Here is a 115,343-nt window from a genome sequence, read left to right as displayed (position 1 = left end):
AGGCAATGGATCCAGAAGATATGGCAATGATCATTGGTGAGCAAGTTGGCTTTGAGCTTGAACACTTAATTGATGAAGTCATGGTTGATCGTAATGCTGTGTTGTGGGAGAACTTACCATACTCGATTAAACGTCGAATTTATGCGCAAGCCCATAAACAGTTACCAAATACATTAAAAGAACTTGTGACTGAGCTGACCATGAACGTCGAGTCACTGGTTGACATGCGGGAAATGGTGGTCAGCCAAATGGAAGGTGATCGCCGTTTAATGGTACGTATGTTTCTTAAAGTTGGTCAGAAAGAAATTAATTTTATTTGGCATATCAGTGCGTTAATTGGAATGTTCTTTGGGATTTTCCAAATGATCGTTTGGTTTGTGGTACCGTGGCATTGGACAGTTCCTTTTTGGGCATCAATCTGGGGCTTTTTAACCAACTGGATTGCGATTTGGATGGTATTTAACCCAATTGAACCGCATTATATCCGTTATCCACAGATTTTCCGTTTGACCAAAGACCGTAAGTTTCCATGGATCGTTCCTGTGCTAAGGATTGGTACATATAACGTTCAAGGTGCATTTATGAAACGCCAAGAGGAAGTTTCAGATGTATTTGCAAGCGTGGTAACTGAAGATTTAATTACTCTGAAATCCATCATGACTGAAATGATGTATGGTAGTAAAAAAGATAAAACTCGTCGGATTGTCAAGCGCCATATTAATGAAATTATGGAAACTCCATTGGTCAGAACTTCACTGCAGCTTTCATTAGGGCCAAGAGAATATGCTAGACTCAAGACCGACTTGATTGATCGCTCAATTGAAATTACTATGGGTCCAGTATGTGACCCAGCTCTGAATGCAAGTCGTGCGCAGAAGATCTTTCAAATGTTTAGAGACCGCATCCGTGAACTAACACCGAAAGAGTTCCAGAATTTATTGCGACCTGCGTTCCAAGAAGATGAGTGGATCCTAATTGTATTGGGTGGTGTGACTGGTTTTTTTGCAGGTTTAATCCACTTATTTGTTGCTTTCTTATAATTAATTTGATGTTGGTTGAGCAATAAATCTGTATCATATTGCTCAATTTAAGATTTATTGTTTTTAAATGAGGATGTTCTTTTATGCGCATTATTTTACTCGGACCACCTGGGGCAGGTAAAGGTACTCAAGCTCAGTTGATCTGTAAGCGCTACAATATCCCACAAATTTCAACCGGTGATATGCTCCGTGCTGCAATTCGTGAAGGAACTGAACTAGGTCTTAAAGCGAAAAGTGTTATGGAGTCTGGTGGTTTAGTATCAGACGAACTCATTATTGGTTTGGTCCAAGAGCGTATTGCTCAACCAGATTGTGTGAACGGTTGTATTTTTGACGGTTTCCCACGTACGATTCCACAAGCCGAAGCTTTGGAAACGGCGGGTATTTCAATTGATCATGTGATCGAAATTGATGTTCCAGATGAAGAGATTGTTCAACGTCTTTCAGGTCGTCGTCAGCACCCAGCTTCTGGTCGTGTTTATCACCTTGTTTATAATCCACCTAAAGTAGAAGGTAAGGATGATGAAACTGGCGAAGACTTGGTACAACGTCCAGATGATCAAGAAGAAACGATTCGTAAGCGTTTAGGTTCATATCATAGTGAAACTGAACAATTAGTAGGTTTTTATCAAGGTCGTGCTGCTTCAGGTGAAGATGCACCAACTTATGATAAATTGAATGGCTTACGTGCAATCGAAGACGTTCAAAAAGAATTATTTGCTATTTTAGATAAATAATTTAGTTTTGATAGAACTGTCTTATGTAGCCATAAGACAGTTTTTTTATACCTATAATTATCTACGACATAAAATGTCGCTATGTCAGATTAAATGATATAAAAACTAAACAAAAAACGTTATATTCCATTCAAGCGTACAATTTAAAAATACTGAAACTTAGAATTATTTTAAAGGGTTAACTATGTTGCTGACGATTCAATCTGATCAAGTCGAGCAAATTATTCCAGATGCAAGTTCGGCAAAATCAGCCAAGAAACTCGCAAAATTTGAAGCATGGAACAATATCTCGGGTTCGACTGATCAGTGGATTTGGGGAGAAATTCAGGGTAGTGCGATTTATCAAAGCGCAGTTTTTTTACCTGAACTTAAATGCGAATGTAGTTGTCCAAGTTTTAAACGACCTTGTAAACATGCTTTAGCATTATTGTTTGTCTATACCGAGTATCAAGATAAATTTACTGTGCAATCAGATGAACAAAGCATACCTGATCGAGTACAAAAATGGCGAGATAAAAAAACTAAAACACTTGAGAAGAAAGAAAACAAGATTGATAAACCGATTGATGAAGAAGCACGTGCGAAACGCCAATTGGCACGTGAGAAAAAAATGGATGCAGGCATTGAGGCATTACAAACATGGTTGAATGATGTTGTTACGATGGGACTTGGGAGATTACGTCAGCAACAACATGAAAAGTTCCGCGATATTCAAAGTCGTTTGGTCGATGCTCAAGTTGCAGGTTTAGTTAGTTATTTAGATGAGTTTTCGAGTGCGCTATATCAAAGTAATTGGCAAATGCAGAGTTCATTTTGGTTAGCTAAATTACAAACAGCCGTTCATTTATGGCAAAACCGTCAACAGCTCAAACCAGAACTATATGAAGAACTAAAACAGCTTTTTGGTGTGAATTTACCAACTGATGCGTGGGATAACATATCCGCTCAGATACTTCATATTTATGCCTTAGGACAAGTAACTCAGGAGTTGGTCAATACCCGTGGACGTTATCGTCGTCAATGGCTGTGGGATAGTCAAAATTTACGCGACTATTTGTTATTAGATTTTGAAATTCCACCTTATTCGAACTTTGGCTTAACGTTGCCTTTCCAAAAACAACTGGCTCTAAATGCCAAACTTTATCCAGTGGTAAGCCAACAACGTCTTCGTTTAGAAGATAATTTAATGTCATTCAATGATTTGAGCCTAACGCTGGTTGCGCCAAAAGGCTTTGAAAATTTTGATCAAGCATTTACTCAATATGCGAATGGATTAAAGCAATATCCTTTGCAGCTAGTACGCTTTTTCTGGCTAGAGCAATTGCGTTTGGTCAAGCAGGATAAAGTAATTTATTTGGTCGATCAGGATCAAAAAATGTGTGAAATTGAGATTAAACAATTTGTTGAGTTATGGTTTTTAGTGGGGAATGAGCCATTTAGTGCAGGCGTTGAATGGAATGGATTGCAACTTAAACTGGTGAGTATTTGGCAAGGAGGGCACTTTGAATGTCTTTAAGCACATCATACAGTGAGTTTAATCAGCAGTTATTACTCAAACTGACGCTAGGGCAGCAGTTTAAACAGACTGTAAAAGTACCGAATGAATTGCAAGTCTATGCACCTAAACAGATTGATTCAGCTCAAGATTTATTAGTCTTGAATCAATATTGGGTGCTCATGCAACAAGCAGGTTATCAAGCACAAGGTGTACTTGAAACCTTACAAAAGAATATTGCTGAGATTGATCAGATAGAAAATGAAAAGCAATTGGATAATCAACTTGTGCAAATTTTGAAATGGGTTGTTGCACAAGAGTCGCCATTTTTATATCAAGATTGGGTTATTCAAATTTTCAAACTTGCTCAACTACAGCAGCGAGTGATTCCTCGTTATTTGGTGTTGAAAGTTCTACCACTGTGTCGAAACCCAGTGTTATTGGCATCAGTCTTACCTGAGTTTGCATTTCAGGGCGATGTGACAACGCGTTTGGATGATGCAAAAAGGGTATGGAAATATGTGAAACAACAAGACGCAGCACCATTGATTCGTCAATTACAGAAATCAAAAAGTAGCGAATGGTCTTTGTTGATGAGCCAATTATGCGGTCAATTGCCGAACTTTATTCATCAACATATAGCAGAGTTTTGGTCACAATCGATTCAGAGCAATCATTTGCAAAGTCATGCTGAAAGTCTTGTGATGTATAACATGCCAGTGACTCAATTTGAAGCTTTATACCAGCATGTAAAAACATTAGAACCACAGAATGCAGCGACAGTAAGTAGTAATGCTGCATTAGCTTTCTATTTATATTATCAAGATAATGCACTGTACAACGAAGTTATGGTGTTAATGCGTGTATGTTTGAGCTACGATGCCCAAGCTGAAAAAGTTAAATTCAACATTAACTTAGATCAAGATGATGCCCTCAATGATTATGGCTTTTTTGATCGAGAAGCTAATTTGGTTGAAAGTCGTAAAAGTTTAAAAACAGCTTACCAAAGTGCTCAGGTCGAGCAAGCTTATCAGGCATTTTGTGCAAGTTCACAGGGCGTACTTTATCTCAAAAGAATTTTAATCCAATTGCCACTTGCGTATTGGTTAGAATTATTTGGTACTTGGGATCATTTACTTTCATTGCATTCACAGCAAAAAGATTCACTTTGGAGTGCGTTTATTGTGTGTTGTTATCGAGAGCAACGACATGATTTAGCTTTATGGTTTTACCAACATCAAGTCAAATGGTGTGAAGCTGTAACGGCATCAAGTGGGAACATGTTTGAACGTGAGTTATTCTTTACTTTGCTAGACCAAGAACCAGCAACTGGATTGTTATTAAAGCAACTTGAATCCCATTACCAAAATCAAGATTTAGAACATTTTTGGTTGTTGTTTCAGCGTGCTAAGGCGCTGCATGATGTTCAAAATATCTCAGAAATGGCAGTCGTATTATTACAACATGCATATGCGAACTTAGATTTGCAGCAGGATCAGAAGAAATTTGCATTATTAAAAGAGCAGGCTCAATGGTTGATTTTGCAAGCTTATCCAATCGACATCAGTAGTTTACAAGCTCTTTTTTCTATTTCTGAATGGAAACAGCTCATTCAATTGAATCAGTACAAACAAAAACTTATTGCTTAATGATCAAGAAATCATAAATTAGGATAATCAACATGTCTCAACAAGTTTTACGTGCGCGTGCAGAACAACAGTTTTCTCATGAATTAGATGCATTAAAAGCACATGACAGTTTAGTAAAACCTCCACAATGGCAACTTTCGCCTAAAGCAGTCGTAGATTACTTATTGGGTACAACACTGCCAGATGGAACAGAAATTTCACCAAAATATATTGGTAATCGCCGTTTGATGGAAATTGCTGTTGCGACATTGGCGACTGATCGTGCCTTGTTGTTATTAGGCGTACCAGGCACAGCAAAATCATGGGTATCTGAACATTTAGCAGCGGCGATTTCAGGTAATAGTGCTTTATTGATTCAAGGTACGGCAGGTACGAGCGAAGATACTCTACGTTATAGTTGGAATTATGCCCAACTTTTATCCAAAGGTCCGAGTGAAGATGCTTTGGTGAAAAGCCCGATGTTACGTGCGATGCAAGAAGGTAAGATTGCGCGTGTGGAAGAGTTGACTCGTATTCCTGCCGATGTCCAAGATACGTTGATTACTTTACTTTCAGAGAAAAATTTACCTGTTCCTGAGTTGGGAATTGAGTATCAAGCGGTACAAGGTTTTAGTGTGATTGCCACCGCGAATAACCGTGATAAAGGGGTGAATGAACTCTCCTCTGCGTTAAAGCGTCGTTTTAATACGGTAATTTTACCGCCGCCTGCTACCATTGCTGAGGAAGTGGAAATCGTACAAAAACGCGTTCAATCTTTGGGCAAGAGTTTACAACTACCTGAGATTCAGCCTTTGGATGCTCAAATTCAAAAACTGGTGACGATTTTTAGAGAGCTGCGTCATGGGCAAACCTTAGATGGCAAGCAAAAACTCAAAACCACCACGGGAACTTTATCAACGGCTGAAGCCATTTCAGTGATGAGTCATGGTTGGGTGATGGCAGGGCATTTTGGTTCGGGCAATCTCACTGATCATGAGTTGGCGGCAGGTCTGCAAGGTGCGGTATTAAAAGATCCTGTGCAAGATATCGTACCTTGGAAAGAATATGTTGAAACGGTGATTAAACAACGTGAGGGTTGGCAAGACCTGTATCGTGCTTGTCGTGATTTAGAATAAAACCAAATAATAAAAACCTCATCCCAATCTTCTCCTTGAAAGGGAGAAGCTGTGATCGGAATAAAGGATAAAAAATGCTGCATATTCTCGGTATTCGTCATCATGGGCCTGGTTCGGCGCGTAGTGTCTGTAATGCTTTGGCTTCGATTCAACCTGATTGTATTTTGATTGAAGGGCCACCTGATGCCAATGCAATCATTGCTCAACTGCAACATGCAGATTTTAAGCCGCCTGTGGCGTTGTTGTTGAATACCCCTGTACAAAAAGAAGTGCGATCACAGGCAGTGTTCTATCCTTTTGCTGAATTTTCGCCTGAGTGGCAAGCTTTGCAATATGCGTTGCGTCAGCAAATTGCAGTAGAGTTTATGGATCTGCCTTTGCAACATCGTCTTGCGTTGGAAAAACAATGGGCAGAGCAACGTTTACAGCAAGCTTCAGCAGACGAGCAAGAGATTGAGTCTAATCAGCAAGGTGATGTTGAGCCAGAACAGAATTTGGAACAGCATTATCTTTCGATTCGCCGAGATCCAATTCAAATGCTGGCAGAGCAGGCAGGCTATCAAGACAGCGAACGTTTTTGGGAGCATTTGGTCGAACAGCAGCCACACGCTGGACAAATGTTTACCGCAATTAGCGATGCCATGTCAGCTTTACGTGATTATTTGCTAAGCCAGCAACCTGAAAATTATAGTAGTGAAGACCAACTGCTAGAGCAGTATCGCGAAGCCTACATGCGCAAGGTGATTAAGCAAGCACAAAAGCAAGGCTATCAAAATATTGTGGTGATTTGTGGAGCATGGCATGCACCAGTATTGGCGGATTTAAAAGCGCAAAATAAAGCAGATACTGCCTTGCTCAAAGGCTTGCCTAAAGTCAAAGTTGATGCTGCATGGATTGCGTGGACACATGGACGATTGAGCCGAGACAGTGGTTATGGTGCAGGTGTACAAGCGGTAGGATGGTATACCCATCTTTGGAAGCATTATCAACAAGCTTTAGACGAAAATGTTGATGGCGAAAAAATTACGATTGATTGGTTAAGCAAATTTGCTCAAGCCTTACGCCAAGCAGGTCATGATGCCTCTAGTGCTCAGATTATTGATGCGGTACAACTGATTCAATCTTTATTGCGATTACGTGGACGACGTATTCCTGATTTGGAAGATTTATTTGAGGCAATTCGTTCGGTCTTAAACCACGGCTTAGATATTCCGCAACCGATTTTAGCTAAATTGCTCGAAGACGAGCAATTGGGGCAAGTGCCTGATGAATTCATCGAATTGCCGATTCAAAAAGACTTTTTACAGCAAGTGAAGCATTTCCGTCTGAAGCTCGAAGCACCGCATCGTGATATTAGTCTGGATTTACGTGAAACCTTCGACTTGGCAAAAAGTCAATTTTTACATTGCGTGAAATTACTGGGCCTCGCTTGGGCAGAGTTAGCTGGTGCAGGCTCAAAGCAAGGTAACTTTAAAGAAGTTTGGCAGTTGTCTTGGCAGCCTGAAACTAGTTTATATCTGAATGAAATGTCGTTGTGGGGAAATAGCATTCAGCTTGCTACACAAAGTTATGTCGAACATCAGATTAGACAATGTGAAGATGTGGCGCAAATTGCGCAACTGATCGAGAGCATTTTATTGTCTGGTTTGGATCAAAGCCTAAATTTGGCTTTGGATAAATTGAATGAGCTCACCACTCAGCATCAAGACCCAAGCATTATTTTGGCAACATTAAAGCCGCTTATTACGGCAATTCGTTATGGCAGTGTGCGCCAATTTTCAATGCAACATTTACATCAAGTGGTAGAACATTTAGCGATTCGTTTGATGTTGAGTTTGCCAAGTTATTGTGTACAACTGAATGCCGAAATGGCTCAGCAATTTGCCCAACAACTACAAAATTTATATGAGCTTTTAGAACAATTACAACAAGATGAATTGTTACGGCTCTGGCAAGAGACCTTACATCAGTTATTGCAGTTGGAACATATGCAAGGTTATTTGCATGGTTGTTGTGTGCGTTTAGCTCGAGAACAGCAGTTGATTGATGTAGAGCAAACACAGGGATTTCTATCTCGTGCTTTATCGCTTGGGCAGACGGCGGATTATAGTGCAGCTTGGTTTGAAGGTTTCTTGACCCATCAAGCTTTGTTATTGATTCATGAGCAAAGTCTTTGGGACACCGTGAGCCAATGGGTCAATCAATTACAAGAGCAGCAATTCATTGAGTTATTGCCAATTTTGGCCAGAACAGCTTCAAGTTTTAGCCCTGCTGAAGCACAGCAATTAATTCAGAAAGTGACGCAGAAAGCGACCGCAGTCAAACAGGAGGTCGGTACTTTAGATATTGCACGTGCTCAAACGGTATTAGATGAAATTTACGTATACTTACAGCCTGTTGCTGTCGAGGTTTAAGTGATGAATATGAATGAAGAACTGATCACTTTAGAGCAACCTGATCTTGCGGAACAAGAACGACGTTGGCGATTAATTTTAGGGCAAGTCCCCAATTCGACCTCGCATTTACCGAATTGGTCGGTGCAAGATACCAAAATGCAAGAATGTCTGAATGAGCTTTATCAGGCACAGCAGCCTAATCGCCGTGGTGGTTTGGGGCATTCTAGTCCTAGAGTGGCACAATGGTTGGGGGATATTCGCCAGTATTTCCCATCTTCTGTGGTAAAAGTTATTCAAAAAGATGCTTTAGAGCGTTTGAATTTACAACAAATGTTGTTAGAGCCTGAATTGTTGGCAAGTGTAGAAGTCGATATTCATTTAGTTTCTACCTTAATTTCACTCAATCATTTGATGCCTGAAAAAACCAAAGAAACCGCGCGCATCGTGGTACGTCAGTTGGTAGAACAGCTTGAAAATCGTCTAAAACAACCATTACAGCAAGCGATTCGAGGCAGTATTAATCGCTCAGCACATACACGCCGTCCTAAACGCATGCAAGACATTAATTGGAAGCGCACCATTCAGTCCAATTTGAAACATTGGCAGGAAGATTTTAAAACGATTATTCCACATGAGTTACATGGGCATCCACGTCAACAAACGGCTTTAAAAGATATTGTACTCTGTGTTGATCAGAGTGGATCGATGGCACCTTCCGTGATTTATTCCAGTGTTTTTGCGGCAGTGATGGCAAGTATTCGTGCAGTCAGTACACAAATGATCGTGTTTGATACAGAGTTAGCCGATTTAACCCCTTTGCTCGAAGATCCTGTGGATGTGCTATTCGGCACACAGTTGGGTGGGGGAACCGATATTGCTAAAGCAATTAAATACTGTCGTAGTAAAATCACTCGCCCAGAAGATACTATTTTTATTCTTATCAGTGATTTGTGTGAAGGTGGAGATGCTAAGCAAATGCTCAAGCAAGTAGCTGAAATGCTAGATAGTGGTGTGCAAGTGATTACGCTACTGGCATTGTCTGATGACGGTGCACCTTGGTACGATACTCAACATGCACAGATCTTTGCGGATATGGGGATTCCAACGTTTGCCTGCACACCTGATCAATTTCCAGAACTCATGGCGACGGCTATTGAAAAACGAGATATTCATGCATGGTATGCAACGCAGCAAAATCTGACATAATAGAACATGAAGATGAAGTTTCGGTATGCAAGTCGAAACATGTGAGCTGATTGAGGATACTTCGGTGCTGAAAATTATTTTGATTGTGGTGGTAATTTTAAGTTTAGCTTTACTGTTGTTTTTATTGTATCAAAGTCAAAAAATGCTGCGTCATGTGCAGAAACAACAGGCTTTGGAAAATAAGAAAAATGGTCGAGAACGTCAGCTACATCCCAAATTACAGCAGCGTAAAAAACCTCAGGATTAACTGAGGTTTTTTGTTGGAATTGTTTTTACTGCTCCAAATTCAAAACGATCAGGCCAGTTGCAGACATCGGATACGATACATTCAGCACATTTAGGTTTACGTGCTATACAACAATAACGTCCATGCAAGATCAGCCAATGATGAGCATCAATAATAAACTCTTTAGGAATAACCTTAATTAATCGATCTTCGACTTCTAAAACATTTTTACCTACTGCCAAACCAGTACGATTGCCAACACGGAAAATATGGGTATCGACTGCCATAGTAGGGTGGCCAAAGGCGGTATTGAGCACGACGTTTGCCGTTTTACGCCCTACACCCGGTAAAGCTTCTAGTTCTTTTCGCGTTTCTGGAATTTGTCCTTGATATTGGTCAACTAAAATCTGACAAGTTTTGATCACATTTTCAGCTTTAGCGTTATATAAGCCAATCGTCTTAATATATTCTTTTAAGCCATCAACCCCAAGATTTAAAATAGCTTGTGCAGTATTAGCAACGGCATAGAGTTTATCAGTGGCTTTGTTGACACTGACATCGGTTGCTTGCGCAGAAAGCAAAACAGCAATCAGTAACTCAAAAGGAGAGCTGTAGTTCAGCTCAGTTTGGGGATGTGGTCTTTGCGTACGTAAACGTTCAAAAAAAGTCTGAATTTGTTTTTTGGTCATATTTTTGACAGGCATTTAGATTCCCTGTAATTCATTTAAACGTTGTTGTAAATCAAGTAATTGTGTTTGCTTGGATTCATCTGCACGTACACTTAACTGCTTTTCTAACTTTTTGATTTGCGTTCTAATTTTCGCAAGTTCAATTGTCGTTTTTGCATCTAATACAGGATTTTCTTTTGGTTTATCCATGAGTGTGATCAAGGGCACATTGTTAAGTGCTTGAGAAAATTGAGCAAAAAATTCGGTATCAATTTCAGCACGAACAATCGGTCCTTTACGACTCAAACGACGTTTTTCTTCTCGTTGAATATGCGCATAGTAACGATGTCTTAGATCATCTTGTTCAAGAGTACGTTGTTGAACTGTAGGTAATGGATTGGAATCTTCGACCAGATCAATACAATCTACAGGACAGGGTGGAATACATAACTCACAACCTGTACATAGATCAGTCAAGATACTATGCATTAATTTTCCGCTACCGATAATGGCATCAACAGGGCAGGCACTAATACATTTAGTACACCCGATACATTCATCTTCACGAATTATCGCTTTCATTTGTTGCGGTCGACCATCTGCTTGAATATCCCAAACACTCGGTTCCGCAATCATTGTTGGTCTTTTTAATAATGCTGCAAGTGCATCTGCAACGGGTTGTCCACCAGGAACGCATTTGTTTGCATCTTCACCTTCCACGATCGACTTCGCATAAGGTAAACAACCATCACGATGTCCACATAAACCACATTGCGTTTGTGGTAAAAGCTGGTCTACTTGAACGATAAGAGAGAGTTGTTGTGCTGAAACTGACATGAAAGAAGATAGGATAAAAACAATGTCGCTATTATAGCAAAGAATAGTTTAATCGGCGGCAATCGTTGCTTAAATCTACTTTTTATAGATTTTTATTTTTGCAATTTTATAGTGCTAATATTGTTTTATTTTAGTGCTAAATCTTGTATTTCGAATGATTTCTAATGCCTTATTACTAGGTTAAATGCTTATTTAAGCCATTTTTTTGAATATTTATTATAAAAATAATGAATATTTTTTAATGTAAGATATTGATTAAAAATAATAAAAAATATTATTTATGAAGATTGGGTTGAGAGTTGATCATAAAGGGTATTAAATGTGTTTAATATTCTATTTTGGTGCATTTTTTGCACTAAATTAAATCACTATCTGGGGGTGAGAGTTGAAATACGATAGCTTAAATGATTTCTTGGAGTATGTTAAAGCTAGAGATCCATATCAACCTGAGTTTTTACAAGCAGTAGAAGAGGTCATGACGAGTTTATGGCCTTTTATACAGAAAAATCCTAAATACGCTCAATACGGTTTGTTAGAGCGTTTGGTTGAGCCTGAACGTGTTATTCAGTTTCGTGTATCGTGGATGGATGACCAAGGTCAAACTCATGTAAATCGAGCTTTTCGGATTCAATTTAATTCAGCGATTGGGCCATTTAAAGGTGGCATGCGTTTTCATCCTTCAGTAAATTTATCGATTTTAAAATTTTTGGGTTTTGAGCAAACTTTTAAAAATGCATTAACGACTCTCCCTATGGGGGGGGTAAAGGTGGTTCAGACTTTGATCCAAAAGGAAAGTCAGAAGCTGAAATTATGCGTTTTTGCCAAGCGTTAATGTTGGAGTTATATCGTCATTTAGGATCAGATACCGATATTCCAGCAGGTGATATCGGGGTTGGTGGTCGTGAAGTAGGCTTCATGGCGGGGATGATGAAAAAGCTGAGTAATGATACGGCTTGTGTTTTTACGGGCAAAGGTATTTCTTTTGGCGGAAGTTTAATGCGTCCAGAAGCGACGGGTTATGGCACTGTTTATTTTGCTGAAGAAATGCTGAAAACTCGTGGTGATAGCTTTGCAGGAAAAACGGTTTCGATTTCGGGTTCGGGAAATGTAGCGCAATTTGCCGCTGAAAAAGCTATGTTTTTGGGTGCAAAAGTGGTGACTCTGTCAGATTCGAATGGCACTGTTTTTGTAAAAAATGGTTTTACTGATGCATTACTTGCCGAAGTGATGGAGCTGAAAAATATCAAGCGTGGACGTATTTCAGAGTTTGCATCTAAGCATGGTTTTGAATATTTTGACGGTAAAACCCCTTGGCATATTCCTGTTGATATCGCATTACCTTGTGCCACTCAAAATGAGCTAGGTGCAGAAGATGCAAAATTATTACTAGAAAATGGTGTGATGTGTGTTGCAGAAGGAGCCAACATGCCATCTACCTTGGACGCAGTTGAACAATTTATCGCAGCTAAGATTTTGTATGCACCAGGTAAAGCATCAAATGCGGGCGGAGTTGCAACTTCTGGTCTTGAGATGTCTCAAAATGCGTTACGTTTTGGTTGGACACATGGTGAAGTTGATGAACGCTTACATGCCATCATGAAAGATATTCATGCCAATTGCTTAAAATATGGGACCCAAGAAGATGGTACTGTCAATTATGTTGATGGTGCAAATATTGCTGGTTTCGTCAAAGTAGCAGATGCCATTCTTGCGCAGGGTATTTATTAAGGGTCTCCTAAACTCCCGCTTTAATAAAGAGGGGATTTCCATAAAAAATCCGATGTTGAAAAACATCGGATTTTTTTAACTGGCTAAAATTATGATTTTTTCACGATTTCTTGTTCAACGACCATATCTAACACATCTGCAATACTTGATTGATCGGCAGCAGGGTTTTTAATTTCGAAACGTTTAACTCGAACGATTACACGTTGGTTTGGATTATGTTCAAAACCTTCGATTTGACCATAGTAAAGTGACCAATTTTTATCAGCGTATGTTTTGATGCCTTTATCGTCATATTTAATTTCACGAACTTGCATACAAGTTTGTGGTGCTACACCCGTACATGATTTAGTTTGTGGTGAAATTTCGAGGAAAACGATTTTAGCTTCAGACTGGTATTTTGCTTCAGCTGTCATTTTACCAAGGAACGTATATTTTTGACCTTTACTATCAGTTATCGTCAAGATCGCTTGATCATTTTGGGTACTGAGTGTGAAAGGAACTTTTTTCTCACTAAAAATATCAGCAGATAAGCGTTCTTGTTGCATTAAATCATCCGCACACGCCATCATTGTTGATGCCAGTGGTGAGGTTACAATGGTATTACCTTCAACTTTCCAAGTCCCGCCTTGATTATTACAACCAGTTTGAATAGATAATCGTTGATTATCATCGAAAGATAAAACTAAAGGTTTTGATGCTTTTGAATCTTGATAAGTCCAATTATATTCAGTTAAATTTTTTGCTGCTGTTGTATTAATTTGAGAAATAACATTATCAGTTACATTTTGTACAGTTTGGCACGCCATCAAAGAAAGCGGTAATAAGGCAACAACTAAATATTTAATTTTCATAGTCAAACAACAGTAAATAAATAACAGTCATTAGCTTAAAGTATTCTTAAAAAAATAAAATGTAATCAGTTTATGGATTAAGTTTGTTAAATATATCTATTTGTAAATTTTAAGAAAATTGATTAGGGAAATGACTTACTCAAATATAAGTAAGCCATTTGAAAAGTCTGATGTTTGGTTTTTAATCAAAACGATAAATATCCATACCTAATGATCCCATTGAAAAACTACTATGCACAATACTAAAACGATGACCTGTTCCCATTGCAAAGAATAATGGTGCAAAATGTTCAAGGGTAGGATGATTTCGTTGCACGTAGGGTAAAGATGGCCAGTCAAGTACAGCGTCATAATCTTGATGATTCAGTTTACTAACTACACTATTGCGAAATGTGCTTGCCCATATTGGAACTTCAGCATCTGCATGCCATGAAAGTTCAGAGAGATTATGGGTAATGCTACCAGAGCCAATTAATAAAATTTGTTGTTCACGTAAAGGTGCTAAAACTTGCCCGATTTTGTAAATCTGGTCAGCATTCATTTCGATGGGTAAGGAAATTTCAATCACAGGAATATCGGCTTCTGGATACATATGCAATAAAGGCATCCATACACCGTGATCTCGTGGTCGTGTGCTATTTGCATGTGCAGGAATATCTGCTTCTGCAAATAGAGTCAGTATTTCCTCAGCAAGTTTTGGAGCGCCCGCAGCAGGATAATGGATCTCATAAAGTTCAGGGGGGAAACCACGAAAATCATGCCACGTTTGAGCTCGAGTTGATGTACTCACTTCTAGCGCTTGGCTTTCCCAATGAGCAGACATCACAATAATTGCTTGGGGTTTTGGTAAATTATTGCTTAAACGATGCAATGCGGGACCCACTTGTTCAGGATCAAGTGCAAGCATGGGAGAACCATGAGAAATAAATAACCCGGGTAAAGTCTGGAAATTCATAGATAAGCACCTGATTGGAAATACATCATTATCGTGACAAATTCATGAGAACAATGACAGCCCTTAAACATCAACAGATTGTTCTATAATCAGAACAATTTTAAGCACGATGATAAGGATGATTATGATTGATACTCATCGCTCTATAAAGTTGTTCAATCAGTAGGATACGAACCATGGGATGTGGCATTGTCAATTTAGAAAGAGACCAATGCCAAGCTGCTGCTTTGCGAACTGCGTCTGAATGTCCATCAGGACCACCAATCGCAAGAGCAATATCATTGCCTTCAAGCATCCATTGTTTCATGGTATCTGCCAGTTTTTCTGTACTGAGTTCTCGACCACCTACTTCTAAGGCAATTAACGTTTCATTGGGTTTAAGTGCATTTAAAATACTATCGCCTTCAATTTGACAATATTTTAAAATATCTGCTTCGGAATCATTTTTGCCTCGTTTTGCCATCGGGAGTTCAATCACTTGAGTTTGTACAAAAGGTTGAATGCGTTTGAAATAGTCTTCAAATCCAGTTAACACCCAAGCAGGCATTTTTTGTCCGATAGTCAGAATACGAATTTTCATAGAATAAATAGATGGAGAAATTACGCCTATTATAAACAGTGTTCTTTATCGATAGTGATCAGCATGAAAGGGAATAGTCGCTGAAAGTGTATTTATTGATTACGTTGTATAAAAAACGCAGCTCAAAATTGCGTTTGAGCTGCGATCAAAGTGTCATCAGTCTGGAGTTCGGATGACACTAAAAAATGAGTTCACTGAGTCAAGCTTCATCTTTATTTTTATCGACTCTATTTTATTATGCAATATATTGGTTGTTTTTCAACCAAATTATGTAACAAAAAAAGAGAGCCGAAGCTCTCTTTAATTTTCATCTACTTACTTGTTTAATGGCGCGCAGCCTTTGCTTCTTCTACTGGTTTAACAATCGGTGTTTTTGGCAAAGGTTTAGGGGTATCTGTCAAAGCTAAAGGCAGGATTTCATCAATGCTTTTCACAGCCTTGATTTCCAAACCTTCCTTAACATTGTCTGGAATCTCAGCCAAGTCACGAACGTTATCTTGTGGAATAAAAACTAATTTAATTCCACCACGGTGAGCTGCAAGAAGTTTTTCTTTTAGACCACCAATACGCATCGCACGACCACCTAGACTCGTTTCACCTGTCATCGCAATGTCTGGACGAATCGTAATACCAGTAAATGCTGATACAAGCGCAGTTGTGAGTGCTAGACCAGCAGATGGACCATCTTTTGGCGTTGCACCTTCAGGTAAGTGAACATGGACATCAGTTTCATCAAAACGTGATGCTTCAATACCTAATTCATCAGCACGAGTACGAACTACAGTCATTGCAGCAGTAATCGATTCTTTCATCACATCACCGAGCGAACCCGTCGTAATGAATTTACCTTTACCTTTCACGGCTGCAACTTCAATAGTAAGCAATTCACCACCTACCGAAGTCCAAGCTAAACCATTTACACGACCCACTTGCGCTTCATCTTCCGCAACACCAAAGTCAAATTTGTGCGGACCTAGGTATTCAGGAAGATTGGCAGAAGTGACATCAACTTGTAAGTTTTTAGACTTCTTGCTAACGGCTTCTTTCACCACTTTACGTGCAATTTTAGACACTTCACGCTCTAGGCTACGGACACCCGCTTCACGTGTATAACGTTGTACGATGTCACGGATTGCTTCTTCGTGAACAGTCAATTCTTTTGCACGTAGACCATTGTTCTTAATCGCTTTTGGAACAAGGTAACGTTCAGCAATGTTCACTTTTTCATCTTCGGTATAACCAGGAAGACGAATCACTTCCATACGGTCAAGCAATGCTTCAGGAATATTCATGCTGTTAGCCGTACAGATGAACATGACTTCTGAAAGATCAAGATCGAGATCTAAATAATGATCGTTGAACTTACTGTTTTGTGATGGATCAAGTACTTCCAATAATGCTGATGCAGGATCGCCACGGTAGTCTTGTGCCATCTTGTCAATTTCGTCGAGTAAGAACAGTGGGTTCTTCACGCCAACTTTTGTTAAAGATTGTACAATTTTACCCGGCATCGCACCGATGTAAGTACGACGGTGACCACGGATCTCAGCTTCATCACGTACACCACCAAGCGCCATGCGAACAAACTCACGACCTGTTGCTTTAGCAACAGACTCACCAAGTGATGTTTTACCCACACCTGGAGGACCAACTAGACAAAGAATAGGACCACGGAGTTTTTTCACACGCGACTGAACTGCAAGATATTCAACAATACGATCTTTGACGTCATCTAAGCCATAATGATCTTCATCAAGAATCTCTTGTGCTTTCGCTAAGTTAATGCTGACTTTGCTCGCCTTATTCCAAGGTGTATCTAAAATGACTTCTAGATAGTTACGAACAACGGCAGCTTCGCTTGATGCAGGTTGCATCGCTTTCAGTTTGCGAAACTCAGCTTCAGCTTTTTTGCGTACATGTTCAGGCAAATCTGCTTCAGCAAGACGTTTTTCAATTTCCGCAACGTCATCTTCAGCACCGCCGTTCATATCAGAAAGTTCACGTTGAATAACTTTCATTTTTTCATTTAGAAAGTATTCTCGTTGATTCTTTTCCATCTGACGTTTAACACTGTCATGCAACGTTTGTTCAATTTGCTGTTCAGCAGATTGATTCATCAAGTAGCTCATCAACTCTTGCAAATGCGCTTCAAACTCGTCGTGCTCTAAAAACTTTTGTTTCACTTCGATATTTAAAGGTACACGAGTTGCAACAAAGAACATTAATTGTAATAAGTCTTCGATTTTATTTGCTGCTGCAACAAGTTCACGTGCATTACGTAATTTCGCTTCAGCATATTGAGCGAATAGGGTACGCAATTCGTTTAAGCGAGTTGCTTGAGCTTCCTTATCCAATGGTAATGTAATTGGACTGAGAGTGTGCTCGGCAGTCAAGTATTCTTCACCATCAATGATACGCTCTAATTTAGAACGATGCAGACCTTCAATCAGTACTTTAATGCAGTTTTCATCATTTTCATGATTTACGACTTGTACGATTTTAGCCACAGTTCCATATTGATAGAGGTTATCGTGATCAATTTCTTCTGTAAGCGAATCTTTTTGCGCAACTACAAATACTAAATTGTCACCGTTACGAGCCACATCCACTGCATTGATCGATTTTTCACGACCCACAAATAGCGCAATTTGCATGTGTGGATAGACCACAACATCACGTAATGCTAAGAGTGGTAATACACTTGGAACCTGTGGCTCTAAGCTTGATTCATTATTTAAAATATATTCAGACATGGGCACTCCTAATGAGTGACAACGGTGTTGCCATGTTTTTTATAGTGATGTGCATTTCAAAAATTACAAGGGTTTTTACTTAGAAAATATTAAAAAAAGACTAAATTGGTTGGTTTTTTTCTAAAAAATATTAGAACAATAAGGTTAAGACTTGAAAATATAGAACTTTTTAGGTGTTAGTAAGCCATGAATCGGTTGATCCCATTTTTGTCTAGGTAAAGTTTGATCAATATATTGAAATGTATGAGCGAGACCCAAACGAAAAGGTCGATGCGGCGCACTTGCCAAAGTACGATCATAGAAACCACCTCCCATGCCGATTCGTGTCCCTAAGTGATCACAGGCAAGTAAAGGCATAATTAAAATATCCAAAATGGAAATATGATTACCGCGACTTGCCATGGGTTCTTTCATCCCAAGTGGATGATGGGAAAAGCGTTTATTTAAATATTGACTGGAGCTGATTTTTACCCATACAAGTTTTTGATTCATCGTGCAGATCATGGGTAGGTAAACGAGTTTTTTGTGTTTAAAACAAAGTTGAATGAGTTTGTGAGTGTGCACTTCGCCAAAAGCATGAAGATATAATCCAACGCTTTTTGCACACTTGAATTGAGGTATTGATCTGAGGCGATTTAAAGCGTCTTGCTCACTTTTTTTATGTTCAAAGCGATTCACTCGTTTTCTTTTTAAACGAATATCTTTTCTGAGTACATGTAAATCACTATTCATCGTATTCAAAATATAACAAAGCCTCGAGAATCATACTTGATTTAACTGTGCTTAAGCATCTAAATAAATTGAAGTTCTAATCTTGTTGGTCAGTTCTGGATTCTGACAATTCAAAGTAATCACACAGCTGTAGCACTAGACTTAATCAGTGTGCTGTCGAAAATAAGAATAAAATAACAAATTTTGGTTTTATATGGCAAAAATATCACAAATTGCGTAAAAAGTGCTCTATAATCTTGTTGTGAAAATTGCAAATACTTGGTTATTTCACATATTTAAACAATTAAAAGGAATATTTTAGCGCTATGAATGGGGTGTTTTATTTCATTCGTTACGATATTCACTGTGTCACTTTATAAAAATATTGAAAAGACCATAGGGTAAGGTTGAGAGGGAAAAAGTATGTTTGATTCAAAAAATGTAATTGTCTTAGATCAAATGCTTATCTTAACTAAAGAAGGTAAAAATGATTTGGTTTATCACAATGATACGCTGTTGAAAGTAATGATGATCTCTAATCAGCATCTCATCGTCGCCGATGATTACCAAACCAGTTTCTTATTGAAACAGAAGGATGAAAATGTGATTTGGTCATTTATCTAATGTTATGTACTTTTTTGATGAGTATTGATTCAACTGTCTAGATTGATTGATGGAATTTATTGTTTGAGTTCCATCAATATTGGGCAACATTCATTTTCTGTCGTTTTACACTCGTCTAACCATGTGGAAAGTCTTTGCTTAAGACCCATAAGTTCCTGAATTCTTTGATCGATCTTGCTCAATCGTTGTTCAATAACATGTCTGACTTGGATGCGATCTTCTAAATTCAGTGTGAGCAATTCTTTAATTTCATTCAGTTGTAATCCAGCATCCTTCGCTTTCTGAATAAAGCTCAAGGTCTCTAAGTCTTGCTGATTATAATATCGGTAGCTTTGAGTGCTTTCAGGTATTCGCATTAAGCCTATACGTTGATAATAACGAATGGTTTCGACATTAACGTGGCAGGATTTTGCTAGTTTTCCGATTGTAAGGTTCATTTTCTCATACCTTTGTTGGGATAGTGAAAAAGCACTTGACTCTGTACCTAGGTACAGACTTTATCCTAGTCCTATCGAGAAAGAAAAGATAGGTGTCGTCATGACTCAACAACCATCTTCATGCTGTTCTAAAAATGAAGTACCGCTTGTGTACGAATATATTGATCCAGTTTGTGGTATGACAGTCGCTGAAAATTCGCAGCACTATTTTGATTATCTAGGTATCCGCTATTTATTCTGTTCAGCAGGTTGCCAACAGAAATTTAGTTCAAAGCCTGAAAATTATTTAAAATCAGACCAAGATCTAAAATTGACATCATCTTGCTGTGCTAAGCAGCCTCAACAAAAAGTAGGTTCATGTTGTGAAAGTGAATCAGAGCAAGCTATTGAATTAGCTCAAACATCTTCTTGTTGTAAGCCTAAGCCAACGAAGCAAAAACTAAGTTCATGTTGTGGCCCTAAACCAGAAGTAGCATCTATTCAAGATGAAGCTAAAAAATCTTCTTCTTGCTGTGGTGGAAAGCATGATCATTCAAGTGAAAGCAATTTAGTTGATACAGAGATTGATCCTGTCTGTGGTATGTCAGTCAAAATCACGACAGATTTAAAAACAGATTATCAAGGTAAAACTTATTATTTCTGTAATCCCTCCTGTCTGGACAAATTTAAACATGATCCTGAATTTTATCTAATTCCAGTCGATCAGCGTCCTGTACCTGAGGGAGCAATGGATATGGATTATACCTGTCCGATGGACCCTGAGATTGTACAAAAAGGGCCAGGAACTTGCCCAATTTGTGGGATGGCACTGGAACCGATGCAACCCACTTTGGATGATGGACCAAATCCTGAGCTAGTAGATTTTAGTCGACGTTTTTGGACTACATTACCTTTGAGTTTGTTGGTGATGATCTTGGCCATGGGTTCACATATTCATGCCTTTATTTCGCCACATATTCAGCCGTGGATTGAACTTCTTTTAAGTTTGCCTGTGGTGTTATGGGCGGGTTATCCCATTTTACAACGTTGCTGGGTGTCTTATAAAACAGGACATCTGAATATGTGGAGTTTGATTGGTGTCGGGGTACTTGCAGCATTTATTTATAGTGTTATTGCCACGATTTTTCCATCATTCATCCCTATTGAAGCGAAAACAGGACACGGTGTCGCTGTGTATTTTGAAGCAGCCTGTATGATTGTTTCATTGAGCTTGTTGGGTCAAATTTTAGAACTAAAAGCACGTTCACAAACAGCAAATTCATTAAAAGCTTTACTCCGTTTACAACCTGCTAAAGCGAAACTTGTGCAGCATGATCAAGTTGTTGAAGTAGATATAGCGATGGTCAAACAAGGTGATATTTTGCAAATATCATCGGGTGAGCAAATTCCATTAGATGGTCTAGTCGTTGATGGAAAAACCTATGTTGATGAATCCATGATGACAGGTGAGCCTGTTCCTGTGAAAAAGGAAAAAGATGACCGAGTGATTGGCGGGACAATTAATCAACAAGGCGCTATTCGAATCCAAACAACTGCTGTGGGTACGAACACGACATTAGCCAAAATGATCCAAACTGTTGCTGATGCACAACGCTCCAAAGCACCATTGCAACGAATTGCAGATGTGGTTGCAAAATATTTTGTGATCGCCGTACTCAGTATCAGTGTGCTGACTTTTATTGCGTGGATGGTATTTGGGAAAGCACAGTTTGATTTGGCTTTAATGTGTGCAGTCGCTGTTTTGATTATTGCTTGTCCATGTGCTCTTGGCTTGGCAACACCGATGTCAGTGATGGCAACCACGGGTCGAGCAGCTCAAAAAGGCGTGTTGTTTAAAGATGCTGAAGCGATTGAAGCTTTAAGCAAAGTAAATACTTTGATTATTGATAAAACAGGAACATTGACCGAGGGTAAGCCAAGTTTAAAAGAGATTCAGTCTTTATCTGAAGCGTATAGCCAGACACAAATTGAGTTATGGATTGCATCGATTGAACAATATTCGACGCATCCAATTGCACAGACATTAACTAAACTAGTTGATCCAAATCAATTGCTCAATGTTTCTGATTTTGAAGATGTCGCAGGCTTTGGTGTGAAAGCAAACATTGATCACCAGACCCTGTATATTGGTAGTCAGAAGCTTATTGAACAGTTGGCGTTGACCTTAGATGCTGATTTAATCCATGAGTTGGATCAAAAACGTGCACAAGGCGATGTGTTTAGTTTTTTGATGTCAGAACAAGAAGTGATTGCCTATATTTCGATTCATGATGCAATTAAACAAAATGCCAAAACTTTGATTGATCAACTATATGCTGATGGAATTGAAGTAATTATGGCAACTGGTGATCATCAGAAAAATGCAAATATGGTTGCAGATGCTTTAGGTATTAAAACAGTCTATGCCAATCTTGATCCTAAGCAAAAACTTGAAATTGTGAAACAAGCACAAGCTCAGGGAAAAATTGTGGCAATGGCTGGGGACGGTATCAACGATGCACCAGCACTGGCGCAGGCGAATGTTGGGATTGCGATGGGAACAGGAACAGATATTGCCAAGCAAACAGCGCAAGTGACTTTAGTTAAAGGGGACATTCAAGGGGTTGCACAAGCAGTTCATATGGCAAAATTAGGGGTAAAAAATATGAAGCAAAATCTTGCATTCTCTTTTGTTTATAATGGATTAGGTGTTCCTGTTGCAGCAGGTTTATTTTATCCACTAACAGGATTATTGCTCACACCAATGTTTGCTGCTGTAGCAATGTCATTAAGCTCGCTCTCTGTTGTGGTGAATGCTTTACGTTTGAATAAATCATAATTCATTTTAAGAAAAATAAAGCCCCTATTCTCATAAATTGAGAGTAGGGGCTTTATTTTGACCCAACTTACATCATCAACATATAACTGAGCATTCATTCATCGCGGAAATATTGCCATTTGGTTTGATCCTGCTACGCAATGGTATGCTCCATCAAAAGGCAAACAAGGGCGAAATCAAACCTACTCCGATGCAGCCATCCAACGCTGCATCCTTATGAACTATTATAAAAAAGATTTAGAAAATTTAATGGGGATTAATTTAACAGTATAAATTCTATTCAAAATAAATAGTTTATTAAAAAATACTTGAGGTGAAATCATTATTTTTATAATTAAAAAAGTTGCTCCAGAGATGCCGCTGCATAGTCGTTACCCTGAACCCGATGAGTTCAAGGTGGAGGTGACGCATACTTACTGGGTTTCCTACTCGGGGTAGGCATACACTCAAAATATACAGGACACATCCATAAATTTAAGTATCGGCAGGGGACTAGACGTACTGGCGAACACCCTAGAGACAGTTTTAGTATAACCGATCTTTACACGATGACAATCGCTACTTGTAAAGATAATTATTAATTGATGAGGCTTTGTGCAATTTTACTCAACAGTTTGTTCGACATCTTCCAAGATGGTTTGAAGTAGGCGTTCACAGTGAGCATATTCCTGCAAAGATTTATTCAAACTAAACACATCTTGTGCCATCTGTAACGCAACCATAATGACTAACTTATTGTGTTCTACACGAGGAGCGTTACGTCGCATATCCTGAAACTTTTGATTCAGTAGTTCAGCTGCACGCTCTAATTCTTCACGTTTATCTTCAGTGGTATTTAAGCGAAAAGTCTGTTCAATTAAACGAAGTTCTACTGTCACTTGTTCACTCATGATCAGTTTTCCTCTTGTGTTTCAGCATTTGGGTGGGCAAGTTGCTGAATCTCTTGTGCATGTTGATCCTGTGCTGTACCAAGAACAGCCAGACGCTGGATAATCGCCTCAACTTTAGATTTTGCCAACTCATTTTTTTGTAGCAAACGATCACGGTCCTGCTGCAAGTCCTGAATTTCCTGCTGACTATGACGTTGCTGTACTTGTAATTTCTCTTTATTTACACGTAAGTCATTACGCTCAGCTAAAATCTCTTGGAAGCGGTTTTTTAAATCAGTGGTGCTTTTCTCTAAGCGGCTATAACGTTCCGCTAAAGTTGTTGCATCTTGATTCAGTTGTTTAAATTGATCTTGTAACTGAGACAATTGTTCAGTTAAGTTATCAACTTCTTCCTGCTTTTGCGTGATGATGCTATTTTTCTGCACAACTTGTGCATGATGATCAGTTTCAGCGAGTTGTTTAGCCTCAGTAAGCGAAGTATTCTCTCGCTCTAAATGATGTAAGCGTGTTTTTAAAACACCAATATGCGCTTGTAGACGCTGTAATTGTTCTAACATAACGAAGGTCGCACAGAGTTGCAATCAAAGGTAATATATACAGCAGTATAGAGATTGGATAAACGAATGCAAGACGATATTTCAGGTTGGACGGAATGGAATGCCCATTTTGATGGGATTGAAGAAATTTCAAGCCCAAGTGAGTTACATGGTTTACTCACAGGTATAGTTTGTGTCACACAAGCGCCAACCACCGATGAATGGTCACAAATTTTAAACACCCTCAACGTGCCAGCTTTACAGTCAGAAGCACTCGAAAGTTTAACGGATGAAGCAGAAGATGTTTCTCATGCTTTGTCAGATGATGAATTAGATTATTTGCCTATGCTTCCAGATGATAGCCATTTGCTTGTAGATCGTGTGCAAGCTTTAGCTGATTGGTGCGCAGGCGTAGTCCTCGGTTTTGGTTTGGCTTCAGGTCATATTCGTGGTGAAGAACAAGAGCTGATTGAACATTTACAAGATGTTGCAGCTGTTGAGTTTGAAGACTCCGATAATGATGAAGAGGGTGAAGAAAGCTATCAGGAATTGTATGAGTTTGTACGTTTGATTCCTGTGAGCTTATCGATTGGTCGTAAAAAGATTGCTGTCGCTGAAAGTTCATTATTGAAAAACTTTCATGCCAAAAGCAGAAATCAAGATAATCAGGCGACTGATCCGCAAACGGTTGTCGAAATGTTTACCCCGCATCGTCCGAGTTAACTCGGGCGGTGCCTTAAGCTCTTATAAATAAAGATACTTACAATCATTCATCTTCATCAGAAGGACAATATGAAATTAAGTCAAGCCGATTTCAAACAACGTCGTGATCTTCTTGCTAAACAAATAGGCAGTAATAGCATTGCAATTATTGCGACTCGAGCAGAAATGTATCGTAATCGTGATGCGGATTATAAATATCGTGCAGACAGTAGTTTTTATTATCTAACTGGATTTGCAGAGCCAGAAGCGGTTGCAATCATTGAAACTTTTGAAGAGGGTGAGGAATATAGTTATAGCTTGTTCTGCCGTGAACGTAATCGTGAAATGGAAATCTGGAATGGCTATCGTGCTGGGATTGATGGTGCGATTGAAATCTATGATGCAGATGAAGCGTATGCAATTGATCTGCTCGATGAAGAAATTATCGACAAGTTGTTAAATAAACAGCGTCTTTACTATCGTATTGGCCAAAATGCGGAATTTGATGCACGTGTCAGCCAATGGATTCAAAAGGCAGATGCACAACAACGTCGTGGTGGCGCTGCACCCGCTGAAGTAGTTCAGTTAGACCGTATTGTTGATGAAATGCGCTTGAAAAAATCAGCAAAAGAAATTGAATTGATGCAGATCGCATCGAATATCAGTGCTGAAGCGCATACCCGTGCCATGCAAAGCGTAAAACCGAATGTGATGGAGTATGCACTTGAAGCAGAACTCAATTATATCTTTGGTAAAAATGGTTGTGTACCTGCTTATAACAGCATTGTCGGTGGTGGTGAAAATGCTTGTATCTTGCATTATGTTGAAAATAACAAGCCATTAAACGATGGCGATTTGGTCTTGATTGATGCAGCATGTGAATATGAGTTTTATGCATCGGATATTACGCGGACTTTCCCTGTAAATGGCAAATTTAGTCCTGAACAGAAAGCACTTTATAATATTGTTTTAGATGCTCAATTGGCTGCCATTGATGCAACTCGTATTGGCAATCACTATAAATATCCACATGAAGTGGCTGTCAAGATTTTAACTCAAGGTTTGGTTGATCTTGGGTTGCTGAGTGGCAATGTGGATGAGTTGGTTGAGAGTGAAGCATTCCGTCAATTCTTTATGCATGGAACTGGGCATTGGCTCGGTATGGACGTGCATGATGTCGGTGCGTACAAGACTGGCGAAGATTGGCGTGCTTATGAAGCAGGTATGGTGGTCACTGTTGAACCTGGTTTATATGTTGCACCCGATGATGAAACAGTTGATGCAAAATGGCGGGGTATCGGCATTCGTATCGAGGATGATATTGTTGTGACTGAAAGTGGTCCATTGGTTTTGACCAAAAATGTGGTGAAAACTGTTGAAGAAATTGAGCAATTAATGGCTAGTTAAGTCAGAAATATTGATCTAAAGGTTTATTCTAGGATAAGCCTTTTTTATTTGTCGAATTAAAATAAAACACAGACCAAACAAAGTACAAATTCCAATCTCAATTTGAGTTAGAGTAAGATAGGCTAGGGTCTGTAGATATTTCATAAATGCTTGCGACAGTGGATATTTTTTAGGTGATACAAGGCATGGCTTATGAAATTTAGTCATTCTAAATAAATAAGCCATAACGCAGTAGCGACAAAAAATATCCCTGTCCCACAGGGTTATGGCTAAAACTTCCTTAAACTTTGTTATGAAACTTGACAAGGAGTTGCCATTGCCTACGTTTCATGCCTCGTTTAAGTTGTTTTAGCCTATAACGCAACCATAGATGAAATATCAACAGACCCTTAACATCAAGTCATGAAAAACTGATAAGGAATAATATTATGCAGCAACAAGTCATCATTGTCGGTGGGGGTATGGTTGGACTCAGCCTTGCTTTAATGTTGGCAAAATCTAATATCGCAGTAAAGTTATTAGAAGCTGTGAAATATCCAAATTACGATGACGAGAACGCTTCCCCTTATCATTCTAGCTTTGATGCGCGTAACACCGCATTGTCACGCCGCAGCGTACAGATTTATCAAAAGTTAGGCTTATGGGAAGCCTTACAACAACATGCAACACCAATTCTACAAGTGCATATCACAGAGCAAGGCAGCTTTGGTAAGGCACGCCTAGTTGCTGAACAAGAAAAAGTAGAAAGCTTTGGGCAGGTGATTGAAAATGCTTGGTTAGGTCGAGTATTGCTGACCCAAGTTCGTCAGCAGCCTCTGATTGAATTGATTGATGGTGTGCAAGTCACCTCACTCACACAAGATGCAGACCAAGTCCAAATTGAAGCGATGCGTAACGGTGAATATATCCATTCCTTAAAATCCAAGTTGGTGATTGCTGCTGATGGTCGTGATTCATTTTGTCGCCAAGCCATTGGGGTAGGTGTCGATGAACATGATTATGATCAAGTGGCAATCGTCACCACCGTACAAACCTCGAAACCACATCAACAAGTTGGCTTTGAGCGTTTTAGTGCTTTAGGGCCATTGGCACTTTTACCTTTACCAGGTGAATACCGCCGTTCAGTGGTTTGGCCTGTAAAAAAAGGTACTGAGGCAGAATGGTTAGGTGAGGAAAATGATCAGCATTTCTTGGATGCTTTACAGGAAACCTATGGTGATCGTGCAGGTAAGTTTGAAAAAACGGGTAAGCGCTTTAGCTATCCACTGGCTCAGGTCTTGGCACATAAGCAAGCCGTTGGGCGTGTGGTGTTGATGGGTAATGCCGCACATACAATCCATCCAGTGGCAGGGCAAGGTTTTAACCTATGTCTACGTGATGCAGATGTGTTGGTTCGTTTCTTGATGGAGCAATTGGCGAAGTCAGATGATATTGGCAATCCTGATAATTTATTGGCTTATGAACAAGCACGCTTAACTGATCAGCAAAGGGTGATTAAGTTCTGTGATTCAGTGGTACGTGGTTTTAGTAATCAAAATCCAATTCTCAAGTTATTACGTAATACTGGACTGATTGCATTTGATGTGATTCCGGGTGTTAAACCTTTGGTTGCTAACTATGCGATGGGATTAAAAGCATGAGTGAGCTGTTAGATGTTGTGATTGTTGGCGGTGGCTTAGTCGGTGGCCTAACCGCTTTATTGCTAGCCCAAGGTGGGGTGCAAGCGACGGTGCTTGATGCTGCGCCTGTGCTAGATCAAGAAAAGACATTGGCAGTCATGAATCCTCGAGTATTGGCACTGAGTCAGGCGACGATTCACTTACTTAAAACAGTCGATGTTTGGGATGATTTAGCACGTCAAATGCCCTATTCAGGCATGCAAGTCTGGAATAAAAATGGCTATGGTGAAATTAATTTTGGCCATGCATCTGAACAGCAACCTCAATCAGATCAGGCTTTGGGTTCGATGGTTGAGCCAAGTGTCTTGAATGTTGCGATTCAACAGAAAATGTTGCAGCAGCTTAAAGACTATCGCACTCAAGTCAAAGTGATTCGAATTGAGCAGATTCCACAAGGTTGGTCAATTCAATTGGCGGATGGCACAGCACTAAAAACCAAGTTGCTGATTGGTGCAGATGGTGCGAACTCTTTTGTTCGTGAGCAAGCCTATATCGATTTAGATGTACTGGATTACAAACAGGCTGCCATCAGTTGCGCGATTAAAACCACACAACCGAATCAATATGTGGCTCGTCAAATTTTCTTACCGACAGGTCCACTGGCATATTTACCAATGGCGAGTTTGGATGCACAAGAGAACGGCTATTGGCTGTCGATTGTCTGGACTTTACCCGATGATTATGCCGATGAATATTCAGCACTCAGCGATCAAGCGTTTATGCAACTATTGACTCAAGAAAGTCTGCAAATGTTGGGAGAAGTAGTTGCGGTTCGTTCTAGAGCACAGTTTCCACTAAAAGCTCGCGCAGCGCAGCGTTATATTAAATCTGGTTTAGCCTTGATTGGTGACGCCGCGCACGTGATTCATCCTTTGGCTGGTCAAGGTGTAAATATTGGCTGTCTGGATGCTGCGGTATTGTGTGATGTTCTACTACACGATTTAAAACGCGGTGTGTGGGCCAATGAGCAAACTTTATTGCGCTATGAACACCAACGTAAAGGTCAGAATAATGCCATGATGCACAGTATGTCCGCGATTGGTTGGTTGGAAAGTTCAGAATTATTTCCGTTTGTTTGGGCACGGAACTTTGGTCTAAAACAAGTTGAACAATTCGATTGGTTTAAAGATCGCTTTATGCGACAAGCGAATGGATTAGGGGCTTTACAGCACACTCGTTATGCTTGCTAAAAAACAGTAGATATTTTTTAAACAATCATTTATAAATCAGAGTGAATTTGGTTATAAAAAGCACAATTTAATGAATATTTTGCTTTGATAAATGAGAAGAGCTTGTTAAATTTCATCAAGTTCTGATGACCAAATAACGATGATGAGAGTTTAGTCATTGTGGGGAGAGTAATATGACGGAAATGAATGATTACGACGAAAACACTGAAGATTCTGCGGTAGACGATGAAGAAGCGAAAGCTGCAGAAAGTGGTGCGGATAGCGAAGAGTCAAGTGCCAATGACGCAGATTTGGCTGAAGCAGAAACCTTAACAGTGACTGCTAAACAGAAACAACGCCAAGCTCTAGAAGATGAGGTTGCAGCGTTTTTGGCACGTGGTGGGCGTATTACCGAAGTGCCACCGGGTGAGACCCACGAATAAGCTGAAAAGATTTAAAAGCATCACGACTGTGGTGCTTTTTGATATTGATGTGATTCGTGTCCGCATTACAGTGCTTTAAGAATCCCACATTGTGCATTCTGGAGAGTATTGATGCCTTATCCATTCTATGAGGGCAGCAATATACGTTTGGTATGCTTATTTCTTGTTTCTGGAAAGATGCTGTAAATAGAATTCAATATCTTCCTCTCGATAGCCCAGCAATTGCCCAATTCTTCGCTCAAGCTCTGGTACAAATCCTGCTTTCGGTTGATTGAGGGATAGTTCAATGACTGATATCAATTCATCCACTTGCTCTATTGCAATATCCTTATAAATAAGAATATTTTCTATTTGTATATTGGGGAGGCGGGTTGTAGTGGCCTTGGTTCGGGATTTTAAAATGCCTGATTCAAGATAAGGCAAAAACTCATCAGGAATGCCTTCATAAAAAAAGGCAATTGGTTTTTCACCAGAAAGCAGCAATTCAAGTTCTCTGCCTTCATGGGGACCTAACATGGGTAATGAGTCTATAGCCATTTCCTACGTATCTTTTTAAGTATTATTTATTATCTTGAGTCAATTCCAAAGCGCGTTGATAAGCCACTTTCTTTTTGATACCTGTCAAATCAGCAGCCAATTGAGATGCTGCCTTGACTGATAAATCTTGTAATAAGCGTTTTAGCAACTCATCCAGTTTATCCTGCGCCATGTCTTTTTCAGCAGTGACACCACCCACCACAACTACAATTTCACCTTTCTCTTGGTTGTGATCATTTTCAATAAATACGACTAACTCTTTTAAGGTCATTTTCTTGATGGTTTCAAAGGTCTTTGTGATTTCACGAGCAAAACCTACGGGTCGATCTTCACCAAATACCTCAGCCATATTTTTTACACTATCTAAAATACGATGTGGCGCTTCATAGAAAATTAAAGTTTGGGTTTCATCTTTTAGTTTTTCAAGTTGGCTAATTCGCTGCGAAGCCTTTGAAGGTAAGAAACCTTCAAAACTAAAGCGATCACTTGGTAAGCCAACCGCACTCAATGCTGCAATTGCAGCACAGGCACCTGGTACTGGAATGACGCGGATCTTATGTTCTTGTGCTGCACGTACTAACTTAAATCCAGGGTCACTAATTAACGGTGTTCCTGCATCACTAATCAGAGCAATACTTTCACCATTTAACATTCTTTGTATAAGTTGATCAATTTTGTTACTTTCATTGTGATCATGGCACGCTGTGAGTGGAGTTGAGATATTATAGTGCTTAAATAACTGAGCAGATTGACGAGTGTCTTCTGCTGCAACCACCGATACCGACTTTAAAATATCAATTGCACGAAAGGTCATGTCATCTAAGTGCCCAATCGGGGTTGCTACAACAAATAATTGAGCACTCATAAAAGGTAACTCCCTCATGTATTACAAAAAAATATTGTTTGCTGCTAGGTTTGGCAGCGCTTGTAAGTCCTGTATATGCGGACATACTCGTCATTCTACCTGAATCGGGTACGATGGCGCGAGCGAGTCAAAGCATCAAACGCGGTTTTCTGAGTGCTTATACAGCATCTGGCAGTAAAGAAAAAATTATTTTTGTAGATTCAACTAAAAATAGTATCGATACGATTTTTAAGAAAAAAATAGATCACAACGTCCATTTGATTGTTGGGCCCTTACTACGAACTGAAATTGAAGAGGTGACTCAAATGAATCCTCAAATTCCAGTGCTTGCTTTAAATGATGTTAATACTCAAAGTGATAACGTATGGCAATTTAGCCTAGCAAAGCAACAAGATGCTGCAGCATTAAATCATCGTTTTCAAAAAGATCGCATCAAAAAGCTTTTTATCGTTCGAGAAACAGGAACTGAGTCAGCAACAGAACTTTTGCTTTCTGCACTAAAGGATCAATTTTCATCAGAAATAGAATTTGTTGATGAAGTACCACAAAAACGATCAAGTAAAGAAGGGGTATTATTGTTAGGGAGTCAACATTGGTTGGAACAATTAGGTACATTACCCGAAAAGAATATTTACGTCACACCGATGAGTATTGAGCAGGGACAATCTATTCCAATTGGTTTAAGTTTTTGTGATACACCCGCGCTATATAATGGGCAATGGGCAGATTTAATCGAACCCTATAAAAAACAACCAGAAACAATGGCATTTCAACGTTTATTAGCTTTTGGAGGAGATGCTTGGACGATAAGTCAACAGTTCTTGGAGCAAACTGGATAAGTGCAGTTCTCTTTTGTTGGGCGCACAGGTGCAATTGAGTTAAAAGACCGTAAAATCTACAGGCAGCCGTATTGTTACAGGCAGCAGAAAAATAGCATTGAAATTTTAAAATAAGATATGGGCACAATGGAACAACACAAACATCTTTTGGGACAATGGGCAGAACAGACGGCATTGCTATTTTTACAGTCCCAGCAGTATCAATATGTCAATAAAAACTACCATTCACGTTTTGGAGAAATTGACCTGATTGTCAAACGTGGAAATGAGCTGGTTTTTGTGGAGGTGAAAGCCCGTTCCGCAGGCAGTTATGCAGGGGCATGTGAAGTGATTTCGTATTCACAGCAACGTAAGATTATTAAGACGGCGCAGTTCTTTTTACAGAGATATCCCAATTATTACAATTTTGACTGTCGTTTTGATGTGATCTGTTTTGATTTTCCACAGAAACTTGCAAAAACAGTACAACCAGATTTTTCAAAATTGCAGTATGATCAGCAATGGATTAAACATGCGTTTACTTTGGATTGAGATACGGTTGAGTCATTTCAAGACAAGTGCAGTAGATTGAACAAGTTAGTGGATAGGGAGTCTTGCCAAGTGTTGAAACGTTTAACGATGACGTTGGTTTGCGTTGCAAGTTTATCGGGATGTGCGAGTTTTATTTCTGGTGGAACAGGATCGGCGCCTGTTGGTACAAGCAGTGGTGAACGTAGTCTAGGGCAGGTTTTTATTGATTCTTCAATCAAGCGTACTGCAAATATCAACCTATACAAACTAGACCATCGCTTTAAGCAGTCACGCATCAATATTGAAAGTTTTCATAGTAATGTTTTATTAACAGGGCAAGTTCCTGATCCTTATTTGAAACAATTAGCAGAAGACAATTTAAGAGCGATGAGTGATGTAAAAGCTGTGCATAATTACATTACTGTTGGTGATAAAGTAAATTACAACACGATTATGCAGGACTCTACTGTGACTGCAAATACTCGTGGTTTGCTAATGAGAGCGCCTGTTATATCTGACAGTAAAGTATTAGTTCATACTGAAAATGGCATCCTTTATGTGATGGGGCGTTTAAATACTGCTGAGATAAGAGACTTAGATGATGTCTTACAAAAAGTTGGTAATGTGAGTAAAATCGTGACACTGATTGATAATATTGATCAACCATCTGGAACGGTAGCAAGTGCTACAGCAGCAACACCGATGATTGGTGGTGCTTCAACACAACCTTTAGTTGAAACTCCAGTTGCAATTGATCCTGATCAGACTGAACCAGCGACTATTACTCCGACTAAACCCTAATCTATGAAGCAACTTATTCAACAAGTACAAGAAAATATTATACGGGCGAAAAACTTTTATCAGGAATTTCGCCTGTATGATTTAGCAAGCTATTCGATGAATTATCTGACGCCAAAGGATACTTTTGAAAAAGAAGAACATCTTGCTTATGGATTAAAAGCCAGAAATCGACTGGATCTTTATCGAACCAAGAATCCAAAGAAACAAAAACCTTTGATTGTTTTTGTACATGGTGGATCCTGGCAACATGGTAATAAGAGAGATTATTTATTCATTGGTGAAACTTTTGCTCGAGAAGGTTTTGATGTTGCTGTTATTAATTATCAACTCGCTCCAGAGAATATCTTTCCAGCATTTGTCGATGATCTAGCGCAAGCGATTCATTATTTGAATCAAAATAAAGTTAAATTGAATATTTCAACCGATAACATCATTTTGATGGGACATTCTGCGGGTGCCTTTAATGTGATGTCTGTGGTGTATTCTGCTCAGCCTCAGCAATTTAAATATACAGATAATATTAAGGCAATTGTTGGTTTGGCTGGCCCGTATCATTTTGACTATAAAAATGATCCTTTATCTGAACATGCATTTGATCCAAAAACATCGTACCAACAAGTGATGCCGTATTATTTTATTAATCCGAATAAGATTAAACATTATCTATTGATGGCTGAGAATGATCAGTTGGTTGGTAATCATAATAGTTTCGATCTTGATAAGGCATTGAGAGAAAAGGGTAATCATAGCCATGTGATGATTATTCCTAAGACTGGACACATTACCATTGTGGCGACTTTGGCCAGTTTTGTAAGTCATTACTTCAAAACCAAACGAACGATTTTGCATTTCTTAGATGAAGCTTTAGAAGATTAAATAAAAAAAGCATCTTGATTAAGATGCTTTTTTATTCTCAACGATTTGCATAATCATTGCATGTGCAATACTACCTTTAAATGGAATTTCAGGTAGTTGATCAAACTTAAAGAATTGAGCCTCGCTAATTTCTTCCACTTGTAATTGAATATCACCTGAATCATATTCAGCATGAAAAGCAATCATTAAATTACTTGGAAATGGCCATGGTTGGCTCGACATATAACGAATATTTTTTAGTTTTAAACCGACTTCTTCAAAAGCTTCTCGTTGTACAGCTTCTTCTAATGTTTCACCGACTTCAACAAATCCGGCAATTAGCCCGTACATATTACTTTTATTATGCGCCGATTTCGCAAGTAAGATCTCATCATCACCTTTGGTAATGATTGTAATAATACAAGGCTGAACGCGAGGATATTGATGATAGCCACAAGCTGGGCAAACCATTGCGTATTCTTTGGCGTGAATTTCAGTCATATGACCGCAATGGCTACAGAATTTATGATTACGTCGCCATTCTAATAGTTGGACTGCTCGACTGGCTTGAAGAAATTCTGTAGTTGACCATGACTGAATCAGTTCACGGATTGGAACGAGCTGATAGCCATCAGGAATGGCTTCATTTTCAAGTAGATCACGCGCAATAACGTGATCATTATGATTCAAGGGTAAATCACTTGCTAACTTTTCAACTTCTGGCAGTTGAAGATTTTGGTCGACTAGCAGTTTTTGGTGTTGAAAAATATAAGCAAGTGATAGTTGAGTCATTATGCGGCTATGTTTTGTAATTGCTGACTGCTTGATAATGCCACATCAAACATAGATTGCAATACAGGTTGCTTATTGTTTAGGTTATCAACGAGTAAATCTAAACCAGCAACAACATTTAGAATGCAGTTGATTTGCTCAGCATCAATCGCTTCGTTCTGATTCAAACGATGCTGTGCAAAATGTGCTGCGCCTAACAGTGCAGTTTGTTGAGCAGAGCTACCTAAGAATAACGCAGCGCCTGATAACTCATTCAGATATACAGGAAGGGCTTCTAATGTATTAGATGTTGGATCTTGTACATACGAACTTAAGGTTTGAGTCAATGTTTCAATCAAACTCTTAGTTTCAGTCAACAATGCTCGATGAGCTTCATCTAAGCGATCTAAAGAAATTTGCATATTGTTGACGCGTAATTGTAAACGACTGGAAGTGTAATTACGCTCTAAGATACCGATTGAATTCATCGATGCCAAAATGCTATTCATTAACTGTTGAATAGAAGTTGCATCAGTTAATGTATTCGGTTGACTCAATTTTTCAGCTTGCTGAGTTAATTCTTTAGCTGCTTCATTTAAGTTCAGTACCTTAAATACATTAGAAAGTTGAGTTAACTTTTGCTGTAGTTCTTGGGTTTTTTCAGCCGACATATTTTGATGGTTATACTCAATTTCATTACGAATTTGAGCCATTTCATTTGTTATTAATTGACTGATTGTATGTACCGTTTCATAGTCAGGACCGTATAAATGACGACTCAAAACTTGAAGTTGAGTATCACTGAGTAATTCATCACCAATGTTCAATTGTTGACGAATATGTTGTGATAAATCATCTTCTTGACTGATGCAGATCGTCAAAATATCTGCCAAATCAGCAATACTGTTTTGATAAGTTGTTGGTTGAGCCAAGAATTTTGCAATATTCGTTTCGATTTGAATAAGGGTACGTAAACGTGCTTCTGTAATCAAAAGCTCATCAATATGCCCTAAGCCTACATTGACCAATTGCCAATATTGTTGGCTCGGTAGATTGTTAGCTAAACCTGCAAGGTAAACACCAACGAGTTTAATTCCTTGTAAATCGATAGGAGATTCACTTTGTTTAATCAGCTTGTTTAAGCATAATTTATAAAGTTGGTGGATATACTTCGATTGTTCCAAACTTGGTGCTTGTGGCAAATTAAAGTTTGGTGTCATGAAATCCAGTAACGGTTGAAGCGTTTGACCTTCTTTAGTAATTGGCTTGCCTAAAGCTTTCTCCAAGCGATTAAGCGTATCAATTAAGAACTGAGGTACTTTGACTTCACGTAAACAAATAAACTCAATATAGCGTTTTAACATCGTTGTACCTTCACTGAGAGCAACGATATCGCTAGTTTTAATTTGTTGCGGTTGAGCCATGATTTGGCGCATAAGCTCAGCTGAATATTGAGTGATTTGTGCTAAATGAGGCATATCAATTAATGCAAGTACTTGTGTGCACTGTTCGAACTGATTAAGTGCGTCATCAATACCAAAAGGCAATGATTGTTCTTCGGCAAGCGTATTGACTGCTGTCTCCACCAATTTAATCGAATTGTCGATCTCATTTTTTATTATTAATAATGCAGTTGGGTCGAAATGAATCGAGGTTTGGTAAGACATATGACCTACACCTTTCCTAAGTTGTTATATCCATGAACCTCCTAGAATAGGAGGCAAAATCATTAACAGTTAATATAACTTAAGTTTGAAAACTTGAAATACAAAAAATTACGCTCAACAGCAAATTTATTTTGCAAAAAGGCAAGCGCTTCCATGTTTTTGCTCAAATTGTTTGACCCAAGTCTCATGTTCATTTAGTTCATGTTCTGATGGATAGATAATTGGTAAATCTACTTCGATACGAGAACGAGTGGTTTTATTTTGGTTTTGTTCATTTTGTGAAAGGGCATCCATATCAAAAGAAACTTGTCCACCCGTCATTGCGAGATAAACATCAGCCAAAATTTCAGCATCGAGTAACGCACCATGGAAGGTACGATCACGTGCAGGAATTTCATAACGGCGAACTAAAGCGTCTAAAGAGTTCTTTTGCCCAGGATGTTTATTTTTAGCTAAAGCCAGTGTATCTGTAACTTCGCAAACATCAGATAATAATGGCAGACCAACACGTTTGAACTCCATATTTAGGAAATTCATATCGAATGTCGCGTTATGCGCAATAATTTCAGCGCCTTGTAAAAAATTAAACAGTGTGTCGGCAATTTCTGCGTATTTAGGTTTATCTTGCAAAAACTCATCGCTGATACCGTGAATATCCTCAGAGTCACCTACAGGTTTTTCTGGATTGATATAAATATGAATTGAGCTTCCTGTAAGTTTACGATTGATCATTTCAATCGCACCAACCTCAATAATACGGTCACCATCTTGGAAATAGAAACCTGTAGTTTCGGTATCCAGAATAAGTTGGCGAGGGCCTTGTAAGTGTACTTTTGCCTCAGTAATAACAATCTGAGGGTGAACTGTCGTTGTTGATGTATTTGGGCTTATTGAGTGACTCATTACAGCTACATCAGGCTTAATTTCCTCGATACTGATCTCTTCGACTTCTTCAACCAAGTTATCAATATCTTCATCAAGGTCGAGACCAAATGGGTCATCTAATAACCAGTCAGATTCAGGCTTTTTTGTATCAGCGTTAGCCTGCACGAGAGATTTCATTTGTTGAGCCGTTTGTTCGGCACCGAGATTGGCCAATTGATCAGCCATTTCATTACCAGCATGTCCAGCATGCCCTTTGATCCAATTCCATTCAATTTTTCGGTTAGCGCAAACAGCATCCAACTTTTTCCATAAATCAGGATTTTTAACATCTTTCCAATTTTTCTTTTTCCAACCATGAATCCATTCAGTAATACCTTGTTTAACGTAATTGGAATCAGTCCAAATAATCAGATGTGCGTCTGTAGGGCAAAAACTTACACCTTCAATCGCAGCTTGCAGTTCCATTCTGTTATTGGTTGTTTCAGGTTCTCCGCCACAAAGTTTATGTTCACCTTGTTCGGTAATGATATATGCACCCCAACCACCTAAACCTGGATTGCCTTTACATGCGCCATCAACATAAAGTGTGATTGTTTGAGACATAGTTAAACCTAAAGTTAAAAGTTTGTGTTGTATTACGAGATTACATTCATAAAAAATGATGTTTTATTTGAATGTATATGGCTAGAGTTTAGCACTCTAGCTAGATAAGTTATATTTTAAAGCTTAATTCTGGTGTTGAGCGGTTACAAAACTCATATTTTTTAATTTCTTGTAACATTTCCATGCAAATCACGTTAAATTATTGCCTTGTCTAAGTGACATGCTTTACTACAATGGCAAATCAAAGAAATAAACTAGCGTGAGTTGACTGGAAGTTTTTATGTATAAATCGAACACATTGGTGCTGCAAACATCTGCAACATCATTATTCAAAATCACTGTACTCACTTCTGCTCTAACTGCGTTGGGAATTACGACAGGTTGTTCCTCAACACCACAATCAAACAAAGTATCATCAACTAAGCAAGTTGGTTCAGGTTATTTAGATGCAAGTAGTTTAGATTCTTTAGAAGATTTATTATCAGCTACTGATATGCGCGCTGTTGAAGGTGATCGTTTATTGGTACTGAAACACGGTGATGTGTGGAAGCGAATGACGGTTGGATTCAAAATGGATTTAAACCATTGGGATTCTCGTATTGAAGCACAACGTAGTTGGTTTATTTCTCGTCAACCATATTTAGATCGCTTAAGCGCGCGTGCCAGTCGTTATTTGTATCATACGGTTAAAGAAGCTGAACGCCGTGGTATGCCAACCGAATTGGCTTTACTTCCTGTTATTGAAAGTTCTTACGATCCAGCTGCAACCAGTAGTGCGGCAGCAGCGGGTTTATGGCAATTTATCCCAAGCACGGGGCGTATTTATGGTTTGCAGCAAACCAGTCTATATGATGGTCGCCGTGATGTGGTTGAGTCGACACGCGCTGCTTATGAGTTTTTAGGTAGTTTATATAATCAATTCGGTTCATGGGAATTGGCTTTGGCTGCTTATAACGCAGGACCGGGTCGTATTCAACAGGCGATTAACCGTAACCGTGCAGCAGGATTACCAACAGATTACTGGTCATTAAAACTTCCACAAGAAACCATGAACTATGTTCCACGCTTCTTGGCGGTTGCTCAAATTATTAAAAATCCAAGTGTCTATGGCGTAAGTTTGCCGCCTATCGCAAACCGTCCACACTTCCGTGAAGTTGGTTTAGCTGCACCTTTGGATATGAATCAAATTGCTTCAATTACAGGCTTAAGCCGTGCGGAATTGTATGCTTTGAACCCTGCTCATCGCGGTGAAACCGTTGATCCAATGAGCCCAATGCGTATTTTAATTCCTGCAGATTTAAGTCCGTCAGTCGATGCGAAATTACGTTCTGGAAAAGTAAGTTCAGGTGGTTTCTGGGCAAGCAATAGCCAACCACCTGCAATGAATAACAATACATCTAATGTCGCTACTACCACAGTTCGAACCAATATCAACTCAGGTCAGACGATTACACCGTCAACTAAGACACCACCGCCTTTAACGGCAAGTAATACAGTAGTAACGCGCCCAACAACATCAACGCTGACTAAAACCAATACACCACGAGGTTCTGATGCATTAGCTTCATTTGCTGCTGCTGCCGATGTACCTAGTGCCCCGCGTATTCCCGTTGCGATTACACCAGCGGAAAATGTAAAGCCAGTTAAGATTGAGCCACCGATTTCGGTTAAAGAGCGTGAACAAATTATTGCCGCTGTAAAAGAAACCGGCGAGAAGAAAACAGTTACTCAAGTATTAGAACCACAAGCGACACAAGCAGAAAAAGACCAAGTCGTTGCTGAAATTAAAGCAATTGCACCTCAAGGTACAGAAATTGTCGATCCATTTGATGGCAAGATTAAATTAACAGCAATTCAAACTAGCCAATCTGTTGCTGATCAGAAAGGCGTTGAGGTCAGCAAGGGCTTTGCTTATCCAAAGAACTTAGTTGAAGATGCAGCGACAGCAAATAGTGAAGATGCCAAACGCAATCAAGGAAAGCCGTATATTAAAACGGATACTGATGTTGTGGTGGTTGCACCGAAAGGAAAACGTAGCACTTATGTCGTGTTACCAGGCGATACCTTGGCTTTGATTGCACAAAAAAATGGTGTCAATTGGCGTGATATCGCAACGTGGAACCAGATTGATCCGATTGGAACCTTATTTGTAGGTGCAAGCCTGTATTTATATGATGCAAAACCACAGGTTGTTGAGGCTGCAAAAGTCGTTGAACGTAAACCTGAGAGTTATGTCGTACAATCAGGGGATAATCTTACCAATTTAGCAACCCGTTTTGATTTAACTTTAAAACAGTTAGCAGACTATAATAATTTATCAGTGACAGATAATTTATTTGTTGGCCAAAAACTAACGCTCAAAGAACCAAAAAACAATCCACGCAACACTCAATTAAACGCGCCACAACAGTCAGCTCGCACTGTCGAAAATAAAGCAACGACGATGCAAAAGGTAGCCACGAAATCTTATACAGTGAAGCGTGGCGAATATTTAAAACTGATTGCTGATCGTTATGCTTTATCTAATCAAGAATTGGCTGATTTAACTTCTGGTTTGACTGCAAGCAGCAATTTATTTGTTGGGCAAAAAATTAACGTACCGCTGCATGAGGTTTCAAAAACAGAAGAAACTGTCGAACCTAAAAGTGCGGTTAAATATGAAAATGTAACAGCATCAAGTCACTATAAGACAGAGTCCTATATTGTACAGCGTGGTGATACTTTATCGAGTATCGCAACAAAATCTAAAATTACATTGAGTGAATTGGCTGAACTGAATAACTTCAAAGCCAACAAAAGTGTTCGTTTAGGGCAAGTTTTAAAAGTGCCAGCAGGTTCAACGATTCCTGAGCAATATGTCGTGCAATCTGGTGATAGTCTTAATGCGATCGCAAATAAATATCAGCTTACTGTGAATTATATTGCTGATCTAAATGGTTTGGAGCGCACAGCAGGTGTTCGCGTTGGACAAAAGCTAAAACTCACAGGTGATGCACCAAGCAAAAATAATCTCAGTGCAAATAGCAAGTTAAAAGAGAAAGAGCGTGAAGAAACTGCACCAGATGTTTATACCGTAAAATCAGGTGATACTTTAAGCAACATCGCGAGTCGTTATTATTTACAACTAGATTATGTAACTGCTTTAAATGGTCTATCTCGTGGTAGTAGTGTTCGTGTTGGGCAAAAGCTAAAACTTACGGGTGATGTACCAAAAGCTGAATCAGCAAAATCTGAAAATAGTAAAAACAGTGCTAAGTCTACGCCAAGCAAGAATACTGAAAAATATACGGTGAAGGCGGGTGAGTCTCTAAATAGTATTGCGAACCGTTTTGGATTGTCTGGTCGTGAATTGGCTGAGTTAAATGATTTGAAAGCCAATGCAAGTTTGCAACGTGGTCAAAGTATTTTAGTCCCTAAAACAGTGACTGAATACAAAGTAAAACGTGGTGATACTTTGATTGGTCTAGCAAGTAAATATGGTATGGACACCAATGCATTTGCTGAAATGAATGATCTCACTCCAAGTACACAACTACGTATTGGCGATGTGATTAAAGTTCCAAATCTGTAATTAGGGATGAATCAATTTGTTTTAGTTAAAAGGCTTAGTCTATTCTGTGGGCTAAGCCTTTTTGCTCAGTTCGTATGTGCCACCATGCAGACGACGCCTTATTTAGCCATGCATGTTCAACCCAAATATGCAAAGTTAAATGCGATGCCTTATGCCAATCCGAATGCACCTAAAGGGGGAATGCTCAGTCAATCTAGTTTAGGCACATTCGATAATTTAAATAGCATGAATGGCAAAGGGAGTTCTACGGAAGGTGTAAATTATCTTTTTGATAGTTTGATGGATCGCGCTTTAGATGAGCCACGCGTCATGTATCCATTATTAGCTGAGAAAGTGAGTTACGATCCTGATCATCTTAAAGATGTGATCTTTCATTTAAACCCTCAAGCCCGTTTTAACAATGGTCAGCCCTTGACCGCAGAAGATGTTAAATTCACCTTTGACACTTACCAAACCAAAGCCAATTTAGGCTTTCAAATGTATTTGTCTGATTTAGCAAAAACAGAAGTGATTTCTAAGTATCAGGTCAAATTTATTTTTAAGTCCAAGAATAATGTGGAAATGCCACTGATTTTGGCGAGTCTACCGATCTACTCAAAATTGGATTGGAAAAATAAAGATTTTACACGTGTGACATTGCAACCGATTGTAGGTTCAGGGCCTTATATTGTTGAGCGAATTGATGCAGGGCGGAGTATCACTTATAAACGCAGTCCAAACTATTGGGCCAAGGATTTGCCAGTCAATAAAGGACGGTATAATTTTGATCGACTCAAATATGTGTATTATCGAAATTTAGATGTTAGTTTTGAGGGTTTTAAATCTCGCCAATTTAATTTATATGAAGAAAAAAATATTCGTAATTGGATGACAGCTTATCATTTTCCCGCCGTGCAAGCAGGTCAGATCAAAAAATACAAAGCACGTTTGGGGACACCGCTCGATATTCAAAGCTTGGTATTTAATATTCGTCGTTCACCACTGAATGATATTCATCTTCGTAAAGCACTTACGTATGCTTATGATTTTGAATGGCAAAATAAAGCTTTATTCTTTAATCAAAATCAGCGTTTACAAAGCTATTTCGATAATACTGATCTGGCTGCAACAGGTCGACCCAGCGCCGCAGAATTAAAAGTCTTGAAACCTTTCTTCGCTCAACTAAATCCAGTCATACGACAAGGTGTGTTAGCAGATTGGCATTATCCTGTTTCTGATGGTAGTGGTTTCAATCGCCAGAATTTATTGGTTGCACAAAAGATTTTAAAAGATGCTGGCTATGTGATTCGTCGTAATCAATTATATGATCGGCAGGGTAAAGCGGTTCGTATTGAATTATTAATGCAGCAAGAAAACCCACAACGTGAGTTGATGCCTTTTGTGCGTAATTTGAATCGTTTGGGAATCCAAGTTAACCTCAGACAGGTGGATGTTCCGCAATATGTGGAGCGAATCCGTCATCAGGATTTCGATATGATGATGTTGAAATTGCCACAGACATTGACACCCGGTAAAGAGCAAGCCCAGTTTTGGGGGAGTGCTGCTGTGGATGAAGCAGGAAATTATAACTATTCAGGGATAAAGAACCCTGCAATTGATCAAATGATTAACAAAATTGTCGCCGCAAAAACCCGAGAAGAAGTAGTCTTGTATACTCATGTCCTCGATCGTTTATTGCGTGCAGGGTATTATCAAATTCTGACCTATGGTAAACCTGAGCGATGGTTTGCTTATTGGGATATCTATCAGCAACCGAAAATAAAACCGAAACTTTCTGTAGGATGGGAATATTGGTGGGTGGATCGTGTAAAAGCTAATAAACTCGATCAACCAATACGAAAATCTGACTTAAAATAATGAAGGATCTTATGAGATGGTTCACTATATTCTGAAAAGAATGTTATTGATGATCCCGACATTATTTTTCATTGTGTTGATTAACTTTATTATTGTCCAAATTGCGCCAGGTGGACCTGTCGAACAAGCCATTCAGCAAATTCAGAATGCACAAGGTTTAGGTACAGGAGCAAGCGCTTCATCTAGCCTAAGTAACTTGGCGCAATATCAGGGCGCACGTGGGCTCAGTCCTGAAATGATTGATAAAATTAAAGCACAGTATGGTTTTGATCGTCCTGCACATGAGCGTTTCTGGTTGATGATCAAAGGCTATTTAACATTTGATTTTGGTACAAGCTTTTTTAAAGATAAACCTGTTACGCAATTGCTTTATGAAAAACTGCCTGTCACTTTGTCTCTAGGGTTGTGGAGTACCTTTCTGATTTACCTGATTGCGATTCCATTGGGCATCAAGAAAGCCAAAAATAATGGTTTGCTGTTTGATCAATCGACTTCGTTGTTGCTGGCGGTGAGTTATGCCATTCCATCTTTTGTTTTTGCGATTCTACTCATCGTTTTTTTTGCAGGTGGGAGTTATCTACAGTGGTTTCCATTACAAGGACTAGTTTCTGAAAACTTTAATCAGTTAAGTTTTTTCGCCAAAATAAAAGACTATCTATGGCACATGAGTTTGCCGATTCTGAGTATGGTATTAGGGAGTTTTGCTGCACGAACCTATCTGACCAAATATTCTTTTGTAGAAGAATTAAAGAAACCGTATGTTCTGACGGCACGATCAAAAGGTTTAAATGACAATCAGGTACTTTATGGGCATGTTTTTCGTAATGCCATTTTAGTGGTGGTTGCAGCTTTGCCCGAAGCATTGGTGGGTATTTTCTTCGTCGGTAACTTATTTATCGAGATCATTTTTAATCTCGATGGGATTGGCTTGTTGGGTTTTGAAGCAATCACCCAACGTGATTATCCTGTAATTTTTGGAACTTTGTTCTTATTTACCTTATTTGGAATGATTTTACGTTTAATTGGTGATTTGCTTTACCAAATGATTGATCCTCGGATTGATTTTGAAGCGAGGGTTGGAAAATGATGTCACCTCTGATGCGCGCACGATTTCACCGTTTTAGACAAAATAAATTGGGCGTTCGTTGTCTCATTCTATTTTTAATCATTTTTATTTTGTCATTATTTGCTGAGATTATTGCTAACGACAAACCTTTGTTGGTTCGTTATCAGCAGTCTTTTTATTTTCCTATTTTTAAAGACTATCCAGAAACCACGTTTGGTGGTGTCTTTGAAACGGCAACAGATTATCAAGACCCTGCGGTAAAACAACTAATTCAAAATCAAGGCTGGATGATTTCTCCACCCGTTGCATTTTCTTATCAGTCACCAAATCTTTCGCTTACTGTACCAGTTCCCTCCAAACCGAGTTCACAAAACTGGCTTGGAACGGATGATCAGGGACGAGATGTATTTGCTCGTATTCTCTACGGTTTGCGTGTTTCTCTCCTATTTGGCTTTGCTCTGACACTTTGTTCCGCCGTGATTGGTGTTATTGTCGGTGCAATTCAGGGCTATTACGGTGGTTGGATCGATTTAATTGGGCAACGTGTCTTAGAAGTATGGGGGGGGTTACCTATGCTTTTTATCGTCATGATTTTGGTCAGTATGTTTAGCCCTAGTGTCTATTGGTTGTTTTTGATCATGTTGTTGTTTGGTTGGACAGAATTAGTGGGTTTAGTCAGAGCAGAGTTTTTGCGTGCCCGAAATTTTGATTATGTTCGTGCGGCTCAAGCCTTGGGTGTTCGTGATCATCAAATTATTTTTAAGCATATTTTACCCAATGCCATGAGTTCTAGCTTGTCGCAAATACCTTTTATGTTGACCGCCAATATTATTGCTTTAACTGCATTAGATTTTCTGGGTTATGGTTTACCACCAGATGCTGCTTCACTTGGGGAGCTATTATTACAGGGTAAAAATAACCTAGATTCACCTTGGTTGGTACTTTCAGGATTCTTTACTTTAGCAATTGTACTTTGTTTACTGATTTATATCGGGGAGGCGGCGCGTGATGCATTCGACCCAAGACGATAATACGCTTTCAAATCCAGCTTTATTAAGGGTTAAGCAACTCAGCATTCACAATGAAACAGGACATCGTCTTGTGAAAGATTTGAGTTTTGATGTTTACCCTGCACAGACTGTTGCGATCGTGGGAGAAAGTGGGTCTGGTAAATCAATCAGTGCTTTGGCTTTATTGGGATTGTTACCTAATAATCTAACAGTACAAGGACAGGTTGAGTTTGCAGGTCAGGCGCTGTTGTCTTTAAATCCAATTCATTTACAGCAGATTCGAGGCAAGCGGATTGCCATTATTTTCCAAGAACCAATGACTGCATTAAATCCTTTGCATCGTGTAGAAAAAATGATGGCTGAAAGCTTGATTTTACAAGGTGTTTCTACAGTGGATATTCGACAACAGACGCTTTCTTTATTGCAGGATGTTGGGATTGCTGAAGCAGCGCAAATTCTTAAATGCTATCCACATGAGTTGTCGGGTGGGCAACGACAGCGTGTGATGTTGGCGATGGCTTTGGCTTTAGAGCCAGAGGTTTTGATTGCGGATGAACCAACAACAGCTTTGGATGTGGTTTTACAGACGCAAATTTTAGCTTTATTAAAAAAACTGCAACAGCAACGAAATATGGCGATGATTTTGATTAGCCATGATTTAAATCTGGTTAAGCAATATACAGATCATGTGGTCGTGCTGAATCAAGGTCAGGTAGAAGAGCAGGGTAGTACGACTGAAATTTTTACACATCCCAAAACTGCATATACACGAAATTTACTCAATCACGACTTTGGACAAGCTCTATCGCTAACGCCGAGCGAGACATTACTTGAACTAAAAAATGTCACGGTCAAATATCCTATCAAACGTGGTTTATTGAACCAAATTAAAGCGTATAAGGTCGCAGCGGACTCAATACATTTCAATTTGTCCAAAGGCGAGGCTTTGGGTATTGTTGGTGAGAGTGGTTCGGGAAAATCATCATTGGCTTTAGCGATTGCACGTTTTATTTCAAGTGAAGGCGAAATTTGCTTGCAGTTTCAAAACTTAAATCAACTCAATCAAAAACAACTTCGCCCCCTACGCCGTGATTTTCAAATTGTATTTCAAGATCCATTTAGTAGCCTAAATCCTCGGATGTCTGTTGAACAAATTATTGCGGAAGGGCTTCACCTTCAAAATATTACTAAGCAACGATCTGATGAGGAAATTGATGACGTTTTAACGAAAGTTGAACTCTCTTTGGAGGATAAAAACAAATATCCGCATCAACTTTCAGGTGGTCAACGACAAAGGGTCGCACTGGCACGCGCTTTAGTTTTAAAACCGAAGCTGATTATTCTAGATGAACCAACTTCTGCCTTGGATCGAGTAACACAACGTTCAATCATTGCGTTGTTGCGTCGTTTACAGCAACAGGAGCAGATTAGTTATTTATTTATCAGTCATGACTTGCAAGTCATTAAAGCCTTGTGCCAAAAAGTTATGGTGATGCATCATGCGAAAGTATTGGAATATCAAGCAACAGCACTTTTATTTAGTCAGCCTCAAACAGCGTATACCCGTCAATTGATTGCCGCGAGCGAATATTAGCATTGAAATTAAATTGACATATGATATTGTCAGTTTATCGGAAGAACGCTTGACAGTTACAATAATCAGATTAAATTAGGGCAAATACTCTAATTGAGACAGAGGATGACCATGAGTCAGATTGCAGACAGTATTCAAATTCGTAATACCACATTTAAAAACCGCATTATAAAAGGGGCAATGAGTGAAGCACTTGCTAATCACGAAGGGCAGCCAAATGAATTGCACATAGGCTTGTATGAGGCATGGGCAAAAGGTGGTTTAGGTTGTGCGATTACAGGCAATGTCATGGTCAATATTGCTGCCAAAAATGAGCCTGGTGTGGTTGCGATTGAAACTGAACGTGACTTAGCAAAATTAAAGCAATGGGCTGATGTTGGTAAAAAATATGGCATGGTGCAATTGATTCAATTGTCTCACCCTGGTCGCCAATGTCCAAAAGGTTTGAATAAAGAAACTGTTGCGCCATCGGCAGTTCCTTTTAGTCCAATGCTTGCAGCAATGTTTGGAACTCCTCGAGAACTTAAACATGAAGAAATCTTAGATATTATTCAACGTTTTGCAACAGCCGCAGCAGTGTGTGAAAAAGCAGGATTTGAAGGTGTGCAGCTCCATGGGGCTCATGGTTATCTGATTAGCCAGTTCCTATCTCCATTAACCAATAAACGTACCGATCAATGGGGTGGTTCGATTGAGAATCGTATGCGTTTCTTGGTTGAAATTTATAAGGCTGTCCGTGCTGCAACATCAGAAAACTTTATTATTTCTGTGAAACTTAATTCAGCTGATTTCCAACGTGGTGGAATCACAGAAGAAGATGTCATTACTGTATTCAAAACCATTGATGAAGCTGGTATTGATATTATCGAAATCTCAGGTGGTACCTATGAAGCACCTGCAATGGCAGGTGCTAAAGCTGAATCACGTAAAGCCAGTACCATTGCACGAGAAGCGTATTTCTTAGAATTTGCTGAAAAAATTCGTCAGCATGTGGCGTGCAAATTGATGGTAACGGGTGGTTTCCGTACAGTAGCAGGAATGAATGCAGCACTTCAAAGTGGTGCATGTGATTTTATTGGTATTGCTCGACCACTTGCAGTGGAAACGGATCTTACTGATCGTTTAATTGCAGGCAATGATGTACGTTATGCCGTGAATAAAATTAAAACAGGGATTCCTTTTGTCGATAAAATGGCAATCATGGAAATTATTTGGTATGCGGCACAATTTAAAGCGATTGGGCAGGGTAAAAAACCAAATCCTAAATTGTCACCTTTAATTGTGTTTTTGAATTATGCAAAAGGCAATATCAAGGCTGTTGTTAAAGGTCGGGTGAATTCGCGTAAATCGGCATAACTGAATTACCACGCCATCGTACAATAAGATTGAAACGTAGAAGCAGACCATTGTCCTTTGATTAAAGATTTTTTAAAGGCTGGTCTGTTTTCTATTTGAGCTAAATAACGCTGTATATGTTTACATTCATGGTTGTTTTGTGCGCAAGCGAATAATGGAAACCACATCAAAATATCTGCAACCGCAAATTGATCCCCAACAAACCATAAATGATCTTTTAAATACTTATCAATCATGGTCATTTGTTGCCGTAACGATGGATTTAAATAGCCTTGATCAAATCCATATTTTAAAAATTTTGAAACGAAGCGAACAGGAAATGGTGTACGTTGTACAATTTGGTGAAAAATTTGTTTGAGTAGCAGATCGGGGATAAAGGTCGCCTCAGAATAATTCTTCCAATAATAAAAATCTGGAAGCTGATGAATGAATAAATGTTGTTGTCCCCATTGAGGGTATAAATGAGAGAAGTAATCAATAATCGCTGAAGTTTCGGCTAAGATAAAAATTTGCTCTCGATTTATTATTTCAACAGCAGGAAATTTCGATAATTGATGCGGTGAATTTTTCTTTTGATCTGTGTTTGAATGGTGGTTGATGACTAACTCGTAGGGAAGTCCTAATTCTTCTAAAAACCAAACGATGCGCTGAGAACGTGAATTTTGTAAGTGGAATAAACGGATTTGCATATTAGGTTTAAATTTATGGTTTTGATCTATTTTTAGTATAGGGTAGAAAATATGCTAAGAATAATAAAATAGATTTTTCAAAATAATTATTTTGTAGCAGCTCTATTTATAAAGAACCAATAAAAAAAGCCACTGTCTTAAAGATGCAGTGGCTTTTTTGAATTTGGCGTCCCTACGGGGATTCTTATTTCTGATTTAAAATATTGTTTTATATAATAAAAGTAAATTAATAATATTTTTTATACCGTCAAATATACCGTTATAAAATCACGATAAGTTTTTCCAAATTGAAAAGGGTATGGTCTGAAAAGTTCTTTAATTTAGCAATAGCTAATGTAACTGCTATGTGTTTTTTTGTAAGATAAACGGGTAATCCTCCCATAAATAACTGAATTTAAAAGTAGAGGTTAAGCAGCCATCAAAGGTGGTTTGCCTCCGTTAGCTTGATGTGGTCGTTCATGATTGTAGTGCCACAACCACTGTGTTGCATAATCTTGTACTTGCTCCAATGTATCGAACAAATGTTTACTCACCCAACTATAACGCATTGTACGATTGTATCGTTCGATATAAGCATTTTGTTGTGGCTTGCCTGGTTGAATATATTCAATACGGATACCATGCTCAGCTGCCCAACGTACGAATTCGTGGCTGATAAATTCAGGTCCATTGTCGCAGCGAATCACAAGCGGTTTGTCTCTCCATTCGAGCAATTGGTTAAGTGTACGAATGACGCGCAGTGCAGGCAGTGAAAAACCTGCTTCAATCACTAAACCCTCACGTCGATAGTCGTCAATTACGTTAAGCAAACGGTAACTTCGTCCATCACTTAACTGATCATGCATAAAATCCAATGACCATACTTGATTTGGATGAGTTGGTTCCTTCAATGGTTCAGGTACATGTCGTTTTAATCGTCTTCTTGGTTTGATCCGCAGATTCAATGCCAGCTCACAGTAAATACGGTAAACACGCTTATGATTCCAACCACACTTCTCAATATGGCGTAGATAAGAGAAGCATAGCCCGAAGCCCCAATCTGTATTTTCTTCGGTGAGTTCAATCAATTGTTCTGCAATCAGTGCATTGTCATCGTTCAATTTGGACTGATAACGGTAGCAGGTTTCACTGATACTAAATGCACGGCAGGCCAAACGAATACTGACGGCATGATCACCAACGGCTTGTTGTGCCATCTGACGACGACAAGATGGCTTTACCACTTTTTTGACATGGCTTCCTGAATGATTTCAGCTTTAAGCCGCTCTTCAGCATACATCTTTTTTAGCTTGGCATTTTCGGCTTCTAGTTCTTTCAATCGAGTAATTAATGAGGCATCCATGCCGCCATATTTAGCCCGCCATTTGTAAAAAGTCGCATTACTCATACCATGTTCACGGCAAAGGGTGGCAACAGGCGTGCCAGACTCCGCTTGTTTCAAAATAGACATAATCTGACTGTCAGTAAATTTAGATGTTTTCATGCAGAATCTCCTGCTTTGATCTTAAGAGAAAATTCTACTTTTACATCCTTTTATTTTTAGGGGGGATTACCGGAGGAGTATGTCTTTTAGCCCCCATACCACTCCGCTTTCCCACCCATCCCACCCCTTAGCAACTAATTTAAGGTGAGTAGAGAAATTGAAACCAATAGGTAAGGATGTTTTTCGCCCTCTGTTGATTTATACATAAAATTATAAATATCTAGTTGGTTGAATACTTCCGAATTGCTTTGCTTTGACTCGCTTGCAATTGATCCAGATGTTGATATCTAGCAAATCAATTAGGAAGTTTAAGCAAGGCTCATAACTTAATATTGATAGTTAAAAAACTAATTGGTAACTAAAGAAAATTTATTGTAAAATTAATTAGATAAGAAATATGGATTATGTAATGAATCATATTAATGATTACGAGTTATTGTGGAACTATTTTCAAATTCACTCCCAACAAAGGATGAGTGTTTTTAATTTTTATATTGTAATAACGATAGCAATGTTTTCATCATTTGGTTTTTTTATTAGTGAGAAAGTCTACGTTTTTGGTTGTCTCATAAGTATATTAATCGTTGCTGTAAACTTCAGTTTTTTTAAGTTAGATGAAAGAACCTCATTTATGATAAAAGAGGTAGAAGAGAAATTAAGAGAATGGGAACAAAAGAACATAGAAGAAAAATATAGAATTTTTAGTGATGAGGAAAAAAAATTCCAAGCATGCAGAAGCATAAGTACCTATTATATTGACCTAGAAAAAAAATATACATATGGTGAAATTTTTAGATTTACTTTTAGGATTTTTACATATTTATCAATAGGTTGTTTCTTTTTTAGTTTGTTGGCATCAATGAGTTTAATCGGTATTCTTAAATAATTTCATGGACATACTTAGTTAAAAAATCGAATAAAATTTCAGTTGACGTTAATATTGCATATTCTTGAGCAATATCAGCTTTATTTGGATCAGCGAAATCACAAACAGATTTAAGAGCGAAAAATTTTGGTTTCTTTAGTTTATCTGCCCAATTAGCAGCAGCAAATAATCCATATATTTCCATCTCGACGGCTAAAGTGTTTCCATCTTGATCTAAGATCTGCTCAATAGTAATTCCATCGGCTAAAACTGTTGAACCTGAGGCAATATTACCAAATCTAATTTCTGGTGAAGCTTGAGTGAGTGACCTAAACTTCTGTTTTTTAAGTGATTTTATGAATGTTTTATTGTTTCTTTTATAAGCAATTAATGAAGATCTAATATCTATATCACCTTCAATATAATGAGGACGGCTCTTTAAAATTGAAAAATTATTTTCGGGATCTAGAATTAGTTTCCCACTTTGATAATTCCAAACGTTATCAGCAAATATGATATCACCAAAATTTGTTTTTTGCGGAACCCCTGCACATATACCAATCATACATAATAATTCAACCTTAAATTTTGAAATTAACCTACTTGTATAAACTGCTGAAGCAACCATACCCATTTGATCAATGGTACATAAAATAACGTTTCTATGAATACTATTCTTATCGAGGAATGAACCTTTTGTATAAACGATACCATCAATTGTCATTGCTTGTTCCCATTTCCATGGCTTATTTAAAAGGTGTAAGGTTTCTTTTTCAAGAGCACAAACAATAAGTATTATGGGAACATTAGAGAAAATAGTATTAGTAGTTGAGGTGGTTCTACCTAATTGAATTGAACGTTTATATTCACAGTGAGAAATTATTGTATTCATCCATTTGTCAGTGTGTGCTTCATAAAGTATAATACTCCAAGACATTTCAGTGAAAATGGATTCATTACTTTCAATTAAAGAAATATTAGAACTAACACCAATAATATTTTCTGGTCTTTTAATAGTGTTGTCAATTTTAATTCTTTCTAAAAGATCTAATGAGCTATTAATATCAGTAGCTCGTTCATGAGTAAAATTAGGTAAAAATAAATCAATGATTAATAAGTCATAGTCATATTTTTCAAGATATGTAGTGGTATCAGTAACCGAGCTTACTACATTAATGTCAGTTTTAGATATACCTAAACCATATAAGCGGTTGCATAGATTAGTATAATTTGGAGGCTGTTCAACAGCAATTAAAATTTTCATAATTAATTGATATATTCTAAAATTTTTGATTTCCACATTGCATTAATGGAGTTGTAGAATAAAACATCTTTAATAATGGTAGGGAATTCTTCAATAAGTTCATTTTTAAAGTTAACAAAATCTATAGGTTTGCTATCGATTAAAAATGCTTCATAACCTGTTAGAATTACGGTTTTACATGTAATATTCATTAATTGCATAAAATCAAGAATTTCAACTCCACCAATATGCCTTGCACGCCCTCCACTTTCAGTATTATTAATATTGAAAGTAGGTAATGAAATATCTAGAATTAAAATATCTGGTTGATATTCTTCTATTTTATTTATTGCATGTGTAACACTATTTGCTTGATCAAAAATCAAGTTAAAAAAATCTTTCTTGTTAGCAAAAATATGATTTTTTATATGAGAAAATTTTTGGATGTCATCTTCGACTATTAGGATATTTAAGTCATTCATTTTACACTTCCATTATGTTTGGTTTTACATAAAAAGCTGCATCTAATATGAAACTATTGTCTAGAATGTTGAAAGATAAAAATCCGCCATCTTTATTGTGTATTTTTGAAGCAAGTTTTAAAAGTCCACTTCCATTTTCAGTTTTATTTTTACTAGTCAAATCACCGTTCTTGATAGTATTTTTTATTTTATTTATATTTTTAATGTGATAGTCATTAAACTCACTTTTAATTGGGCTGGTAATCTTTAAGAGAAGAAGTTTTTTTTCTGTATCAAAATTGATTTCAATATAAATTTTCGGCTTCCTTTTTCCTGAATATTTATATATGTTATCTAGGATAACAAACATGAAGTCATGTATAAATATTAAAGAAAAAGAACTTAATTTAAAATTCTCAATATTTATTTTGTACTCAATATCTGGCTCAAAAGCTTTTAAACATTTCAGAGAGAGAGATGTTGCAATATCAAATGCCTCTTTTATATTATAGGTTTTATAACCATCATTTAGAATATCTATATCATGTGAAAACCAATTTGAAGAAATTATTAAAGCATTTTTTACTTCTGTGGTAGCACTTGAAAGTTTAATTAAAATATTGTTTTTATGTTCATTGTCAAGATATTTTTTTAAACTAAAATTTAATTCATTTAGATAGTTCTCAATATTAGGTTTTAAATAATTTATAATGAAATGTCTTGCATTTTTTAAAGAATGTTCAGTGAAATTCCAAAGCAGTGGGAGGATGTAATCAGTAAATTCGTTTATTGTCTTGGATTCATTTATAAGCATTTTAGATATCTCAAAAAAAGTTAAGTCTATATCTATTTTGAATAATCCTTTTGGTTTTTCTGGGGAAAGTATTTGAAAATAATCATCTTTAGCTGAGATTAAAATATTGTCAAATTTTTCAGAAAAACCCATTAAAGCTATATTAAGTTTTTTACTACTATTTAACTTGTTATCTATTTTTGATAATAAATATTCATTTTTCTCATATTTATTGCTGATTGAGTCTTTTATGGTTATTAAGTTTTTATGTTCTAAAGGGCCTCTAATTAAACCAACAAAGGATTGATGTCTAATTCTTTGGCTTAAATAAAAATCAAGTCCAAAAGAAGGATTGGTTAGAAACTCATTTTTAATAATTTTAAGAATATTATAAAGTAAAACCTCATCCTCGGTAGTTAGTTGTAAAACTTTATCAGTTTTTTCTTTTATACTTTCAACTATAGAATCAATATCAATAGGTAGCTCAATATTAACTTTTTTAATATCCTTATATCTGTGAAATAATTCTGATAATTCTGTTCGCATCCATTTTTTGAAATGTTCCTCATCAACATAGATTCTTGTCTTGTCAACTATTTGCTGACCCTCTTCAGCATCTAATTTGAATGCTGTATGCTGAATTTCATCATCATATTTACTTTTATTTTTCTCATCAACTTCCTTAAGAGTCAGATATATATTTATTCTTTCTTCTAATACTTGCTTAGTGCTTGTGATAGATTTTAATTGATCAATAAAATTTTCTGAACAGACATATTTTAAAAAATAAATAAACTTTTCATTTTCAACACCATCTTTATTTAACTGTGAGGGGTTAATTTTTAATTCACTAAAAAACTCTCTTAATAAAGTTTTTAATAAGGTGGCAATTTTTCTTTGCTCTTTTTCAGACTTAGTGGCTGAATAATGTTCATGTAAAGCTATAAATAAATTTATTTTATTATTAACTTTTCGATAGTCTATTATTGTATAATCTTTAAGTGAGTAACTTATAGGTAAAATATAAGTGTAAGAATATCCTTTTATAGCTTCATTTGATATGAGTTCAATAGTTTTTTCTATACTAGATATATTGCTTTGTAATAATTTTTTTATCAATGATATAGTTTCTAATTGCTTATGGTTTTTGTCAAAATAGAAGTTTGGATCATTTATAAAATTCGATAGGAGGTTGGTATTTGGATTGCATTTACTAAAGTATATTGATTCTTCAAATCCATATAATGGACTATTTAAAGATAAGCTTATTAGATTTTTTTTATTTAAATAATCATGGGAATTCAAAATTGCTATAAATGTAGATAAGTCTTTAGTAATTGATAAGCCACTAAGATTTGTGCAGATTTTTAGTAATTTTCCTAATGAAATATCATTATCAGTTTTTCGTGTTAACACTGAATTTAAATAAAAACATATTTCTTCTAATAAACTCATCTGTGCTGAATAATCTATTGAGTTTAGACTATGATATAGGAGTAAGTAGATATCAATAATATTTGGTACTAATTTTTTTTTATATAATCTCTTTTCTCGTGTATATTTTAAATTTTCTGAACTTTGAATGTATTTCTTGATTTTATCTATTCTATCATCTTCGATATATATTTTTTCTATATTAAGTTCATCTAAGTAGCTTGAATTCTCTCCTTTAAAAATGTTCTGTATGATTTCTAAAAGTGTTTCATGGCGAATTCAAACATGAGGTGCGACAGTTTCAAAAGCCTTATGATAATCAACAAGCTGAGCAAACTTCTCTAATGGTGTAAGCCAATCTAACGCTTTTCTAGGACGAGTATTCAGTGACATGGCAACTTGATTTAAATAATGCTGATCTGCCTGATTTAAATCAATTCCTTTAGGTAAATATTGCCTAATTAAACCATTCATATTTTCGCATGTGCCTTTTTGCCATGGTGAATGTGGGTCACAGAAATATACATCTATGCCTAAATCTTCTTCGAGTATTTTATGTTCTGACATCTCACGTCCACGGTCATAGGTCAACGTTTTACGCAGTTCTGCAGGTAAATATTTCAGAGCTTCAGTTAAAGCCTTGCGCACTGATTCTGCCTTTGCATCAGGTAATGTTGCCAAGATACAGAGCCGTGTATTTCGTTCAATAAGTGTTGCTATCGAACTTTTATTGTCTTTACCTTTAATTAAATCGGCCTCCCAATGACCCGGTATTTTTCTTTCTTGAACTTCGGCTGGGCGCTCATGAATAGTTTTAATATCCTGTAATATAGAATCTTTTTTAGGTTCACCGTTAGCTTTTCGCTTTTTATTTTCATGACGCAGACAGGATAATAAGTCTTTTTTCAACTCACCCTTTGGTAATGCTCGTATAGTTGAGTAAATCGTTGTATGGCTTACATTCATTGTTTGATCCAAATCAGGAAATGTCTTTAAACGCTTCGATATTTGCTGAGGAGACCATAAACAACGGATCGCTTCAACAATAAATCTCCAGAGAATTGAGTCGATTTTGAGTTTTCTGTGACCACGTCTACGTCTAGCGAAGGTGTTATCAGAAGCATATCGAGCTTGATAAACGTCATTGATGCTATTTCTTTTAAGTTCACGATAGATCGTACTAGGATGTCTTTTAATAAGTTCAGCAAATTTTCTGGGTGAAAAGCCTTCTTTTCTTGACTCAAGCATTAATGCAGTACGATCTTCAAAGTTAAGATGATGGTATGACAATTTTATATACTCCATAAACCCTTTAAATTAATTAGGTGGTTTATGTCGCACTTCAAGTTTTACTCTGCCCTTCTTTGCTTTGAAGGTTGGATTGTTAAAGTTTTTTTTTCCTGATTGTAATCAGACCATTTTAAAGTTCTGATTTCACCAGGTCGTAAAAAGATAAAAATTGAAATTTTAATTGCACAACGAGTGACAAAAGTAACTCTAGTATTTGATTCATCCCATACACTTCTTAGTAAGGGTTTTAAGTCATGTGATTCAGTAATAGCAGCAAAATTGCTCTGTATAGGTCTTGGTTGTGTTATATCATTTGCAGGATTAATCAAGATGAGTTTTTTCTTTCTAGCATACTCTAATATCATTTTTATAGAGATGGAAACTTTGCGTGCAAGTTCTAAAGCGCCACGTTCTACAATACGATGTATGACCTCATTTTCTAAAAGGGCAGTGGTAAGTTGATTGACAGGGATATCACCAATAAATGGATAAATATCTTTCTCTAATCGACGAATATTCTCGGAATCTTTTTTCCCTTCATGTTTTCTTAATTCTAACCATTGTTCAGCAATATTCTGAAAGCTATTTTTAGCATTTACTTTTGCCTGTTGCTTTGCTTGTTCTCGCATTTCAGAAGGATCAATATTGTTAGCAATTTGCTGTCTAATCTCATCACGTCGCTTTCTTGCAGCCTCTAGGGTAATTGTCGGGTAAACACCTAGAGCCAGTGTATTCCTTTTACCTGTTATAGGGCTTGTGTAATCCATTCGCCAATACTTACTCCCATTTTTATGTGCGTATAAGTACAGACCTGCACCGTCAGTATGTTTATTACTTGATGAATCTTCAAACTTTAAATTTTTTACTTTGAGTGCTGTTAATTTATTTAGTTGTCTACCCATGACAAAACTTTCCAGTACATTTATCTGATACCGTTAAATATACCGTTAATGTACATGGATTTCAGGGAATTATTGTGAATTGCTATAGACAATAAAAACCCCCTAAACTTAGTTAATTCAGGGGTTTGTAGACACTTATAGATTCTAATATACTTGAATTTGGCGTCCCTACGGGGATTCGAACCCCGGTTACCGCCGTGAAAGGGCGATGTCCTAGGCCTCTAGACGATAGGGACTTCTTGAGGTGGGTGTATATTAGGGCTCTGTCACTAAACTGTCAAGAAGATGAGGAGACAGTTTGTTCAAAATATAGCAAAACAGTTCAGCCGTCTTTTGAGTATCGTACAATGCAGAATGAGCCTCTTTGCCATCAAACTCGATGCCAGCTTGAATACAAGCACGTGCTAGTACTGTTTGACCAAACATGACGGCACTCAAAGTTACGGTATCAAATACCGAAAAGCTGTGAAAAGGATTCTGATTTTTTGTACCAGATCGAGCAATTGCAGCTTGTAAAAAACCTAAGTCAAAGTGAGCATTATGTCCTACCAATACTGCATGGGTACAATGCTGTTCTTTTCGGACTTCCGTGAGTGATTTAAAAATACGACGTAAAGCTGTCCGCTCATCTTCGGCCATCGCAACACGCATCGGATTAAAAGGATCAATTCCAATGAAGTCTAATGAGCGACGATCTAAGTTTGCACCTTCAAAAGGATTGATGTGTGCATGGAATGATGGGCCAGGTATGAACTGACCTTGCTCATCATAGATAATCGGGATACAAGCAATTTCAAGTAATGCGTCAGTCTGGGAATTAAAACCTGCTGTTTCAACATCAACAACAACAGGTAAGAATCCACGAAAACGCTGACCAATCACAGGAGCTTTGTTTTCTTCTTGTGTCACACTTTTCTCCATTGCAGTGTTTTACCTGCATGAAGTGGAATGATTTTTTGATCTTCTAGATAATCAAAAGATTCAGCAACCGTATTTTCTTCTTTCACTAAAGTGATAGTTGAAGTATTACGCGGTAAGCCATAGAAGTCAGCACCGAACATACTTGCGAAACCTTCTAAACGTTCTAACTTACCCACTTGATCAAAGGCTTGTGCATAAAGTTCAATTGCATTTGGTGCACTATAGCAACCCGCACATCCACATGCATTCTCTTTAGCATTCTGAGCATGTGGTGCACTGTCAGTACCCAAGAAGAATTTTGGATTACCGCTAGTTGCAACTTCTAATAATGTGGTTTGATGCGTTTGACGCTTTAAAATTGGCAAACAATAGAAGTGAGGTTTCACACCACCGACCAACATGTCATTACGGTTAAAGAGCAAGTGTTGCGGTGTAATCGTTGCAGCAACATTACGATCTTGTTCAAGTACAAAATTTGCAGCATCACTTGTCGTAATATGTTCTAACACAACTTTTAATTTTGGGAATTGCTTTAATAATGGCGATAAAATTTCGTCAAGGAAGCGTTTTTCACGATCAAAAATATCGACATGATTGTGAGTAACTTCGCCATGTAACAACAACGGAACTTGGTGTTCTTCAAGTTGTTCAATCACGGCATAGACTTTACGAATATCGCTAACGCCATTATCCGAATTTGTCGTTGCGCCAGCGGGGTAGAGTTTGATCGCATTTACATATTCGGATTCTTTGATTTTAAGAACTTCTTGAGGTGAAGTGAAATCTGTAAAATAAAGAACCATACGCGGATCAAAATGTAGTCCTTCTGGAACATGAGCGAGAATACGATCTCGATATGCCAAAGCTTCTTCTACAGTTTTGACTGGTGGAACTAAGTTCGGCATACAGATCGCGCGTGCAAATTGTTTCGCAAGATCTGGAACAGTACGTTTTAAAGCTAATCCATCACGCAAGTGAGCGTGCCAATCATCTGGCTGTAAAAGTGTAATCGTATTCAAGGTGTACTTCAGGCTTAAAAAATAATATAAATAATAATGCATATAGTGCGAAAATGGTAACTACAATTATGGATAAGTGGTTACGCAAAGCGCATGAAAATATGAGAAATTGTGTTATTTTTATGCTGGACAAGAATACAGCATTATAAGAAGAGTGAGAGGGATGGAAAATCAATATGATATTAAGCAGTTATGTAAAGAAAAAGAAGATCTAGAACAGTTAGTCATTACACATTCTAGAACCAAGAAAACACAAAAAAATTTGCCTATCCAACTCGAAAATGAGTTTTGGCAATTTAATATTGATCGAACTAGAATCAATGCGATTCAGTTCTTTGGTCAAGGGGTAATTACATATGCGATTTTTGTACTTTTGATTTTACCGTCGAATTTGTTGGTCATTCGAAAAAGCACCCATTTTATTTTAGATTTTGTATATAGCATTTTAAGCTTGGTTGTTGTCGCGGCAGCACTATTTTTATTTTGGGCATTTTCTCGTTTTAGACGGCTTAACCCATTATTTTATCCTGCAACCTGTGTGATTGTATTTTGTACAATTGTCATTCCCTCATTGTTAATGATGAGTATTTCTAATCTGGTGCTACAAAACCAGTCGATGGTGTTGATTGCATTCTTATATATGCTGGGTTTTATTTTGAGTGGGCTTAAACCCAAACATATGTTATGGATTGGTTCTTCAGCAGCAATTGTGATCTTATTGTCGTTATACTTTCTCAAAGTACCCTATGATTTTTTAATGCTAGGGCGTACGTTTATAGGAAGTCTGTTGTTGGGTTTTTCGATTAGTGTAATGCTTACTTCTAAGGACAGGAAATTATTTCTAAAAACTAAAATATCTGAAATTGATGGGAGAATTCTACGCTTACAAGCATCTGAACTTTTACATTTAAGCCAACATGACGAGTTAACAAAAGTTTCGAATAGACGTACATTTGAAGAAATGTTTAGTTATTACTATGAACTCGCATGTAAAGAAAGTAAGGCCATGTCCGTATTATTTATAGATATTGATTATTTTAAAAACTATAACGATTTTTATGGTCATCAGATGGGGGATCAAGTCATTTCCGCGATTGCGAAAATGATTAAAAGCTCAATTCGGCACATGGATTTCATTGCACGTTATGGGGGCGAGGAATTTGTGGTGCTTTTACCAGAAACATCTGCTCAAGGTGCATATGCTGTAGCAACCAATATTTATCGAGCGATTGATCGGCAGATGATTCAACATGAAAAATCACTAGTTTCTAATCATGTGACCATTAGTTTGGGTATTACGGTGTTTAATGGAAACCCTAAAATTAGTCAAGATTCGGTGATTCATACTGCGGATAAAGCGCTATATAGAGCGAAACAACTTGGACGTAATCAGATTTACTATCAACCACTTCCCAGTGTTGAGTAAAGAATAAAAAAACCGAATACCACAAGTATCCGGTTTTTGTATTGAACAATCTAAATTATTCGAGAAATTTAACGGTAACGCCAGAGCGTACTTTTCCACCGAGGTCATTCGCATCCCAGTTGGTAAGACGGATACAACCGTGTGATGCTGTCTTGGAAATTAATGATGGGTTTGGCGTACCATGAATACCAAAGGATTTTTTACTTAAACCAATCCAGATATTGCCCACAGGTGCATTTGGGCCTGGTGGTAAGGTCAGTGGTTTAAGGTTTTTTCCTTGAATAAAGTTTGATGGCGAATAGCTGTAGTATGGATTTTTCGCAACACCGACTACTTTATAGGTACCTGTTGGAGAAGGCGTGTCAGAACTACCAATAGTCGCAGGAAATGACGCAATCATCTGGTTACGGCTATTAAACAGATAAAGCTGTTTTGCGCCTTTATGCGCCACGATTAAATGGATGTCTTCTGGCAAGTCGTTACGGACATTGGCAACAACAATTTTTTCACCTGCTTTCTTAAAGGTTGCAGTTGGATTTAATTTTTTGAGGAAACCTTCATCCATATGAAACTTTTCGCCCAACATCTCTGTTACACTCGTGTAGTACAAACCTTTCATTTTTGCTTGTAATGCATAGTCAGAAGGGATTGAATTTGCGTAAGGACCTTTTAAATCTGCATCCGTAATCGTGTATTCAACATAAGTTGGTTTAGTTTGTTGAGCGACTAAAGCATCCCAAGTTTCTTTAGTCAATTGACCTGTTGGTGTAATGCCATTCATTTGTTGAAATGAAGCAATTGCTTTTAGTGTATTTTTACCATTTGAGCCATCAATTGCGCCTGGTGAGGCGTGAGCATTATTCAACATCACATGCGCACGTGCATATACAGGAAATTGACCTTTACCAATATTTTCATACCAGTCAGCTGTATTCAAACTGTCTAAAGTCCATGAAACTTTGACAGCTGGTGCTGTTGTAGTCGTGGTATCGGGTGCATTTTCTAGTTTTTGAGACACTGCCGAAGCAGCTCCCGTATTGACTTGTGGCTCAGAAGCAGCTTGAACAGCAACACTTGATGCGGATTGAGCCATTACACTCGATGCAGCAGAACGCTCGATAGATAATGGATCAATAGGATCTTGAACTGGAGCTGAAATTTTTTTTGGATTTAATGGTTGCTCAGTTGTTGGGGCAGCAAAAGCAACATTAGCAAGAATACAACTTAAACTCATAGCGAGTAATGAGCGAACAAACATGTAATTCAACCTTAAGAATTATTCATATTGAGATATAAGATATTGCAAGTATTACAGAAAATAGAATAGCTTGCAGTAGCAGTTTTGTGTCCAAGTAAAAAAAATAGTTGAAGTCTGATTTGTTGTATGGGTTTTCACTTATAAATTCGAGGTTAACTTTGTTATGATGCACTCAACATGAAAAAATTTAGAGATTGGTAATGACAACGTTGAAAAATGATCGTTTTTTACGAGCTTTATTACGTGAACCTGTAGACACCACACCCGTTTGGATGATGCGTCAAGCAGGGCGTTATTTACCAGAATATCGTGAAACTCGTGCTCAGGCAGGCGATTTCTTATCTCTATGTAAAAATACTGAATTTGCCTGCGAGGTAACATTACAACCGTTACGCCGCTATGAGCTTGATGCTGCGATTTTATTTTCCGATATTTTGACTATACCTGATGCTTTAGGTTTAGGTTTGTATTTTGAAACAGGTGAAGGACCAAAGTTTCATAAAACAGTGCGCACTGAACAAGATGTGGCGAATTTACCTAAACTAAATTCTAAATCAGATCTCGCTTATGTCATGAATGCAGTTTCAACGATTCGATCTGCTTTAAATGGACAAGTGCCGCTGATTGGTTTTTCGGGCAGCCCTTGGACCTTAGCAACCTATATGGTTGAAGGTGGTTCAAGTAAAGAATTCCGCTTCATTAAGAATATGATGTATGCACAGCCAGAAATACTACATGCTTTACTTGATCATCTTGCTGATTCAGTGATTGATTATCTGAATGCTCAAATTGATGCAGGTGCTCAAGCGATTCAAATTTTTGATAGCTGGGGTGGTGCGCTAGCGCATCGGGAATATATTGAATTCTCACTGAACTATATGACCAAGATTATTGCAGGATTACAACGTGAAAAGGATGGTCAACGTATTCCGATTATTGTGTTCACCAAAGGTGGCGGTCAGTGGTTGGAGACGATGCTGACCACAGGTGCGGATGCGTTTGGCCTAGATTGGACTACACCGCTTTATACTGCACGTGATGTGGTCGCAGGGCGTGCTGCTTTACAAGGGAATTTAGATCCTGCTGTGCTTTATGGTTCAGCTGCTTCAATTGAAAAATCTGTGAAAGCGATGTTGGATGATGCGTATGCCAATGGTGAAAAAACAGGGTATATCGCAAACTTAGGTCATGGTATTACCCAATGGGTCGATCCAGCACAGCCTAAGATTTTTGTAGATACTGTTCATGAATACAGTACTAAATATTTAGGTTGATATTTTTAATCATTTCAAAGTAAACGCGCTAGGATCAGTTTTGTGCAGTTGATTGTATTACCGCTCAACTTTATCTTTAAGGCAGCTTCGGCTGCCTTATTTGGGTTGTTGCTTTTGATTGCATTTGCAGTCACCGCACCGATGGGAAGTCATGAACATTGGGGATTTTTTCGTTACGATTATTTGTTGTTTTATGCACTGATTATTCAAGCCTGTCTGATTTATTTAAAGCTCGAATCGTGGACAGAAGCGAAAGTGATTGCTTTATTCCATCTCATGGCGATGGGAATGGAAATATTTTTGACCCATCCAGCGATTGCCTCATGGCAATATCCTCAACCAGCCATATTTAAATTACTGACTGTGCCATTGTTTGCAGGGTTTATGTATTCAGCAGTGGGTAGTTTTTTTGCTCGGTCTTTGCGACTCTATAATGTTTCATTCGAGAATTTGCCGAATTTTGGCAATATGCTGTGTTTAGCAGTGTTGTCTTACCTTAATTTTATGACGAAGTTTTTTATTCCTGACTATCGAATGGTTTTATTTGTTTGGAGTATTATTATTTTTTGGAAGACCAAACTTTATTTTCAATTACAACAGCATCAGTTTAAAGTTCCGATGTTACCTGTACTATTGGTGCTTGCATTCTTGATTTGGATTGCAGAAAACATTAGTACATTTTATAAAATCTGGTTATATCCGAGTCAAGTTGATGCTTGGCATATGGTGGGTTGGGGCAAGTTAGGTTCTTGGTATCTATTGTTATTGTTGAGTTTGGTGCTGGTGTTAAAAATACTGGGTGAGCGGGATAAAAATGGATCTTGGCGATTGCGTTAAAAGATTTGGTGGTGTTTCAAAAAGTATGCTGACATTAAATGAAGCCATTATTGATGTAAAAAAAGGTTAAGTCGAAAGCTTTAAAATGGTTTTCAATCTTTTTTGAAAAATTACAACTCCTTCTAAAACCACGCCTAATTCGATGCCTTATTTTGCAATTATTACCTTCAATACCTACAGTAAAAAATTTACCAATACTTTGCTTGCAGTTTTTAAAAGCAGTTATGAAACTGTCCCAATGATCACTTGCAATTCGGGTGTAGTGAATACCTAATTGTTTAAGCTTTGTCTTCAATCGTTGAACTGTAGCTAAGTCTCTTTTACCCCAAACATAAGCAACAATCTCACCTGTTTCTCGATGGTAGGCGTAAATAAGCCATTGTTTATTATTTTTATTTCCCACAAAAGTCCAAAACTCATCAACTTCAAGAGACTCATAATGACTTTGTTTAGGCTGAATTTGGTAGGTCGATTCGGTTAAAGTACGTAAAACTTTACCGATACTGATTCGCTCAACTTCAGCGATATCTCGTATACCACTACCTCTGACCATCAACTGTAATATTTTTCGAGTAATGCCTGAATTACATCCTAGATAGCTCAGAGCATGGTCACCAATAAACTGACGTTTACAGTCTTTGCACTGATAGTTTTGTTTCCCATCTACTTTGATGCCATTTTTCTTTATACTGTCACCGAGGCAGGTTGGACATTTGATTTCTAGAGTTATTCGCATTTCTCTATTTTATCAAAATTCAACCTGCTTTGTTTCAGCATACTTTTTGAAACACCACCAAAGATTTTAGTCGTGCAAAAGGAGCTTTTATTGAGCTCCTTTTTGTTATGAATATTTCATATATATTTCAAAATTTATTTGCTAAAAAAGTTTAACCTCGTTATGTTAATCCTTGTGTAAGAACAATTACACAGCACAATAGTGATAACAAATAGTTAAAAATAATTGAGACTGGAGACATTTCTTATGTTAAAAAAAATTGCATTAGCAGCTTTGCTAGCAGCTGGCTCAAGTGTTGCAATGGCTGATAATGATGTTGGTTGCGGTGCTGGTACACAAATTTGGGCAGGTCAAAAAGGTATTGCACCTAAAATCCTTGCAGCAACAACCAATGGAATTTTTACTAACCAATTATTAGGGATCACATTCGGTACTTTAGGATGCCGTCAAGGTGGTACAGTAACGGCTCAAGTTGTGACATTTACCAATGAAAATGCAGAGTCTTTAGCGCGTGATATGGCGGTTGGTCAAGGCGAAAGCTTAAATGTACTTGCTGAATTAATGCAAATCAAAGCCAACGACAAAGCACGCTTCTTTGCTGTGTCTAAAGCAAACTTTGCTGAAATTTATTCAAGCAAAAATACAAACTCACTTCAAGTTTTAGATGCTTTACAAAGCGTGATGGCAAAAGACGCTGTGCTTAAAGCATACGTTTAATACGTTTGAACATAAAACTCTGTCTTAATGGCAGGGTTTTCTTATACCTATTCTGATTATTTAAAAAATTGCGATTGAATGAAATTAGCTACTTTTGTATTTACGTCTTTGATATGTCATTTTACATATGCCTCTGTTGAATCTAATTTAGAAAAGTATTTAGACCTTGCTCAACAAAAACAATTAGATCAGAAAACCACATGGCAACGCTTGATGTATGCCGATCAAAAACAAAACAGTGAAGTCACTTATGCTGGTTATTTTTATGCCACAGATGGAAAAACAAATTTAAATAGCGAATTACAAGCAGATATTGAAGCCTTGTTTGTTCAAGCCCCAGATAACCAATCCATTCGTTGTAAGTTTCCTGCACGTAGTCGTTGGTTGATGCAGCAACTCAATATTGATGTACAACAACTTCCAAAAGTAAATTGCGTTGAATTTAATGATTGGATCAATCAAATCAAGCCGCATAAAGCCACTTTGATTTATGCCACTGATTTTATGGGCAATCCGAGTTCGATGTTTGGGCATACTTTGCTACGTTTAGACCCTAAAGATCAGAAACAACTCAATTTGGTTTCCTATGCAGTAAATTATGCGGCCACAGTGAAAGGTGATGATAACTGGTCTTATGCATCGAAAGGTCTAACAGGACAGTATCCCGGTGAATATTCAATAATGCCGTATTATCGTAAAGTAAAAGAGTATGGTGATTTTGAAAGCCGTGATCTATGGGAATATGAGCTAAATTTAACACCTGAAGAAACTCGTTTTTTGGTTGAACATATTTGGGAAATGCAGCATGTGAGTTTTCCCTATTATTTCGTCAGTGATAATTGTGCTTATCGTTTATTAGGCCTAATTGATTTAGTACGTCCCGATTTAAACCTAAAACAGCAGTTTAGTTACGCTGCAATTCCAATCGAAACCTTAAAGGCTGTTGATCAGCAAGCTTTAGTTAAAGAAGTGGTCTATCGTCCTGCATTGGAAACTCAACTACTTTCGCAAGCCAAACAACATGGTACAGATTTGGCTAAAGTTGCACATCAAATTGCTTTTACCGAGACTGACCAAGTTCAATCCATGCTAAAAACATATAGTCAGCAAGATCAGGCCAAGATTTTAGAAATGGCTTACGATGATTTATATCTACAATATATCAGCCGTCAAGTTGATGCCAATATTGCTCAGCCAAAATTAAGGCAGCTTCTTGCTGAAAGAAGTCAAATTCAAGTTGAAAAGCAACGTCAACAACCAGAGCACCCTAAAAAACAGCCTGTAGAAGGGCATCATGCACGTAATTTGTCAGTGAATGTGGGTGATGTGCAAGGACAAAAGTTTGTGGAGCTGGGTCATCGTCAGGCCTATCACGATTTGATTGATCCACAAGGGGGTTATCGCACAGGCACACAATTACTGTTTTTAGATGGTAGTCTGCAATATCGTGATGACAAGCTCAAGCTCGAACATTTAGATCTATTATCGGTGAATTCTTATAATCCAGTTCAACCTTTTAAATCGCCGTTAACTTGGGGATTTAATCTAGGTTGGAAACAGGAAGCAATTGAAAATGGGAAGTTCAGTGAAGATGTGCAACATGGCGTGATGAATCTAAATATGCAAGTTGGTTATAGCGTGGCAGATTATGATCATCGACATCTGTGTTATGCCCAACTACAAAGCCATATTCAAGGTGGAAAAAAATTAGATAAAGGTTGGCGCGTTGGAGCTGGGCCGACTGTAGGGTGTATGAACGTATGGTCTGATAATATTAATAGTGTGGTACAAGTTGAACTGCCGTATTGGCAAGATCAGAACCAGTGGAATTTAAGAGTCGGTACACAGCTACAATATAGTCTGAATACAAATCATGCTCTGCGTCTGAATTGGGATTTTGAACAACAAGATCATAAAGACTGGAATAAAGTAGGTTTAGGCTATGTTCTGTTTTTTTAGATAAGATATCACTAGGATCAGGCCAATTTCCAGTATCTAGACTTCAACGATGACGTAGTATTTTTTAACCGCTTCAATGACTTCAAATGTACCGACAAATGAGGGTGGGATAATCCCTGCATTTCCAGCAGTCACTTCAATAAAGGAATTGGTTTTTTCATCGTGGATACGAACAATACCTTCAATGATTTGAAAAAATTCTTGTTTATTGTCAGCGAATTGAATATTCCAAGCACCAATTTCACATTTCCAAATACCGCAGTCCATATGTGGATGTTCGTATAAACTATAAGTTAAACGTTCAGGATTACCTCGAACCAGACGATCGGGACGAGGGTAATCAATAGTTGCTTCATTTACGATTAAATCGCCGAAACCTGCTAAATGAACTGATGACATTCTGGATTGCTCAGCTTAATAGCTTTCAGGAACAGCGCTTAAGAACTCACGACGTGCATCTTTGTCAGTTTTAAAATCACCAACAAAAGAAACCGTACGTGTCGTTGATTCTTGCTTGCCAACACCACGCATCATCATACACATATGAGCAGAATCGATTACTACAGCCACACCACGTGCTTGTGTCACTTCCGCAACCGCTTCTGCAATTTGTTGTGTTAAGTTTTCTTGAATTTGCAAACGACGCGCAAACATTTCTGTAATACGTGCAAATTTAGATAAACCTAAAACTTGACCTTCAGGTAAATAAGCAATGTGAACACGACCATAGAATGGGAGGAGATGGTGCTCACAAAGCGAATAAAACTCGATATTTTTGACCAATACCATTTCATGGTTATCGGATGGGAAAACCGCACTATTTGTAACTTCTTCAAGGGTTTTGCTATAACCAGAAGTTAAAAAAGAAAAAGCTTTAGCCGCACGCATAGGCGTATCTTTTAAGCCTGGGCGATTTAGATCTTCACCAACGGCAGTTAAAATATTTGCGTACGATTGCTGCATAGACATAACAATGTTCACTTAGGTGGGTTGAACAAAACGGGAATTGTATCAGAAAACGACTCAAAAACTTCATTTTGAACCAAATGCCGATTATTGTTTGTGCTTTGGGTTCTTTTCTGCACGTTTTAAGAGCACTAAAACAGCACCCGTACCCCCTTGATTTTCAGGTGCGCTGACAAATGCAAGTACATCACGATGTTGTCTAAGCCAGCCATTGACATATGTTTTTAAAATGCCCTCAGGTCCTTTACCGTGAACAATTTTGATGACATTTTGATTTTCATCTTTTGCCATTTGAATGATTTGTAGAACGGCTGCTCGGGCTTGTTTAACGGTACAACCATGTAAATCGACTGCTTCAAACCAACGAGTTTTACCTGCTTTTAAGTCTTCAAATACTTTGTGCTGCAAAGTTGCAATTCGATAGCTTAAAGTCGCTTGGCTTGCCACTGGATTTAAGATCGCTTGAGTATCCGAAATTTCTGTAAACTCTTGCTCTGCACCACCTTCTGCCGCAGCACGTTTTGCCAAGGTTTGGGCATCAACTTTTTTGCGACGTGTGACTTTGGTGTCGGCAATATTTTGATTGTCGATTGGTTTTACCCCAAGCAGGGCTTTTTTAAAAAGCTCAGTATCTTCCAACTCTTCTGCAATGGCTGGAGCTTTTTGTGACTCTGCTTGTTTTGCAATAGCACTTGCTTGAGGATTAGAGATTTGCTTTTTAAAGGCTTTCAGTAAGTTAAACTGATCTTTAGAAAGCGATGAATCATGTTTACTCATAAGTTTAGAAAAATAGGCAAGATACGAGAGATGTAAAATTATAGTCTGAAACCGTGATGATTTGAACTAAATTGCATTCATGGAGCGATATGAGCTTTAAAATTATGATAAATGCTTCAAAGTATAGAAGGGATAAATTGATTTAGTTTGTTTATCCATTATCTACGGAAGCTACGTTTGTAATTTTTCATTTATTAAGAGGGAGTTAGAATCCTTATAATTCGTGATTGGTTTAAGCCTTTATTTTTAAAACGGTCGTACAGTTCAAAGCAAATATGCTGGTTAACTTGAACACGGGGTAAAGTATCATCGAAGTCAAAATAACGAATATAACCAGATTGATCCATCACAATTGCAAGGCGCTCGAAGTGACCTCTCCGTTTCTGAAAAGTTTTATATTGTTCTACTACACCGCATTCTTCAGATTTAATAAATGTATCTACAGGGGAAAAGTACATTCCACTGCTAATAAAGATGACTCCAGGAATTAAACTAAAGAAATAAAATACTCTTGGATCTTTGAACTTCTGAATTTTTTGATAGCAATAGAGATGACTATAAATTGGAAAGCCAACTAAAAAAATCAGCCCTAGAATTAATAAAAAATTACTCATGTTTTTTCATTAGTCTTTAATCGTTGATTAATCTATTGGTATTGTCTAACTCTAATTTTTATTCTTTATTAAGAGCTTATATTTGGTTCTAGCATCATTTAAAAGGTTCAAGGCAGAATTTTACCTTGAACCTAATTCGCTTAGATCTGCTCAGGCTTTCCAAATAATTCTGCAAATGCTTGATCTGGACGAGGCTGTTTCATAAAGCTTTCACCAACAAGGAAAGTATGAATATCATTGGCTTGCATCATTTCTACATCAGCAGGTGTGGCAATACCACTTTCTGTGACTAAAACACGAGAAGCAGGCAATAATTTCTTTAAACGTAATGAAGTATTTAAATCAACATCAAAGGTTTTAAGATTACGGTTGTTGACACCCAAAATACATTGCTCAGAAAGCTTTAACGCACGTTCCAATTCATATTCATCATGCACTTCAACCAATACATCAAGTTGATGCTCAAATGCAGTTTTCGACATTTCTTCAAGCTGTTGATCTGATAAACATGCCACGATTAATAAAATACAATCTGCATGTAAGGCACGTGCTTCAACCACGTTATAAGGATCAACCAAGAAGTCCTTACGCAAAGCTGGTAGGGCACAGTGATTACGAGCAATCGCAATATTTTCATCCGCACCTTGGAAGAAATCCACATCTGTCAATACAGACAAGCAAGCAGCACCTGCTTGTTCATATTGCTGTGCAATTTCCGCAGGATTAAAGTCTGCACGAATCACGCCTTTAGAAGGTGACGCTTTTTTAATCTCAGCAATAACGGCTGGACGTTTATGTTGTAAAGCATTCGCAAAACCACGCACTGGTGTTGCTTCTTTTGCCCACTGTTCTACATCATACAAGCTACGTTGTTTTAAACGTGTTGCAAGCTCCTCATGTTTGCGGTCAACAATTTTACCTAAAATGGTATTTTGAATATCGATCATGAGAAGTCCTTAGTCTGCCTGATATTGTTTCAATGTCTTGGTAAATTCAGCCAAGATACTCATTTTTTCTAAGGCTTGTCCGCCGTACAGAATATCTTGAGCGAACTCAACTGCTTGCTTGTAAGTCTTGGTGATACCAGCAACATAAATACCTGCACCTGCATTGAGTGCAATCATGTTTGCTGCTTTTTCACCAATATCTGATTTATCTCGGCTTAAAGCATCTTTGATTAGCTTTAAGCTTTCTTCTGAACTATTCACCACTAAACCAGTGAGGGTTTGAGATGGAATACCTACATCATCTGGTGTCAAAGTCCATTCAGTAATTTCGCCATCTTTCAGTTCAGCAACTGTGGTTGGTGCTGCAAGACTGATCTCATCTAAACCGTCTTTAGAGTGTACAACCAGTACATGCACTGCACCCAACTGCTTTAATACTTCAGCGATAGGGCGGCATAACTCATCTGAAAATACCCCAATCACAAAACGATTTACACCAGCAGGATTGGTTAATGGGCCAAGTAGATTGAAAATACTACGAATACCTAGCTCACGACGAGGTGCAACTGCATAACGCATGGCTTTATGATGATTTGGTGCAAATAGGAAACCTACCCCCATTTCACGGATGCAGCGTTCGGTTTGTTGCATATCTAAATCAAGCTGAATTCCCATTTGTTCGAGTACATCAGATGAACCTGACTTACTCGACACGCCACGGTTACCATGTTTGGCAATCGTTGCACCAGCAGCAGCGATAACGAAACTTGAAGCTGTAGAGACGTTAAATAAATTCTGACCATCTCCACCTGTGCCGACAATATCGACCAAGTGAGGAATATCACTCACATCAATCTTAATTGCAAACTCACGCATAATGCGTGCTGCTGCAGTGATTTCATCAATACTTTCACCTTTCATGCGCAAGCCCATCATCAGCGCACCGATTTGTGCATCAGTTGCTTCGCCCTGCATAATGCTACGCATGACATCTTCCATTTGTGGCTGGGTAAGATGAATGTTTTTGGTAATGTGATTAAGAGCCTGTTGGATGTTCATTTATGCATAAATCTCTAAAAAATTCTTAAAAATTTGATGACCATGTTCGCTCAAAATAGATTCGGGATGGAACTGAACGCCTTCAACAGGAAGTGTTTTATGTTTCACACCCATAATTTCTTCAATTGTGCCATCTGTTTGGTTCGTCCAGCACGTCACCTCTAGACATTCTGGCAACGTTTCTTGCTCAATTACCAATGAGTGGTAACGTGTAGCAGCAAACGGGGAAGGTAAATGACTAAAAATTCCTTTGTCACTGTGATGCATATCAGATAAACGACCATGCATAACCGTTTTAGCGCGGATAATCTTGCCACCAAATGCCTGCCCAATCGCTTGATGTCCAAGACAGACACCCAATAAAGGAATTTTACCCGCAAAATGGTTAATTGCAGGAATAGAAATTCCTGCTTCACTTGGTGAGCAAGGACCTGGGCCTATAACCAAGTATTTTGGCTGCCATCGTTCAATGTCCTCTAATGTCACTTGATCATTACGAACGACTTTTACTTCTTGGTTCAACTCGCCAAAATACTGGACGATGTTGTAAGTAAATGAGTCATAGTTGTCGATCATTAGAAGCATGACTTTATAACCTTTTGAAAAATAATTGCTTTATTGAGCTGTTAATGTGATTACTCTATTCTAAAGTTATATTTCTTTAGGATTTATTGAAGCTTAAAGGAATATGTTGAAAATAGAGAAGAATAATCATAACAAAAACAAATGATCAATGTTGAATATTTCAATTACCCGATGTTTAGCTAGATTTAATTACTTAATGAAAGAAATCGTGTTTAAAAATCAGAATAAACTTAATGAATTTAAAGGTTTGAGTAAAAATATACAAAGTGAACCAAAAGTCTAAATGAATTGATTGGAATGAAGTTCAAAAGAATGATATAAAAAGCGAATTTATGCTAACTCATGATAGTGTAAATTGCACTACATTAGTTCTCTGTTATATGTTTTGCACCACTTTGGTTCGTTATGTCTATTTTGGGGACGAGCTGAGATCGGAATGTTTAAATATGGTGCATTTGTGAAAGCAAACATTATAGTGGACATAGGACATGGAGCTTAAAGCATTTTTTCTGCAAAGAATTTCAATGTTTTAGGTATGCTTTACAATTGTTGGTATGATAATTGCTAATTATATATCAACAACTAACACGCACTTAACAAGTGCATAAAAATTTCATTGGAGCAAATGAGCATGGCGAACAAGGTCCTTCAACTCATCAAAGAAAGTGGCGCAAAATGGGTCGATTTTCGCTTTACTGATACTAAGGGTAAAGAGCAACACGTAACTTACCCAGCTGACACAATTGATGAAGATACATTTGAAGACGGTAAAATGTTTGATGGTTCTTCAATCGCTGGTTGGAAAGGCATTGAAGCTTCTGACATGATCTTACGTCCAGATGCTGAAACAGGTTTTCTTGACCCGTTCTTTGCTGAGCCAACAGTTGTTGTAACTTGTGACGTAATCGAGCCTTCAACTGGTCAAGGTTACGAGCGTGACCCACGTTCGATTGCTCGTCGTGCTGAAGAATATTTAAAATCTACTGGTATCGGTGATACTGCATTCTTTGGTCCAGAACCAGAATTCTTCGTTTTTGACGAAGTGAAATGGGACATCGATATGTCTGGCGCGCGTCACACATTGATCGCTGAAGAAGCTGCTTGGTCTACAGGTAAAGACTACGAAGCAGGTAACTCAGGTCACCGTCCACGTGTTAAAGGTGGTTATTTCCCAGTTCCTCCAGTTGACTCTCATCAAGACATGCGTGCTGAAATGTGTGCACGTATCGAAGACATCATGGGCCCTGGTCGTGTAGAAGTACATCACCACGAAGTTGCTTCTTGCCAATTAGAAATTGGTGTGAGCTTCAACACTATGGTTCGCAAAGCGGACGAAGTTCAGCAGTTCAAATATGCAGTTTGGAACGTTGCTCATCAATATGGCAAAACAGCGACATTTATGCCTAAGCCAATGGTGGGTGATAACGGTTCTGGTATGCACGTTCATATGTCTATCTCTAAAGATGGCAAGAACTTGTTTGCTGGTGATGAATATGCTGGTTTATCTGAAATGGCATTGTTCTTCATTGGTGGTATCATCAAGCACGCTCGTGCATTGAATGCAATCACGAACCCAGGTACAAACTCTTATAAGCGTTTAGTTCCACACTACGAAGCTCCGATTATGCTTGCTTACTCAGCACGTAACCGTTCTGCTTCTATCCGTATTCCTTACGTTTCTAGCCCTAAAGGCAAGCGTATCGAAGCACGTTTCCCAGATCCATTAATGAACCCATACTTAGGTTTTGCTGCATTGTTAATGGCTGGTCTTGATGGTATCCAAAACAAGATCCATCCAGGTGAAGCTGCTGACAAGAACTTGTATGACCTTCCTCCTGAAGAAGAAGCAAAAATCCCAACAGTTGCTCATAACTTAGAAATGGCAATTGCTGCACTTGAAGCGGATCACGAGTTCTTGTTGAAAGGTGGTGTATTCACTAAAGAAATGCTTGATGCATATATCGAACTTAAAACTGAAGATGTACGTCGTCTTAATACGACTACTCACCCAGTTGAATTTGATATGTACTACAGCCTGTAATACATCTAGTTTAAAAAAGCTCGCTTCGGCGAGCTTTTTTTTATGTTTTTGATTCAATTGAAAGTCATACGCTTTTTCCAAAGAAATTCATGTAAACTAGTTGCGATGTTTTTAGTGAGCCAAGCATGCGAAATTTACGACCAAACAGAATTAAGGGGCGAGAGATCCCGGCTGAATTGAAAAAATGGTTGTATGCATCTGGTTCTCTCACTCAGCAATTGACTGATTTGGGTGAGGGGGCATTTCATGTCGAGCGTCTCAACGAACAGTTTCAACGACTCACTTTTAACGATAGCCAATGGATGCAAATGCCAGCACACCATATTGCATGGGTACGTGAAACGAATCTATATGGTAATCAGGCACAGGCTTGGGTTAAAGCAAAAAGTATTTTCCCAATTTTAAGCCTACACAAGAAAGCTCGATTATTTCGGCATATCCGTAATAAGCCAATCGGTTGGTTTTTATTTCAACGAACTAATCCAGCTTGTGAAAGAAGGGTTATTTATCTAGAAGAAGGTTGGACTAGACAAAGTTGTTATACTTGGCATGGTTGTAAATTCATCGTGCAAGAGACTTTTCTCCCAGCATTTGAGCAGTTTATTCAACAGCATTGACTCTAAGGATTCATCATGGAAACAGTGCAACATACGACTTGGCGACAACGTTTAGAAGCCTATTATTATTTATGCCGCTTTGATAAGCCAATCGGTACAGAATTGGTTTTTTGGCCGACGATGTGGGCTTTGTGGATTGCTGCAAAAGGGACACCAGATCTTAAAATATTATTGCTTATGATTTTGGGTGTTATTTTTATGCGTGCAGCAGGCTGTGCGATCAATGATTTTGCTGACCGTAAAGTTGATGCGCATGTTGAACGTACAAAAACACGCCCTTTAGCTACAGGTATAATTCGTGCTCGCGAGGCTATTTTTGTATTTTTAGCTTTAGTTGCTGCAAGTGCTATGTTGCTATTTTTCTTGCCGATCGAAACCTTTTATTGGTCATTTGGTGCATTATTTTTAGCGTTTATTTATCCTTTTATGAAACGCTTTACCAATTTGCCACAAGTGTTTTTAGGTGCTGCTTTTTCATGGTCAATCCCGATGGCATACACTGCGGTGGGACAAACGCCAGATTTAACCTGTTGGCTTTTATATTTCGGTAATTTGGCTTGGACAGTCGCTTATGATACACAATATGCAATTACTGATCGTGAATATGATTTGAAAATTGGTGTGAAATCTACCGCAATTTTATTTGGTAATTACGATATACAGATAATTGGTTTATTACAGTTTATTAGCTTGTTATTAATTGGCTCGGCTTTGTATCTGCAACATATTTTTATACCATTTGGAATGGTTGCATTACTTGTTGTTGCAGGGGATTTTGTTTATCAGGCATATAAAACTAAAGATCGAGAACCTCAGATTTGTTTCTGGGCATTCCGTCACAATCGTTGGGTAGGAATGATAATTTTTCTGGGAATCTTTTTGGAATTAATGTCTTAAAATGATTCATTGGTTGAAAAACGTCCTATGTAGGGTATTTTTTGTGCATTAATAAAGCAGCATGTAGTTTCGTGTGCAAGAAACAAAGACAAAAGGATATTTTATAAAACGGTCAAAAGTTGCTTTAGCAATGACATTCTCTGTTTCAGCCTTATTTTTAACTGCATGTAATGATAATAATGATGATTGTAAACAAATCTTTACGTCTGGTGCGGCTGATATCGCAGATTTAGCATATGGTCGTACTGCGATGTTGGTACCTGCTTGAGTTATCCAGCTCCAGATAGTGCTAATGGCTTACAGGGGAAACTTAAAGCGGGAATTTTGGCTTTCATAGCATACCCTACACATCAAATCACACAGTTTGGTATTGATCTAACTAAATTTAAAGAAGATGTTGTGGTGCAAAATTTCTTAGCGGCGACTCAGCCTGCAACCAATGCGACTAAAGAAAAAGTAATTAAGACATCTGTCTTACTTATTCAGAGAGAAAAAGATCAAGCACTATTGCCAGCAGTTACGCAACTGTTAGTTAAGAATATGAAAGAGAATGCTTTAAAATTCTTTCCATAAGCAGCTTATGATGAAAATTATTTATTAGATATCGTACCAAATGCAACGCATACGCAGGCGATCATTTGTAGAAACGCAAAAGCAAGTGGAGTTTATTCAAAAATATATGTTAGCAGGTTCGAGTATTGTGCTGACTGATGCTCAAAAAGATACGAGTCAAAACGCTCAGTGTGCAGGTAAGTTTTAAGCTTTTATTTAGATCATAACTTTCAAAAAAGAGTCTCTTCATAGAGGCTCTTTTTTGTTATATTGTTACATTAAGATGAGTTGTGTTATTGGGATCTGGATCATTTATGAGTCAACAATCTACTGAAAAGAAGTCAGTACCTTGGTTATTAATGGGTTTGGGCTTGCTCATCCCGATCTTTATTATAGGAATGGCTTTCCTAGCTGCAAAAAGTGATGCGGAAACCAAGAAAAAATATGATCAACAACATGCAGAAATTGCAAAGAAATTTGAAAAACAGAAAAATGCTGAATCAGCAATTCAGTCTGAATAATCCTTAATTAGAAAATTTGATTTATCGAATGTCCATCTGTAATTGTTTTACAGATGGAATTTGTGTGTAGCGATGCACTTTGTACCCTGCCTCTAAAAGCATTTGATCGCGTTTTTTGTCTTCTAATTCTTTTCCAATATGACTTGGATCATCAAGTTCGATGATTGCCAATACATTCATTTCTTGGTCTAAAATCACGAAATCGGCCACTTTGCGATTGAATTGATTACGAATTTTATAATGATCGCTGGTAATTAAAGCACTGAAAGCGACTTGTGTCAGGATGTGATTGTTAGGGAATGCCTGTTGTAGCTTCGTGAACATCTTTGATTCAAATGTGGTAATAACAGGTCGAGCAAAAAACTTCTGCTGGGGTAGAAAAGAACGTAGGCAACTAATTAAAAGTAATACTGTGCTAATCAAGCCAATAAGCAAGAAGATAATCTGATTAGATGCAAACATATTTATTATCAATACATGAATAAAAAACCCACTCAATAAGAGTGGGTTTTTAGAATCTTGGCTCTCCCACCTGGGCTCGAACCAGGGACCTGCGGATTAACAGTCCGTCGCTCTACCGACTGAGCTATGGGAGAATCTGGATAGGCATTCTATGCATGAATAGGGATGTGGTCAAGAGCTGAATACTAAAAAAATTAAATATTGATTTGATTGTACTTTTTATCAGCATTTTTATAAATTTAATGGATAGGATACTTTGTTTTTATTAGGAGCTAGGGTGAGTTTCGATCAATAAAAAAGCCCATATCATATTGGATATAGGCTTCTTTGAATTTGGCTCTCCCACCTGGGCTCGAACCAGGGACCTGCGGATTAACAGTCCGTCGCTCTACCGACTGAGCTATGGGAGAATCTGAATGCCATTATAGGCAGCTTTTAAAATCGGTCAAGCTAAAAGTGTCATGTTTCTTTCATTTTTTCACTGTATGCTTTTTATTTGCACAATTAGGGCGAAATCGGAAAAATAACTTGAACTTTGATCAGGCTATTGTTAGATTCGAAACAGTAAAGTGTTTAGATTTTTATCTAGACAGTGTGGATTTAACCCAACTTGCCAGCACTAAAATGGCTAAATCGGAGGTCAAAATGACTATTCTTAGTATTCAATCTATTTTTTCAAATTTATCTTTTTATCAAGATCATTATCTTGAAATCATTGAAGATCCTCAGCAGTATTACACATCAGTTGAAAACTGCTTTTTGAATACATTTCCATTTAAGCAACAAGCTTTATTTCTAGGCGATTTATTGCAACTTTGGTTTGGTGATAAATGGAAAATTCAAAACGCTAAAAATTTATTGACGCAGAAAAATGTATTAATGGTGAATGAGCATTTTCCTTTGTATTTGTTTCAGCTCGGTGGTGAGCTTATTTTGGGTGCAAATACTGCATTAGCTTGGTCAGTTGCAGAAAATAAAATTGTAGCTGTACAAGTGAAGAGTATTTGGCAATATGCTGTTTTCAGTCACTTATGCTCACGACCAAAAAACTATCATGAAAATAAAGCGATTGCATGAAGTCATAGTAAGCATAAATCTACAGCATAAAATTAAAGGGCGTATATGTATGTCACTGTATAATTTTTAATATTATCGCCCTTATTTTCGTATCAATCTAAATCAAGCTGATGTGTATGAAGTAAAAGAAGTAGATTATTTTTTGAAGTATCTTATGAATATAAAATTATGTTGCAGAAATTATTAAATTCAATATTTTTTTTATTTTCTTCTAAAATTAATTGATAATAATTTTGAATAAAAGGTAAATTTATAATGAAAGGGCAATGTGTTTGTGGTGAAACCACATTTGAAGTTGAATTAAGCAATCATGACGTACATGCTTGTCATTGCTCAATTTGTCGTCGACAGACCAGTGGTGTGATTATGACGATTGATATGAAACAGGGCAGCTTAAATTTTTTTAAAACCAGACCATCTGTCTATCTATAATTCATCGGCTTGGGGCGAGCGTGGGTTCTGTAATGCTTGTGGCACAAATTTATTTTGGCGCACTAAAGATCAGAATTATTGCTTTATTTAATGCAGAAGCAAAAGAATAAATTTTTAGCTGATTCATAAAAACAAAAAAAGAAGCTTCATTAAGAAGCTTCTTTTTATCGCAACTCAGATTATTGAGCGGCTTTTTCTGCTGCAATCGAAGCAATTGCGGCATCGACACCATCAATTGAGTCTGCTGCTTTTTTAATACGCGCTAAAGCATCAACTAATACATCATCAGCAGTTGCATAAGAAATACGCATAAAACCACCTAAACCAAAAGCATCACCAGGTACAACAGCTACACCAGTTTCTTCAAGCAACCATTCAGAGAATTCTGTGCAAGATTTTAAACCTTTGGCACGGATTAGTGGGCGGATATTGGCATAGGCATAGAATGCGCCATCAGCAGGCAGACAAGAAATACCATTGATTTCATTTAAGCCATTTACCACAAGGTCATGACGGCGTTTAAATGCTTCAATCATTGGTTTTAATACATCTTGCGGACCGTTCAATGCCGCTTCTGCTGCAACTTGAGAAATTGAAGTTGGGTTAGATGTCGATTGAGATTGAATATTTTTCATCGCACCAATGAGTTTTGCTGGACCAGCAGCGTAACCAATACGCCAACCTGTCATTGCATACGCTTTTGATACGCCGTTAAGGACAATTGTACGATCATATAAGTCAGGTGCAATTGTTGCGATGTTATAGAACTCATCTTCCCAACGAATTGGTTCGTACATGTCATCAGAAGCAATTAATACTTGTGGATGACGACGAAGTACCTCAGCCAAAGCTTCTAATTCAGCTTTGGTATAAATCATACCTGTTGGATTAGACGGGCTGTTTAATACAAGTAAACGTGTATTTGGTGTAATCGCAGCTTCCAATTGTTCTGGTGTGATTTTGAAGCGTTGTTCTTCACCACATTTCACAATAACAGGCGTACCTTCAGCAATAATGACCATATCTGGATAGCTTACCCAGAATGGCGCAGGAATGATTACTTCATCACCTTTGTTTAACAAAGCAAGTGCCAAGTTAAAGAAACTTTGTTTACCACCACAAGATACTAAAATCTGATTAGGTTGGTAGTCTAAGTTATTATCACGTTTTAATTTTGCGATAATTGCTTTTTTTAAACTTGGAGTACCGTCTACAGCTGTATATTTTGTAAAGCCTTTATTAATCGCTTCAATAGCAGCATCTTTGATATGTTGAGGTGTATCAAAGTCTGGTTCGCCTGCACCTAAACCAATTACGTTTTTACCAGCAGCTTTAAGCTCAGCGGCTTTGTTGGTTACTGCAAGTGTAGGGGACGGTTTGATGGCATTGACACGATCAGAGAGACGTACGTCCACGGCATTATTCCTTCTTATGGGATTAGAAAATAAAAAAGCAGCTCATTTTAGCTTAAATCGGTTTCTTTGTGGCTGAAACTTACCTTTATTGAATAAAAAGTTACTAAATTATAGGTTTAGATCGTACAGTACTTTTTACATATTTTAATTTTAGCAAAATAATAAAAATCTATTACAATGGGCGCTAGAAATTTAAATTTCGAGATAATTTCAATGACTGCGCAACAACCTAAAGCCAAGAAAGCTTTAGTCAAATTACCTTTCCCTATGCCATCTACTCAGGATAACTCTGAGGATGCTACGCATAATCAGGTGCGACCAAAACCTGAGCAATATGCAGATCGTACTTGGATGCCACCGCGTGGTACACGTCGTTCGATGGGGAAACGATAATTTTTGATGGAGGATACTTTCTCAGTAGCTTCCTAAAAGATGAGTCGATAAAAAAGCCAATGAGATGTTTATATAAACGTATCATTGGCTTTTTTTATTTGATTAATTTTTATTTATTACCAATCTTAAATGCTGCTAAAAATGCGGTTGGTTTATTGGCATCAAACACAACTCCATCTAAACGACTGGTTTGTGGTGGTTTTATGAATGTTGCTGTTGCAAGGTTTGGAAATTGTTCTTTTTTCATTTTGCCTTCAGTGATTAAACTATTTGCAGCCTTTGTGTAGATGTCTGGGCGATAGGCTTTTTGAGCGGTTTCAAGGTACCAATTATTCGGTTTAGTCTCCGCAATTTGTCCCCAGCGACGCATTTGAGTTAACCACCAGATTGCATCTGAATAGTAAGGAATACCATATTGTCCTGTAAAGAACGTATTAAATGATTTTAACGGGCGAATATCACCTTTTTCATATTCAAAAACACCCGTCAAGCTATTGGTAATAATATCTTCATCGACACCAATATAATTTGTTTGAGCCATGAGTTTAGCTGCTTCTTTACGATGTGCATAATCATTTTCATCTAACCAGCTTGATGCACGAATGAGTGCTTTTACAACTTTTACTGTGGTATTTGGATTTTTTTCTGCAAACGATGTGGTAACTCCAAATACTTTATCAGCACCATTATCCCATAACACATCTGATGTAATGACGGGAACACCAAAGCCTTTTTTCACTGCTTTTTGATTCCAAGGTTCACCGACTGAGTATCCTAAGGTTGTTCCTGTTACCATTTTTGCCATCATTTCTGGTGGTGGTACAACGGAAAGGGTTACGTCGGCACCGATATTGCCACTCAAATCATTTTTATTTGGATCATACATACCTGGGTTGATACCACCAGCAGCTAACCAATAGCGCAACATATAATTATGTGTGCCTGTTGGAAAAGTTATGCCTAAATTAAAAGGCTTATGCTTTTGTTTGTATTGATCCACAATCGGTTTAAGCGCTGATGCACTAATCGGATGCTGCGGTTTACCGTCTTCTAGTGGAATGTTATTTTTCATTTCCGACCATATCTCATTTGAAACGGTGATCCCTGCACCATTGTAAGACATGGTAAATGGCGTGATAATTTCTGTACCACTTGGTTTTTCCGTCATGGACGCAAGTGGCATTGCGGCAAGCATTTGTGCACCGTCTAATTCACCTTTTTGTACACGTGTATATAACAGCTTCCAGTTGGGTTGTACTTCGAGTTGGACTGATAGCCCTTCGTCTTTAAAAAAACCTTTCTCAACAGCAACGGCTAAAGGTGCCATATCTGTTAATTTAACAAAACCAATTTTTAGCGCCGTTTTTTCTGTGGTTGATTCAGCTGCATTACTATCAGGGGATGGCTGGCAGCCAGTGACGAATAAAAGAAGGCTCGCCATATAAGATATGATGAATGCCTTATTAAAAAATACTTTTCTCATGTAATTCCCCATCAGTAATAAACATCAATAGATAAAAAGCAAAAAACATGCCATTATTTTAATTTTATGTAAGTCATTGAGATTGCTTTGATTTTATACACTTGTATGGATTTTAGTGTTTGCGAATTTTGTGATGATTTTTTATTTATTTTTTATTAAATATCATTATCTTATAATTTATTTTTTGTGGATTTTGGATGTTGTAACCAAATTGTAATTATGGGAAGAATCAAGTTTTATGCTTGAAAGATAAAACCTGATTCATCATCGAGTGAGTTAATGTTTTTTTAAGGTGCGATGAACAGGATGCTTAATAATACTTTTGCCCTGCCATAAAGCAATAAAGTCTTGCTCATCGAAATCATAGAGCTCCATTAATGCAATAATTGCACTAACAAAGATCATTGGACCTTCAGAATTATCATGAAAATCAAATATTTTGCCATTCAATTTGGCTAATATATCGTTAATTTCATATTCACGGCCTCTTCCATAACGATCACGCGGATAAAGTTCTTCATTAAGTACTATTAACGCGATGGCTTTTTCTGAAGGGCTTAGTTTTGTTTGTTCTAAAGCTTCTTCAAAAGATTCATACCCATGATTAAAATAAAAAATGACTTCATCACAGATAAAGCTATGCACCATTTTGGCAGTCAGATCTGGAAATTGTGAAACAGCATCGTCCTCGATGTAAGGTCGAAAAGATTCTGGAAAAATCACATTCGAATGAATTCCTTTGAATAAAGGGGCAATTTCAGAAACTTTATAACCCGCAATGCCACAACCGAGTGCCGTTAAAAAATATTTCACTTTAGGATGATTTTTAGCATAAATTTTAAAATCATCGACATAGTGCTCAATTTGAGAAAGTGGCATTTGTTGGATATGTTCATTTAAAGTTGGAATAGCAAAACTTTGCCCAGCCCAACCTCGTCCGACACCGTTAACTGCGGCAAAATGTTGGGCTGCAACCCGTGCAGCCCCACTGTCGTGTATGCCAGCTAAGTTACTGCCAAATACAAAAACAGTATCTTCGGGCAGTTCGGTGACAATGCTTTCATCATGGTATTGGTAAGACATATTGTTATCATTGAAATAGCGTAATGAGTTCATGTTGCAGTTGATTAGGTTGATGGTCAAGTGCTAAATGTAAAAGTTTTATGTTATTCTTGAAAGATAACAAAAACAGTGTGATAGATGAAAATGAATCAATCCAAAGCAGGGAATCTACTTTATACCAATGGGCGTATTGTACAAAAAGGGGATTTTGCCTTAATAAGTTATCGGGGTTTAGATGCCTATTCACCTTTACATTTTAAATATGGTTTTATTCCTATTCAAATTGCTGATTTGGAATATGACAAAACAGGTAAAAAAATAAAAAGAATCCCTGTTATTTCTGAACAGGGTGAAGAAAGGTCTTATGGATATGCCATAGATGATTTCAAGGCAAAAGGAACAAAGACTTTACATTATATTGATCATAGCACAAACAATATGCAGGATTATGTGGTTTATTATCTTGCTGAATTGGAAAAATGGCTGGAAAATGAGGGGGATATGGACGCTGCATTGGCTTTGGCAATGTATTATTCAAACCATGAACCAAAAGGTCGGGATGAACAATATGTTTTACAGATCAAAAAGAAAGCGAGACAATATTTTGAATTGGCTAGCCAAAATGGTCATGCCATTGCCAGTGAATATCTAGCTCGTGAACATGGTTACTATATTCTCTTTCAGCCGAGAGATCGTATTGAAAATAAGGTGTATTTAGAATCTGAAAAAAATTTATTTTTTGATTATCTGATTAAAAGTGGTGAACAAGGATTTGCTGAGGCACAATTTCAACTTGGCATTAATTATGAATATGGAAGAGAGGGTTTTCCTCAGGATTATAAGAAAGCAGTCTATTGGTATCATGAGGCTGCCCGACAAGGCTACCCGAGGGCGACTAATAATTTGGCTGATAAATATGAGCATGGGTTGGGTGTTGCACAGAATTATAAAAAAGCGATTGAACTTTATTCATATGCTGCACAATATAGGATTCCTGAAGCCATGTTTAGTTTGGGAAATCTTTATTTGCAAGGTAAAGGGGTATTGTGTGATGTCATTCAGGCTCAATTATATTTTGAACAATCAGCACGTTTGGGCTATGCACCAGCAAAAAGAAGTCTTAAAGCACTAGATATTGAACGTTGAAAATTGTGAATTCGACCTTATTAATAAAAGTCACCTGATCAGAAAAGAGTAAGCCTGTGAGCGAAAACCAACCTTTTGAGTTAGTCACCAACTACCAGCCAGCAGGTGATCAACCTCAGGCGATTGAGAAGCTTGTAAGTGGGATTGAACAGGGTTTTCGTAATCAATTGCTACTTGGGGTGACGGGTTCTGGTAAAACCTATACGATGGCGAATGTGATTGCACAAACACAGCGTCCAACGATTGTCATGGCGCACAACAAAACGCTTGCGGCACAGCTCTATGGTGAGTTCAAGGCATTTTTTCCAAACAATGCGGTCGAGTATTTCGTTAGTTACTACGATTACTATCAGCCAGAAGCCTATGTACCCTCATCAGATACGTTTATCGAAAAAGATTCCGCCATCAATGACCACATTGACCAAATGCGGCTCTCCGCAACCCGTACTTTGCTGGAACGCCGTGATGCCATCATTGTGGCATCGGTGTCTGCCATTTATGGTTTGGGTGATCCAAACGCCTACATGCAGATGCTGTTGCATATTGTGCAGGGCGATCGGGTCAGCCGTGATGACATTATTCGCCGTCTGGTGGAAATGCAATACACTCGTAACGAGCTTGAGTTCTTGCGTGGTACATACCGTATCCGTGGTGAAATCCTTGATATTTTCCCTGCCGAATCGGATCAGGATGCCATTCGGGTAGAACTGTTCGATGATGAGGTGGACTCAATCCGCTGGTTTGATCCATTGACTGGGAAACTGGTACGTAAAGTGCCGCGTGTGACCATTTATCCAAAAAGCCACTATGTTACGCCGAAAGACCATTTAACTCGTGCCATTGATACCATCAAGGATGAGTTAAAAGACCAACTTAAATTCTTCAAGGATCATGACAAGTTACTGGAAGCGCAACGTATTGAGCAGCGTACCCGTTATGATCTGGAAATGATGCAGCAGTTGGGCTACACCAATGGGATTGAAAACTACTCACGCCATCTTTCAGGTCGTGCGGCAGGCGAAGCACCACCCACCTTGTTTGATTATATCCCTGAAAATGCGTTGCTGATCATTGATGAATCGCATGTGACTGTTCCTCAGATTGGTGCGATGTATAAAGGCGACCGTTCCCGTAAAGAAAACTTGGTGAATTATGGTTTCCGTTTACCAAGTGCCTTGGATAACCGTCCAATGCGCTTTGAGGAATGGGAGCGGATTGTGCCAACCACAGTTTTTGTCAGTGCAACGCCAGCACATTATGAACTGGAGAAATCAGAACAGATCGTTGAGCAGGTTGTACGTCCAACGGGGCTGATTGATCCTGAGATCGAGGTTCGTCCCGTATTGACGCAGGTGGATGATGTCTTGTCTGAAATCAACATTCGTAAACAGTTGAATGAGCGTGTGCTTGTTACCACATTAACCAAACGTATGGCAGAGGACTTAACTTCATATTTGAAAGAATATGGTATCAAGGTGGCATATCTACATTCAGATATTGATACCGTTGAACGGGTTAAGATTATCCATGAATTGCGTACAGGTGTGCATGACGTACTGGTCGGCATTAACCTGTTGCGTGAAGGTCTGGATATGCCAGAAGTATCTTTGGTTGCAATCTTAGATGCAGATAAAGAAGGTTTCTTACGTTCAGAACGATCCTTGATCCAGACCATTGGTCGTGCAGCACGTAATGTGAAAGGTAAAGCGATTTTATATGCAGATCGTATTACTGATTCGATGCGTAAAGCGATGGATGAAACAGATCGTCGTCGTAACAAACAAATTGAATTTAATGAATTACATGGTATTACCCCACGTAGTGCGGTGCGCCAAGCAATTAAAGAAATAGATACGGGTGAAGTACTCAGTGATGATGAAATTGATGAAAAAGTGTTAGAGCAAGCGCAGAGTATCAGTGCCGACGAACAGCATCTTTTATCGGATCCAAAACTGTTTGCCAAGCATATTACCAAGCTTGAAAAAGAGATGTTAAAAGCTTCAAAAGAGCTTCAGTTTGAGCAAGCAGCTAGATTGCGAGATGAGATTGTTCGTCTCAAAGCCCATATGTTGCAATCGTAATCTAGTAGAGAAATCCTCAAGAGGGATACATATCGCAACAATCTTTGTTTATAAAATAGGCTATGTTGAAAAGCTAAATATATGACTATTGATAACAAATTTCTGTTTTGAGGATTTCCCATGCCGCTGATTAAGAATTTCCCTAAAGCAAGTTGGCGTTTAACAAAAATTGCAATTGGTGGAGTGGTCTTAACTGGACTGGCTGTAGGAACGATTGCTTATGCACAATCAAAGTCTTTACCTACAGTTGAAAAAGTAGAACTCGATAAGTATTTAGGTGTTTGGTATGAGGTTGCTCGTAAGCCAATGTTCTTTGAACGTAAATGCGCTTATAACGTGACAGCAACTTATACGTTAAACGAAAATGGCAATATTGTTGTTGATAACAAATGTTATGATGGTGAGGGTGCTTTACAACGCAGTTTAGGTGAGGCGTTTGTTGCGAATGCGCCTTTTAACACCAAATTAAGAGTGAGCTTTTTACCAGAAGCTGTGCGTTGGATTCCTGTTGCACGCGGAGATTACTGGGTTTTAAAGCTTGATGAAGATTATCAAACCGTGCTTGTGGGTGAACCACGCCGTAAATATATATGGGTGTTGTCACGTACACCTCAGCCGAAAAAAGAAATTATTCATGAATATCTAAATTATGCCAAATCATTAGGTTATGATATTCATGATGTGATTTACACTGAACATCGCTAAATCGGTTATACTTAGTTAAAACCATGCTTGCATGGTTTTTTTATTTTTATATAGTGGATAATTCACGTTTTTAAGATACGTCCCAAATGCTTCTGAGGTCAAAATGTTAAAAGGCATCGCTTATTCAGTTTTGGCTTCTGTCACCTTTGGGGTTCTGTATTTTTACACTCAATTACTAGGTGCGTTAGATAGTGAACAAACTTTTGGGTGGCGAATTATTGCCACAATTCCTTTTTTGACTTTATTTATGTGGTTTAGTGGTGACTTGACACATATCAAAACCATATTTAATCGAATCATAGCAAAGCCTAGTTTATTAGTGTTTCTAATGATCACTTCCGTACTGACCTCAGCACAATTATGGTTGTTTTTATGGGGACCTATGCATGGTCGTGGGTTACAAGTTTCTTTGGGGTATTTCTTGTTGCCTTTGGTTCTTGTGCTTGCTGGAAGCTTTTTATATGGCGAGAAATTGTCTAAGTTACAGTATCTCGCAGTATTTCTGGCAGTATTTGGTGTTGGGCATGAGATTTGGCGCTTAGGTACAATAGCTTGGGAAACTGCTTTTGTTGCTTTAGGTTATGCAGCTTACTTTATTCTTCGTAAAAAAATTCAAACGGACAACTTAGGTGGTTTTTGGTGGGATTTATTCTTGATCCTGCCAATTGCGATTTTCTTTACTCAGACAGGTGAAACTCCATATTTAAAGTTTTTAGAGCATCCTAGTTTGGGAGTTGTCGTTCTGGGTTTAGGTTTGTTGAGTGCGATTGGCCTAGGAAGTTATATTTTAGCAAGTCGCTATTTGCCGCTGATTATTTTTGGTTTACTGGGCTATTTAGAACCTGTTTTATTGGCATTGGCATCGTTGGTGCTTGGTGAAAAAATTGGTCAAGGTGAATGGTTGATCTATATTCCTATTTGGTTGGCCGTATGGGTATTGGTAATTGAAGGGGCGTTACATCTTTATCAGCAAAGGCGTCGCAAGCAGCATTTGGAATTGAATTTAAAACAGTATTCGCAACGTTTAGGCGATGATGAATAACAAGAAATATAAAAATCCAATTTTTAATGAGTTCCTTTAAATTTTGCATTTATGTAATCAGTCAGGTTGATGGTGAGGAACATTAAATCGCATGAATATTCTTTAGGGATACAACCAACTGCGCGATTGTGGTTGAAAAGGGTTCACCAATCCAAGAGATTGGAACGTAAACGATATTTGTGAATATAAGCTCGATCACACCAATGAAGCCCATTGATATTTCACAAGCATGGGGAATGCCAATAAGTAATAGTCATAATTTAAAATTCATTTTAGTTGTTTATGTGCTGTAGATAATTAGAGATCATTTTAAATACTTTATTCTTTTTATTTCATGTTTTTACATTAGTTTATACGATTTTTCTCGTTAAATGATTTGTCATGTATCACTTCCGTTTTTGCTTATTTTTAGCATACTGTTTGAGTCAAACAACGATAGCGTTAAGTTATCAGTAAAACTGTTATTAAAGTTAGACAAACAGCATGTATTTAGATGATTGAAAAAGACTTTTACCTAAAATCACAAAAATAATTATAGGTATTTTATGAATTTATAGTGAATTAGGACAAAATCTTAGCTCAATTAACAGCTTTTGATTCAATCTTGATGATAATTCCATTACAATTATGGCGTTTTAAAAATTCACGCCCAGTATAGATATTAAATTTGAGGACGTAACTGTGAGCAAAGACACTATCGTTGCCCTACACGCAGAACATCAAGGTCGTTGGAAAAACCGTGAAGAAATCGCGGAACGCATGATTGCTTTGATTGGTCAATTATACCGTGAGAAAAATATTGTTGTTTCTGTTTACGGTCGTTCTTTAATAAACCGTTCAGTGATTCAAATTTTAAAATCACATCGCCGTACACGTATGCTTGATGTAGAACTTTCAGTTGTTCATACCTTCCCAATTTTGGAAGCGTTAATGAAAATTGAAAACATTGGTTCTGCTGAAGTAGACATCGGTAAACTTGCTGTTGAATATAAAAATCAAGGTGGCGATGTAGATGTATTTGTTGCAAATGCCGTTGCTTCGATTGAAGGTAAAGCAAAATCTGAACAACCTAAAGATGTCGTTCTTTACGGTTTCGGTCGTATTGGTCGTATCTTAGCGCGTTTAATCATTAGCCAATCTGGTTTAGGTCGTGGTTTAAGCCTTAAAGCGATTGTAGTTCGTAAATCATCTGACGGTGACTTGGCGAAACGTGCTTCATTATTACGTCGTGACTCTATTCACGGTACTTTTGACGGTACAATTTCTGTTGATGAAGAAAACGAAGCAATCATTGCAAACGGTCAATTCATTAAAGTGATCTATGCTTCAAGCCCAAGCGAAGTGGATTACACCGCTTATGGTATTGAAAATGCGCTTTTGATCGACAATACAGGTAAATGGCGTGATGCTGAAGGTCTAAGCCAACACTTGAAATGTGCAGGTATTGCACGTGTAGTCTTGACTGCACCAAGTAAAGGTGAGATGAAGAACGTTGTATACGGCGTAAACAATACAGATATTTTAGATGAAGACAAAATCATCTCTGCTGCAAGCTGTACTACGAACGCAATTACACCTGTATTAAAAGTTTTAGATGACAAATACAAAGTATTAAATGGTCATGTTGAAACAGTTCACTCATTCACAAACGATCAAAACTTAATTGATAACTACCACAAGGCTGACCGTCGTGGTCGTGCTGCGACATTAAATATGGTGATCACTGAAACAGGTGCTGCAAAAGCGGTTGCGAAAGCATTACCAGGTCTTAAAGGCAAGTTAACAGGTAACTCTGTACGTGTTCCTACACCAAACGTTTCACTTGCGATCTTGAACTTAAACCTAGAGAAAGAAGTTGATCGTGAAGAAGTGAACGAATACATTCGTCAAATCTCGATTAATTCTAGCCTACAAGGTCAAATTGGTTATACAAACTCGACCGAAGTTGTATCAAGTGACTTTATTGGCTCACGTACTGCAGGTGTGTTTGATGCGCAAGCAACAATCACTTCTGGTACACGTTTAACAGCGTATGTTTGGTACGATAACGAAGTGGGTTATAGCTGCCAAGTATTGCGTATCGCTGAACAAATGTGTGGCGTAAGCTATACAAAAATTCCAGCTGAAACAAATGCATAATTTGTGAAAGTATAAAAAAAGGAGCTGATTTAAAGCTCCTTTTTTTATACTTAGGTATATCTAAAATATTGTATTTTAATTTACCGTTTTTCTAGGTGGAATCACCACATGCGCTTGCCGATCTGCAATGACCTCACGGCATTGCTTGGTATTATAAGCTGCATTGGTATAAACAGAGTCAATCTGCTCATCTTGTGGAATCTGATTAAGTAAATCACTAGGCACCTGTGAATCACTGACATTATTGGTTGTAAGCTGGACTGCTCGTATTTGTAGGATTTTAGCGTCTATGCCCATATGCAGTTTACGCCATTGACGACGATATTCAGGTCCATGTTTCTTGCGTTTCCATTCGCCCTTAGCTAGAAACTTCATGCCTGTAGAGTCTATGAGTAGACGCAGGCCAATTGGTTGTGCGGTAGATTTTGTGTGTAGGCTTCTTCATTTGAAAATTATATCGATGAAAAAGCCTGTACAGATAGGTTTGTGCAACAAAGCCGAAATTATGTGAAAAATAATTAAAAAGCAGGTTTATTTGAGTTTTTTAAAGAAGTTGATTGATTGCTTAATAAAATTCATGCAGAGCTGAGTAAATCTATTCGAGAAATTTATTAAAATGTGGCAAAATAGTCCGCTTTTAAGAATTTAGAGGATTGGCACATGCGCTTTGTTGATGAAGCAGTCATAACCGTAGAGGCTGGCGACGGTGGCAATGGCGTAGCCAGTTTTCGCCGTGAAAAATTTGTCCCTTTTGGTGGTCCAGATGGTGGAGACGGGGGACGTGGTGGAAGTGTTTATATCCAAGCCGATGATGACACAGGTACGCTCGTAGATTATCGTTATACGCGTCGATTCCGCGCTGAACGTGGTAAAAATGGTCGTGGTGCAAACTGTTCAGGTCGCGGTGGTGAAGATGTTGTTTTAAGAGTACCTGTAGGTACAACCATCGTTGATATTGAGTCTGGTGATATTATTGGTGATTTGGTTGCTGATGGTCAACGTGTCAAAGTAGCCAATGGTGGTGATGGTGGTTTAGGTAACACACACTTTAAGTCTTCAACGAATCGTTCTCCACGTAAATGCACTCATGGTATCAAAGGTGAATACCGCGAAGTACGTTTAGAGTTGAAAGTACTTGCAGATGTTGGCTTGTTGGGTATGCCAAATGCTGGTAAATCAACGTTTATTCGTGCAGTCAGTGCGGCAAAACCAAAAGTTGCGGATTATCCATTTACCACAATGATTCCTAATCTTGGGGTGGTTGATGCAGACCGTCATCGTTCATTCGTCATGGCCGATATTCCAGGTCTGATTGAAGGTGCAGCAGAAGGTGCGGGTCTTGGGATTCGTTTCCTTAAGCATTTGGCACGTACTCGTATCCTGTTGCATATTGTTGATGTTCAACCGATTGATGGTTCAGATCCAGCGCATAACGCCAAAGCAATTTTGGGTGAGTTAGTGAAATTCTCACCAACTTTGGCAAAGCTCCCTGTGGTTCTTGTCTTGAACAAACTTGACCAACTTCCTGAAGAATCAAGAGAAGAGTGGTGTCAGCATATTCTTGATGAATTGCAATGGAAAGGTCCTGTATTTAAAACTTCTGGTTTGATGTCGGAAGGGACGAAAGAAGTTGTTTATTACTTAATGGATCAGATCGAGCAACAGCGTGAGCGTGAAGTTGAAGATCCTGAGTATGCAGCAGAAATGAAAGCATTCCGTGAGCAGCTTGAGGCTGAGACACGTGAACAAACCATCGCAGCAAAAGAAGCTTATCGTGCTATGCGTAAGGCTCAGCGTGAAGCTGGCTTAGAATACGATGAAGATGATTTTGATGACGATGAGGATGAAGGCGGCGTAGAAAGCATTTACGTTCGTGATTAGTGAACCGAGGAAAAAATGATAGAAGTGGTCGATGGGCAACGTCAGCTCAATGCGTGTAAACGAATCGTTGTTAAAATCGGATCATCTTTACTCACTGCAAATGGGCAAGGTCTAGATTTAAATGCAATTTCGCATTGGGCGAAACAAATTGCGGATCTACACAATGCTGGGCACGAAATTATTTTAGTGTCTTCAGGTGCGGTTGCGGAAGGGATGGTACGCATGAAACTTGCGAGTCGACCCACTGATTTACCCAGTTTGCAAGCTTGTGCTGCTATTGGCCAAATGGGTTTAATCCATACGTGGTCAAGCGTATTGGATCAACATGGGATTCAAACAGCACAAGTCTTACTCACGCATGATGATCTTGCTGATCGTCGTCGTTACCTCAACTCTTGTGATGCTTTGCAGAACTTGATCGATTGGCGTGTGATTCCTGTCATTAATGAAAATGATACCGTATCTACCGATGAGATTCGTTTTGGTGATAACGATACTTTAGCCGCAATGGTGGCGGGGCAGGTTCAGGCTGAGCTGTTGATTATTTTGACAGATCAGCAGGGCATGTTCGACTCTGACCCTCGAAGCAACCCAAATGCTAAACTGTTTTCTGCGGTTCGGGCGCTGGATGACAGCCTGTTTGAAATGGCAGGCGGTGGCGGTGTACTTGGGCGTGGCGGTATGGTGACTAAAGTTCGTGCAGCACGTCTTGCAGCGAAATCTGGTTGTCCTACTTTAATTGCTAGTGGTGAAAGTGAAAATGTGCTTGCTCGCCTGATGGTTGGTGAAATGTTGGGAACATTATTTACCACAGATAATGACCGTGTGACCGCTCATCAACAATGGCTTGCAGCTCATTTGCAAACCGCAGGTCGTTTAGTGATAGATGATGGTGCTGTTGAAGCGATTAAACTGAAGCATCGTAGTTTATTGCCTGTTGGTGTGAAAGCGATTGAAGGTCATTTTGATCGCGGTGATGTGGTTGAATGTGTTGATAAGAATGGTGCTCGTATTGCTGTTGGTCGTGTGAATTTTAGTTCTCGTTCAGCAGAAATGGTGAAGGGTTTACCTTCTGAGAAAGTCTACCAAGTTTTAGGTGAGGCTCGTTCTTTAGAAATGATTCATCGAGACCACATGGCAATTTACTAAATACAAATATAAAAACAGCTCGCTTAGGCGAGCTTTTTTACGTTCGTTCTATATTGGGACTAGGGTCTGTTGAGAATTACCGAGAGTTAATTAAACTCGCGCACAATTGAATCATAGCTTCAAAACTCGTATCTGTTTTACAACTACGCATCGCTATACGTTTAAATTCTTTTAACTTACAGAAATAGTTTTCAATGAGATGACGCCATTTATACATAATCGTATCAAATGCTCTCATTACTTTTCGATTAGATTTAGGTGGGATCACCACTTTCACTTTACGTTCATTGAGTTCTTGGATGAGCCAATCTGCATCAAATGCTTTATCCGCTAGTAATGCTTGAAAATCAACATCTTCGATTAAAGGTTTGGTTTCTACTAAATCGTGATATTGACCAGGCATTAATCGAAACTTAATGAGGTTGCCTAGACTATCCACTAAGGCAAGAATTTTACAGGTCATTCCACCTCGAGATTTACCTATAGACTGTTTGAAAGTCCCCCTTTTGCACCTTGGCCATGTCGATGAACTTTAACAATCGTTCCATCAATCATGGCGTATTCCAAATCAACATCTTCATTTACAGATGCAAAAATAGTTTCAAATACACCAGCTTTCACCCAATCACGGTATCTTTTAAAGACGGTATTCCATTTACCAAAATGAGCAGGTAGATCACGCCATGGACTGCCTGTACGGGCAATCCAGAGGACTGCTTCTAAAAATAATCGATTATCTTTTCCACTACGACCTCGATCGGTCACTTTACCTAGGCAAAAAGGTTCCATTTTTGCTCATTGGGCATCAGTAAGTATGTATCTATCCATAGTACTATTATAAATTAATCACTACCCTTTGTTAATTCTCAACAAGCCCTAACTCTTAGTGCCTCAAATTTTAATTCTGGAAGTGATTTATTTTCTCCCATCATGTACGGGTGGTCAGCCAATGACAACATATCTAGATCTTCTTCGCTATTTCCATAAGCATAGATATATTGGTAGTCTTCTAAATTATATCGTTGCAAAATCCGTAATTTTTTCTGTTCACGGCTACAATCTTCAGAGCGATAACGACCCGTTAAAGTACCATTCTTAATTTCTGTTTGGGTGCAAATCAACTCAATATTAAGCAATTCACAGATTGGTGCTAAATATAAATCGACTGACGCAGAAACAAGAACAATATGATCACCACGCTGTTGATGGAGATAAAGCTGCTTTAGTAAAGCTGGATCTAATTGTTTTATTAATTTTTGCGCATATTCATCAACCAAATTTTCAACAAATGTGGCGGAGATACCTTCAAACATCGTTTGAAATAGTCGAGGTCTCATCGCATGTGCAGGATATAAGCGTAAATAATAGGCTTGAATCCAAGGGAGTATTGTTAAGCCTTTTTTTACAATGTGACGCTTTGATAGGGTAAAGAAAATAAACCCCGTAAAACTATCTTTAGGATAGAGCGTGCCATCAAAGTCAAATAAAGCAAGATTTACAGTTTTATGCGTTTGGCTCTTTGCATGCATGTCTCATATCGTCCATTTACACGGCTTGCAAACCAGTTTGTATTGTAATCACGACTCAGTTTTGGTCCTGAAATAACGACTTGTGGCATGGTTGCATAAATTGGTTCTTTTTTGGTTTTATTTTGATATAGCTTTTGTACAGCTAAATAAGTTTGAGTATCTTCAAATTTTTTCTCTTTCTCTTTTTTCAAATCATCACGAATTTGGCGTGGTGTCACTAAAATATTATTTTGAGCAAAAACAGCGATGAGCTCTTTTTCACTTTGGCTTTGGGTTGATTTCACATCACCATCTTTATTGTAAAGTAATAGATCACCATCGAGACTGATTTCAGTCTTGGTAAGTGCATTTAACATGCTTTGAAACGCTGCATTTCGACTTGAGTAAACACCAGAATTGTAGTCTGCAAAGCGATAGATTGCTTTGTCATAATCAGCAGGATATTCCATTAATCGATGAATACCATAGTATAAACCCCCATATTGGGTATACAGATCATTACGCAATTCGGCAATACTACCACTTTGGCGTTTATGTTCTTTGGCGTAATTAATATGAACTTGCATTGAACCCAATGTCGTAATTGGATTCATTTTTTCCCCGATATCTTGTCCAACGAGTTTCGCTGCACCCGTTAATGCACTGACATGATAATGTTTTGACATGTAGTCGAAAATCTCACGGTAGAGCAAATCCAGCTCGCGCTCCGTTTTAACTTTACGCATTTGACTCATGTAATTATTTTCTGGAGAAGGTTGATTTTTGAGTACGTCCTCAAAATAGCCTGCAATTGTTCCGCCGATGGTTTCACCCAACTTTGCTTCAAATTTTTCTTTGAGTCGAGTATTAATTTCTTGTACTGCTTTTTCTCCAAGTCCTGGGACGGCTGGATCAGCAACAAAGTTGGATTCTTGATCTACAACAGCAACAATACTGCACACATTTTCCTTGGATTTAGGAATACTGAGTTGTTGCATGATATCAAAAATATCTTGCGCCCATGACTGGCGATCATTTACACGAGGGGGAAGCACTTTCTTAATTTGTTCTGCTTCCATTTCTGGTTCTTTACCATTAGACCACCATGCTTTATCTCCACAAGCTGTCAAGCTGAGACATGCAGTGAGGATGCCCATAATTTTTAATAAAGGACGAGTAGGGAATGATTTATTCATAATCAGAACAACACCACATAAAAAGATGAGTCAAATGGGCGAATGAAGTATACTATGTTGCTCAGAATTTGTAAGAATATATATGTATATCGGTTCATATCAACTGTCAAATAATTTGATTGTTGCACCTATGGCAGGCGTAACAGATAGACCCTTTCGGACACTATGTAAATATTTTGGTGCAGGTCATGCCGTAAGTGAAATGATGACGGCTGATAAAACCTTACGTATGAGTAAGAAAAGTTTATATCGGGCAAATTTTGATGGCGAACTTGCGCCAATTTCAGCACAAATTGCGGGTTCTGACCCAGAGCAACTTGCGGAAGCTGCTCGTTACCAAGTCGCTAACGGTGCACAAATCGTTGATATCAATATGGGTTGTCCAGCCAAAAAGGTTTGTAACAAGTTGGCAGGTTCAGCATTATTACAAGATGAAGATTTAGTAGCCCGAATTCTAGATGCGGTGGTTGCGGCCGTGGATGTGCCAGTGACTTTAAAAACCCGACTAGGATTTTTAAATGGTCATGAAAATATTTTGCGTGTGGCAAAACGTGCTGAAGAATCAGGAATTTCAGCTTTAGCCTTACATGGTCGTACGCGTGAAGATATGTATTTGAACACAGCCCGTTATGAGCTGATTAAGCAGGTAAAAGAACTGATTGATATTCCATTGATTGCCAATGGTGATATTGATAGTCCTGAGAAAGCTAAATATGTCCTAGACTATACTGGCGCAGACGCGATTATGATTGGACGTGCTGCACAAGGTCGACCATGGATATTTCGGGAAATAGCACATTACTTAAAAACAGGTAAACACTTGGCAGCGCCTGATATTGCTGAAGTCAAAGCTGTGCTATTAGGGCATTTATCAGAATTATATCAATTCTATGGCGAATATTCTGGTTGTCGTATTGCGCGCAAGCATATTGCTTGGTACACCAAAGGCTTGCGTTCGAGTAATGAATTTCGCCAAAGTATGTATAAAGTAGAGAGTACTGCTGATCAGGCCAAGGTTGTAGAAGCATATTTTGATCAATTGCTTGATCTAGGGCAGCGTATGAGTGATGTGGAAGTTGAACAACTCAATTTACTAGACATTAAATAGTGATGCTATTTTTATTTGTTTAAAAGCCTGTAATGATGGATGAGTTTCATTACAGGCTTCCGATTACTCTAAATGTGCAGTGATTTTTTGCAGAATTTGAAAGATCACATCAAATTCACTTTGTAATGGTGTGCTTTTTCGTGTCACCAATGCCAATGTGCGGTTCGGGGCATCTTCAATTGATTTTACTGCAATTTCTTCATTGAAATGAATCATGCTGTTTTTCAAGGCAATTTCGGGTAGCAGTGTAAAGCCAAGATTTGACGACACCATTTCCACTAAAGTTGGAAGAGAGCTTGCCTTTAAACGATGATCATTTTTGCGCTCACCCACAGGGCAGGCACTTAAGGTGTGATCTCGTAAACAATGACCTTCTTCGAGTAGCATGAGACGCGATAAGTCCAAATCATCTAGTGAGTTTGCATTCTCAGCATTCTTGTCATTTTTATTGTAGACAACAAATAAATTTTCTTTTGCAATTTCTGCAACTTTTAATCCACGAGTGTCAAAAGGAAGCGCCAGAACAATCATATCTAAATTGCCGTGTTCTAGCTTTTCTACGATTTTCTCACTTTGAGCTTCATGTAAATGAAGCTGAATCTTCGGCAGTTGTCGATGCACTTCATCAAGTAGTTGAGTCAAAATAAATGGTGCAATCGTAGGAATAATACCGAGATGTAGATCACCTGTTAATGGTTCACTCATTTCTCTACTTAGGCGCATTAAATCTTGTGCATCGGCAAGTAATACTCGTGCACGTGCAACGACTTGTTCGCCTAATGGGGTTAAACGAACGTTTTGACGATCACGCTCAACTAGGACGCCACCTAAGAGGCGCTCTAGTTCCATGATACCACCCGACAAAGTAGACTGAGTGACAAATGAACGGCGCGCAGCTTCAGTAAAATGTAAAGTTTCTGACAACGTAACTAAATACGATAGCTGTCTTAATGAGGGTAATGCAGCCATAGAGTCCTAGTGTGATGATCTAAAGTGATGAGCAAACAAACCGCTAAGTTGTGGAATGAAGTGAGCAGGAATATCATGCCCCATTCCTTGAATTAATTCAAATTTAGCACCAGAAATCGCCTTTGCAACAGCTTTCCCGTGACTTGGTGGTAATAAACGATCTTTTGAACCATGTACAACCAAAGTCGGTTGAGTAATATTTTTGTTCAATGCTAACAAAGAACCTGTACATAATATTGCTAAAAACTGTTGAAGTACACCCGCTGGGTAAAAACTACGGCGATATAGTTTACGAATGGTTTGAATTGCTTCAACTTGATTCACATAACCTGGTGATCCAATAATATGAAATACTTTCAAACTATGATTCACAATCGCATCTTCGTCATGTGCTTCAGGTTTGCCTAATAAACTGAAAAGTTGTTTTGGAAACGGCGGTGGCAGGAAGGGTTGATTATTACTGGTAAATAATAATCCTACTTTCTCAACTTTTTCTGGATATTTCGCTGCTACGATTTGAGAGATCATGCCACCCATTGAAGCGCCTATGAGATATGTTTTTTCAAGCCCCAATTGGTCGATTAACATCGAAACATCATCAGCCATATCATATAAAGTGTAAGGTGCACCTTCGTTACCAAGCCCAATGATGAAGCGACTCATGAGTTTCATGGTATTGAGGCGTTTTCTTTTTTCACGAATTTTTGAAGATAAACCAATATCACGATTATCGAAACGGATAACGCGGAAGCCTTGATCAATCAATGATTTACAAAAGAAGTCAGGCCAAAACAGCATTTGAGCACCTAAACCCATAATCAACAGAATTGTTGGGTGTTCTGGATTGCCGCCCATTTCAACATGCAGTTCAATACCATTACCTAAAGTGACTTTGGTTTCTTGCATAAATGGAGCATAAGGTGACACATTAAATTGTAAAGCACTGTTCATGGCATTCATTCCGAATTGAATTCTTTTTATAGAATTAGAGTCTGCTAGAAATTTCTTTCTTAACAGACTCTAATTTAAACCTTAAACTTGTGCTGGAATCAAGTCTGGAACAAGTTTGGTTAAAGTTAAACGTTGTTTGCTTGCAGTCGCACCTAAAAGCACAAAACCTCTCAATGTACCTTCATCATCTGCTGCTCTAGCAAGCATACCATCTTCAAACTCTTCAGTTTCCCAATTCACGTCCACACCAATTGGTGCAGGTAATACAGTCAATGGTGCAGCAGGTGTTTTTACCGCAACAGGCATTGCAGGGTAGTGTACAGCAGTACTTTGCCCGCTCAGTGTTTTTGCTAATGCACGTGCTTGTTGCATGATTGGCATGACATATGGCAGTAATGTTCCATTCACTTCTGCACAGTCACCCACCGCATAGATGTCAGGCTGGTTGGTTTCCAATAGGGTATTGGTAATGATGCCGCGACTTGTTTGAATATCTGCAGCTTTTGCTAAAGATATATTTGGCTGTAAACCAATCGCTGAAAGAACGATATCTGCAATTAAAGTCTGACCTGTTGCCAAAGTCACTTCGTAATCTTCACCATCATTGATTTTCGTTACTTTTTCAACAGTGGTCGACAATGCGAATTTAATACCCGCTTGTTCTAAATTGGTTTTAAATGCTTCAGCAACGTGATTTGGTAGCAAGCGACCAAGTGGTTGTGGTGCAAGATCAATTACGGTGACATCGTAGTTGCTATGTAATAAATCATTGGCAAATTCACAGCCAATTAACCCAGCGCCTAGAATCACAACGCGTTTATCTTTACGCTTTGCTAAATTTTCACGGAACGTACGGTAGTCGATCAAGGAGTTCACGACATGAATATCATCACTACCATCACCAGCAATTGCTAAACGAATTGGGTTTGCACCTACTGCAAGGACCAGTTTTGAATAAGGTTGAGTGAAAATTTCACCATTTTTTTCTAAAGTGATTTCATGTTGTTCAGCATTAATTTCTTTCACCAAGGTTTCAGCTTCAATGCGCATATTCAGTTGCGTTGCCATTTTAGCTGCATCACCTAGGGCAATTTGTTCAGGTGCTTTATTCCCTGCAAAGGCATTAGATAATGTTGGTTTTGCATAATTTACCGCATCATCTGCGCAGATCATAACGAGTTCTTGTTCTGGGCTGAGTTTGCGAAACTCACGTGCAACAGTATAGCCTGCCATGCCCGATCCGATGATGACGATAGGATGCATTATATTCTCCAGTATTTCTTTCAATAAAAACAAACGATAGGAAAAAAAAGACCATGATCATGATCACGGTCTTTTAGATCTATTTAGATTTCAATCATTTCAAAATCAGCTTTTGAAACGCCGCAATCTGGGCAAGTCCAATCATCAGGGATATCTTCCCATTTGGTACCTGCTGCAATGCCGTCTTGTGGCCAACCATCTGCTTCGTCGTAAATCCACCCACAAACGATACATTGATATTTTTTCATGTGACTCTCCAAACTGATAGGTATGCTCAAATTGCCTTTCAGTAAAACTATTCCATAATGTCGCTACGATCGCTGCAATACAACAAACTTGTGTTGATCAGGAGTTAGATTTTTACGCAGAACGCCATTTAAGTAAAGCAAATGCAAGAGTTTAATCATTTATGTAGAAAGTGGAATGGCAATTTGTTCTGAAAGTCTTGCTATTTGAGCAATTACTCTAATTTTTGTAGATATGTATATGCTTATAGCTTTTTAAAAACAGTAAAAGTATAAATATAGAGTGGGTGAAAAATAACCATTTAAAATTAAAAGATCAAAAATAACACCAAAATTATGGAGAAAACAAAAATGCAGACTTTATCTTACGATATTGAAATTAAGGCTTCGAAGCAAAAAGTGTGGGAAATATTATGGCAAAAAGAAAGTTACCAAGCTTGAACCCATTTTTTTCTTGCAACTCGACCATACGATCAGACTAGAAAGTAGGCGGTAAAACCTATTTCTATGATGATAAGGGGGTGGCATGATTTCAACAATCGAACGTTTATATGAGCCGAATGTGATTATTTTTAAACATATCGGGATGATTCAAGATGGAGAGGAAGATACTGAAAGTGACGATGTAAAATCTTGGGCAGGTGCATTAGAAAAGTACATGTTATTTGATTCGGATGACTTTACTCAACTCTATGTAGAAGTGGATATTCAACCCCAATATATTGAAATGATGAATCAAGGATTTGAAAAAGGGTTAGCTTTGGTTAAACAATTCGCTGAGCAATAGAAATCATTTTAAGTACATATTTATTGCAAGATAAAAGTATTATTTTCGCTTTGAAATTGATAAATCTTTGCTTTTTTCACGATTGTGTGACTGAAATGGTGCGAAAATGGGCTTTGATCTGCTATTCTATGCCACTTCAATTTTACTTAAATCGAGGCAGAGATGACGCAACAAAACGCTCAATCGACTTCTGAACAAACACTTTCCGAAAACGATTTAATCGCACAGCGTCATGCCAAGTTAAAGCAAATCCAAGAGACTGCTAAACAAAGCGGTAAAAGTCCTTGGCCGAATACCTTTAAACGTGAGCACTATACAGGTGACTTACAGGAACAATTTAAAGATCAAGATAAAGCACAAATCGAAGGTGCTGAAAAAGTTTATGTAAAAGTCGCGGGTCGTGTCATGTTGAACCGTGGGTCATTTATTGTGATCCAAGATATGACAGGTCGTATCCAACTTTATGTAGATCGTAAAGGTTTGCCAGCAGACGTTTTAGAAACGATTAAAAGCCTAGATCTCGGCGATATTATTGCCGGTGAAGGTTATATCGGACGTTCTGGCAAAGGTGACTTATATGTACACCTTGAAGGATTTGAATTATTAACCAAATCACTTCGTCCGCTTCCAGATAAATTCCATGGTTTAACTGACACAGAAGCGAAATATCGCAAGCGTTATTTAGATTTGATCGTCAACGAAGAAACACGTAAGACTTTTGAAATTCGTGCCAAAGTGGTTGCAGGTATTCGTGCGTTCTTAACTAATGAGCGTTTCATGGAAGTTGAGACACCAATGATGCATGTGATCCCGGGTGGTGCATCTGCAAAACCATTCGTAACACATCATAATGCATTGGATATGGAACTCTATTTGCGTATCGCGCCAGAGCTCTATTTAAAGCGCCTTGTAGTGGGTGGTTTTGAGCGTGTGTTTGAAATTAACCGTAACTTCCGTAATGAGGGGGTGTCAACACGTCATAACCCTGAATTTACCATGATCGAGTTTTATCAAGCCTACGCTGATTATAAAGACTTGATGGCATTGACTGAAAACATGCTTGAGAAATTGGCAGTCGACATTTTAGGTTCTACCGATGTGCCTTATGGTGATGAGGTGTATAGCTTCAAAGGTCCATTCAAGAAAATATCAATGTTTGACGCCATTCTTGAGCACAATCCAGACTTTACGCCTGAAAATGTAAATGATCGTGAGTTCTTGGCTAAATTTACTCAAGATGTGTTGAAAGAAAAAGTGAAGCCTGGTTTCGGTTTAGGCAAATTACAAACAATCGTGTTTGAAGAAACTGTTGAAACTAAACTTCGTCAACCAACATTCATTACAGAGTATCCAGCTGAAACCTCACCACTCGCTCGTCGTAATGATGATAATCCACACATTACCGATCGTTTTGAGTTCTTTATTGGTGGTCGTGAGTTAGCCAATGGTTTCTCTGAGTTAAATGATCCAATTGATCAGGCTGAGCGTTTCCAAGCACAGGTTGAAGAAAAAGATGCTGGTGATGATGAGGCAATGCATTACGATGCGGACTTTATTGAAGCACTAGAATACGGTTTACCGCCAACAGCAGGTGAAGGTATTGGTATTGATCGTTTGGTTATGCTATTTGCTAATGCGCCAAGTATTCGTGATGTATTGTTATTCCCACACATGCGCCGTAAAGATTAATTACTCACTTATTATTAATAAAAGGCCACTTTAAAAGTGGCTTTTTATTTTGTTGGCTTTGTACATGACAAAAAAAGATAACTCATTGAAATAATGGCATAATACTTGTTTTTTGACGACGAATATGATGACACATTTCAATGAGTTACATCTCATCTTAAACAAATATCGAAAGTGGAACAAGTCACATGTAAAATGTTTTACACTGATTATGCTGGCATTAATTGTAAAACAGACATGTAACCTTTCTTCTGCATCTAATAGAAGATGGAGAACTTTTACTTTTTGTTTTTCCTATGTTTAATGCTTCAGCTATTCGTGATTATGCATTACGCTGGGAAATCGAAACCTTATTTAGTTGTCTCAAAGGACGTGGATTCAATCTTGAAAATACTCGTTTAACAGACCCTAGACGAGTCCTAGCTATCGGTTTCTGTTGGTGCTATTTAACAGGTGAATGGCAACATGATCAAAAAAAAGCCATAAAACTAAAGAAGCATGGACGACTTTCACTAAGTTTATTTCGCTACGGTTTGGACTATGTTCAAATGGCTATTCTACGTTTGATTGGTTTCGGGAAAAAAGAAGAATTTAAGAAAGTGCTCGTAATTTTAAGGAAGAAAAAGCCTGATAGGACAAGGGCCCTATGAAATTTGTCGTGTACAGAGCTAAATAGATAAGAAGCCGAATTCGACTTCTTTTTTTGTTTAATTTAATTTCATGTTATTTTTAACAGTCCTTCTTTTCTTTCTGAGCTATGCATATCACAATTTTGCATATTGATATGAAAAAACAAGCTAAAGAAGCCGTTCTAAATTATTATAATGGATAAACTTTACTAGATTGCTCATTTGTCCACTAGTAAGAATATCGATATCACGAAAAATTGGAGTTGTTATGATACTCGTTCCTCCACACGGTCTTCCAAGTGGTGGTTTAATACCACTTATAGATTTTATGGGTAACATTGATAAGGGGGGATATGTACATGACTGAAAATAGATTAACTCACCTCAAGCAACTTGAGGCAGAAAGTATTCATATTATTCGTGAAGTTGCAGCTGAATTTGAAAATCCAGTGATGCTTTATTCAATTGGTAAAGATTCAGCAGTCATGTTACATCTTGCCTTGAAAGCATTTTATCCTGCTAAGCTTCCTTTTCCACTCCTGCATGTAGATACAGGTTGGAAGTTTAAGGACATGATCTCATTCCGTGACAACATGGCAAAAACTCATGGCTTTGATTTGATCGTACATCAGAACAAAGAAGGTCGTGATGCAGGCATTAACCCATTTGATCATGGTAGTTCAAAATATACCGACATCATGAAAACTCAGGGTTTAAAACAAGCATTAGATAAATATCAGTTTGATGCTGCGTTTGGTGGTGCACGTCGTGATGAAGAAAAATCACGTGCGAAAGAACGTGTTTATTCATTCCGTGATACGAAGCATCGTTGGGATCCAAAAAACCAACGTCCAGAACTTTGGAATCTTTACAATGGTAAAGTGAACAAAGGTGAGAGTATTCGTGTTTTCCCTTTATCTAACTGGACTGAGTTAGATATTTGGCAATATATTTACTTAGAAAATATTCAACTTGTTCCTCTTTACTTCTCGGCTGTACGCCCAGTTGTAGAGCGTAGCGGTACGTTAATCATGGTCGATGACGAGCGTATGCGTTTAAAGGAAGGTGAAGTTCCTCAAATGAAATCGGTACGTTTCCGTACACTTGGTTGTTACCCATTAACAGGTGCAGTTGAGTCTGAGGCGGATACATTGCCTGAAATTATCCAAGAAATGCTTTTGGCTACCAGTTCAGAGCGTCAGGGTCGTATGATTGACCACGATGAAGCTGGCTCAATGGAAAAGAAAAAGCAGGAAGGTTATTTCTAATTTCCTTAAGCAAGTCCCTCTGTTAAAAGAGGGATGTCGGGAAATTACAAAATTAGATTTCAAATTTTGTGGAGTTTTGAGCAATGTCTCATCAATCAGATCTTATTAGCCAAGATATTTTGGCATATTTAAAACAGCACGAAAATAAAGACCTTTTGCGCTTCTTGACCTGCGGTAACGTCGATGATGGTAAGTCAACGCTAATTGGTCGTTTACTTTATGATTCAAAGTTGATCTATGAAGATCAATTACAAGCAGTAACGCGTGATAGTAAAAAAGTAGGTACAACAGGAGATGCTCCTGACCTTGCTTTACTGGTTGATGGTTTACAAGCTGAACGTGAACAGGGGATTACGATTGATGTAGCCTATCGTTATTTCTCTACAGAAAAGCGTAAGTTCATCATTGCTGATACGCCAGGACATGAGCAATATACGCGTAACATGGCAACAGGTGCATCAACGGCTGATCTTGCGATTATCCTGATTGATGCGCGTTATGGTGTGCAAACGCAAACTCGCCGTCATACTTTTATTGCAAGTTTACTTGGTATTAAAAATATCGTTGTTGCGATCAATAAAATGGACTTGGTTGAGTTCTCTGAATCTCGTTTCAACGAAATTCAAGTTGAATATGATGCATTCTTAAGCCAGCTTGGTGAGCGTCGTCCAGAGAATATTTTATTCGTTCCGATTTCAGCATTGAATGGCGACAACGTTGTTAATCCATCTGCAAGTACGCCTTGGTACAAGGGTCAAACCTTGATGAGCATTCTTGAGTCAGTGGAAATCAAGCGTGATTCGAACAAAAAAGAATTTCGTTTCCCTGTTCAGTATGTGAATCGTCCAAATCTTGATTTCCGTGGTTTTGCAGGTACGATTGCACTTGGTGAAATTAACGTTGGCGATGAAATCGTTGCTTTACCTTCAGCTAAAAAATCGACTGTTAAAGAAATTGTCACTTTCGATGGAAATCTTGAACAAGCAATTGCAGGTCAAGCGGTTACTTTAACGTTAAATGATGAAATTGATATCTCACGTGGTAATGTTTTAGTTCGTGCAGGTGAACAACCGCTTATTTCGCGTAGTGTTCGTGCATCTGTTGTATGGATGAATGAACATCCACTAGTGAAAGGTAAACTATATAACCTTAAAATCGGTACGCAAACTGTTCCTGCAAAAGTCAGTGCGATCAATTACCGTGTCAACGTAAATACACTTGAACATACTCAAGTTGAAGAGCTTGAGTTAAATGCAATTGCAGATCTTGTAATTGAGTTTGATGCTCCAGTGGTATTTGACCAATATCAAGACAGCCGTTATACGGGTTCATTGATCTTTATTGACCGCTTAAGCAACGTTACTGTTGGTGCGGGGATGATTGAAGCAGCAGTAGAATGGACAGCGCATAGCAATCCTGTAACTGCTGAAGATCGTGCAGCGCGCTTAGGTCAGAAACCTGCTGTGATTGGTGTTTCTGCTCAGTTGATTGAACAGGCTCAGGCTTTGGAAAGTTTGTTGATTCAACAAGGTGTGGTTGCGATTGCAAAAGTTGGTTTAACGACTGAGCAAACTGTTTTATTGCGTGAAACAGGTGTAGTGGTTATTACAACAACTGTTGATGGTACAGATACCGATATTAATGCTGAAACAGTTGAAGAAGCAGCTGAAAAAATCGTGGAGTTAGTTCGTCTTTAATAGCTTGGACTGACTTCTAAAAGCCTGCTCATGCAGGCTTTTTTATTTTATAAATTCGAAATTTATATCTTTGAAGGTTTTTGATTCTTCGATTTAATTTAAAATACTGATAAATATATCGAGCTGATATTTTTTTATTCTGTTTTGAAAGGTCTTTTATGAGACAATAGTTCTTTGAATTATTGTCTAAGGACTCCCATGACTGAGCAAACTCCTGAATATTTAAGCGATATCGAAATTTTAGACATTTTACAGTCTATGAAAAAAGATAAGCTTGATGCAGAAGCGAACGAAATCATCCGTAATGGGGGGAAGGCTGGGCGTCAAGAAGCACACAAGCAAGCTTTGGTTGCACTGAATACAAGTTTTGAAGATAAATTTGTAGAAGCAGTAACACTTGCATTAGGTTTAAATTCTGGACAAGCTAAAAAAATTCGTTATAAAAAAGATCGTATTCGTATTTTAAAAGTGCGAGGTATTGATTATCTTGCAATTGATGGAGCTGAAACAGCTCAAGTTCTGTCTCAGGTTGCTCAAGCAATTGTGCGTGAAGATTCAATAGTGACTCATGATCTGCATAACATCTTTCCATTTTGGAAAGAAGGGTGGCCAATGGTTCAGTTCGATAGTGCGTATAAAATCCTATCAGAAGATATTGCAATTCATTATCAAGCTACATTAGATCAATTAATTTCACTATATGGTGGAAATTAAATTTTCTATAAATCAAATAAATTATTATAAATAACAAGGATGTTAAATTTATGAGTTTGAATATAGAGATCCCACATGAGGCTCTAGACGCTTTAAGAGCAGGTCAGTTGATAGATGCAATCAAAATTACTCGTGAGAAAACAGGTCTTGGGTTGAAAGAATCCAAAGACTTGGTCGAACGGTATTTAAAAGAACATCCACAAGAACAAGCGCTAATTCAGGAGCAGTTAGCCCAACGGGGTCGTGGCGGAATCCAAATCTTTATTTTGATTTTCATCATATTGGTGATTTTAGTTTGGTTTTTGACCAGATAAATTAAGCCCTTCAAAGGGCTTAATTTTTATGAGTTATTCAGTTGTTGTTGAAGGTGGTTCATTTTCTAAGCTGGGAATAATTTGAGTGACCAGTAATTGATCGATTTTATAATGGTCAATATCAACTACCTCAAACTTAAAACCCGCATATTCTACTGCATCAGCTGGACGTGGAATTTTGCGTAAACGATACATGATGAAACCAGCAATCGTTTCATAATTTTCATTTTCAGGAAATTCTTCAATTTCCAATACATGTTTTACATCTTCAATTGGGGTGCTACCATCAATCAGCCATGAGTGATTATCACGCTTAATAATTTGTTGATCTTCTTCCATTGGTGTGACCCAATCACCCATCACAGTAATCATGATGTCGCTGAGTGTAATCACACCAACCACCAAGGCGTATTCATTAATAACGACCGCAAATTTTTCTTTGGTTGAACGGAAGCGATCTAGTAATTCTGAAAGTGTTAATGTGTCTGGAATAATAAGAACAGTACGGATTGTTGATTCATTCAGCTGAAGGAGGGATTGATTGTTTAAGATACGGACCAAAATATCTTTGGTATCAACATAACCAATGACTTGGTCAATTTGTTCATTACAAACTAAAAACTTGGAGTAGGGATATTCGGCTAATTTCTGGCGAATACTGTTCTCATTTTCTTTTAAAGTGAAATAAACCACATTTTCACGTGTGGTCATACTTGATGGTACTGTGCGTTCTTCGAGTTCAAAAACATTTTCAATGAAGTGGTGTTCTTGTTTTTGTAATACACCAGCTTGAGCTCCTGCATCCATAACCGCAGAAATATCATCAAACGTAATATTGTCATCACGAATGGTATTTACTTTAAATAACCGGAACAATAAGTTTGCAATTGCATTGATTCCCCAAGCTAAAGGCTTACAAATCTTGATAAAAACTTGAATCGGCTCAATAACGCGAATGGAAATTTTTTCTGGGGCGATCATTGCCAAACGTTTTGGCATTAGATCCGCGAACAAAATAAACAGGGAAGTTACCAAAGTGAAAGATAAAGCAAAACCAATCGTTTCTAGCCAAGGGCCTACATAAAACTGTTTAAGCATTTCTACAAAAAATGGGCGAAAAGCTGCTTCACCTAAAATACCGCCTAAGATAGCAACAGCATTTAAACCGATTTGTGAGGCTGCAAAAAAGTCCGCAGATTGTTCCTGTAAATCTAAAACTTTTTGTGCTCGAATTTCACCAGATTCAGCCAAAATTTTTAATTTAACTTTTCGTGCGCCAGCAAGTGCAATTTCAGTGAGCGAGAGAAAACCTGCCGCAGTTATGAGCAGAATAATGACAATAATATTTTGGAAGAGACTCACATATCACCTGTGGTTCATCGTTTATTATGAATATGTTGTAACATAAAAAAACAAGAGAGGTAATTGGTTATTACCTCAGTATAACAATTTTGCTTATGAAACAAGCATATCCGTAGAGGAAATCATATTGTTACAAAGCAATATTTTAGTATTGTGAAAATTGTGAATTATTTAAAAGAAACTCACGATTTTCTTCTTCGATCATTTGGCGTGCTACAAAGAGGATAAGTTGTCTTAACCAACGATGTGCAGGATGATGGTGTAGCAATGGACACCAAGCCATTTTAAGCTCAAATTCTGGAATGTAAAATGGTGGGTCTTTAATAAGAAGACGAGGATTTTGTGCTTGCAAACGTGCCATACGTGTTGGCAATGTTGCAATCAGATCAACATTCTGCGCTAAAAGTGCAGGCATTTGATAGTGGCGAGTAAAAACTGAAATTTTACGACGCTGACCAATTCGTTCCAAAGCTTGGTCAATCCAACCAAGTCCTGCTTGTTTATCTGGATTTACGCCAAAGCCAACACCCATACCTGTTTTAGAAACCCAAATATGTTGAGCATCTAAATAGCTTTTAAGGTTGAGATGGGTTACAGCAGGGTGTTTATCATTTAAAATACAGCTAAAACTATCGCGCCATACCAAAACTTGATGGAAGCTTTGCGGGATTTCATTGAAGCGGTTAATGGCTAGATCAACTTTGCCTTGCTCCATATCTCGATAAGAGACATCACTTGGAGTTAAGAAGTCCAGTACAACATTTGGCGCTTCAGAGCGAAGTGCTTTTACAAGACGCGGTACAAGCGTTGCTTCAGCATAATCGGAAGTCATTATGCGAAAAACGCGCGTACTGGTATAAGGCCTAAATTCGGTACGTGGTTCGAGAATCATCGACAAATCTGATAATGCATCACGAATACGTGGTTGTAATTCGAGTGCACGCTCAGTTGGTGTCATGCCTTCAGAAGAACGAATGAGTAGAGGGTCGTTAAATAAATTACGTAAGCGACGTAAAATATTACTCATTGCGGGTTGAGTGACACCCAGTTGTTCTGCAGCACGTGTGACATTTTTTTCACGAAGAAGTACATCAAGATAAATTAATAAATTGAGATCAACCCGCTCCAGATTCATAAAAAAAATACCGAAAATAAAATTTTTGAATTGTGATGAATTATGACATAACTAAAGCCGTTTGTGTAACTTAAAACGAGATAAAAGGTATAGCAAATAGTTGAATGGTTTGGTCTTATTAAATTTGAATAAGCTTATAACAGATTCATTATCATGAGGAAATGATATTCAATATATAAAACACGATGGCCATTTCTGCATTTATTGGCTTTATTCATTCATATGTTTTGGTATTGGATAGTTGTTTTAAATGTATAGAAATAATACGAGTTAGATTGTTTAATGAATAATTTATGATGAATTTTATTTTTAAAAATATTTATATATCAAAGTCTTGGTTTATTTTTTTGAATATTCTATATCGTTTTATCTGTATATTTCATAAATAAATACTGAAAATTAACCAAGAATATTGGATTAATCTGTTTGCACAGACTAAGCTGTGCAATATGTTGATGAAGTGCTTAAAATCTAGACTATAAAAGCATGGTTTTTTGCGATCATTCGATGCCAATCCCTCTAAAGGAATATATCATGTCTACATATTTAACAGCGATTGATGCAATCCGCGAATTAAAAGCAAAATTCGGCGACACTTGGCGCGATATTAGCCCAGAAGATGCTGCTCGTATGCAAATGCAAAACCGTTTCAAAACTGGTTTAGATATTGCTAAATATACAGCTGCGATTATGCGTCGTGATATGGCTGCTTATGATGCTGACTCTAGCAAATATACTCAATCATTAGGTTGCTGGCACGGTTTCATCGCTCAACAAAAAATGATTGCGAACAAAAAATACTTCGGTACTACTGAACGTCGCTATATCTACCTTTCTGGTTGGATGGTTGCTGCACTTCGTTCAGAATTTGGTCCACTTCCTGACCAATCTATGCACGAAAAAACTTCTGTTCCTGCATTAATCGAAGAAATCTATACTTTCTTACGTCAAGCTGACGCGAAAGAATTAAACGATTTATTCCGTGCTCTTAAAAAAGCTCAAGAGGCTGGTGACACTGCTAAAGCTGCTGAAATCACTGCTCAAATCGATGGTTTCCAAACTCACGTTGTGCCAATTATTGCTGACATCGACGCTGGTTTCGGTAACGAAGAAGCGACTTACTTACTTGCTAAGAAAATGATCGAAGCTGGTGCTTGTGCGCTTCAAATCGAAAACCAAGTATCTGATGCAAAACAATGTGGTCACCAAGCAGGTAAAGTAACTGTTCCACACGAAGACTTCATCGCTAAGATTCACGCTTTACGTTATGCATTCTTAGAAATGGGTCTTGACGACGGTATCATCGTTGCACGTACTGACTCTGAAGGCGCTGACTTGACTCAAAAAATCCCAGTGGTTAAAGAGCCAGGCGACATCGCTTCTCAATACATCAGCTACTTAGATACAACTGAAATTGATATCTCTGAAGCTCAGGAAGACGAAATCCTGATCAAACGTAATGGTAAACTTCACCGTCCTAAACGTCTTGCTTCTGGTCTATACCAGTTCCGTGAAGGCACTCAAATTGACCGCGTTGTACTTGACTGTGTAACTAGCTTACAGAACGGTGCTGACCTTCTTTGGATCGAAACAGCGACGCCTAACGTTGCTGAAATCGCTCACATGGTTAACCGTGTACGTGAAACAGTTCCAAATGCTAAGCTTGTTTATAACAACAGCCCATCATTCAACTGGACGTTAAACTTCCGTCAACAAGCTTACGACCGTTGGGTTGCTGAAGGTAAAGACGTTTCTGCTTACGACCGTGCTAAATTAATGAGCGCTGAGTACGATGCTACTGAATTGGCTGCTGATGCTGATGAAAAAGTACGTACATTCCAAGCAGATGCTTCTCGTGAAGCGGGTGTATTCCATCACTTGATCACACTTCCGACTTACCATACTGCTGCTCTTTCTACTCATGAGCTTGCACAAGGTTACTTCGGTTCTGAAGGTATGTTGGCTTATGTTGCTGGCGTACAACGTAAAGAAATCCGTGGCGGTATCGCTTGTGTTAAACACCAAGCAATGGCTGGTTCTGACATCGGTGATGATCACAAAGAAATCTTCTCTGGTGACAACGCTCTTAAAGCGCACGATGATGCTAAAAACACAATGAACCAATTCGCTGCTCACTAAGCCTCGATTGATTCAAAAAAACCCTGCTTAAGCAGGGTTTTTTATTTTAATCATAAAAATGCTCGCAACAGCGAGCATTTAAAATTTAAAAAGATTATTCAGCTTCTTTTTTGAGTTGATATTTATCAGCCAAATCACCCGTAATTTCTTTACCATCCATATCTAATGCTTTTAAATAACCCTCAGCAACAAAATATTTACGGCTATCACCAGCTTTATCTAATTCAATAATAGATGAATTTTTGCTATCAAATTGGAAACTACCCTTGCTTTCAAATGGTTTGCCATCCCCCTTACCAAGATACGTTTCTTTAATCTCATAAGTTTTATCTGAATTAAGTTCTAATTCGGTTTTAATACCTTCACAATCTGCACAAGGGAGTATGCCTTTATATGTGCCATTCCAATCTAATGCATTTTCAGCAGTATGTGCAGTATCAGCTACAGTTGCTTCTGATACAGCTTCAGTTGTAGCTGGTGTTTGCTCTTCAACTTTTTTATTTTCAGTTTTACTACAAGCGACTAATACAAGAGAAGCTAGAGAAATTGCAATAATTGACTTTTTCATTTGGTATTAAGCTCTTTTTTAAAAAATATTGTTATTTAAACTATGGGATTTTAAGAAGAAAGGGTAGTGACAGTATGTAAGGGTTATTTAACCTTTGGTAAATCTATAAATGGCAGAATTTAAATTTATTATTTAACCTACTTATTGCAAAGTATTAAAATTTTAGAAAAAAGTAAATTTTAAATATAAAAAAGCCTTTATCGTTAGATAAAGGCTTTTTAAATTTTGGAGCGGGAAACGAGACTCGAACTCGCGACCCCAACCTTGGCAAGGTTATGCTCTACCAACTGAGCTATTCCCGCAATAGGACGCATTATAGAGAGTTTCATCCAACTGTCAACTCTCTATGTTGCTGAGTGTTGAATTAATCAGCACGTCGCCAAATTGTGCCTTGGCGAGTATCTTCTAAAACGACACCTTGATCGAGTAAAGACTGACGAATGCTATCGGCTTTTGCAAAATCTTTAGCTTTTTTTGCATCAACACGTTGTTGAATAAAATCTTCAATTTCTACATCAGAGAGATTAAGCGCTTCTTGACCAATATCAGACTTTAAAAAATCTTCAACATCATATTGCACTAGACCAAGAATGTTCGTCAGATAACGTAGCGTTGAATAAAGAACAGTTGCTTGTTCAGCATGTTCTTCTTTAACTGCACGATTTAATTCTTTATTGATTTCAAATAGTACTGCGATTGCTTCCGCAGTATTGAAATCATCACGCATTGCACTGTTGAAGCGTTCAACAAGATCTTGCGCTAAAGTTTCAACTGTTTTTTGACCATAAACTTGCTGATAAGCTTTAAATGAATGATAAAAACGACTGAGTGTGGTCTTTGCTTCTTTTAATGCAACATCAGAGAAATTGACAGGGCTACGATAATGAGATGAGACAATAAAGTAACGAATCACTTCGGGATGGAATTTTTCCATGACATCGCGAATGGTAAAGAAGTTGCCTAAAGATTTAGACATTTTTTCGCCATCAACATTGATAAAACCAACATGCATCCAATAATTTACATATTGCTCACCTGTTGATGCTTCACTTTGTGCGATTTCATTTTCATGGTGAGGGAACATGAGATCTGAGCCACCACCATGAATATCGAAATGATTGCCTAAGCAGCAAGTCGACATTGCAGAGCATTCGATATGCCAACCTGGACGGCCATTGCCCCATGGTGAAGCCCATGCAGGTTCATTTTCTTTGGCATGTTTCCAAAGTACAAAGTCGAATGGATGTTTCTTGTCTACTTCGACATCGACACGTTCTGATGCTCCTGCTTGCATGTCGTCCAATTTACGACCTGATAAGCGACCATATTTATCAAATTTAGTCACTTCAAAATACACATCACCATTGGCAGCGGGGTAGGCAGCACCTTTATCAACCAGTGTATTGATCATATTTTGCATTTGATCAATATATTCAGTTGCTTTTGGTGCCTCGTCTGGTGCTGCACAGCCTAAATTAGCTGCATCTTCATTCATTGCATCAATAAAACGAGCCGTGAGTTGTTGAATGCTTTCGCCATTTTCATTGGCACGCGCAATAATTTTGTCATCAATATCCGTGATGTTACGAATATAGCGAACTTTCCAGCCTTGGCTGCGTAAGAAGCGGATGATGTAATCAAATGCAACCATAACTCGAGCGTGCCCAATATGACAGTAATCATAAACAGTCATACCACAGACATACATGTCGATTTGACCTTCTTGACGTGGGACAAATTCAACTTTTTTACGTTGCTCAGAATTATATAGAACAAAAGGTTGCATAAGGGTTTTCAAACACTCTACAAAAATCGTGATTCATCATAACGTATGCATTGTATTTCATAAAGTTATCAGGTGAAAAAAATGGAGGAGTGATTGACTTTATAAATGCCTATTTTTTAGCAATATCGCATATTATGATTTTTTACTCTCGAGTTTATGATGAATAGCAATCTCAGATGTCTCATTCTTGCTCATCAAAGTGCAGTATGTGAGGTTCTAGCTCTTA

100 protein-coding genes, 4 tRNA genes, 1 other RNA gene and 8 pseudogenes (2 of these 113 cut by a window edge) are annotated in these 115,343 nt (G+C 38.1%); 59 read left to right on the top strand and 54 right to left on the bottom strand.

The features are described 5' to 3' along the window. The 8 genes from F908_RS03915 to F908_RS03880 form a co-directional block, all read left to right on the top strand. Positions 1–1,040, top strand: the 3' portion of a protein-coding gene (locus tag F908_RS03915; protein ID WP_005157894.1) for a DUF445 domain-containing protein. Its footprint begins 274 nt before the window's first position; 1,040 of the gene's 1,314 nt are visible here — the last part of the coding sequence; its start codon lies beyond the left edge, outside the window; it ends in the stop codon at positions 1,038–1,040. 83 nt (positions 1,041–1,123) lie between these two features. Then, complete coding sequence (gene adk / locus F908_RS03910) at positions 1,124–1,777, top strand: adenylate kinase (protein ID WP_005157893.1); 654 nt, start codon at positions 1,124–1,126, stop codon at positions 1,775–1,777. Positions 1,778–1,961: 184 nt separating this feature from the next. Then, entirely contained in the window at positions 1,962–3,293 is a 1,332-nt protein-coding gene (locus F908_RS03905; protein ID WP_005157891.1) for an SWIM zinc finger family protein, read from the top strand. Continuing rightward, positions 3,284–4,921 carry a hypothetical protein gene (locus F908_RS03900; RefSeq protein WP_005157889.1) on the top strand — a complete coding sequence of 546 codons (1,638 nt, stop codon included), beginning with the start codon at positions 3,284–3,286 and terminating at the stop codon, positions 4,919–4,921. Before F908_RS03905 ends, F908_RS03900 begins: the two co-directional genes overlap by 10 nt. Positions 4,922–4,953: 32 nt before the next feature. Continuing rightward, positions 4,954–6,036 carry an ATP-binding protein gene (locus tag F908_RS03895; RefSeq protein ID WP_005157888.1) on the top strand — a complete coding sequence of 361 codons (1,083 nt, stop codon included), beginning with the start codon at positions 4,954–4,956 and terminating at the stop codon, positions 6,034–6,036. 74 nt (positions 6,037–6,110) lie between these two features. Further along, a complete protein-coding gene (locus F908_RS03890; protein WP_005157886.1) occupies positions 6,111–8,450 on the top strand; it encodes a DUF5682 family protein in 2,340 nt (779 codons plus the stop codon). Positions 8,451–8,453: 3 nt separating this feature from the next. Continuing rightward, the gene (locus F908_RS03885) at positions 8,454–9,638 is read left to right on the top strand and encodes a VWA domain-containing protein (protein ID WP_005157885.1); all 1,185 of its coding nucleotides are present in this window, start codon (positions 8,454–8,456) and stop codon (positions 9,636–9,638) included. 64 nt (positions 9,639–9,702) lie between these two features. Further along, entirely contained in the window at positions 9,703–9,885 is a 183-nt protein-coding gene (locus F908_RS03880; RefSeq protein WP_034602651.1) for a hypothetical protein, read from the top strand. On the opposite strand, the gene nth is transcribed toward F908_RS03880, so the two are convergent. Both nth and F908_RS03870 read right to left on the bottom strand, forming a co-directional pair. Further along, complete coding sequence (gene nth / locus F908_RS03875; RefSeq protein WP_005157880.1) at positions 9,882–10,568, bottom strand: endonuclease III; 687 nt, start codon at positions 10,566–10,568, stop codon at positions 9,882–9,884. The two genes, F908_RS03880 and nth, sit on opposite strands and share 4 nt — an antisense overlap. Next, positions 10,569–11,369: an RnfABCDGE type electron transport complex subunit B gene (locus F908_RS03870; protein WP_005157878.1), complete on the bottom strand. Its 801-nt coding sequence runs from the start codon at positions 11,367–11,369 to the stop codon at positions 10,569–10,571. It abuts the gene before it with no gap. A 475-nt stretch (positions 11,370–11,844) separates the two neighbouring features. Here F908_RS03870 and F908_RS16490 point away from each other — a divergent pair. Both F908_RS16490 and F908_RS16485 read left to right on the top strand, forming a co-directional pair. After that, a pseudogene (locus F908_RS16490) lies at positions 11,845–12,242 on the top strand (Glu/Leu/Phe/Val dehydrogenase dimerization domain-containing protein); the annotation flags it as partial. A gap of 42 nt (positions 12,243–12,284) precedes the next feature. Further along, positions 12,285–13,097, top strand: coding sequence for a dehydrogenase family protein (locus F908_RS16485; RefSeq protein ID WP_416201903.1), 813 nt, complete (start codon positions 12,285–12,287; stop codon positions 13,095–13,097). A gap of 89 nt (positions 13,098–13,186) precedes the next feature. Here F908_RS16485 and F908_RS03860 read toward each other — a convergent pair whose 3' ends face one another. The 5 genes from F908_RS03860 to F908_RS03840 form a co-directional block, all read right to left on the bottom strand. After that, complete coding sequence (locus F908_RS03860) at positions 13,187–13,948, bottom strand: META and DUF4377 domain-containing protein (RefSeq protein WP_005157869.1); 762 nt, start codon at positions 13,946–13,948, stop codon at positions 13,187–13,189. Positions 13,949–14,129: 181 nt separating this feature from the next. Further along, on the bottom strand, positions 14,130–14,903 hold the full coding sequence (locus F908_RS03855; RefSeq protein ID WP_005157866.1) for a DODA-type extradiol aromatic ring-opening family dioxygenase: 774 nt from the start codon (positions 14,901–14,903) through the stop codon (positions 14,130–14,132). A 100-nt stretch (positions 14,904–15,003) separates the two neighbouring features. Next, complete coding sequence (gene rlmH, locus F908_RS03850; RefSeq protein WP_004663191.1) at positions 15,004–15,483, bottom strand: 23S rRNA (pseudouridine(1915)-N(3))-methyltransferase RlmH; 480 nt, start codon at positions 15,481–15,483, stop codon at positions 15,004–15,006. A gap of 323 nt (positions 15,484–15,806) precedes the next feature. Next, a complete protein-coding gene (gene lon / locus F908_RS03845; RefSeq protein WP_005157862.1) occupies positions 15,807–18,236 on the bottom strand; it encodes an endopeptidase La in 2,430 nt (809 codons plus the stop codon). A gap of 144 nt (positions 18,237–18,380) precedes the next feature. Beyond that, positions 18,381–18,968 (bottom strand): 5-formyltetrahydrofolate cyclo-ligase, encoded by a 588-nt coding sequence (locus F908_RS03840; RefSeq protein WP_005157857.1) that lies wholly within the window; start codon positions 18,966–18,968, stop codon positions 18,381–18,383. Between the two features lie 402 nt (positions 18,969–19,370). Between F908_RS03840 and F908_RS03835 the strand changes: the two genes are divergently transcribed. Next, complete coding sequence (locus tag F908_RS03835; protein ID WP_004663186.1) at positions 19,371–19,571, top strand: hypothetical protein; 201 nt, start codon at positions 19,371–19,373, stop codon at positions 19,569–19,571. Between the two features lie 56 nt (positions 19,572–19,627). Here the strand turns inward: F908_RS03835 and F908_RS03830 are convergent, their stop codons facing one another. Then, the gene (locus F908_RS03830; RefSeq protein WP_005157854.1) at positions 19,628–20,008 is read right to left on the bottom strand and encodes a MerR family transcriptional regulator; all 381 of its coding nucleotides are present in this window, start codon (positions 20,006–20,008) and stop codon (positions 19,628–19,630) included. A 100-nt stretch (positions 20,009–20,108) separates the two neighbouring features. On the opposite strand from F908_RS03830, the gene F908_RS03825 reads away from it, so the two are divergent. Continuing rightward, positions 20,109–22,826: a heavy metal translocating P-type ATPase gene (locus F908_RS03825; protein ID WP_005157852.1), complete on the top strand. Its 2,718-nt coding sequence runs from the start codon at positions 20,109–20,111 to the stop codon at positions 22,824–22,826. A gap of 90 nt (positions 22,827–22,916) precedes the next feature. Next, positions 22,917–23,045 (top strand): annotated as a pseudogene (locus tag F908_RS15395) (transposase); the annotation flags it as partial. 122 nt (positions 23,046–23,167) lie between these two features. Here the strand turns inward: F908_RS15395 and ssrS are convergent. From ssrS to F908_RS03815, 3 genes are all read right to left on the bottom strand, one after another. Continuing rightward, a non-coding RNA gene (ssrS, locus tag F908_RS15390) (6S RNA) lies at positions 23,168–23,349 on the bottom strand. A gap of 79 nt (positions 23,350–23,428) precedes the next feature. Next, on the bottom strand, positions 23,429–23,716 hold the full coding sequence (locus tag F908_RS03820) for a cell division protein ZapA (protein WP_004912439.1): 288 nt from the start codon (positions 23,714–23,716) through the stop codon (positions 23,429–23,431). 2 nt (positions 23,717–23,718) lie between these two features. Then, positions 23,719–24,273 carry a hypothetical protein gene (locus tag F908_RS03815; protein WP_005157850.1) on the bottom strand — a complete coding sequence of 185 codons (555 nt, stop codon included), beginning with the start codon at positions 24,271–24,273 and terminating at the stop codon, positions 23,719–23,721. Between the two features lie 66 nt (positions 24,274–24,339). On the opposite strand from F908_RS03815, the gene F908_RS03810 reads away from it, so the two are divergent. The 5 genes from F908_RS03810 to F908_RS03790 all read left to right on the top strand — a co-directional run bounded on the left by F908_RS03810 (position 24,340) and on the right by F908_RS03790 (position 29,652). Beyond that, on the top strand, positions 24,340–24,975 hold the full coding sequence (locus F908_RS03810) for a UPF0149 family protein (protein ID WP_005157848.1): 636 nt from the start codon (positions 24,340–24,342) through the stop codon (positions 24,973–24,975). A 69-nt stretch (positions 24,976–25,044) separates the two neighbouring features. Then, entirely contained in the window at positions 25,045–26,361 is a 1,317-nt protein-coding gene (pepP, locus tag F908_RS03805) for a Xaa-Pro aminopeptidase (RefSeq protein WP_005157846.1), read from the top strand. A 428-nt stretch (positions 26,362–26,789) separates the two neighbouring features. Continuing rightward, positions 26,790–28,001: a 2-octaprenyl-6-methoxyphenyl hydroxylase gene (gene ubiH / locus F908_RS03800; RefSeq protein WP_005157844.1), complete on the top strand. Its 1,212-nt coding sequence runs from the start codon at positions 26,790–26,792 to the stop codon at positions 27,999–28,001. Then, the gene (locus tag F908_RS03795; RefSeq protein ID WP_005157838.1) at positions 27,998–29,230 is read left to right on the top strand and encodes an FAD-dependent monooxygenase; all 1,233 of its coding nucleotides are present in this window, start codon (positions 27,998–28,000) and stop codon (positions 29,228–29,230) included. The genes ubiH and F908_RS03795 overlap by 4 nt, the downstream gene beginning before the upstream one ends. Before the next feature lie 173 nt (positions 29,231–29,403). After that, positions 29,404–29,652, top strand: coding sequence for a hypothetical protein (locus tag F908_RS03790; protein WP_004663162.1), 249 nt, complete (start codon positions 29,404–29,406; stop codon positions 29,650–29,652). Between the two features lie 156 nt (positions 29,653–29,808). Here the strand turns inward: F908_RS03790 and F908_RS03785 are convergent, their stop codons facing one another. Then, the gene (locus F908_RS03785) at positions 29,809–30,189 is read right to left on the bottom strand and encodes a hypothetical protein (protein ID WP_005157819.1); all 381 of its coding nucleotides are present in this window, start codon (positions 30,187–30,189) and stop codon (positions 29,809–29,811) included. 22 nt (positions 30,190–30,211) lie between these two features. Next, positions 30,212–31,054 carry a 16S rRNA (cytidine(1402)-2'-O)-methyltransferase gene (gene rsmI / locus F908_RS03780; protein ID WP_005157799.1) on the bottom strand — a complete coding sequence of 281 codons (843 nt, stop codon included), beginning with the start codon at positions 31,052–31,054 and terminating at the stop codon, positions 30,212–30,214. Between the two features lie 20 nt (positions 31,055–31,074). Between rsmI and F908_RS03775 the strand changes: the two are divergent. From F908_RS03775 to F908_RS03760, 4 genes and pseudogenes are all read left to right on the top strand, one after another. Further along, positions 31,075–32,007 (top strand): annotated as a pseudogene (locus tag F908_RS03775) (penicillin-binding protein activator). A 12-nt stretch (positions 32,008–32,019) separates the two neighbouring features. Next, positions 32,020–32,424 (top strand): YraN family protein, encoded by a 405-nt coding sequence (locus tag F908_RS03770; RefSeq protein WP_034602630.1) that lies wholly within the window; start codon positions 32,020–32,022, stop codon positions 32,422–32,424. 69 nt (positions 32,425–32,493) lie between these two features. Beyond that, positions 32,494–33,204 (top strand): BON domain-containing protein, encoded by a 711-nt coding sequence (locus F908_RS03765; RefSeq protein ID WP_005157796.1) that lies wholly within the window; start codon positions 32,494–32,496, stop codon positions 33,202–33,204. A 3-nt stretch (positions 33,205–33,207) separates the two neighbouring features. Continuing rightward, a complete protein-coding gene (locus F908_RS03760) occupies positions 33,208–34,080 on the top strand; it encodes an alpha/beta hydrolase (RefSeq protein ID WP_005157795.1) in 873 nt (290 codons plus the stop codon). An 18-nt stretch (positions 34,081–34,098) separates the two neighbouring features. Here F908_RS03760 and nudC read toward each other — a convergent pair whose 3' ends face one another. The 3 genes from nudC to dnaQ form a co-directional block, all read right to left on the bottom strand. Continuing rightward, complete coding sequence (gene nudC / locus F908_RS03755) at positions 34,099–34,851, bottom strand: NAD(+) diphosphatase (RefSeq protein WP_005157794.1); 753 nt, start codon at positions 34,849–34,851, stop codon at positions 34,099–34,101. Continuing rightward, entirely contained in the window at positions 34,851–36,497 is a 1,647-nt protein-coding gene (locus F908_RS03750; protein WP_005157793.1) for a hypothetical protein, read from the bottom strand. Before F908_RS03750 ends, nudC begins: the two co-directional genes overlap by 1 nt. A 126-nt stretch (positions 36,498–36,623) precedes the next feature. Then, positions 36,624–37,985 carry a DNA polymerase III subunit epsilon gene (gene dnaQ, locus F908_RS03745; RefSeq protein WP_005157782.1) on the bottom strand — a complete coding sequence of 454 codons (1,362 nt, stop codon included), beginning with the start codon at positions 37,983–37,985 and terminating at the stop codon, positions 36,624–36,626. Between the two features lie 280 nt (positions 37,986–38,265). Between dnaQ and F908_RS03740 the strand changes: the two genes are divergently transcribed. The 6 genes from F908_RS03740 (at position 38,266) to F908_RS03715 (ending at position 48,439) form a co-directional block, all read left to right on the top strand. Then, positions 38,266–41,556 (top strand): lytic transglycosylase, encoded by a 3,291-nt coding sequence (locus F908_RS03740; RefSeq protein ID WP_005157775.1) that lies wholly within the window; start codon positions 38,266–38,268, stop codon positions 41,554–41,556. Positions 41,557–41,562: 6 nt separating this feature from the next. Further along, complete coding sequence (locus F908_RS03735; RefSeq protein ID WP_005157773.1) at positions 41,563–43,413, top strand: extracellular solute-binding protein; 1,851 nt, start codon at positions 41,563–41,565, stop codon at positions 43,411–43,413. 16 nt (positions 43,414–43,429) lie between these two features. Then, entirely contained in the window at positions 43,430–44,500 is a 1,071-nt protein-coding gene (gene yejB / locus F908_RS03730; RefSeq protein WP_005157771.1) for a microcin C ABC transporter permease YejB, read from the top strand. Then, positions 44,500–45,510, top strand: a complete 1,011-nt coding sequence (locus F908_RS03725) for an ABC transporter permease (RefSeq protein WP_034602650.1) — start codon at positions 44,500–44,502, stop codon at positions 45,508–45,510. The genes yejB and F908_RS03725 overlap by 1 nt, the downstream gene beginning before the upstream one ends. Then, on the top strand, positions 45,488–47,083 hold the full coding sequence (locus F908_RS03720) for an ABC transporter ATP-binding protein (RefSeq protein WP_005157767.1): 1,596 nt from the start codon (positions 45,488–45,490) through the stop codon (positions 47,081–47,083). Before F908_RS03725 ends, F908_RS03720 begins: the two co-directional genes overlap by 23 nt. A gap of 111 nt (positions 47,084–47,194) precedes the next feature. After that, a complete protein-coding gene (locus F908_RS03715) occupies positions 47,195–48,439 on the top strand; it encodes an NADH:flavin oxidoreductase/NADH oxidase family protein (protein WP_005157766.1) in 1,245 nt (414 codons plus the stop codon). Between the two features lie 5 nt (positions 48,440–48,444). On the opposite strand, the gene F908_RS03710 is transcribed toward F908_RS03715, so the two are convergent. Beyond that, positions 48,445–49,128, bottom strand: a complete 684-nt coding sequence (locus tag F908_RS03710) for a glutathione S-transferase (RefSeq protein WP_005157763.1) — start codon at positions 49,126–49,128, stop codon at positions 48,445–48,447. Between the two features lie 407 nt (positions 49,129–49,535). Further along, a protein-coding gene (locus F908_RS03705) for an IS3 family transposase (protein ID WP_155756594.1) occupies positions 49,536–50,611 on the bottom strand; the annotation gives its coding sequence in 2 pieces (ribosomal slippage) (positions 49,536–50,359 and positions 50,359–50,611; 1,077 coding nt in all). A gap of 409 nt (positions 50,612–51,020) precedes the next feature. Between F908_RS03705 and F908_RS03695 the strand changes: the two genes are divergently transcribed. Beyond that, a complete protein-coding gene (locus F908_RS03695) occupies positions 51,021–51,497 on the top strand; it encodes a hypothetical protein (RefSeq protein ID WP_005157757.1) in 477 nt (158 codons plus the stop codon). On the opposite strand, the gene F908_RS03690 is transcribed toward F908_RS03695, so the two are convergent. The 8 genes from F908_RS03690 to pyrC all read right to left on the bottom strand — a co-directional run bounded on the left by F908_RS03690 (position 51,490) and on the right by pyrC (position 59,539). Beyond that, on the bottom strand, positions 51,490–52,740 hold the full coding sequence (locus tag F908_RS03690; protein ID WP_005157754.1) for a 5'-methylthioadenosine/S-adenosylhomocysteine nucleosidase family protein: 1,251 nt from the start codon (positions 52,738–52,740) through the stop codon (positions 51,490–51,492). The genes F908_RS03695 and F908_RS03690 overlap by 8 nt on opposite strands. 2 nt (positions 52,741–52,742) lie before the next feature. Next, a complete protein-coding gene (locus tag F908_RS03685) occupies positions 52,743–53,201 on the bottom strand; it encodes a response regulator (protein WP_005157747.1) in 459 nt (152 codons plus the stop codon). Between the two features lies 1 nt (position 53,202). Continuing rightward, a complete protein-coding gene (locus F908_RS03680) occupies positions 53,203–55,428 on the bottom strand; it encodes a hypothetical protein (protein WP_005157744.1) in 2,226 nt (741 codons plus the stop codon). 258 nt (positions 55,429–55,686) lie between these two features. After that, the gene (locus F908_RS03675) at positions 55,687–56,655 is read right to left on the bottom strand and encodes an IS30 family transposase (RefSeq protein ID WP_228761473.1); all 969 of its coding nucleotides are present in this window, start codon (positions 56,653–56,655) and stop codon (positions 55,687–55,689) included. A 101-nt stretch (positions 56,656–56,756) separates the two neighbouring features. After that, on the bottom strand, positions 56,757–57,599 hold the full coding sequence (locus F908_RS03670) for a tyrosine-type recombinase/integrase (protein ID WP_005157741.1): 843 nt from the start codon (positions 57,597–57,599) through the stop codon (positions 56,757–56,759). A gap of 160 nt (positions 57,600–57,759) precedes the next feature. Beyond that, positions 57,760–57,835: transfer RNA gene (locus F908_RS03665), tRNA-Glu, on the bottom strand. A gap of 19 nt (positions 57,836–57,854) precedes the next feature. Then, positions 57,855–58,520, bottom strand: a complete 666-nt coding sequence (gene rnt, locus F908_RS03660) for a ribonuclease T (protein WP_005157739.1) — start codon at positions 58,518–58,520, stop codon at positions 57,855–57,857. Further along, the gene (pyrC, locus tag F908_RS03655) at positions 58,505–59,539 is read right to left on the bottom strand and encodes a dihydroorotase (RefSeq protein WP_034602647.1); all 1,035 of its coding nucleotides are present in this window, start codon (positions 59,537–59,539) and stop codon (positions 58,505–58,507) included. Before pyrC ends, rnt begins: the two co-directional genes overlap by 16 nt. A gap of 163 nt (positions 59,540–59,702) precedes the next feature. On the opposite strand from pyrC, the gene F908_RS03650 reads away from it, so the two are divergent. Further along, positions 59,703–60,965 carry a GGDEF domain-containing protein gene (locus F908_RS03650; RefSeq protein WP_005157720.1) on the top strand — a complete coding sequence of 421 codons (1,263 nt, stop codon included), beginning with the start codon at positions 59,703–59,705 and terminating at the stop codon, positions 60,963–60,965. Positions 60,966–61,020: 55 nt separating this feature from the next. On the opposite strand, the gene F908_RS03645 is transcribed toward F908_RS03650, so the two are convergent. After that, a complete protein-coding gene (locus tag F908_RS03645; protein ID WP_005157718.1) occupies positions 61,021–62,223 on the bottom strand; it encodes a L,D-transpeptidase family protein in 1,203 nt (400 codons plus the stop codon). Positions 62,224–62,423: 200 nt separating this feature from the next. On the opposite strand from F908_RS03645, the gene hemE reads away from it, so the two are divergent. Both hemE and F908_RS03635 read left to right on the top strand, forming a co-directional pair. Further along, the gene (gene hemE, locus F908_RS03640) at positions 62,424–63,497 is read left to right on the top strand and encodes a uroporphyrinogen decarboxylase (RefSeq protein ID WP_005157715.1); all 1,074 of its coding nucleotides are present in this window, start codon (positions 62,424–62,426) and stop codon (positions 63,495–63,497) included. Positions 63,498–63,539: 42 nt separating this feature from the next. Continuing rightward, positions 63,540–64,334 (top strand): DUF817 domain-containing protein, encoded by a 795-nt coding sequence (locus tag F908_RS03635; protein ID WP_005157714.1) that lies wholly within the window; start codon positions 63,540–63,542, stop codon positions 64,332–64,334. 34 nt (positions 64,335–64,368) lie between these two features. Here F908_RS03635 and F908_RS03630 read toward each other — a convergent pair whose 3' ends face one another. Next, positions 64,369–65,070 (bottom strand): IS1-like element ISPa14 family transposase, encoded by a 702-nt coding sequence (locus tag F908_RS03630; RefSeq protein ID WP_005157712.1) that lies wholly within the window; start codon positions 65,068–65,070, stop codon positions 64,369–64,371. 246 nt (positions 65,071–65,316) lie between these two features. Between F908_RS03630 and F908_RS03625 the strand changes: the two genes are divergently transcribed. Beyond that, on the top strand, positions 65,317–65,787 hold the full coding sequence (locus F908_RS03625) for a DUF3015 family protein (RefSeq protein WP_004663119.1): 471 nt from the start codon (positions 65,317–65,319) through the stop codon (positions 65,785–65,787). Between the two features lie 78 nt (positions 65,788–65,865). After that, positions 65,866–67,746: an Lnb N-terminal periplasmic domain-containing protein gene (locus F908_RS03620; RefSeq protein WP_005157711.1), complete on the top strand. Its 1,881-nt coding sequence runs from the start codon at positions 65,866–65,868 to the stop codon at positions 67,744–67,746. Positions 67,747–67,782: 36 nt separating this feature from the next. Here the strand turns inward: F908_RS03620 and F908_RS03615 are convergent, their stop codons facing one another. From F908_RS03615 to F908_RS03585, 7 genes are all read right to left on the bottom strand, one after another. Beyond that, positions 67,783–68,145, bottom strand: a complete 363-nt coding sequence (locus tag F908_RS03615) for a cupin domain-containing protein (RefSeq protein WP_005157710.1) — start codon at positions 68,143–68,145, stop codon at positions 67,783–67,785. Positions 68,146–68,160: 15 nt separating this feature from the next. Beyond that, entirely contained in the window at positions 68,161–68,709 is a 549-nt protein-coding gene (gene folE / locus F908_RS03610; RefSeq protein ID WP_017397502.1) for a GTP cyclohydrolase I FolE, read from the bottom strand. 90 nt (positions 68,710–68,799) lie between these two features. After that, entirely contained in the window at positions 68,800–69,489 is a 690-nt protein-coding gene (locus F908_RS03605) for a Smr/MutS family protein (RefSeq protein WP_005157702.1), read from the bottom strand. A 194-nt stretch (positions 69,490–69,683) separates the two neighbouring features. After that, positions 69,684–70,103 (bottom strand): hypothetical protein, encoded by a 420-nt coding sequence (locus F908_RS03600; RefSeq protein ID WP_005157701.1) that lies wholly within the window; start codon positions 70,101–70,103, stop codon positions 69,684–69,686. 140 nt (positions 70,104–70,243) lie between these two features. Continuing rightward, positions 70,244–71,050 (bottom strand): indole-3-glycerol phosphate synthase TrpC, encoded by an 807-nt coding sequence (trpC, locus tag F908_RS03595; RefSeq protein WP_005157699.1) that lies wholly within the window; start codon positions 71,048–71,050, stop codon positions 70,244–70,246. A 9-nt stretch (positions 71,051–71,059) separates the two neighbouring features. Further along, positions 71,060–72,109 carry an anthranilate phosphoribosyltransferase gene (gene trpD / locus F908_RS03590; RefSeq protein ID WP_005157688.1) on the bottom strand — a complete coding sequence of 350 codons (1,050 nt, stop codon included), beginning with the start codon at positions 72,107–72,109 and terminating at the stop codon, positions 71,060–71,062. Further along, a complete protein-coding gene (locus F908_RS03585; protein ID WP_005157684.1) occupies positions 72,110–72,694 on the bottom strand; it encodes an anthranilate synthase component II in 585 nt (194 codons plus the stop codon). Between the two features lie 625 nt (positions 72,695–73,319). Between F908_RS03585 and glnA the strand changes: the two genes are divergently transcribed. The 5 genes and pseudogenes from glnA to F908_RS03560 all read left to right on the top strand — a co-directional run bounded on the left by glnA (position 73,320) and on the right by F908_RS03560 (position 77,322). Then, a complete protein-coding gene (gene glnA, locus F908_RS03580; protein WP_171062418.1) occupies positions 73,320–74,735 on the top strand; it encodes a type I glutamate--ammonia ligase in 1,416 nt (471 codons plus the stop codon). A 125-nt stretch (positions 74,736–74,860) separates the two neighbouring features. Next, entirely contained in the window at positions 74,861–75,352 is a 492-nt protein-coding gene (locus F908_RS03575) for a chorismate--pyruvate lyase family protein (protein ID WP_004663105.1), read from the top strand. A 15-nt stretch (positions 75,353–75,367) separates the two neighbouring features. Next, positions 75,368–76,249 (top strand): 4-hydroxybenzoate octaprenyltransferase, encoded by an 882-nt coding sequence (gene ubiA / locus F908_RS03570; protein ID WP_005157678.1) that lies wholly within the window; start codon positions 75,368–75,370, stop codon positions 76,247–76,249. Positions 76,250–76,433: 184 nt separating this feature from the next. Continuing rightward, a pseudogene (locus F908_RS03565) lies at positions 76,434–77,009 on the top strand (alpha/beta hydrolase); the annotation flags it as partial. Between the two features lie 106 nt (positions 77,010–77,115). Beyond that, positions 77,116–77,322, top strand: a complete 207-nt coding sequence (locus F908_RS03560; protein WP_005157673.1) for a hypothetical protein — start codon at positions 77,116–77,118, stop codon at positions 77,320–77,322. 21 nt (positions 77,323–77,343) lie between these two features. Here the strand turns inward: F908_RS03560 and F908_RS03555 are convergent, their stop codons facing one another. The 3 genes from F908_RS03555 to F908_RS03545 form a co-directional block, all read right to left on the bottom strand. After that, the gene (locus tag F908_RS03555) at positions 77,344–77,784 is read right to left on the bottom strand and encodes a DUF2726 domain-containing protein (RefSeq protein ID WP_005157671.1); all 441 of its coding nucleotides are present in this window, start codon (positions 77,782–77,784) and stop codon (positions 77,344–77,346) included. Between the two features lie 58 nt (positions 77,785–77,842). After that, positions 77,843–77,918: transfer RNA gene (locus F908_RS03550), tRNA-Asn, on the bottom strand. Between the two features lie 200 nt (positions 77,919–78,118). Continuing rightward, positions 78,119–78,194 (bottom strand) — tRNA-Asn (locus tag F908_RS03545). Positions 78,195–78,429: 235 nt separating this feature from the next. On the opposite strand from F908_RS03545, the gene F908_RS03540 reads away from it, so the two are divergent. After that, positions 78,430–78,861, top strand: a complete 432-nt coding sequence (locus F908_RS03540; RefSeq protein WP_005157669.1) for a hypothetical protein — start codon at positions 78,430–78,432, stop codon at positions 78,859–78,861. A gap of 255 nt (positions 78,862–79,116) precedes the next feature. After that, positions 79,117–79,381: pseudogene (locus F908_RS03535) on the top strand (GFA family protein); the annotation flags it as partial. Between the two features lie 91 nt (positions 79,382–79,472). Here F908_RS03535 and F908_RS03530 read toward each other — a convergent pair. Next, entirely contained in the window at positions 79,473–80,708 is a 1,236-nt protein-coding gene (locus tag F908_RS03530; protein WP_005157664.1) for a pyridoxal phosphate-dependent aminotransferase, read from the bottom strand. Positions 80,709–80,921: 213 nt separating this feature from the next. Between F908_RS03530 and F908_RS03525 the strand changes: the two genes are divergently transcribed. Then, positions 80,922–81,101, top strand: coding sequence for a hypothetical protein (locus F908_RS03525; RefSeq protein ID WP_005157661.1), 180 nt, complete (start codon positions 80,922–80,924; stop codon positions 81,099–81,101). 109 nt (positions 81,102–81,210) lie between these two features. Here F908_RS03525 and F908_RS03520 read toward each other — a convergent pair whose 3' ends face one another. Both F908_RS03520 and F908_RS03515 read right to left on the bottom strand, forming a co-directional pair. Beyond that, entirely contained in the window at positions 81,211–82,584 is a 1,374-nt protein-coding gene (locus F908_RS03520) for a CmpA/NrtA family ABC transporter substrate-binding protein (RefSeq protein WP_005157658.1), read from the bottom strand. Positions 82,585–82,860: 276 nt separating this feature from the next. Further along, entirely contained in the window at positions 82,861–83,667 is an 807-nt protein-coding gene (locus F908_RS03515; RefSeq protein ID WP_034602628.1) for an A1S_2505 family phage non-structural protein, read from the bottom strand. A gap of 123 nt (positions 83,668–83,790) precedes the next feature. Between F908_RS03515 and F908_RS03510 the strand changes: the two genes are divergently transcribed. The 5 genes from F908_RS03510 (at position 83,791) to F908_RS03490 (ending at position 90,759) form a co-directional block, all read left to right on the top strand. After that, the gene (locus F908_RS03510) at positions 83,791–84,792 is read left to right on the top strand and encodes a tetratricopeptide repeat protein (RefSeq protein ID WP_228127619.1); all 1,002 of its coding nucleotides are present in this window, start codon (positions 83,791–83,793) and stop codon (positions 84,790–84,792) included. A 56-nt stretch (positions 84,793–84,848) separates the two neighbouring features. Next, on the top strand, positions 84,849–86,873 hold the full coding sequence (gene uvrB, locus F908_RS03505; RefSeq protein WP_005157651.1) for an excinuclease ABC subunit UvrB: 2,025 nt from the start codon (positions 84,849–84,851) through the stop codon (positions 86,871–86,873). Positions 86,874–86,993: 120 nt separating this feature from the next. Then, a complete protein-coding gene (locus F908_RS03500; RefSeq protein ID WP_005157649.1) occupies positions 86,994–87,578 on the top strand; it encodes a lipocalin family protein in 585 nt (194 codons plus the stop codon). A gap of 103 nt (positions 87,579–87,681) precedes the next feature. Next, positions 87,682–88,620: an EamA family transporter RarD gene (gene rarD, locus F908_RS03495; protein ID WP_005157638.1), complete on the top strand. Its 939-nt coding sequence runs from the start codon at positions 87,682–87,684 to the stop codon at positions 88,618–88,620. A gap of 681 nt (positions 88,621–89,301) precedes the next feature. Continuing rightward, positions 89,302–90,759, top strand: coding sequence for a glyceraldehyde-3-phosphate dehydrogenase (locus F908_RS03490; RefSeq protein WP_005157636.1), 1,458 nt, complete (start codon positions 89,302–89,304; stop codon positions 90,757–90,759). Positions 90,760–90,846: 87 nt separating this feature from the next. Here F908_RS03490 and F908_RS03485 read toward each other — a convergent pair. Further along, positions 90,847–91,164, bottom strand: a pseudogene (locus F908_RS03485) (transposase); the annotation flags it as partial. Between the two features lie 255 nt (positions 91,165–91,419). On the opposite strand from F908_RS03485, the gene cgtA reads away from it, so the two are divergent. Further along, positions 91,420–92,640 carry an Obg family GTPase CgtA gene (gene cgtA, locus F908_RS03480; protein ID WP_005157633.1) on the top strand — a complete coding sequence of 407 codons (1,221 nt, stop codon included), beginning with the start codon at positions 91,420–91,422 and terminating at the stop codon, positions 92,638–92,640. A 15-nt stretch (positions 92,641–92,655) separates the two neighbouring features. Beyond that, on the top strand, positions 92,656–93,789 hold the full coding sequence (gene proB, locus F908_RS03475; protein WP_005157631.1) for a glutamate 5-kinase: 1,134 nt from the start codon (positions 92,656–92,658) through the stop codon (positions 93,787–93,789). 76 nt (positions 93,790–93,865) lie between these two features. On the opposite strand, the gene F908_RS15380 is transcribed toward proB, so the two are convergent. The 3 genes from F908_RS15380 to F908_RS03455 all read right to left on the bottom strand — a co-directional run bounded on the left by F908_RS15380 (position 93,866) and on the right by F908_RS03455 (position 96,493). Next, positions 93,866–94,578 (bottom strand): IS5 family transposase gene (locus F908_RS15380; RefSeq protein ID WP_153560492.1). Its coding sequence is split into 2 segments (ribosomal slippage): positions 93,866–94,281 and positions 94,281–94,578, totalling 714 coding nucleotides; the frame shifts between segments, so codons are not numbered across the junction. Between the two features lie 77 nt (positions 94,579–94,655). Further along, positions 94,656–95,318, bottom strand: a complete 663-nt coding sequence (locus F908_RS03460) for an HAD-IB family hydrolase (RefSeq protein ID WP_005157614.1) — start codon at positions 95,316–95,318, stop codon at positions 94,656–94,658. Further along, positions 95,285–96,493, bottom strand: coding sequence for a DUF1615 domain-containing protein (locus tag F908_RS03455; protein WP_005157605.1), 1,209 nt, complete (start codon positions 96,491–96,493; stop codon positions 95,285–95,287). Before F908_RS03455 ends, F908_RS03460 begins: the two co-directional genes overlap by 34 nt. An 82-nt stretch (positions 96,494–96,575) precedes the next feature. On the opposite strand from F908_RS03455, the gene dusB reads away from it, so the two are divergent. Further along, positions 96,576–97,601, top strand: coding sequence for a tRNA dihydrouridine synthase DusB (gene dusB, locus F908_RS03450; RefSeq protein WP_005157599.1), 1,026 nt, complete (start codon positions 96,576–96,578; stop codon positions 97,599–97,601). A 63-nt stretch (positions 97,602–97,664) separates the two neighbouring features. Here dusB and oxyR read toward each other — a convergent pair whose 3' ends face one another. The 4 genes from oxyR to rubA form a co-directional block, all read right to left on the bottom strand. Beyond that, positions 97,665–98,570 carry a LysR family transcriptional regulator OxyR gene (gene oxyR / locus F908_RS03445; RefSeq protein ID WP_005157596.1) on the bottom strand — a complete coding sequence of 302 codons (906 nt, stop codon included), beginning with the start codon at positions 98,568–98,570 and terminating at the stop codon, positions 97,665–97,667. 6 nt (positions 98,571–98,576) lie between these two features. Beyond that, positions 98,577–99,521, bottom strand: a complete 945-nt coding sequence (estB, locus tag F908_RS03440; protein ID WP_005157595.1) for an esterase EstB — start codon at positions 99,519–99,521, stop codon at positions 98,577–98,579. Between the two features lie 81 nt (positions 99,522–99,602). Continuing rightward, positions 99,603–100,784 (bottom strand): rubredoxin reductase RubB, encoded by a 1,182-nt coding sequence (gene rubB / locus F908_RS03435; RefSeq protein ID WP_005157594.1) that lies wholly within the window; start codon positions 100,782–100,784, stop codon positions 99,603–99,605. 83 nt (positions 100,785–100,867) lie between these two features. Beyond that, complete coding sequence (rubA, locus tag F908_RS03430; RefSeq protein WP_004663059.1) at positions 100,868–101,032, bottom strand: rubredoxin RubA; 165 nt, start codon at positions 101,030–101,032, stop codon at positions 100,868–100,870. Between the two features lie 348 nt (positions 101,033–101,380). Between rubA and F908_RS03425 the strand changes: the two are divergent. The 7 genes and pseudogenes from F908_RS03425 (at position 101,381) to F908_RS03395 (ending at position 108,127) form a co-directional block, all read left to right on the top strand. After that, positions 101,381–101,816: pseudogene (locus tag F908_RS03425) on the top strand (SRPBCC family protein). Positions 101,817–101,978: 162 nt separating this feature from the next. Further along, on the top strand, positions 101,979–103,505 hold the full coding sequence (lysS, locus tag F908_RS03420) for a lysine--tRNA ligase (RefSeq protein ID WP_005157591.1): 1,527 nt from the start codon (positions 101,979–101,981) through the stop codon (positions 103,503–103,505). A gap of 260 nt (positions 103,506–103,765) precedes the next feature. Beyond that, a pseudogene (locus F908_RS03415) lies at positions 103,766–104,155 on the top strand (IS4 family transposase); the annotation flags it as partial. Positions 104,156–104,493: 338 nt separating this feature from the next. Further along, entirely contained in the window at positions 104,494–105,402 is a 909-nt protein-coding gene (gene cysD / locus F908_RS03410; protein ID WP_005157587.1) for a sulfate adenylyltransferase subunit CysD, read from the top strand. An 83-nt stretch (positions 105,403–105,485) separates the two neighbouring features. Further along, positions 105,486–107,099, top strand: coding sequence for a sulfate adenylyltransferase subunit CysN (cysN, locus tag F908_RS03405; RefSeq protein ID WP_005157585.1), 1,614 nt, complete (start codon positions 105,486–105,488; stop codon positions 107,097–107,099). Positions 107,100–107,297: 198 nt separating this feature from the next. After that, positions 107,298–107,813 (top strand): hypothetical protein, encoded by a 516-nt coding sequence (locus tag F908_RS03400; protein ID WP_005157583.1) that lies wholly within the window; start codon positions 107,298–107,300, stop codon positions 107,811–107,813. A 50-nt stretch (positions 107,814–107,863) separates the two neighbouring features. Beyond that, positions 107,864–108,127 carry a ribosomal protein L7/L12 gene (locus tag F908_RS03395; RefSeq protein WP_005157580.1) on the top strand — a complete coding sequence of 88 codons (264 nt, stop codon included), beginning with the start codon at positions 107,864–107,866 and terminating at the stop codon, positions 108,125–108,127. A 33-nt stretch (positions 108,128–108,160) separates the two neighbouring features. Here F908_RS03395 and F908_RS03390 read toward each other — a convergent pair whose 3' ends face one another. After that, on the bottom strand, positions 108,161–109,489 hold the full coding sequence (locus F908_RS03390) for a polyamine export protein PaeA (RefSeq protein WP_005157561.1): 1,329 nt from the start codon (positions 109,487–109,489) through the stop codon (positions 108,161–108,163). Positions 109,490–109,634: 145 nt separating this feature from the next. Beyond that, complete coding sequence (locus tag F908_RS03385) at positions 109,635–110,624, bottom strand: LysR family transcriptional regulator (RefSeq protein WP_004663040.1); 990 nt, start codon at positions 110,622–110,624, stop codon at positions 109,635–109,637. 534 nt (positions 110,625–111,158) lie between these two features. On the opposite strand from F908_RS03385, the gene F908_RS03380 reads away from it, so the two are divergent. Further along, a complete protein-coding gene (locus F908_RS03380) occupies positions 111,159–112,763 on the top strand; it encodes an isocitrate lyase (RefSeq protein ID WP_005157558.1) in 1,605 nt (534 codons plus the stop codon). Positions 112,764–112,857: 94 nt separating this feature from the next. Here the strand turns inward: F908_RS03380 and F908_RS03375 are convergent, their stop codons facing one another. From F908_RS03375 to cysS, 3 genes are all read right to left on the bottom strand, one after another. After that, the gene (locus tag F908_RS03375; RefSeq protein WP_005157556.1) at positions 112,858–113,331 is read right to left on the bottom strand and encodes a copper resistance protein NlpE; all 474 of its coding nucleotides are present in this window, start codon (positions 113,329–113,331) and stop codon (positions 112,858–112,860) included. Between the two features lie 226 nt (positions 113,332–113,557). After that, positions 113,558–113,633 (bottom strand) — tRNA-Gly (locus tag F908_RS03370). 62 nt (positions 113,634–113,695) lie between these two features. Beyond that, positions 113,696–115,117, bottom strand: a complete 1,422-nt coding sequence (gene cysS, locus F908_RS03365; RefSeq protein WP_005157553.1) for a cysteine--tRNA ligase — start codon at positions 115,115–115,117, stop codon at positions 113,696–113,698. 156 nt (positions 115,118–115,273) lie between these two features. Here cysS and F908_RS03360 point away from each other — a divergent pair, with 156 nt between their 5' ends. Beyond that, positions 115,274–115,343: the 5' portion of a DUF6896 domain-containing protein gene (locus F908_RS03360; RefSeq protein WP_228127618.1), read on the top strand. Its footprint extends 293 nt past the window's final position; the window shows 70 of its 363 coding nt (coding positions 1–70); the start codon lies at positions 115,274–115,276; its stop codon lies beyond the right edge, outside the window.

The sequence above is a fragment of the Acinetobacter sp. NIPH 284 genome, from assembly GCF_000369425.1.
GTDB lineage: Bacteria > Pseudomonadota > Gammaproteobacteria > Pseudomonadales > Moraxellaceae > Acinetobacter.
Note: the sequence above shows the minus strand (reverse complement) of the source record. Positions and strands in the feature narration are given on the sequence as shown.

Coding starts and splice junctions, on each gene's coding strand:
- adk (WP_005157893.1), top strand. CDS start 1,124: ATGCGCATTATTTTACTCGGACCACCTGGGGCAGGTAAAGGTACTCAA.
- F908_RS03905 (WP_005157891.1), top strand. CDS start 1,962: ATGTTGCTGACGATTCAATCTGATCAAGTCGAGCAAATTATTCCAGAT.
- F908_RS03900 (WP_005157889.1), top strand. CDS start 3,284: ATGTCTTTAAGCACATCATACAGTGAGTTTAATCAGCAGTTATTACTC.
- F908_RS03895 (WP_005157888.1), top strand. CDS start 4,954: ATGTCTCAACAAGTTTTACGTGCGCGTGCAGAACAACAGTTTTCTCAT.
- F908_RS03890 (WP_005157886.1), top strand. CDS start 6,111: ATGCTGCATATTCTCGGTATTCGTCATCATGGGCCTGGTTCGGCGCGT.
- F908_RS03885 (WP_005157885.1), top strand. CDS start 8,454: ATGAATATGAATGAAGAACTGATCACTTTAGAGCAACCTGATCTTGCG.
- nth (WP_005157880.1), bottom strand. CDS start 10,568: ATGCCTGTCAAAAATATGACCAAAAAACAAATTCAGACTTTTTTTGAA.
- F908_RS03870 (WP_005157878.1), bottom strand. CDS start 11,369: ATGTCAGTTTCAGCACAACAACTCTCTCTTATCGTTCAAGTAGACCAG.
- F908_RS16485 (WP_416201903.1), top strand. CDS start 12,285: ATGGCGGGGATGATGAAAAAGCTGAGTAATGATACGGCTTGTGTTTTT.
- F908_RS03860 (WP_005157869.1), bottom strand. CDS start 13,948: ATGAAAATTAAATATTTAGTTGTTGCCTTATTACCGCTTTCTTTGATG.
- F908_RS03855 (WP_005157866.1), bottom strand. CDS start 14,903: ATGAATTTCCAGACTTTACCCGGGTTATTTATTTCTCATGGTTCTCCC.
- rlmH (WP_004663191.1), bottom strand. CDS start 15,483: ATGAAAATTCGTATTCTGACTATCGGACAAAAAATGCCTGCTTGGGTG.
- lon (WP_005157862.1), bottom strand. CDS start 18,236: ATGTCTGAATATATTTTAAATAATGAATCAAGCTTAGAGCCACAGGTT.
- F908_RS03840 (WP_005157857.1), bottom strand. CDS start 18,968: ATGAATAGTGATTTACATGTACTCAGAAAAGATATTCGTTTAAAAAGA.
- F908_RS03835 (WP_004663186.1), top strand. CDS start 19,371: ATGTTTGATTCAAAAAATGTAATTGTCTTAGATCAAATGCTTATCTTA.
- F908_RS03830 (WP_005157854.1), bottom strand. CDS start 20,008: ATGAACCTTACAATCGGAAAACTAGCAAAATCCTGCCACGTTAATGTC.
- F908_RS03825 (WP_005157852.1), top strand. CDS start 20,109: ATGACTCAACAACCATCTTCATGCTGTTCTAAAAATGAAGTACCGCTT.
- F908_RS03820 (WP_004912439.1), bottom strand. CDS start 23,716: ATGAGTGAACAAGTGACAGTAGAACTTCGTTTAATTGAACAGACTTTT.
- F908_RS03815 (WP_005157850.1), bottom strand. CDS start 24,273: ATGTTAGAACAATTACAGCGTCTACAAGCGCATATTGGTGTTTTAAAA.
- F908_RS03810 (WP_005157848.1), top strand. CDS start 24,340: ATGCAAGACGATATTTCAGGTTGGACGGAATGGAATGCCCATTTTGAT.
- pepP (WP_005157846.1), top strand. CDS start 25,045: ATGAAATTAAGTCAAGCCGATTTCAAACAACGTCGTGATCTTCTTGCT.
- ubiH (WP_005157844.1), top strand. CDS start 26,790: ATGCAGCAACAAGTCATCATTGTCGGTGGGGGTATGGTTGGACTCAGC.
- F908_RS03795 (WP_005157838.1), top strand. CDS start 27,998: ATGAGTGAGCTGTTAGATGTTGTGATTGTTGGCGGTGGCTTAGTCGGT.
- F908_RS03790 (WP_004663162.1), top strand. CDS start 29,404: ATGACGGAAATGAATGATTACGACGAAAACACTGAAGATTCTGCGGTA.
- F908_RS03785 (WP_005157819.1), bottom strand. CDS start 30,189: ATGGCTATAGACTCATTACCCATGTTAGGTCCCCATGAAGGCAGAGAA.
- rsmI (WP_005157799.1), bottom strand. CDS start 31,054: ATGAGTGCTCAATTATTTGTTGTAGCAACCCCGATTGGGCACTTAGAT.
- F908_RS03770 (WP_034602630.1), top strand. CDS start 32,020: ATGGAACAACACAAACATCTTTTGGGACAATGGGCAGAACAGACGGCA.
- F908_RS03760 (WP_005157795.1), top strand. CDS start 33,208: ATGAAGCAACTTATTCAACAAGTACAAGAAAATATTATACGGGCGAAA.
- nudC (WP_005157794.1), bottom strand. CDS start 34,851: ATGACTCAACTATCACTTGCTTATATTTTTCAACACCAAAAACTGCTA.
- F908_RS03750 (WP_005157793.1), bottom strand. CDS start 36,497: ATGTCTTACCAAACCTCGATTCATTTCGACCCAACTGCATTATTAATA.
- dnaQ (WP_005157782.1), bottom strand. CDS start 37,985: ATGTCTCAAACAATCACACTTTATGTTGATGGCGCATGTAAAGGCAAT.
- F908_RS03740 (WP_005157775.1), top strand. CDS start 38,266: ATGTATAAATCGAACACATTGGTGCTGCAAACATCTGCAACATCATTA.
- F908_RS03735 (WP_005157773.1), top strand. CDS start 41,563: ATGAATCAATTTGTTTTAGTTAAAAGGCTTAGTCTATTCTGTGGGCTA.
- yejB (WP_005157771.1), top strand. CDS start 43,430: ATGGTTCACTATATTCTGAAAAGAATGTTATTGATGATCCCGACATTA.
- F908_RS03725 (WP_034602650.1), top strand. CDS start 44,500: ATGTCACCTCTGATGCGCGCACGATTTCACCGTTTTAGACAAAATAAA.
- F908_RS03720 (WP_005157767.1), top strand. CDS start 45,488: ATGCATTCGACCCAAGACGATAATACGCTTTCAAATCCAGCTTTATTA.
- F908_RS03715 (WP_005157766.1), top strand. CDS start 47,195: ATGAGTCAGATTGCAGACAGTATTCAAATTCGTAATACCACATTTAAA.
- F908_RS03710 (WP_005157763.1), bottom strand. CDS start 49,128: ATGCAAATCCGTTTATTCCACTTACAAAATTCACGTTCTCAGCGCATC.
- F908_RS03695 (WP_005157757.1), top strand. CDS start 51,021: ATGAATCATATTAATGATTACGAGTTATTGTGGAACTATTTTCAAATT.
- F908_RS03690 (WP_005157754.1), bottom strand. CDS start 52,740: ATGAAAATTTTAATTGCTGTTGAACAGCCTCCAAATTATACTAATCTA.
- F908_RS03685 (WP_005157747.1), bottom strand. CDS start 53,201: ATGAATGACTTAAATATCCTAATAGTCGAAGATGACATCCAAAAATTT.
- F908_RS03680 (WP_005157744.1), bottom strand. CDS start 55,428: ATGAGTTTATTAGAAGAAATATGTTTTTATTTAAATTCAGTGTTAACA.
- F908_RS03675 (WP_228761473.1), bottom strand. CDS start 56,655: ATGCTTGAGTCAAGAAAAGAAGGCTTTTCACCCAGAAAATTTGCTGAA.
- F908_RS03670 (WP_005157741.1), bottom strand. CDS start 57,599: ATGGGTAGACAACTAAATAAATTAACAGCACTCAAAGTAAAAAATTTA.
- rnt (WP_005157739.1), bottom strand. CDS start 58,520: ATGGAGAAAAGTGTGACACAAGAAGAAAACAAAGCTCCTGTGATTGGT.
- F908_RS03650 (WP_005157720.1), top strand. CDS start 59,703: ATGGAAAATCAATATGATATTAAGCAGTTATGTAAAGAAAAAGAAGAT.
- F908_RS03645 (WP_005157718.1), bottom strand. CDS start 62,223: ATGTTTGTTCGCTCATTACTCGCTATGAGTTTAAGTTGTATTCTTGCT.
- hemE (WP_005157715.1), top strand. CDS start 62,424: ATGACAACGTTGAAAAATGATCGTTTTTTACGAGCTTTATTACGTGAA.
- F908_RS03630 (WP_005157712.1), bottom strand. CDS start 65,070: ATGCGAATAACTCTAGAAATCAAATGTCCAACCTGCCTCGGTGACAGT.
- F908_RS03625 (WP_004663119.1), top strand. CDS start 65,317: ATGTTAAAAAAAATTGCATTAGCAGCTTTGCTAGCAGCTGGCTCAAGT.
- F908_RS03620 (WP_005157711.1), top strand. CDS start 65,866: ATGAAATTAGCTACTTTTGTATTTACGTCTTTGATATGTCATTTTACA.
- F908_RS03615 (WP_005157710.1), bottom strand. CDS start 68,145: ATGTCATCAGTTCATTTAGCAGGTTTCGGCGATTTAATCGTAAATGAA.
- folE (WP_017397502.1), bottom strand. CDS start 68,709: ATGCAGCAATCGTACGCAAATATTTTAACTGCCGTTGGTGAAGATCTA.
- F908_RS03605 (WP_005157702.1), bottom strand. CDS start 69,489: ATGAGTAAACATGATTCATCGCTTTCTAAAGATCAGTTTAACTTACTG.
- F908_RS03600 (WP_005157701.1), bottom strand. CDS start 70,103: ATGAGTAATTTTTTATTAATTCTAGGGCTGATTTTTTTAGTTGGCTTT.
- trpC (WP_005157699.1), bottom strand. CDS start 71,050: ATGATCGATATTCAAAATACCATTTTAGGTAAAATTGTTGACCGCAAA.
- trpD (WP_005157688.1), bottom strand. CDS start 72,109: ATGAACATCCAACAGGCTCTTAATCACATTACCAAAAACATTCATCTT.
- F908_RS03585 (WP_005157684.1), bottom strand. CDS start 72,694: ATGCTTCTAATGATCGACAACTATGACTCATTTACTTACAACATCGTC.
- glnA (WP_171062418.1), top strand. CDS start 73,320: ATGAGCATGGCGAACAAGGTCCTTCAACTCATCAAAGAAAGTGGCGCA.
- F908_RS03575 (WP_004663105.1), top strand. CDS start 74,861: ATGCGAAATTTACGACCAAACAGAATTAAGGGGCGAGAGATCCCGGCT.
- ubiA (WP_005157678.1), top strand. CDS start 75,368: ATGGAAACAGTGCAACATACGACTTGGCGACAACGTTTAGAAGCCTAT.
- F908_RS03560 (WP_005157673.1), top strand. CDS start 77,116: ATGAGTCAACAATCTACTGAAAAGAAGTCAGTACCTTGGTTATTAATG.
- F908_RS03555 (WP_005157671.1), bottom strand. CDS start 77,784: ATGTTTGCATCTAATCAGATTATCTTCTTGCTTATTGGCTTGATTAGC.
- F908_RS03540 (WP_005157669.1), top strand. CDS start 78,430: ATGACTATTCTTAGTATTCAATCTATTTTTTCAAATTTATCTTTTTAT.
- F908_RS03525 (WP_005157661.1), top strand. CDS start 80,922: ATGACTGCGCAACAACCTAAAGCCAAGAAAGCTTTAGTCAAATTACCT.
- F908_RS03520 (WP_005157658.1), bottom strand. CDS start 82,584: ATGAGAAAAGTATTTTTTAATAAGGCATTCATCATATCTTATATGGCG.
- F908_RS03515 (WP_034602628.1), bottom strand. CDS start 83,667: ATGTCTTACCAATACCATGATGAAAGCATTGTCACCGAACTGCCCGAA.
- F908_RS03510 (WP_228127619.1), top strand. CDS start 83,791: ATGAATCAATCCAAAGCAGGGAATCTACTTTATACCAATGGGCGTATT.
- F908_RS03500 (WP_005157649.1), top strand. CDS start 86,994: ATGCCGCTGATTAAGAATTTCCCTAAAGCAAGTTGGCGTTTAACAAAA.
- rarD (WP_005157638.1), top strand. CDS start 87,682: ATGTTAAAAGGCATCGCTTATTCAGTTTTGGCTTCTGTCACCTTTGGG.
- cgtA (WP_005157633.1), top strand. CDS start 91,420: ATGCGCTTTGTTGATGAAGCAGTCATAACCGTAGAGGCTGGCGACGGT.
- proB (WP_005157631.1), top strand. CDS start 92,656: ATGATAGAAGTGGTCGATGGGCAACGTCAGCTCAATGCGTGTAAACGA.
- F908_RS03460 (WP_005157614.1), bottom strand. CDS start 95,318: ATGCATGCAAAGAGCCAAACGCATAAAACTGTAAATCTTGCTTTATTT.
- F908_RS03455 (WP_005157605.1), bottom strand. CDS start 96,493: ATGAATAAATCATTCCCTACTCGTCCTTTATTAAAAATTATGGGCATC.
- dusB (WP_005157599.1), top strand. CDS start 96,576: ATGTATATCGGTTCATATCAACTGTCAAATAATTTGATTGTTGCACCT.
- oxyR (WP_005157596.1), bottom strand. CDS start 98,570: ATGGCTGCATTACCCTCATTAAGACAGCTATCGTATTTAGTTACGTTG.
- estB (WP_005157595.1), bottom strand. CDS start 99,521: ATGAACAGTGCTTTACAATTTAATGTGTCACCTTATGCTCCATTTATG.
- rubB (WP_005157594.1), bottom strand. CDS start 100,784: ATGCATCCTATCGTCATCATCGGATCGGGCATGGCAGGCTATACTGTT.
- rubA (WP_004663059.1), bottom strand. CDS start 101,032: ATGAAAAAATATCAATGTATCGTTTGTGGGTGGATTTACGACGAAGCA.
- lysS (WP_005157591.1), top strand. CDS start 101,979: ATGACGCAACAAAACGCTCAATCGACTTCTGAACAAACACTTTCCGAA.
- cysD (WP_005157587.1), top strand. CDS start 104,494: ATGACTGAAAATAGATTAACTCACCTCAAGCAACTTGAGGCAGAAAGT.
- cysN (WP_005157585.1), top strand. CDS start 105,486: ATGTCTCATCAATCAGATCTTATTAGCCAAGATATTTTGGCATATTTA.
- F908_RS03400 (WP_005157583.1), top strand. CDS start 107,298: ATGACTGAGCAAACTCCTGAATATTTAAGCGATATCGAAATTTTAGAC.
- F908_RS03395 (WP_005157580.1), top strand. CDS start 107,864: ATGAGTTTGAATATAGAGATCCCACATGAGGCTCTAGACGCTTTAAGA.
- F908_RS03385 (WP_004663040.1), bottom strand. CDS start 110,624: ATGAATCTGGAGCGGGTTGATCTCAATTTATTAATTTATCTTGATGTA.
- F908_RS03380 (WP_005157558.1), top strand. CDS start 111,159: ATGTCTACATATTTAACAGCGATTGATGCAATCCGCGAATTAAAAGCA.
- F908_RS03375 (WP_005157556.1), bottom strand. CDS start 113,331: ATGAAAAAGTCAATTATTGCAATTTCTCTAGCTTCTCTTGTATTAGTC.
- cysS (WP_005157553.1), bottom strand. CDS start 115,117: ATGCAACCTTTTGTTCTATATAATTCTGAGCAACGTAAAAAAGTTGAA.